Consider the following 115,343-nt stretch of genomic DNA (forward strand, 5'->3'; position numbering starts at 1 on the left):
GGGCGACGTTCGTCGTGCTGGAGGAGGCGGGGCGGTTCGGGGTGCCCCGGGTGGCGCTGGCCAGCAGCCTGTCGGTGACCGGGATGCCCTGGGCGGCCAAGCCGCTGCACCCCGCCTACCTGCCGATCGACGAGCGGCTCCCGCTCCAGAACGAGGACCCCTACGGCCTGTCCAAAGAGGCCGACGAGGCGACCGGCGCGATGATGGCCCGGCGGTTCGGGATGGCCGTGGTGGCGCTGCGCTACCCGCTGCTCGGCGGCCCTGGCGACAAGTTCGACGACACGGCCGCCCGCTACGCCGACGACCCGGGCTCGGGGGCCGCCGAACTGTGGACCTACCTCGACGACCGCGACGCCGCCCGAGCCGCCTGGCTGGCCGTCACGGCCCCCCTCACCGGCTACCACGCCGTCTTCGTGACGGCCCCCGACACCCTCGCCCCCCAGCCGACCGAGGAGCTGCTCGACCGCTTCCATCCCGACGTGGAACGCCGGAGGAGATTCGAGGGCCGCGAGGCGCCGATCGACCTGACGGCGGCCGAGAGCCTGCTCGGCTTCCGTGCCCGGCACCTCTTCGCGGCAGCGGCTCGATGATCCACCGCGCCCGGACACCACTGCCCGCGAGCCGTCGCGTCGCCTACCTTCTCCCGATGGCGGACCGCTCAGGAGGGGACACGTGATCCCCGAGACCCAGGCCCCCTGGCCGCCGCGCGACAACCTGCGGATCACCCGGGTCCGGTCGATCGTGACCGCGCCCGGAGGGCCGCCTCTGGTGGTCGTCCGGGTCGACACCTCCGATCCGGGCCTGTACGGCCTGGGCTGCGCCACCTTCACCCAGCGCTTCCACGCCGTGGCCGCCGCCGTCGACGAGCACGTCGGGCCGATGCTCGTCGGCCGCCATCCGGCCGACATCGAGGACATCGTGCGGATGGTGCACTACTCGTCGTACTGGCGGGGCGGGCCGGTGCTGAACAGCGCGTTGTCCGGGGTCGACCAGGCCCTCTGGGACATCATGGGCAAACGCGCCGGCATGCCCGTCTACGAGCTGCTCGGCGGCAGGGTCAGAGCGGCCGCCGACACCTACCTCCACGCCGAGGGCGCCACGATCGAGGCCACCCTCGACCACGCCCGCCGGCTCCTCGACGCGGGCTACCGCAACGTCCGGCTGCAGACCGGCGCGCCCGGCCTGGGCCACTACGGCGCACCCGGCTCCCCGGGCGGCTACCCGGACGCGCCCTACCCCGACGGCTGGGACGTGCAGCGCTACCTTCGCGACACCCCGAAGCTCTTCGAACGGGCCCGGGAGGAGCTGGGCGAGGAGCCGGGGCTGCTGCACGACGTCCATTCGCGGCTCACGGTGAAGCAGGCGGTCGGGCTGGCGCGGGCGCTGGAGCCGTACCGGCTGTTCTTCCTGGAGGACCCGATCGCGCCCGAGTACTACGACCGCCTCCCCGAGGTCAGGGCGGCGGCGCCGATGCCGATCGCGGCCGGGGAGCAGCTCGGTTCGGTCGCCGACGCGGCCCGGCTGGTCATGAACGGCGGCGTCGACCTGCTGCGGCTGCACGTCTCGGCCGTCGGCGGGCTGACCCCGGTCAGGAAACTGGTCGCGCTCTGCGAGCTGAACGGGGTCGGCACCGCCTGGCACTCCCCCGCCGACGTCTCCCCCGTGGGCTCGGCGGCCAACATCGCCCTCGACGTCACCACCCACGCCTTCCAGATCCAGGAGGGCCACGTCTACCCCGACCCGGTCGTCGAGGTCTTCCCGGGCACGATCAACCCGGTCGGCGGCTACCTGTTCCCGCACGACGCCCCGGGCTGGGGCGTCGACCTCGACGAGGCCGCCGCCGCCAGGTTCCCACCCGAAACCCACCTCCACGAACGATGGGCGGGCCGGGTCCGCCGCCCGGACGGGGGGATCGAGCCTCCGTAGAAGTTACAGCCGGTGCAAGGTGCGTGTGGATATACGATCCCTCCATGGATCGGCGGGAGCGGAAGAAGGCCGAGACGCGCCGGGCGATCACCGGGGCCGCGCTGCGGCTGTTCGCCGAACGCGGGTTCGCCGCCGTCACGGTCGCCGACGTCGCCACCGAGGCCGACGTCGCGGTCAAGACGGTGTTCAACTACTTCCCGGCGAAGGAGCAGCTCTTCTTCGACGCCGATCCGCTGCTGCTGCCGCGCGGGCCGCTGCCCGAGGAGCCGGTGCCGCAGGTCGTGGCCGGCTGGGTGGCCGCGACCGGGGTCATCGACCGGGAGCGGGCGCGGGTCTACCGCGACAACGCCGACCTGCGGGCGCACGCCCGGGAGGCGTTCGCGGCGCGGGAGGAGGAGCTCGGCGCCGGGGTGACCGGCGCGCTGATCGCGGCGGCGGCCCGGCGGGTGTGGGAGTCGGCGATCCTGCGGGTCGCCGACGGCGTGCCCGCGCCCACCGCCGCCGAGGAGGCCCGCGACCGGCTGAAGGAGGCGCTGGCCTCGTTCGCCGCGCCGCCGGTCCGTCGCGCGCCCGCCCCCCGCGCCGACGCGCGGCGGCCCAGCATCCTGCTGGTGGCGCAGGCCGCCGGGGTCAGCGCGACCACGGTGTCCCACACGCTCAACGGGCGGCGGCCGGTCGCGGCGGAGACGCGGCGGCGGGTGCTGGAGGCGATCGACCGGCTCGGCTACCGGCCCAACGTGCTGGCCAGAGGGCTGCGCACCAACCGCAGCCAGACGATCGGGCTGGTCATCCCCGACATCACCAACCCGTTCTATCCGGCGCTGGCCCGGGGGCTGCAGGACGTGCTGCGCCCGGCCGGCTACGACGAGATCATCAGCAACACCGACGGCGACCGCGACATGGAACGTGCCGCGATCGAGCAGATGATCGCCCGGCAGGTCGACGGGCTGGCCTTCGCCGTCTTCCACACCCACGCCGAAGACCTGCTGCCGGTGATCGAGGCGGGGCTGCCGGTGGTCCGGCTGGGCGGCGTGCAGGTGCAGGAGGGCGTCGACCTGGTGCACAGCGACGACGAGGGCGGCGCCGCCGAGGCGACCCGCCACCTGCTCGAAGCGGGCTACCGGCGCATCGGCTTCGTCTGCGGGCCGCGCGCCGAGGGGCCCGCCGCCGAACGCGTCTCCGGCTACCGGCTGGCCCTCGCCTCGGCCGGGATCGAGGCCGATCCCCGGCTGGTCGTGCACACCAGCTTCAGCCGCTCGGGCGGCGCGGGCGGCACGTCGTGGCTGCTCGGCCTGGCGGAGCCGCCCGACGCGGTGTTGTGCGCCAACGACATCATGGCCCTGGGCGCCCTCGACGCGGCGGCGGCCCGCGGCCTGCGCGTCCCCGCCGACCTGGCGGTGATGGGCTTCGACGACATCGAGGCCGCCAGCCTGGTCTCGCCCCGGCTGACCACGATGGCCAACCCGGCGCGCGAGATCGGCCGCGCCTGCGGCGAACGCCTGCTCGCCCGGTTGTCGGGCACGCTCACCGAGAGCTCGACCGAGACGATCATCCCCGCCCGGCTGGTCCGCCGCGAATCGGCCTGACCCTTGACACGGGGTGTCCCGCGTGTAAATTCCAGGGACAGTCTTAACGATTTGCGTCCCACCCCCAGGGGGCCGACATGGCATCTATGAAAGCGCGAATCCTGTCCTTGGCCGCCGTCGCCACCTTGGTGGCCGCCGGTTGCTCGTCAGGCGGCGGGCAGACGAGCGAACCGGCCGCGTCCGGGCAGTCGCTCACGATGTGGACCTTCAAGCAGTCGCACGCGACCGCCCTCCAGAAGGCCGCCGAGCAGTTCACCGCGCAGACCGGCATCGGCGTCAAGGTCGAAGCCGTCACGCCCGACGACGTCTTCAAGAGCAAGATCCAGAGCGCCGCCCAGACGGGCGACCTGCCCGACGTGCTGGAGGCCCACGCCGCGGGTGAGGACCTGGAGCTCGGCGCCTCCGGCCTGCTCGCCGACATCAGCGGCGACGTGAACGACGCCTGGAAGGGCCGGTTCCTGCCGTCCACGCGGAACGCGGGCGTGCTCGACCAGGGCCGGATCGACCGCGCGGCGGCCGACTCGCCGTTCAAGCAGGCCAAGGCCGGGTCGATGTACGCCGTCCCGTTCACGGCCGGCGCGTTCGGCATCGTCTACGCCAACAAGGAGAAACTCCAGGCCGCCGGGCTCAGCCCTGACACTCCCCCGGCCAGCTGGGAGGAGTTCGTGGCGGCGCTCAAGACGTCCACGGAGAAGGACCCGCAGGCGGGCGGCCTGTCGCTCGGCCTGAAGGTCAGCCAGGTCGGGTTCAACTGGATCTACCAGCCGCTCGCCCACGCCTACCTGGGCAAGGAGAAGTTCCAGGGCCTGTTCGGCAAGGACACCGCAGCCGGGTTCGGCTCGCCCGACGGGGTCAAGACCCTCGACCTGTACGCGCAGCTCACGCCCTACTGGATGCCCGGCGCGACGACCCTCGGCATCGACGAGGCCGACATCGCCTTCGCCCAGGGCAAATCGGCCTACAACGTCGGCGGCACGTTCACCCTCGCGTTCCTGGCGCAGAACGGCATGTCGCCCGACAAGGTGCTCACCTTCCCGATCCCGCCCTCGGAGACCGGAGCCCACAAGGACATCGTGATGGCCCCGTTGGCTCTGACCTCCCTCGGTGTCACCTCGACCTCCAAGAACCGGGCCGCCGCGCTGAAGTGGATCGACTACGTCACCTCGCCGGCCGGGGCGGGCATCGTCGCCAAGGAGTCGCTCGACCTGCCGGCCACCGACCTGGGCGCCGAGGCGGCCACGCTGATGGGCCCCGAGCTGGCGGCGCTGCAGAAGTACTTCACCGGCGACCCCGCCAGCACCTACGACGCGGGCGACACGACGTTCTTCCCGGGCGGCTACGACCAGGTCAAGCCGGGTGACGCGTTCGTGCGGCTGTCACCGCTGAAGGAGCTCGACCCGGCGCAGGCCGGCAAGGAGCTCGACGCCATCTTCGGAGCGATGTGGAAGTCCGCCGAGTAGCCATGGCGTCCCGGTGGAAGGAGTGGGTCACCGGCTGGGCGTTCGTGTTCCCGGCCGTGGCCCTCTTCGCGGTGATGGGCGTCTACACGATCGGCAGCGGCCTCGCGCTGAGCTTCGCGTCGTGGAACGGGTTCACCCCGAACTGGATCTGGGTGGGCCTGGAGAACTACGCCGACCTGCTCTGGGCCGACCCGGCGCTGGCCCCGGGGGTGCGCCGGGCCGCGTGGAACACCCTCCAGGTGTGCGTGGCGGTGCCGCTGCTGACCGTGCTGATCTCGCTGCCGCTGGCGGTGACGCTCAACTCCGTGCGCCGCCTGCGGGGGCTGCTGCGCTCGGTCTACTTCCTCCCGTACGTCACCACCGGCATCGCCACCTACTACGCCTGGCGCTACCTGCTCGAACCGGAGGGTTCGATCAACCTGATGCTGCGCTCGGCGGGCCTCGGCTCGCTGGCGCAGCCGCAGGGCTGGCTGGCCAACCCGTCGACGGCGCTCTGGACGCTGATCCTGATCCTGGTCTGGTCGGCGGTGCCGACCGCGACGCTGCTCTACCTGACCGGGCTCCAGGCGATCGACCCGAGCATGGTCGAGGCGGCCCGCATCGACGGCGCGGCCCCCCGCCAGGTGCTGCGCCGGATCATCGTGCCGCTGCTGACGCCGATGACGGCCGGGATCGTGCTGCTGGGCGTGCGCGACTCGCTGCACGGGTTCCAGATCTTCCTGATCATGACCAACGGCGGGCCCGGCGGGCACACCAACGTGCTCGCCCTGGAGACCTACGAACTGGCCTTCTTCAAGGGGCTGGCGCCGACGCTCGGCCTGTCGAGCGCGCTGGGCTGGTTGTTGTTCGTCGGCGCCGTGCTGCTGACCCTGGCCAACGCCCGGCTGCTGAGGAGGGTGCGGTGACCGCCGCCCGCGTCGCGAGGACCGCCGCCTACGCGGCACTGTCGATCTACGCCGTGCTGAGCCTCTACCCGTTCCTGTGGATGGTGTCGGGGGCGTTCAAGACGCGGGAGGAGATCCTCGACGGCGGCCACCTGATCCCGCGCGAGCCGACCTTCGACACGATCGTCACCACGTGGAACCAGCTCGCGTTCGTCGACTACTTCCGCAACAGCCTGATCGTGACCGGGCTGACGGTGCTCGGCGTGCTGGTGGTCTACAGCCTGGCCTCCTACGCGTTCGCGGTGCTCCGGTTCCCCGGCGCGAAGGCGCTCTACTGGTTGTTCGTGGCGCTGCTGTTCGTCCCGGGGATCACGGTGCTGCTGCCGGTGGTGATCCTGGAGAACCGGCTGGGCCTGCTCGGCACCCACATGGGGCTGGTGCTGCCCTTCGTCAACGGCACGGCTCCGCTGACGGTGCTGCTGCTGACGGCGGCGTACCGGAGCGTGCCGAAGGAGCTGCGCGAGGCCGCGCGGGCCGACGGCGCGAGCGAGGCACGGATCTTCCTGCGCGTCTACCTGCCGCTGACCCGGCCCGCGCACGTCACGATCGCGGTGCTGACGGCGGTGCCGACGTGGAACGAGTACGTGCTGAGCCGGGTCTCCCTCAACGACGAGTCGCTCTACACGTTGCCCCTGGGGCTGGAGTCCCTGATTTCCGGTACCGTCGTCCGCTACAACGAGGTGCTCGCGGCATCATTGATCATGGTGCTGCCGGTGATCGCGCTGTTCGCGTTCCTGCAGCGCTACTTCGTCAACGGGCTGGTCGGTGCGGTGAAAGGGTGACGATGACGGTTTCCGAGACGGACCTGCGGCATCTGCGGCGCTGCGTCGAGCTGGCGCACGAGGCGTTCGAGGCGGGCGAGGAGCCGTTCGGCTCGGTGCTGGCCTCGGCCGACGGGACCGTCCTGGCCGAAGACCACAACCGGACCGCCGCCGGCGACCAGACCCGCCACCCCGAGTTCGAGCTGGCCCGCTGGGCCGCGGCGAACCTGCCGCCGCAGGAGCGGCCGGGCGCGACGGTCTACACCTCCGGCGAACACTGCCCGATGTGCTCGGCCGCCCACGCGTGGGTGGGCCTGGGCCGCATCGTGTACGCCGTCTCGGCCGCCCAGCTGTCCGGGTGGCGCGACGGGTGGGGCGCGCCGTCGGCGCCGGTGCGCCCCCTCCCGATCCAGGAGGTGGCCCCCGGCGTGGCCGTCGGGGGCCCGGTGCCGGAGTTCGAGGCCGAGATGAAGGCCCTCCACCGGCGCGCGTTCACTTCGCGATGAACGTCAGCAGGTCGGCGTTGAACGCCTGCTCGTAGTCGCCCCTGATCCCGTGGGGCGCCCCCGGGTAGACCTGGAGGGTGGCGTCGGGGATCAGCCGGGCGGTTTTCGGGGCCGACGCCTCGAACGGCACGATCTGGTCGTCGTCGCCGTGGGCGACCAGGGTCGGCACGTCGATCCGCGGCAGGTCCTCGGTGAAGTCGGTCTCGGAGAACGCCCGTACGCACTCGAAGGCGCTCTTGACCCCGACCTGCATGCTCCACATCCAGAACGCGTCGATCGCCCCCTGGCTGACCTGGGCGTCGGGCCGGTTGAAGCCGTAGAAGGGCAGCGCGAGCTCCCGGTAGTACTGCGACCGGTCGCCGGCGACGCCCTCGCGGATCTCGTCGAAGACCTCGATCGGCATCGAGGCGGCCATGTGCGGCGGGACGGCGCTCGCCAGCACCACCTTGTCGACCCGGGAGGTGCCGTGGCGGCCGATGTAGCGGGTGACCTCGCCGCCGCCGGTCGAGTGGCCGACCAGGACGACGTCGCGCAGGTCGAGCGTGTCGAGCAGGGCTGCCAGGTCGTCGGCGTAGGTGTCCATGTCGTTGCCGTTCCACGGCTGGTCGGACCGCCCGCCGCCGCGCCGGTCGTGGGCCAGGCCGCGGAAGCCGTGCTCGGCGACGAGGCGCAGCTGGTTGTCCCAGACGTCGGCGGTGAGCGGCCAGCCGTGGCTGAAGACGACGGGCTGCCCGGTCCCCCAGTCCTTGTAGAAGATCCTGACCTCGTCGTTCGTGGTGATGTACGGCATTTCGAATCCCCCGTTCCGGAATATGCACATTACCCACCGAAATGGCGTCAATACTAATGGCCGAGATTTCACCCTTTCATGACCGGCGACAGAACGGTGAAAGGGCGGTGAAATGCGAAATGGGCAGGGTGTACGACATGGACACCAAGAAACTCGAAGACTTCGCGATGAAGATCACCCTGGAGGCCCTGGGCTCCAGCCTCACCCTCCAGACCCACCTCGGCGACCGGCTCGGCCTCTTCCGCGCCATGGCCGGCGCCGGCCCGCTCACCAGCGCCGGCCTGGCCGCCAGGACGGGCCTGTCCGAGCGCTACGTCCGCGAGTGGCTGCGGGTGCAGGCCGTCGCCGAGCACGTCGACTACGACCCGGCCGAGGGCACCTACCGACTGCCCGACGAGCACGCCCTGGTGCTGGCCGACGACACCACGATCGCCGCGCGCGCCTCCGCCTCGCAGATCCAGGCCGCCTCGTGGAAGGCCGCCGACCACCTGGCCGAGGCGTTCCGGACCGGCGAGGGCTTCGCCTGGCACCGCCACGACGACAACCTGTTCGACGGGGTGTCGCGGTTCTTCGCCCCGCTCTACCGGTACAGCCTGGTCGACCACTGGCTGCCCGCCCTCGACGGCGTCACCGAGCGGCTGACCGCCGGGGCCCGCGTGCTCGACGTCGGCTGCGGCATGGGCACGTCCTCGATCCTGATGGCCGAGGCCTACCCGAACTCCCGCTTCGAGGGCGTCGACACCCACGAGCCCTCGATCGAGGCCGCCCGCCTGGCCGCCAAGGACGCCGGGGTCGACGCGCGGGTGCACTTCCACGTCGCCGACTCGGGCGAGGAGCAGTACGGCACCTGGGACCTGATCTGCTTCTTCGACGCCCTCCACGACATGGGCGACCCGCTGGCGGCGGCGAGGCGGGCCCGCGCGGCGCTGGCCGAGGGCGGCACCGTCCTGGTCGTCGAGCCCTTCGCGGCCGACCGCCTGGAGGACACCGTCGGCAACCCGATCGCGGCCACCTACGCGGCGGCCTCGGTCATGCTCTGCCTGCCGCACGGCCTGTCGGAGGGCGCGAAGCTCGGGCTGGGCAACCAGTCGGGCCCCTCCCGCATCGAGGCGCTGCTGCGCGAGGCCGGTTTCGGCCGGGTGAGGACCGCCCTGACGACCGACTTCAACCTGGTCATCGAGGCCCGCGCCTGACCGCGCTCAGCACGACGAACTTCGGATCGCCGGCCACCACCGTCACCTCGCCGAACAGGCGCTTGAGCTTCACGTGGTAGCCGAGGTGCCGGTTGCCGACGATCCGCAGCTCGCCGCCGGGCCGCAGGGCCCGCCTGGCCTGCGTGAACATGCGCCACGCCGTCGCGTCGGTGACGGCCTGGTGGGAGTGGAACGGCGGGTTGCACAACACCAGGTCGGCCGACCCCGGCTCGGCGTCGGCCAGCCCGTCGCCGACCAGGAACCCGGCCGGGCCCGGCGCGTTGGCCCGGGCCGACGCGACGGCGGCGTAGGACTCGTCGACGAACAGCACCTCGGCGTCGGGGTTGTCGCGCAGCACGAACGCCCCGACGATCCCGTTGCCGCAGCCCAGGTCGACGACCCGCTGCCCCTTGACGGTCGCGGGCAGGTGCTTGAGGAAGAACCGGGTGCCGATGTCGAGCCGGTCGGCGCAGAACACGCCGGCGTGGTTGACCAGGTCGAGACCCTCGTGGGTGTACCTCACCGGGAACCGGCTCGCGACCGGCGTCGGGCGCGGCTCGGTGAAGATCAGCCGCGCCTTCTTCACCGCCAGCGACGTGCGGGTGGGGCCGAGGATCTTCTCGAACAGGGCCAGCGTGGAGGTGTGGATCTCCTTGACCATGCCCGCGCCGAGGATCGTGGTGCCCTCGTGGACGGCCGGCGCGAGCCGGATGAGCTGGTCTTCCAGCAGGGCCAGGCTCTTGGGGATCCGGACCAGCAGCGTGTCGATCCGGGCGGGCGGGGCGTCCTGGGTCGACAGCAGCGTGGCCTCGGGCAGGCCGAGCCGGTCGAGGTTGGCCCGGGTGGCCCGCTGGGTCAGGTAGGAGTCGGTGATCTGGACCGGGCGGTGCTCGGCGAGCGCGGTGACCAGCGCGCCCCAGCGGTCGCCGAACACGACGACCGTGCCGTGGGGCCCGCCGAGCCGGCCCAGTTCGCCGAGGAGGTATTCGTCGGCGGCGTCCCAGGCCCGGAAGGGGTCGCGCGGGTCGTCGGGGTAGCGGCGCAGGCCGAGGTCAGAGAGCGGCGACATAGACCCAGCGGCCGTTCTCACGGGAGAACGCGCTGTTCTCCTCCATGACCCCGGCCCTGCCCCGCTCGACGTAGTGGGCCCGGAACCGGACGGTCCCGTCGGTGTGGATCGCCGACCCGCCGGAGGTCTCCAGGATCTCCAGCTCCGTCCACCGGGTCTTCCGGTCGAGGTCGAGGCGCGGCGGCCGGGTCGTGGAGTGCCAGGTGGTCAGCAGATAGGCCGTGTCGCCCTTGGCGTAGGCGGAGAACCGCGACCGCATCAGCGCCTCAGCGGTCGGCGCCGCCGCCTGCCCGGCGTGGAACCGTCCGCAACACTCCCGATATGCCTTGCGAGACCCGCAAGGACACCCCGTCTCGACCACCCGGCCATTCTTCCCTAGTCGAGGACCTCGACCGTCCCGGCCGAACCGTCCACCCGCACCCGGGCGCCGTCGCGGATGCGGCTGGTCGCGTCTCCGGTGCCGACGACGGCGGGGATGCCCAGCTCGCGGGCCACGATCGCGGCGTGCGACAGCGGGGCGCCGACGTCGGTGACCACGGCGGCGGCACGGGGGAACAGCGGGGTCCAGCCGACGTTGGTCACGTTCGTCACCAGGATCTCCCCAGCGGCCAGGTGCTCCGCCTCGGTCATCGAGGGGATGACGCGGGCGATGCCCTCCACCACCCCCGCCGCGCCGGGGAAGCCGTTGATCGACCCGTCGCGGGCGGAGGGCCGCAGGGCGGCGTCGGCGTAGTCGGAGCGCCGGTCGGGGTCGGCCGCCCACCGGTCGGGGTCGAACACGCCCCGGATCACCCCCGGGTAGGGCGGCAGCGACCGGTAGTGGTCGTAGGCCGCGCGCCGCGCGTCGGTCAGGGCGAGCACCGCCCGATCGCCCCGGAGCAGCCGCAGGATCTCGCCGATCCGCAGGAAGAACACCTCGTCGCCGATCCCGGTGACCGCCCCGGCCCGGCGCACCCAGTCGCGCAGCACCCAGAACGCCCGCACCGCCTCCGACCGCGCCTCCTCCCGGGCCTGGACGATCTCGCTCCACCGCCGGATCAGGCCCCAGTAGCGGTAGGCGTTGCGCGGATCGTGCTCCTTGAACCGCCGCCACGCCGCCCGCGAGGCCTCCTCCTGCCGGTTGAGCAGGCCGATCGGGTCCTCCGACAGACCGGCGAGCTCCCGGTCGAGCCAGCGCGGGTCCTCGCCGGGCCGGGGGGCCGACAGTTCGAGCTCGTCGGAGCAGCGGTGGCCCCACCGGTGGGCGTACTCCTGCCGTGACAACCGGCCGCGCTTCACCTCGCCGAGGCCGAGCAGCGGGCCCATGCTCTCCAGGTGGGCCCCGAAACCGCTGGTCAGGGCGTTGGCGTCGGCCGCGCCGACGAGGTGCTCCAGGCGGTTGCGCAGGAAGATCAGGCTGCCGGCGTCCTGACGTCCGGCGGCGGCCAGGAGGCGGTTGCAGTCGCGGAAGTAGGGCTCGACCGCGCCCCGCCACAGGCCGGTCAGGTCGTTGCTGACGGCGATCAGGGTCCGCAGGTCGTCGGCCCGGCGCCGCAGGCGGGGCAGCATGCGGTCGAGCCGCCGGGCGTAGGGGACCAGGGCCAGCCGGCCTCTCAGCAGCGGGACGACGCCGCGTACGAACTGCCGCCGGGTCAGCGGGAGCAGCGGGATCTCGGCGCCCTCGGGCAGCCGCCCGAAGACCGGCTCCAGGCTGTCTCTGATCACCCGGTTGAGGCCCAGCGAGTCGCCGATGGTCAGCAGGACCGACAGGTTCATGTAGAACCGCCCGCCGATGTTCCCGCACATCGGATGCCCCGCGAACGACCCGCTGATCATCGCGTCGGCCATGAACCGCTGGACCACCGACCAGGTCACCGGCGTCATCACGCTGGGGATGGCCTCCCCCAGGTTGCCGTTGCTCCACAGGTAGTCGCCGAGCAGCGAGTCGTTCCACAGCTCGCGCCGCCCGGTGATCGGCCGGGCCTGCAGGATGTACGGCTTCCCCTCGGCGATCCCCCACTCGACGTCCATCGGCATGCCGTAGAGGATCTCGATGCGCCGTCCGAGCCCGGCCAGCGCCATCACCTGCTCGCGCGTCAGCGTGGGCACCGACCGCAGGTCGCCCGGCACCGGCACGAGCCCCGACGTGCCCGCCATGACGGTCTTGTCGGAGATCGTCTCCTCGATGTCGCCGTCGCGGCCGACGGCGTAGACGTCGGGCGTGACCGTGCCGCCCGCGACGGTCTCCCCCAGCCCCCAGGCGGCGTTGATCACCAGCTTCCCGTCGAGCTCGGTGAACATCACCCCGGACACCGACGCGTCGACGAGCTCCTGGACGACCACCGCCATGCCCGGCCGGTCGATGCCCTCCCGTTCCCGGTAGGCCCGCGCCCGGTCGTTGTCGAGCGACCGCCAGCACCGCTCCACCGCGTCGATCACCGCCGCCGCGCCCCGGACCCCGAGGTAGGTGTCGTGCTGCCCCGCGAACGACACGTCGGGCCGGTCCTCCGCCGTGGCCGACGACCGCACCGCGACCGGCACGTCCTCTCCCATCGCCCGGTAGGCGGCCGTGATCTCGGCGGTCACCTCGCGGTTCATCCCGGCCTCGCGGGCGGTGGTGACGACGTGGAAACCGCCCGGCACCGGCAGCCCCGCCGACGCGAGCCGCGCGAGGGAGGCGCCTTTCCCACCGGCGGTGCCGACGTCGGCGGATTCGCTGGTCAACGGCAGCGTGTACGGGCTCATTTCGGGATGATGCCGGAAACTCGGTCATACCAAACCCGTCACTCAGCGCCCACGCTGCGTTCACCGTGTGTAAACATTACGCGGCTTACAGTCCCGGTCAAGGAGGTAAGAAATCATGGAAAGACGCAATTTCCTTCGTGCTTCCGTGCTGGGCGCGAGCACGGTGGCCTTCACCGGATCCCTCTGGCAGGGCGCCGCCCTGGCCGCCCCGGCCCAGCCGGCGACCGGCCCCTACGGCGCCCTCCAGGCGGCCGACGCCAACGGCATCCGGCTGCCCGCGGGCTTCACCAGCCGGGTGGTGGCCCGATCGCGGCAGGTGGTCCCCGGCACCTCGTACACCTGGCACGACGCCCCCGACGGCGGCGCGTGCTTCGCCGACGGATCGGGCTGGATCTACGTCTCCAACTCCGAGATCAACCCGGGCGGCGGCGCCTCGGCGATCCGGTTCGACGCCTCGGGCAACGTCGTTTCGGCCAACCGCATCCTGTCGGGCACCCGGCAGAACTGCGCGGGCGGCAAGACCCCGTGGAACACGTGGTTGTCCTGCGAAGAGGTCAGCAGGGGCTTCGTGTACGAGACCTACCCCTTCGGCGGCGCGGCGGTCCAGCGTCCGGCGATGGGCCGGTTCACCCACGAGGCCGCGGCGGCCGACCCGGTCCGCCGCGTGATCTACCTCACCGAAGACGAGTCCAACGGCCGCTTCTACCGCTTCGTGCCCACCACGTGGGGCGACCTGTCGTCGGGCACCCTCCAGGTCATGGTGGCGGGCTCGGCCACCAGCGGCTCGTTCACCTGGGCCAACGTCCCCGACCCCGACGGCGACCCGACGGCGACCCGCAACCAGGTCTCCGGCTCGAAGGCCTTCAACGGCGGCGAGGGCTGCTACTACGCCGACGACACGGTGTGGTTCACCACCAAGGGCGACAACCGCGTCTGGCAGGTCAACCTGACGAACAACACCTACGAACTCGCCTACGACGACAGCCTCGTCTCCTCGGGCACACCTCCGCTGACCGGCGTCGACAACGTGACGGGCTCGACCGCGGGCGACCTCTACGTCGCCGAGGACGGCGGCAACATGGAGATCTGCCTGATCACCCCCGACGACAAGATCTCGCCGTTCCTCCGCATCAACAACCAGGGCTCGTCGGAGATCACCGGCCCCGCCTTCAACCCGGCGGGCGACCGCCTCTACTTCTCCTCGCAGCGGGGCACGTCGGGTTCGTCCTCGGGCGGCATCACCTACTGCGTGACGGGCCCGTTCCGCCGCTAGGTCCCTCTTCCGTCACGGCTCCGCCACCATGGCGCCGCCCGCCGACCCGGGCGGCGCCATGGTCCGGATGCGCGCGTCTCAGGCGGGAGGTTCGCCGACGGGGAGTTCGAAGACGGCCAGCCACCTGGTCAGGATCTCTTCGAGGCGTTCGGCGTCGTCGGGGGCCAGCGCGTCGAGGAGGCGGCGTTCGTTGGCCATGTGCTCGGTGAATGCCGCGTCGATCAGCTCCAGGCCCGCCGTCGTCAGGGCCACCACGCGGCCCCGGCCGTCCGACTCGCTGGGTCGGCGGGTGACGAGCCCGGCCTGTTCCAGGCGGTCGACGCGCTTGCTCATCGCGCCTGTGGTCACCATGGTGTGGGCGGCCAGTTCGCCGGGGGCCCGTTCGTACGGGGCCCCGGCCCGGCGCAGGGTGGCCAGCACGTCGAACTCGCCCTCGGCCAGCCCGAACCGCCGGTAGACGAGGCAGAGCCGTTCGGTGAGATGCCCGGCGACGCGGTGGAGGCGGCCGATGACCCCGGCCGGCCTGACGTCGACGTCGGGCCGCTCGCGGGCCCACTCCTGCTGGATGCGCGCGACGTGATCCATCACGCGGGTCAGGATATATCTTCCTTGGAAGCTATATTGACTTCCATGGAAGCTACTTGGCGGTGGGCGCCGGTCACGGCGATCGCGCCCATCGCGTGGGGCACGACCTACTACGTCACCCACGAATACCTGCCCGCCACCCACCCCCTCTACGGCGCCGTGTTCCGGGCCCTTCCCTCCGGTCTGCTTCTGCTGCTGCTGACCCGCCGGCTCCCGCGCGGCGGGTGGTGGTGGCGTTCGCTCGTGCTCGGCACGCTGAACATGAGCGTCTTCTTCGCCCTGATCTACCTCGCCGCGCAGCTGCTTCCGTCGAGTGTCGCGTCCACCATCATGGCGACCTCCCCGATGGTGATGATGCTGCTGGCCTGGGGCCTGGTCTCCGAGCGCCCGGCCGTCACCCACCTGGCCGGCGCGGCCGTCGGCGTGGCCGGGGTGGCGCTGACCGTCCTCACCGGCGCCGAGGCGGTGAACGGCTGGGGCGTGCTCGCGTCGGTCTCCGCGATGATCCTGTCGTCGGTGGGCTTCATCCTGGCCAAACGGTGGAGCACGGGGGTCGAGGTGTTGTCGTCCACGGCCTGGCAGCTCACGGCGGGCGGGCTGGTCCTGCTCCCGGTCGCCGTCCTCGCCGAGGGCGCGCCCCCGGCCGTGGACGCCCCCGCGATCGGCGCGTACGCCTACGTCTCGGTGATCGCCACCGCCCTGGCCTTCGCCGCGTGGTTCACCGGCCTGCGCCACCTCCCGGCCGGCACGGTCGGCCTCATCGGCCTGCTCAACCCGGTGACCGGCGTGGTGGTCGGCACCCTGGTCGCCGCCGAGACCCTGACCCCGGTCCAGCTCGGCGGCCTGGCCCTGACGTTCGCCGGCATCCTGCTGGGCCGCCCGGTCACCCGGAGGAGGGCCGCGCCGCCGACCGGCGAACGGGCCCGCGAGCCGGTGCCCGGCCACGCGGCACGCTGACCGCCGGTCAGCCGGGGCGCTGCACCGCGACGTCGTGCCCGCGCAGCGCCACCCCGCACCTCCCGCACGACAACCGGGGCAGGAACACCTCCCCGCAGCCCAGGTGCCGATAGACCAGCGCCGGCCCCTCGGGCGCGCGGAACCACCGCTGTCCCCACGCGATGGCCGTCACCACGACGGGGAAGAAGGCCCGGCCCTTGTCGGTCAGGTGATAGGTCGTCCAGTCGGCCCGGTCGGCCGACGGCGCCTGCTCGAAGATGCCCAGGTCGCGGAAGACCCGCAGCCGGTCGGCCACGATCGCGGGCGGCGCGCCGAGGCGCTGCTCGAAGTCGCGGAACCGGTGGAGACCCTGGAAGGCCCCGCCGAGGATGGCCGCCGACCAGCGGTTCCCGATCAGGGTCATCGTCTGCGGGAACAACCCGGCCGAGGCGGAGGCGACCCGCCGCCGGGTCGTGCCGGACGGCACCGACCGCTCCCACGTCCCCGACGGGCCGAAGGTCCCGGCGACGTCGCGCGGCAGCACCGCCTCGCCGCACGCCTGACAGTCCAGGACGGGCGTGAACTCCGACCCGCAGCCCCGGTGGGCCATCACCGGCAGCGGCTCGGCGTGGTCGGGCACCCACGCCGACTCCCACGCCCAGACGGTGAGGAGCACCGGCCACAGGTCGCGCCCGCGTTTGGTCAGCCGGTATTCCGGCCGTTTCGAGGGGGTGGACGTCTTGTCGAACACGCCCGTCTCGGTCAGGTGGGCCAGCCGCCCGGTCAGCACGGCGTGGGAGATCGGCAGCGCGGCGCGCCACTCCCCGTAACGCCGGGCGCCCATCATGGCGTACCGGAGGATGAGCAGGTTCCACTCGTCGCCGACCAGGCCGAGGGTCATGCCGACCGCGTTCGTCCCGCCCGGCGCGAGAACGGTGGGGTGCGTTCCGGGCTCAGGCAAGCCGGACGGCCCGTTCGGGTGAGTCCGCGGTGCGCCAGCCGGGGATCGAGTCACCCGGAGCCCAGGTGGCGTGGGTGCCGCTGGAGACGCGTTCGGGCAGGCGGACGCGGGCCAGCGGGCCGTCTGCGGGCCGGGCCGCGTCGAAGATCAGGCACTCCGACCGGTCGTCGTTCATGTCGGTCGTCAGCGTGACCAGGTAGCCGTCGTCTTCGTCGACCGCCCCGGCCCGGGGGGCCATGGCGGGCTCGCTGCCGTAGACGTTCGGCGGCAGTTTGTACGTCTCCTCCTTGCCGGTCAGCAGGTCGTGCTTGGTCAGCCCGTCGAACAGGAACCAGCCCTCGACCCCGGTGGCCGCGTAGGCGTAGCGGTAGCCGACGCCCCCGTACCGGGCGTTGAGCACCCCGAACTCGGTGACGGAGTCGGTGAGGCGCTCCTCCCGGCACCGCCCGCTCTTCAGGTTCAGCCGCCAGCGGTGCAGCTTCGTCTTCATCCGGTCGAGCGCCAGGAAGCGGAACATGCGCTGGTAGTGGCTGCCGTCGCCGACGTCCCTGGGCTCCGGGTCCTCCTGGAAGAAGCCGTCGAGCACGATCTCGTCGCCCTCTTCGTAGGCGTTCACCCAGTGCAGGACATACGTCGGCGCGGCCTCGAACCACTGGACCGTCGAGCCCGTCCGGGGGACGACGCCGATCCGCAACGGGAGGTCGGGGTGGAAGCGGGCCGCGTGCCTGCCCTTCTTCAGCAGGTCGGGGTCCCAGAACATCGGGCAGTCGTTGAGGATCGCGTAGTTCTCGGTGAACGCCATGTCGTGCGGCAGCCGGGGGCCGGGCAGCGGGACGTCGACGTAATGGGTCAGCCGGTCGTCGGCGGAGACGACGCCGTAGTGCATGTAGGGCTCGTCGGTGCCGTAATTGAAGAACAGCAGTTCCCCGGTGCGCGGATCGACCTTGGTGTGCGCGGAGACGCCGCAGGCGTAGGGGAAGTCGCCGTGCCATTCGGCCTTGCCGAGCGTCTCCAGGGTCAGCGGGTCGAGCCGGTAGAGGTCGCCGCACTGGTAGAAGCTGGTCAGCGCCACCCCGGCGTGCACGACGACGTCGGTCGAGGAGGAGTCCTTCAGGCCGCCCCGCGCGCCCCGGCCGTCGCGCAGCGAGAGCGACGGGCGTTCGGCCAGGCCCGCCCACAACGCGTGCCCGGCCTCGGCCTCGGCGAGGAAGCCGTCGGTGCGGACGAAGCGGTTGCGGTAGAAGGCCCGGCCGTCGCGGAACCCGATCACGTGGACCATCCCGTCGCCGTCGAACGGGTGGTAGCGCTCGATGGCCGGGTGGACGGGGTTCTCGGTGTTGCGCAGGTAGACGCCGTCGAGGTCGGCGGGGATCTCGCCGACCACGTCGAGGTCGTCGGCCCGCCACTCGGTGGTCTGCGGACGCCACGGGCCGGTCCGGTAGGGGTGGTCGTCGTCTTCCGGGAGGGTCGACAGGATCCGTGCCACGACGTCGACGTCCATCGTCACTCCCCTGTCCCGATCACGAAGCTGACGGTCGTGGTCGTGCTGCCGCCGATGTTCAGCGTGCCGAAGCGGCGGGCCCCCTCGACCTGGTAGGCCCCCGCCCGCCCCGCCACCTGCCTGGCGGCGTCGAGCACCATCCGCACCCCGGTCGCGCCGACCGGATGGCCCCCGCCGATCAGACCGCCGCTCGGGTTGACCGGGATCCGCCCGCCGATCTCCAGGTCGCCGTTCTCGACGGCCTTCCAGCTCTCCCCGGGGCCGGTGATGCCGAAGTGGTCGATCGCGGCGTACTCCGACATGGTGAAGCAGTCGTGTGTCTCTATGCCGTCGATTTCCGCCAAAGAGACCCCCGCGCGGGTGAAGGCGTCGGTGATCGCCCGGCGGACGTGCGGGAGGACGTAGGGCTCTCCGGCGCTGCGGGCGAGCTTCTGGTCCAGGGGCAGGCCGACCGTGCGGTGGCCCCAGCCGAGGAGCTGCGCCATCGGGCGAGAGCGGGTGCGCTCCAGGAAGCGGCGGCCCACCACGACGAGGCCCGCGCCGCCGTCGGTGATCTGGGAGCAGTCGGTGCGGCGGACGCGGCCCTCCACGACCGGGTTGGCGGCGTCGTCGGCGGCGAAGCTCGCGTCGGTGAAGGTCCACTTCCGGGTCTGGGCGTTGGGGTTGGCCGCGGCGTTGGAGAAGTTCAGGCGGGCGATGGCCCGCAGGTGGGCCTCGTCGACGCCGTAGCGGCGGTCGTACTCGTCGGTGAGGGCGCTGAACATGTGGGGCCACATGAATTTGGCGTCCTGGCCCTCGTGGCCGACCCAGGCGGCGGCGCCCAGGTGACCGGCCGCGTCGTCGCCGGGGACGGTGCGTTCGAGCTCCAGGCCGAGGACGAGGGCGCAGTCGTAGCGGCCCGACTCGATGTCGGCCATCGCCGCGAGCAGGGCCACGCCGCCGGAGGCGCAGGCGGCCTCGTGCCGGGTGGCGGGCACGTCCCACAGTTCGGGCACGACGGTGGCGGGCATGCCGCCGAGCTGGCCCTGGCCGGTGAAGAGCTGGCCGAAGGCGTTGCCGACGTGGACGACGTCGACGTCGGCGGCGCGGACGCCCGCGTCGCCGAGGGTGCCGCGCACCACCTCGGCGGTGAGGTCGGCGAAGTCGAGGCCCTCACGCGACCAGTTGCGGGCGAAGTCGGTCTGGTGGCCGCCCAGGACCCATACGGCTTCCGGCATGCTTCCCGTACTACAACAAACAGAGTTACAGTGCAAACGTGTCTGACGTCTACGTCCTCGACTACGTGCGCACCCCCCGCGCCAAGGGCTCCCCGAAGGGCTCGCTGCACCACCGGAGCCCGGTCGACCTGGTGGCCGGCCTTCAACGGGCGCTCGTCGACCGGGGGCTAGACCCGGCCGCCGTCGGCGACGTGATCGTCGGATCGGCCTCCCAGGTCGGCGAGCAGGGCGGCAACCTCGCCCGGGTGGCCACGCTGCTGGCCGGATGGGGCGAGGCGGTCCCGGGCGGGACGGTCAACCGCTTCTGCGCCAGCGGGATCGACGCCGTGGCGCAGGTGGCGGCGCGCGTCCGTGCCGGAGAGATGGACCTGGCGGTCGCCGGCGGCGTCGAGAGCGTGTCCCGCGTGCCCATGTTCAGCGACCGCGCGCCCCTCTGGACCGACCCCGCGACGATCGAGCGGGTCGGCTCGATCCACATGGGGGTGGCCGCCGACCTCAACGCCACCGTCGACGGCTGGACCCGCGAGCAGCTCGACGCGTACGCCGTCGAGACCCACACGAAGGCCGCGGCGGCCTGGGACCGGGGCGACTTCGCCGGCTCGGTGATCCCGGTGCCCCGCGCCGACGGATCGCTCTTCGACCGTGACGAGCTGATCCGGCCGGGCACCACGATGGAGTCGCTGGCCGCGCTGGCCCCCGCCTTCGCCGACCCGGCGCAGGACGCCATCGCGCTGAAGGCCCATCCGGAGGTCGGCGAGATCGTCCACCACCACACGGTCGGCTCCTCCCCCGCCCTGGCCGACGGGGCGGCGCTGCTGGTCCTCGGCACGGCCGAGAGCCCGATCAGGATCGTGGGCGCCGCCACCGCCGCCGTCGACCCGGTCGTCATGCTGACCGCCGGGCAGGCCGCCGTCGAGAAGGTGATCGCCAGGGCCGGGCTCACCCCCGCCGACGTCGACGTCTACGAGTTCGCCGAGGCCTTCTCGGCCCTGTGCCTGCGGCTGCGGCGCGACCTCGGGCCGGGCCCCGACCGGCTCAACCCCGGAGGCGGCACGATCGCGATGGGGCACGCGTTCGGCGCGACCGGCGCGATCATGGTCGGGCAGTGCGCCGAGAACCTGACCCGCCTCGGCGGCCGTTACGGCGTCGCCGCCGTCAGCGGCGCGGCCGGGCTCGGGGTGGCGGTGCTCATCGAGCGGGTAGACGGTTGACGTGATCTGGATCAATCTGGCGGCGACCCTCGTGGCCGTCGTGCTGACGATGGCCGCGACCATGGCCTACGCGCTGCGCACGAACAACCAGTCGATCGTCGACTCGGTCTGGGGCCTCGGCTTCGTGGTCGTGGCGATCGTGTCGTTCGTGCTCTCGCTCGCCTCCGGCGAGGGCAATCTGGCGCGGTCGCTGCTCGCGCTGGTGCTCACCGCGATCTGGGGGGTGCGGCTGGGCGCGTACATCCACCACCGCAACCGGGGCAAGGGCGAGGATCCCCGGTACGCCGCCATGCTGCGCCAGAACACCGGCCCGGTGGTGCCCTTCGTGCTCAGGAAGATCTACCTGCCGCAGGGCGCGGTCATGTGGTTCGTGTCGCTGCCGGTGCAGATCGCCATGTTCCAGCCGCAGCCGCTCAACGTCTTCACCTGGCTGGGCGTGGCGTTCTGGATCGTCGGGTTCGCGTTCGAGGCGATCGGCGACGCGCAGCTGGCCCGGTTCAAGGCCGACCCCGCCAACGAGGGCCGGGTCATGGACCAGGGGTTGTGGGCGTGGACGCGCCACCCCAACTACTTCGGCGACGCCGCCGTGTGGTGGGGCCTGTTCCTCATCGCCCTCGGCACCCCGTGGGCGCTCGTCACGATCGTCTGCCCCTGGCTGATGACCTATCTGCTGATCTCCAAGAGCGGCAAGGCCCTCACCGAGAAGCGCATGGCCAAAAGCAAGGGCCAGGAGTACGTCGACTACGTCAACCGCACCAGCGGCTTCTTCCCGCTGCCGCCGCGTCAGCGCTCGTAGGCCCACATGTGGAACCGGGTCAGCTCCCGGAACCCCATCTTCCGGTAGACCGGCAGGCCGAGGTCGCTGGCCAGCAGCATGGCCGACGCGGCGGGGTCGGAGCAGGCGGCGGCGAAGGTGACGGCCGCGGCGAACCCCCGGCCGCGCGCCTCCGGAGCCACCGACACGTAGTTGACCTCGGTGAGCCCGTCCTGCGTGTACGCCGCCGCGGTCGCCACCGGCAGCCCGTCGAGCCGCCCGAGGAACAACCGCCAGCCGGTGCCGTGGACGTCGCCGCCGAACAGGCGGCCCGGCTGCCAGCCCGCCCGGTCGAGCGGGTAGGCCCGCGCCACCGTCGCCTCGAACTCGGCGGGGTCGCCGGTGACCTCCTCGACGTGGTGGGGCAGTCGCGGCGGTTCGCCGGGCTCCCGGATCATCAGCGGCGGCTGCCCGTCGGGGCGCCAGGGCGCGACCGGCTCGGGCAACGGCCAGCCGCCCCAGAAGTAGAACAGGCCGGGACCCTCGTGCAGGTCGGCGAAGTCGAGCGCCTCGTCGGCCAGCTTGCCCAGGTTCTCGGGCTCTCGCAGCAGCGTCGCCCCGTTGGCGAACCCGGCCGCTCCCCCGAAGTCGGCCAGCCACATGTCGTCGCTCCGTGACACCTTGCCGCCCTGGAGGGCGACGTGGGCGTCCGCGGAGGCGGCGAGGAGGCGGGCGTACCGGGTGAGCATGTCGGTCATAAAGGACATTTTGCTCTAAGCAGACCGTTGCTCCGCAATCGCCCGGCGCATGGCTGCCACGTCCGTGTTGTAGGGCAGCGCCTCCAGGATGTCGCAGCACCGGTCGGCGGCGTTCAGCCATTCGAGCGCGAACTTGGCCACGAATCGGTCGTAGAAGAGCACCAGCCCCGCCCCGGCCAGCAGGAACGTCTCCCGGTCGTCGGGCCGGGGTCGCTCGACGGCCTTGCGCAGGTGGCGGGCGGTCTCGGTGAGGTATTCGGGCTCCTGTTCGACCCGGGACCGGCACGCCGCCGCGCAGGCCAGGGTGAGGTCGTCGCGGGTGCCCCAGGGCAGCGCCGCGGCGAGGCGGCCGAAGTCGGCGGGGAACTCGACGGTCAGATGGCGGCACATCGCCGCGAGCACCAGGATCATGGCGTGCTCGAACTCGGGGTCGCCGGGCTTGGCCTGCTCCATCAGCTCGACCAGGGCGTCGACCCCCTCGGCCAGGTCCTGCGGCGCCTCCGACTTGGTGGTCAGCAGGTTCCCCAGCGCCAGCAACGCGGGCGGGCGCATCAGGCTGGGCGGGGCTCCCAGGGCGGCGCGCAGGATCGAGAGCCTGCGGCCCTCGTGCGTGCCGGGGTCGTAGGCCGCGAGGCAGGCGTACAGGGTGCCGAGCATCGCGGCGTGCTCGGGCTCGGCCGGGCGCGCCTGCCCGACCGCCGCGAGCGCGGCCTCGTGCTCGCCGGTGGCCAGCGCGACCGAGCCGAGCAGCAGGAGGGCGTGGGCGTCGTGCGGGTCGTGGCAGACCGCCGCGAGCAGGTGCCGCGCCGCCTCGGTGAGATCCGGAGAGGTCCGCCGCGCCATGACGGCGGCGTCGACGAACGAGATGCCCAGCCCCGGCACGGCCCGCTCCAGGAGGAGTTCCCCGGCACGGGAGTGCGCGGTGGCGGCGGCCTGGACGAGGGAGGGCGTGGGCCCCGCGGCCCGCAGCCGCTCGTCGACGGTGCGGGCGGCCTCGATGGCGACGGCGGCGGTGGGGTTGTGCTTCAACGCGCGGAGGGCATGCTCGACGTCCTCATCCGGTGAAGTCATATGAGCATATTGCCGGGATTTCGAGGTTCGTTACGCGAGTTCGCGACAGAATTCCGGGCTCCCGGCAAAGATGGCGCGAACGGGACATAATTCCACAATTACTACGTATTCAAATGGCTGCCCTTGTGCCGATAAGGTGCCGTCGTGACAGCGGCTTTGGAACTCGACGGACTCGGCAAACGCTTCGGCCCGAAAATAGCGGTCGACCATGTGAGCCTTTCTGTCCCACCCGGATCCTTTTACGGCCTGGTCGGCCCCAACGGCGCCGGGAAAACGACCTCGTTGTCCATGGCCGTGGGCCTGCTGCGCCCCGACACCGGCCACGCCCGCGTTTTCGGCGTCGACGTGTGGGCCGATCCCATCGGCGCGCGGGCGCGGGTGGGCGTGCTCCCCGACGGGCTGGCCCTGCCCGAACGGCTGACGGGCCGCGAACTGCTCACCTACCTGGGCCGGCTGCGAGGGCTCGACCGCGCCACGGCGGGCGCGCGGGCCGGTGAGCTGCTGGAGATCCTTGAGCTCGACCAGGCCGAACACACCCTCGTGATCGACTACTCGACGGGCATGCGCAAGAAGATCGGGCTGGCCACCGCGCTGCTGCACGGCCCTCGCCTGCTGGTGCTCGACGAGCCGTTCGAGGCGGTCGATCCCGTCTCCGCGCTGACGATCCGGGCCATGCTGCGCGGCTTCGTCGCCGGTGGCGGTTCCGTCGTGTTGTCGAGCCACGTCATGGCGCTGGTCGAGCAGCTCTGCGACCACGTCGCGGTGATCGACGGGGGCCGCGTCGCCGCCGCCGGGCCCCTCGACGAGGTGCGGGCCGGCCGCTCCCTCGAAGACCGGTTCGTCGAACTGGTCGGGGCCGACGTAGCCGAGGTGAAGGGCCCGTCGTGGTTGGCGTCCTGATCGCGATGAAGGTACGGGTGCTGCGGCACTCGATCGGCGGGTCGCGCGCGGCCGGCATGGTCATGGGCGGCCTGGCCGGCCTGGCCCTGGCGATCGGCACGATCGTGGTGGCCGGGATCGACGGCGACCTGCTGGCGGCCGTCTTCGCGGTCTGGTTGTTCGGCTGGATGCTCGGCCCCGTCTACACCGGCGGCGGCGACGAGAGCGTCCGGCCCGAGCACTTCTCGCTGCTGCCGATCGACCCCCGCAGGCTGGCCCTCGGCCTGCTCGGCACCGCGTTCGTCGGCGTGCCCCCGCTGGTCAGCCTGGTCGCGTTCAGCGCCCTGGTGGTCTACGCGGGGCCGTTCGGCCTGGCCGCCTTCGTGGTCGCGCTGGTGGCGGCGCCGCTCATGGTGGTGCTGGTCGTGGTGCTGTCGCGGCTGATGATCGCGGTGCTGGGCGTGGCCGTCAGGTCGCGGACGGGCGCGATCCTGGCGGCGCTGGTCAACGCGTCGATGAACGTCGTCCTGAACCAGTCGTGGGTGCTGATCTGGGCGGCGATCCAGTTCGACCTGCTGACGTCGGGCTTTCCGCCGTCCTTCTCCGCCGTGGTGCGCCGGCTGCCGTCGGGCTGGGGCGTCGCGGCCGTGGAGGCGGCCGGGCGGGGCGACTGGCTCGTGGTGGCGGCGGCCCTCCTCGGGATCTGCGCGCTCATCGCGCTGGCGCTGCTCGTGTGGTCACGCCTGCTGGTCAGGCGGACCACGTCCAAGCCCCTGCACCGGGTGCCCCCGGGCACCGGCCGCGACCTCGCCGCGCGCGGCCCGGTCACCGCGGTGGCGGCCAAGGAGTCGCGGACGTGGTCGCGCGACCTCATGCGCACCCACCTGCTGTGGTTCGCCGTCTTCTTCGGGCTGCTCTACACCCTCGTCCCGCTGATCATCGGCTGGTACGGCATGCTGCCGTGGGCCGGCGTCCTGGTGGTCGTGATGGCCGCCGCGACCTCGGCCAACCTGTTCGGCCTCGACGGCACCTCCCTCTGGCTGAACCTGGTCAACCCGGGCACCGAGCGGGCGGAGGTACGAGGCCGCCAGCTCGCCTGGCTGCTGCGGGTGGCCCCCATCGCGATCGTCTTCACGGTCGCCGGGACGATCGTGGGCGGCGAGGGCTGGACGTGGCCGTGGACGTTGTCGATCCTGGCGGCCGTGCTGGGCGGCGGGGCCGGGCTGATCGCCCTGGTGTCGGTCGCCATGCTGGTGCCGGTGACCGAGCCGTCGAAGCGCAGCGGCAACCCGCTGGAGGCCGGCGGCATCTTCGGCCAGGTCGTGCTGATGCTGCTGCTGGTGACGCTGACGGCGCTCCCGGCGGGCGGCGTCGCCTATCTGGGTGACACGCTCGACCTGCCGGTCGTGTCGTGGCTGGCCGTGGCGGTCGGGGTGGCCACGGGGGCGCTGCTGACGGGGTGGTTCGGGCGGCTGGCCCACCGGCGGCTGGCGGCGCGGGGGCCGGAGCTGCTGAGCCTGATGCGCTCGGGCGGGACCGCGGCGCCCGGTTCCGTCGCGGCGACCGTGGGGCGGGCACGGGTGAAGCTGCCGCCGGGCAAGCAGGCGCTGGTCACGTTCCTGTGGATCTTCTGCTGGATCCCGCTGTTCCCGCAGGGGCTGGTGCCGCTGTGGACGATCTGGACCGGCGGCGAGTCGCGGCTGTGGTTCCTGGCGCTGCACCTGCACGATCCGTGGCGGATCCCGGTGGCGGTCGCCTTCGTCGCCGTCGGGGCGGTGATGATCTACTACGGCACGGTCATCCCGAACCGGCACGACCGGGCCGCACGCGAGAACGCGGGCTGACCAGGTCCCGCGGAGAGTGCGGACTGCCCGCACGACATGTCGTCCGCACTCTCCGCGGTCATTGACTCGCAGCGATGAAGGCGTTGCGTGTTCGTCACATTACGTCCCGTTGCGCCGTCAGGGCGGCCCGACACGCCGATGCGGCCAACCCGCCATCAGGTACGCAGAGTAGTGATTGCTAACTTTCAGTGATGGAACCGGACGAGGGCGACACGGACCGGCCCGGATGAGGTCTCCTCGGCAGTGGTCGGTGCGGCTGCGGCTGACGATCTGGGCGACGGCCGCGGCCACGCTGGCGTGCGCGGTGACCGTGGGCTTCGTGCTCGACAGCAACCACGAGGCCAGGATGTCCGACCAGCTCCGCGACGTGTACTCCGCCGACCTGCGGGTGTTGCACAAGCTGACCGGCAAGTCGGTGGTGCCGCCCGTGCTGCCCGACGAGGGACCGACCGCGATGCAGGTGGTGGACTCGAGCGGAAAGATCGTGTCGGCCAACGCCCGGATGGTCGGCCAGCCGAGGATGGCCTACTTCGTCCCGCCGCGCCGCCCCGGGGCGATGGACGAGGTGGTCTGCGACGTGCCGAGTTTTCCCGATCGGTGCCTGACCGTCGCGGCAATGTGGATCACGACCCCGAGCGGCCCCCTGATCGCCTACGGAGGCGAGCCGGCCCACCCCTGGTACGGCGACGGCACGTTCGCGGCCATCCTCATCTCCGGAGCCCTGATCTGGCTGATCCTGGTGGCGGTGGGCACCGACTTCCTCGTCGGCCGCGCCTTGCGGCCCGTGGTGGACATCGCCTCCGAACTCACCGAGATCACCGAGAGGAACCCTGGTCGCCGGGTGCCCGTCCCGGCCCACCACGACGAGATCCGTTACCTGGCCACGACCGTGAACCGCACCCTGCGACTCCTGGAGGACGCCATCGAGCGGGAGCGGCGTTTCACCTCCGACGTCTCCCACGACCTGCGCACCCCCATCACGGGAGCCCGGCTGCGGCTGGAGGAGGCGTTGACCGATCCCGACGTCGACTGGCCGGGGACCGCCCGGGAACTGCTCAACGACATGGAACGCCAGCAGGCGCTCGCCGAGGACATCCTCACCCTGGCCCGCATGGGCAGTGATCGGCTGCCCCCGCAGGCGCCGGCCGACCTCGGTCAGCTGGCCCGGCGCGAGATCGAACGCCGCCCGCACGGCCGGGTGCCGATCGAGACGGACCTGGAGCCGGACGTGATCGTGTTCTGCGACCGGCTGCTGATCTCCCGGCTGATGGCGAATCTGCTGGACAACGCCCAGCGGCACGCCGCCACCCGCATCACCGTCGCGGTCAGGACCGAGGAAGGCACCGGGGTGCTGGTGGTCGCCGACGACGGCGCCGGAATCGCCCCCGAATTTCGTGAGCTCGTCTTCGAGCGGTTCGCGCGGTTGCCCGAATCCCGCGAGCTGGATCCCAAGGGCACCGGCCTCGGCCTGGCCATCTGCCGGGAGATCGCCCAGGCCCACCAGGGCTCGCTCACCGTCGAGGACTCGGCGCGGGGCGCCTGCATGGTCCTGCGCCTGCCGCTCCACAGCGAGCCGCCGTCGGCTCAGGAGGGTTTTCCGATGATCTGATGGAGTACGTCCATGTATCTGCCGAAGGCCGCGCGACCCTGGTCGGTCAGCGACAACCACGTTCGGGGGCGTTTGCCCTCGAAGGCCTTGGTCGCGTTCACGTAGCCCGCCTCTTCGAGCGCCAGCAGGTGCTTGGACAGCAGCGAGTCGCTGACCTCGATGGTCTCCTTGAGGAACCGGAAGTCGGCCTGTTCGGCCGCCGCCAGGGCCGCCATGATCGACAGGCGCACGGGGGCGTGGATGAGGTCGTCGAGGTCGTGGCGCGGGTGGGTGTGCTCCTGCGGCGGCCTGGCCGCGTTCACCGGCTGCTCCGCAGCCGCCAGCCGGCGTAGATCATCGGCAGGCCCGAGATCAGGCACAACACCGCCACCAGCCAGTTCGCGCTCTCCACGCCCGCGATCTTGAGGCCGGTCGCGACCAGCATCGGCGCGAGGAACGTCACCCCACCCAGCACCGCGAGGCGGGAGACCCAGGGCGTGCTGACCCGTCCGCGCAGACCGGGCCGCCGCGGGAGGACCAGCATCCAGATCACCAGGGCGATCCAGCCGGCGCCCGCGACATAACCGGCCCAGTCGGGGCCGAGCAGCATGGCGCCCCAGTAGGGCCCGGTCGCCAGGCCCATCGTCAGCAGGATCGCGCCGTGGGCGCGGCGCGTCTTGCGCACTTCTTCCTCGACCCGGCGCACCTCGTCGAGGGCAGCACCAGCGGACAGTTCCACAACTCCTCCTCCGTTCCGGTACTCAAACGCTAGCAAGTACTCAACTCACGTTCAAGTGAGTATCTAGAGATCCGATCTTTTCGAGTAAGTCGAAGGGTTCTTTACAGATTCCGACAACCTGGATCGGTCCACCATGTCACCCTGACCTGCGCACTTCTACCGGTTGTCCATTCGGAAGTTTCCAAAAGGCTGCCGAATGTTGCGTTCGTGTGTCGACGGCTGTCAAGATGACGCCGAGCCGTCCGATGTTACGCGGCGATAACACCGCGACGTGCCCTCCCCTCCGCCAGACCGAAGGAGTCCCACGTGGCCGTCTCCCGCCGGGGGTTCATGACCTCCGCCATGACCGGCTCCGCCCTCGCCGCGGTGTCCTCGACCGGTGTGCTGTCCGCGCTCTCCAGCCCGGCACACGCGGCGAGCCCGCCCGGCGACGTGGTGGGCAAGATCACCGTCGGCTACCAGGGCTGGTTCGCCTGCCGTGGCGACGGGTCGCCCATCGACCGCTGGTGGCACTGGAGCGGTGCCGACAACACCGTGCCGCCGTCGCCGTCGAACAACACGATCGTGTCGTGGCCCGACAACCGCGACTACACGCGCACCTACCCGACGCTGTACCAGAACCTGAACAACGGCCAGACGGCCAACCTGTTCTCCTCCTGGGACCAGCAGACGATCGACACCCACTTCAAGTGGATGCGCGACTACAACTGCGACACCGCCGCCTTACAGCGGTTCAACCCGTTCGGGGCCGAAGGCCCGATCCGCGACGGCATCACCGCCAAGGTCCGGCAGGCCGCCGAGGCCTACGGCCGCAAGTTCTACATCATGTACGACGTCACGAACTGGACGAACTTCCAGTCGGAGATCAAGACCGACTGGACGACCAAGATGTCGGCCTACACCCAGAGCCCGATGTACGCCAAGCAGAACGGCAAGCCCGTCGTCTGCATCTGGGGCTTCGGCTTCAACGACCCCGGCCGCCCCTTCCCCCCGGCCCCCTGCCTCGAAGTGATCAACTGGTTCAAGGCCCAGGGCTGCTACGTCATCGGCGGCGTGCCCACCTACTGGCGCCAGGGCATCAACGACTCCCGCACCGGCTTCGGCGAGGTCTACCGCGCCTTCAACATGATCTCGCCGTGGATGGTCGGCCGCACCCACACCATCTCGGGCCTCGACGGCTTCTACACCAACAACGTCGTGCCCGACGTCGCCGACTGCAACGCCAACGGCATCGACTACCAGCCCTGCGTCATGCCCGGCGACCTCCAGTCACGCGCCCGCGCCCACGGCGACTTCATGTGGCGCATGTTCTACAACACCATCCGCGCCGGGTCGCACGGCATCTACATCTCGATGTTCGACGAGTACAACGAGGGCAACCAGATCGCCAAGACCACCGAGACGCAGGCCACCGTGCCCGCCGGGTCCGGCATCCTCGCGCTCGACGAGGACGGCACCTTCTGTTCGGCCGACTACTACCTGCGCCTCACCGGCGACGGCGGCCGCATGCTGAAGGGCCAGATCGCGCTGACGGCCACCCGGCCGACCCCGCCGGTGGTGTCGGGCGGCGGCGACACCCAGGCCCCGTCGGTGCCCGCGAGCCTGGTGGTGACCAACCGCACGGCGACCTCGGTCACGCTGTCGTGGGCGGCCTCGACCGACAACGTCGGCGTGGCGTCCTACCAGGTCAACCGGGGCGGCACGGCGGCCGGCACGACCGCCGCGACCACGTTCACGGTGACCGGGCTGACCCCGAACACCGCCTACACCTTCACCGTCGCCGCCCGCGACGCGGCCGGGAACACCTCCGCGCCGTCGGGCGGAGTGTCGGCCACGACGCTGCCGCAGACCACCGCCTACGTCGCGCTGCGCGCCCGCGCGAACAGCAGGTTCGTGACGGCCGGCGCCGGTCAGAACCTCATCGCGAACGCCACCACCGCCGGCACCGCCCAGCAGTTCGAGCGCGTCAACCTGGCCGGCGGCCAGATCGCGCTGCGGGCCCGCTCCAACGGCCAGTACGTCTGCGCCGAGAACGCGGGCGCCGCGCCGCTGATCGCCAACCGGGCGGCCGTCGGCCCCTGGGAGACCTTCACGCTGGTGCAGAATCCGAACGGCTCGGTCAGCCTCCGGGCCCAGGCCAACAACCAGTACGTCTGCGCCGAGAACGGCGGCGCCGCCGCGCTGATCGCCAACCGGGCCGCCATCGGCGGCTGGGAGCAGTTCGACATCGTGGCCGTGTGACCGGAACTGTCGCCCGGGGCTCCTAGAGTGGCGCCCGTGGAGGCGACGGTCGAGCGGCTGGTGTTCGTCCGCGACGACGAATACACGGTCGCGCGGATGAGCGACGGCGGCGGCGGTTTCGTCGCCGCCGGTCGTGTGCTGGCGGGCGTGCAGCCCGGCGAGACCCTCAAGCTCACCGGGGCGTGGTCCGACCACCCCCGCCACGGCCGCCGGTTCGCGGTGGAGGCGTGCGAGCGGGTGACCCCGGCGACGATTCCGGCCATCCAGGCCTACCTGGGGTCGGGGCTGATCCGGGGCATCGGCCCCCGGCTGGCGGCGGCGATCGTCGGGCACTTCGGCGCCGACACCCTGACCGTGATCGACGCCGAGCCCGACCGGCTGACCGAGGTGCTCAACATCGGCCCGCAGCGGCGGGCCCAGATCGTCGAGGCCTGGCTCGACCAGAAGGCGGTCGCCGCCCTCATGGTGACGTTGCAGGGGTTCGGGGTCTCCCCCTTACTGGCCGCCAAGATCTACCAGGCGTTCGGTTCCGAGAGCGAAGAGGTGGTCTCCACCGACCCCTACCGGCTGATCGGGCGGGTGCGCGGGGTCGGGTTCCACATCGCCGACCGCATCGCCCTGCGATCCGGCGTACCGGAACGCAGCCCGCAGCGGATCAAGGCGGCGATCCTCGACCGCCTCGAATCGGCCGCCGCGCGGGGCGGTCACTGTCACCTGCCGATGCCCGCGCTGCTGGCCCAGACCGCCGAGCTGGTGGAGCAGGATCCCGAGCTGGTCCGCACGATGGTCGACGCGCTGACCGCCGAACGCCGCGTGGTGGTCGAGGCCGGGGAACAGCCCGGCCGGGTCGTCGTGTACGACAAGGAGCTGCACAGCCGCGAGGTCGCGCTGGCCGGGCACCTCCAGCGCCTGATGTCGGCCCGGTCGGGCATGCCGATGCGCCACTACGACGAGGACGCCTCCCTCCACGACGACCAGCGGGCGGCGGTGACCCTGGCGCTGACCTGCCAGGTGACCGTGCTGACCGGCGGCCCGGGCTGCGGCAAGAGCCACACCGTGCGGTCGCTCGCGCGGGCGGTCCGGGCGATGGGCGGCACGGTTACGCTGGCCGCGCCCACCGGGAAGGCGGCCAAGCGGCTGTCGGAGCTGACCGGGCTGCCCGCGATGACCGTCCACCGCATGCTGATGGCCCCCGACGACGACGGCACCACCCTGTTCGCCGAGGCCCCGGCGAAGGCCGACCTGATCGTGGTCGACGAGGCCTCCATGCTCGACCTCCACCTGGCGGTCCGGCTGACCGCCGCGATCCCCGACGGCAGCCACCTGCTGCTGGTGGGCGACACCGACCAGCTGCCCAGCATCGGCCCCGGCAACGTGCTGGCCGACGTGCTGAAGGTGCCCGGCATCCCCCGGGTGCGGCTGACCCACGTGTTCCGGCAGGCCGAGGGCAGCGGGATCGTGCGGGCCGCCCATCTCATCCGCTCGGGCGAGCTGCCCGACCTGCCGGGGCGCGGCGGGTTCTGGTTCGAGGAGGCGGGCGATCCCGAGCTGGTCGCCGAACGGGTGGTGGAGCTGGCGACCGAGGGCATCCCGCGCAAACAGGGGGTGTCGCCCGACCAGGTGCAGGTGCTGTGCCCGATGCGGCGCGGCGTCACCGGCACGGTCGAGATCGGGCGGCTGCTGCAGGAGCGGCGCAACCCGGCGCGCGACGGGGTGGCCGAGTTCTGGTCGGGGCCCGAGGTGTTCCGGGTGGGCGACCGGGTCATGCCGGTGCGCAACAACTACGACAAGGGCGTCTTCAACGGCGAGACCGCCACGATCACCGCCATGGACCTGCCCGGCCGCACCGCCGCCCTGCGGGTCGACGACGGGCGCGAGGTCGAATACGGCTTCGACGAGCTCGACGACCTCACCCACGCCTACGCGATCAGCGTCCACCGGGCACAGGGCAGCGAATACCCGTTCGTGGTCGCGCCGCTGGTCGCCGAGTCGGGCGGCGTCATGTTGCGGCGGCGGCTGCTCTACACGCTCGTGACCAGGGCGAAGGCGTGGGTCGTGCTGGTGGGCCACCGCGATGCCCTCGAACAGGCCGTCCACCGGCTCGGCACGGCTCGCAACACTGGCCTGGCCCGGCGGCTGAACGTCTAGCGGGACATCGGCCCGCCGATCGAACGTGTAATCGTCCATAGACGGGCGGCCTCTTGTTCGGAGACCATGCCCGCGTGATCGACACACCTCTCGTCGAACGTGAGCGGCAGTTGGCCGCGTTCGACGCCCATCTGCGTGCGCTGGCCGGCGGGGCCGGGCGGTTCGTCGTGGTCGACGGCGGGCCCGGGGCGGGCAAGAGCCGGCTGCTCGCGGCGGTCCGCGCCGCCGCCGACGGGCACCGGGTGCTGTCGGCGCGGGCGTCCCGGCTGGAGCGCACCTACGCGTTCGGCGTGGTGCGGCAGTTGCTGGAACCCGTCGTCGCGCGGGCCGCCGACCGGGAGCGGCTGCTGACCGGGCCCGCCGCCGCGGCGGCGTCGGTGCTCGGGGCGCCCGGGGAGCCGCCGGGCGACTACGCCGTGCTCAACGGATTGTTCTGGCTGGTCGCGAACGTGTGCGAGAGCGGCCCCGTGGTCCTCCTCCTCGACGACCTGCACTGGGCCGACGAGGCGTCGCTGCGGTTCCTGGCCTACCTGCTGCCGCGCGTCGACGGGCTGCCGCTGCTGGTGGCCGCCGGGTCGCGGCCCGAGTCCGACGGGGGGCTGCTCGACGTCGTCCTCACCGAGGCCGAGCGGCTGCCGCTGCCGCCGCTGACGCCGGGAGGGGTGGCGGCGGTGCTGGACGGCATCACCGGCCGGCGGCCCGACGAGGCGTTCGCACGGGCCTGCGCCGAGGCGACCGGCGGGGTTCCGCTGCTGGTCAGCGAGGCGTCCCGGGCGCTGGTCGCCTCGGGCACCCCGCCCACGGCGGCCAACGCCGAACGGCTGCGGGAGCTGGGCGCGCGGGCGCTGACCCGGCGGGTCGGCCTGGAGCTGGCGGGGCTGCCCGAGGGGCACGTGCGGGTGGCCGAGGCGGTGGCGGTGCTGGGGCCGCACGCGACGACCGCGAACCTCGCCACGCTGACCGGCGCGCCCGTGCTGGAGGTCAAGGGGGCGATCGCGGCGCTGGAACGTGCCGACCTGGTCTGCGCCGGGGAACGGGCCTACGACTTCGTCCATCCGCTGGTGGGCGCGGCCGTCCACGAGCGCATGGACCACGGCCGGGCGGCCGAGGCGCACGCCCGCGCGGCCGAGTGCCTGCGCGCGGCCGGGGCCGGGGCCGAGAAGGTGGCCGCCCACCTGCTGCGGGTCACCCCGGTCGACGCCGCGACGATGACCGAGCCGCTCCGGGAGGCGGGGGCCGACGCCCTGTCGCGGGGCGCGCCGCAGGCGGCGCACGCCTATCTCCGGCACGCCCTGACCGGCCTGCCGCCCGGCCCGGAACGCGTCGAGCTGGAGATCGAGGCGGGCATGGCGGCGCTGCGCTTCGACCACGACCTCGCGGTCGGCCACCTGTCGGGCGCGCTGGCGATGGAACCCGAACTCGGCACCCGCGTCAGGCTGACGGTGCTGACCGGCCTCGCGCTCGTGTACGCCGGCCGCGGCGCCCAGGCCGCCGAACTGGTCACCGGGCTGCTCGACCGGCTGCCCGACGGCCTCGACGACCTGCGCCGCCGCCTGGAGACCATCGTCGTCGCCGGGCCCTCGACCGGCTCCGCGCCGCCGCTCGACCCCGCCCGGATCGAGCGCCTGCACGCCCTCCCCCGCACCGGCACCGTCGCCGCCGCCAGCCTCGACGGCACACTGGCCGTCCACGACCTGCACACCGGCGACCCGCGCGGCCTCGATCTGGCCCGCCGGGCCGTCGCCGCGCTGGCGGCCCGGCCGGTCGACCCGGCCGACCCGAACGACTCCCCGGAGATCCGGGGCCGGTCGCTCGCGCCCTCCTACAGCGTGTTGCCGTTCGGCGACCTCGACGAGGGCCTGGCCGGGGCGACGGCGGCCGTCGAGGCGTCGCTGGCGCAGGGGTCGCTGGCCCTGCTCGGCCTGCACACCCACATCCGGGGCGGCTGCTGGCTGTTGCGGGGCGACCTGGCGGAGGCGGAGAACGACCTGCGGGAGAGCGTGCGGACCGCCCGGCTCACCCACAGCGAGGTGACCGTCAGCCAGAGCGTCGGCTGGCTGGCCGAGGCGGTGCTGGAGCAGCGCGGGCCCGACGAGGCCGCGGCCGTGCTCGGCCACTTCCACGAGATCGCGACCGCCCCGCGCTCCGGCCCGCCCCACCACCTGGAGTTCGCCTGGGCCCGGGTCCGCCGGGCGCGCGGCGAGTTCGAGGAGGCCCGCGCCGCCGCGATCCGGGCCGGGGCCGGCTACGCGGCCTTCGGCGGCCGCAACCCCGCCGTGGTGCCGTGGCGGTCGGAGGCCGCGCTCGCGTTGTGCGGGCAGGGCCGCCGTGACCTGGCCGCCGACTACGCGCGGGAGGAACTGGCGCTGGCCCGCGCCTGGGGCTCGGCGCCGGCGCTCGGCCGGGCGCTGCGGGTGGCCGGGACGGTGACCGGGTCGCGGGCGCTGCTGGAGGAGTCGTCCGAGGTGCTGGCGCTGTCGCCGGCGCGGCTGGAGCACGCCAAGACGCTGGTCGCGCTCGGCGACTCGGCGGCGATGGTCGCCCGGGGACGCGAACTCGCGTTCCGCTGCGGCGCGGCCCCGCTGGTCGAGGAGGCGACGGTGCGGCTGCACGCGCTGGGGGCGCGGCCCCGCCCGCTCACCCAGACGGGCGCGGGCAGCCTGACCCCGAGCGAACGCCGGGTGGCCGAGCTCGCCGGGAAGGGCGGCACCAACCGCGAGATCGCCCAGACGCTGTTCGTGACCCCGAAGGCGGTCGAGGTGCACCTGTCGAACGTGTACCGCAAGCTCGGCGTGGCGACGCGGAACGAACTGACGGCCGCGCTCGGTTAGCGCACCGTGTTCCCCGTGGCGGTCGAGGTGGCGTGCACCCGGGCGCCGACCGGTTCGCCGGTCGTCAGCAGGGCCGGGTCGGCCGTGGCGGCGAAGCGGCGGCCGTCGTCCAGGCGGGCGAGCACGATGCCGGTCCGGCGGCCGTCCCTGCTGTAGCGGATCGTGTACGTCTCGATCGTGGCCGGGCCGTCGGCCTCGGTGGCGGCGGCGACCTTCGGCCAGGCGTCGACCTGACCCTGGAGGTCCGGCTGCTCGGTCCAGGGGGCGGGGGTGGTGGCGTACAGGCCGACCGAGTACTTGCTCAGGAGGCCGCCGTTGGCGCCGACCAGGGCCAGGTCGCCGGGGTGGGCGCGGCAGAAGGCCACGGCCTCGGCGACGGCGTGCAGGGAGTAGGCGTTGCCGGGGCCGCCGAAGAACGGCAGGCCGCCGGTCAGGGTGAGGGGGCAGGTCAGCGGGACGGCGTCGGTGATGTTGGTGACGGCGACCGGGAAGCAGCTGTAGAGATCGGCGGCGGCGACGTCAGAGGGGGTCGCGCCGGCCTGGGCGAGGGCGTCGGTCACGGCCAGGGCCGAGGCGGGGCCGCGGCTGAGGTCGGGGCGGGCGAGGATGTCCTGGTCGCGAACGTCGGCGTGGCCGTGGACGTACACCCACCGGCCCGCCGGGACGCCCAGCTCGCGCGCCTTGGCCACCGACATGAGCAGCACGGCCGCGCCCTGGTTCACCTTCTCCCTGGCGACCACGTATCGCGGGTAGGGGTCGGCGATCACCCGGTTCCGCTCCGACACCGTGACGAGTTCTTCTGCGGTGCGTTCCGTGGGGGCGGCGGCGTGCGGGTTGGCGGCGGCGACCCGGGTGAAGGGAGCGAACAGGGCGCCCATGCCGAGGGCGTACTCGTCGCGCGTCTGGCCCAGGCGGGCGCGGCGGGCGTTCTCGAAGAGGGCGTACTGGGCCGCCGCGCTGGTCAGGCCGTGGCGGGCGAGTTCGGCGTCGACCAGGCCGTCGAGGCCGTACCCCCGGTCGTCGAGGCCGCCGGGCGCGTGCTCGGTGAAGTCGGGCCGGTCGGGAGAGCGCATCAGGTGGGCGATCGTGGAGATGGCCTCCGCGCCGACGACCAGGGCGGCCCGCGACTCCCCCGCCGCGATCGAGGCGGCCAGTTCGGTCACGAGGCGCTGCGGCGACTGGCCGCCGGTCACGTCGAGGATCGCGCGGGCCGGGTCGGCGCCGACGCGGCGGGCGACCGAGCGGGGGAGGTTGTCCGAGCGGCCCAGCGGGGCCACCGCCCGCGGGGTGGAGATCTCGAACTGCCGTACCGCGGCGATCGTGTCGACCACGCGGGGGTCGACGCCGGCGAGGGCCAGGGCGGCCGCGGCGGCGGCCAGCTCGACGGGCGAGCGGCCCCGGTAGCCGGGGTCGCCGAGGCGTTCGGAGACCTGCCCGGCCCCGACGAGGACGGGCGTGTGGTGATCGTTCATATCATCATCAACGTATCAACCTGGACATCACGCCCTGACGTCACTGGTGACCAGCGGAATCGTCAATTTGACTGAAACGCCGTTCATCTCACCGCCCCGACTGCTCGGCGACAGCCGCCCGTGAACCGGGTTCGGCCGGATTTCCCGCGGTTAGCCTGCTGACCTTGTGAGCACCGACCCCGGCATGCCCGTTCCGGGACCCGGCCGTCCGCGCGACGCCCAGGTCGACCGGAAGGCCCTCAGAGCGGCGCTGGCCCTGTACGCCGAGCTGGGCTGGGCGAAGTTCACGCTCGACGCGGTCGCCCGCCGGGCCGGCATCGGCAAGGCCGCCCTCTACCGGCGCTGGCCCAGCCGCGAGAAGCTCATCGCCGACGCCATCGAGTCGGCCCTGGTGGTGCCGTCGTTCGACATCGACACCGGCACCCTGCGCCAGGACCTGCGGGAGCTCATCGGCTCGATGCTGGCCCACTACCTGGGCCCTTATGGTCTGGCGGGGCTGCGGCTGCACGTCGAGGCGCGGGCGTATCCCGAGCTGTTCTCCCCGGTGACGGGCGTGATCAGGAAGTCGCGGGTGCTGGAGGCGCGGCAGATGATCCGCCGCGCCATCGCACGGGGCGAGCTGGGCCCCGAGGCGTCGCCCACCCTGATCCTCGACACGCTGCTGGGCGCGGTGCTCCAGCACGTGCTGGCCACGCCGGAGGAGCTCCGGGAGGACATGCGCGCCCAGGCGCCCGCCTACGCCGACCGCCTGATCGACTTCGTCCTGACGGCGGCGACCACCCTCTATCCCCCGGACTGAACGCGGTCGTACTGCTCGTCGGTGAGTCGCAGATCGGCGGCGCGCAGGTTCTCGGCGAGGTGGACCTCCGAGGTCGTGCCCGGGATGGGGAGCATGTTCGGCGAGCGCCGGAGCAGCCACGCCAGCGACACCTGCGCCGTCGTCGCGCCGGTCTCCGCCGCGACCCGCCGCACCCCCGGGTGGGACGACGCGATCGGGTAGAACGGCACGAAGGCGATCCCCAGCTCCGCGGTGCGCTCGACCATGGCCTCGTGGGTGCGGTCGCCGACGTTGTACGCGTTCTGCACTGCCGCGATCTCGGTGACGCGCAGCGCGGCGTCGAGCTGCCCGACGCTCACCTCCGACAGGCCGATGGCCCCGATCTTGCCCTCCTCCCGCAGGCCGACCAGCGCCCCGAGCTGGTCGTCGAGGGCGACGAGCGGGTCGACGCGGTGCAGGTAGAACAGCGGGATGTGGTCGGTGCGCAGTCGCCGCAGGCTGAGCTCGGCCTGCTGCCTCAGGTAGGCGGGATGCCCGACGGGCACCCATTCGCCCGGCGACGGCCGGGCCTCCCCGGCCTTGGTCGCGACGATCAGCCCGTCGGGGTAGGGGTGCAGGGCCTCGGCGATGAGGCTCTCGTTGTCGCCGAGGGCGTAGGCGTCGGCGGTGTCGATGAGCGGCACCCCGAGTTCGACCGCCCTTCTCAGGAGCCTGACCGCGGCGGGGCGGTCGGCGGGGCCGTGCCAGATGCCGGGGTCGGCGAGCCGCATCGCGCCGAGGCCGATCGTGCCGGTGGGGATGGTCATGCCAGGTCTCCCAGGTGTTCGCGGGCCACCTTCTTGGGGACGCACATGCGCCAGGCGTCGACGACCAGTTCCTCCATCTCCTCCGGGTCGAGGCGGTCGAGGCGGCACTCCACCCACTGGTAGCGCATGTCGGCCGGTCCCGGCAGGAAGAAGGTCTCGGGCCGGCCCGCGACGAGGGCGGCGCGCTCCTCCTTGGGGAAGCCGAAGCCCATCGTGGTCTCGTCGCGCGAGAAGGCGACGTAGACGATCCGCCCGACGCGGAACTTGACCCGGTCGCGGATCAGGTGCTCGGTGGTGCGCGGCAGGGCCAGGGCGACCCGGCGTACGTCGTCGACTCCGACCATCGGAAACCTCCTTGAACGCGAGCGTCAAGGGCACCGTATCTGGGTGTACCGACAACTGAATCGCGAAGTTGACCAAGGCCCTGACAGGAGGCTCGTCACACCATTTACTCTTAGGAAACTTTCTTTTACATTGCTCGGAAGCCCCCCAGGAAGGAGAGCTTCACATGAGAAAAACGATCTTGTCGATCGTCACGGCCTTAGCGGCCGTGGCTTCGACCCTGGTCGTGCTCACCGGTCCCGCCCAAGCCCACGGCTACATCTCCTCGCCGCCGAGCCGGCAGGCGAACTGCGCCCAGGGCCGGGTGGCCAACTGCGGTCCGATCGTCTACGAACCGCAGTCGGTCGAGGGCCCCAAGGGCCAGCGCAACTGTCACGGCGGTCTCTCCCAGTTCGCCCAGCTGAGCGACGAGAGCAAGCCGTGGCCCGCGACCTCCGTCGGGCAGAACGTGACCTTCAACTGGGTCCTGACCGCCCGCCACGCGACCAGCACATGGGAGTACTTCATCGGCAACACCCGGGTCGCCGTCTTCAACGACGGCGGACGCCAGCCGGGTGCGACGGTCTCGCACAACGTCAACCTCGGCGGCTTCTCCGGACGCCAGCGCCTGCTGGCCATCTGGAACATCGCCGACACCCCGATGGCCTTCTACAGCTGCGTCGACCTCCAGATCGGCGGCGGCAACCCCAACCCGCAGCCGTCCCCGACGCCGACCGTGACCCCCCGTCCGCCGTCGCCCACGCCCACCGTCACCCCGCCCCCGGCGGGTGGCACGTGGCGCACCGGCACCTACTACGCCACCGGTTCGACCGTGACCTACGGCGGCGCCACCTACCGCTGCCTCCAGGCGCACACCTCGCTCGCCGGCTGGGAGCCGCCGAACGTGCCCGCGCTCTGGGCCCGCGTGTAGTCCTCTGAAGACCGCCGGCACGGCGCAGTCCGCGCGCCGTGCCGGCTCCGAACAACAATGAGGGAGCCATGAAGCGTCTGGCAATCGTCCTCGCCCTCGTGGCCGGATGTTCCGCCCCGGCCGAGCCCGCGTTCAACGCCGCCGACGTGATGTTCCTGCAGATGATGATCCCGCACCACGAGCAGGGCATACGGATGGCGGAGATCGCCGAGGAGCGGGCCGCGCGCCCCGAGGTCAAGGCCCTGGCGTCGGCGATCCGGGCCACCCAGTCGGACGAGGCCAAGACCATGACGACCCGCCTGACCCGGTGGGAGCAGCCGATGGAGGCGCCCCCCGGCTCCCACGACGCCCACGGCGGCCTGCACGAGACCCGCCCCTCCGACATCCTGTCGCTGGAGAAGGTGCCGGCCGGCCAGTTCGACACCAGCTTCCTGAACCTGCTCACCGGCCACCAGCACAACGCCGTCGACATGGCCCGCACCGAGGTGAAGACGGGCCTGGACGCCTCGACGAAGGACCTGGCCAAACGCATCGAGGAGTCGCGCAACGCGCAGATCCAGGAGATGCTCCGGCTCCTGGCGGCCCCCCAGGGTTAACCTGCCCGACAGATCGGTCCGGCAGCCTCACACGCGTGAACAGCACCCCCAAAGCCGCGCTCGCCGTCGGCGTCCTCGCCACCGTCCTGCTGTCCGCCCTCCCCGCCTCGGCGGAGGGCCCCGCGGTCGTGACGACCGACAACGAGACCCCCGTCCTGTACGACGACGACCAGGGCGGCAACGCCTCCGGCGACGACCCCGCGATCTGGGTCCACCCGCGCGACTCCCGCAAGTCGATCGTGATCGCGACCGCCAAGGAGGGCGGCCTGCGCGTCTACGACCTGGAGTCACGGGAGCGTCAGTCGCTGAAGGCGACCAGGGCCCCGCGGCGGGACGGCGTCGAGGGCCGCTACAACAACGTCGACATCGCCTACGGCGTGCCGCTCGGCGGCCGGAAGGTCGACGTGGCGGTCGTGTCCGACCGCTACAACGACCAGATCCGCTTCTTCGCCATCGACCCCTCGGCGGCCGAGCCGCTGCGCGAGGTGACCGCGCCCGACCAGCCCTTCCTGTTCAGCCCCGACCGGGAGACGGTGGACGAGGAGCACACCGCCTACGGCCTGGCCGTCCACCAGCCCCGTCCCGGCGAGGCCTACGCGGTGGTCACCCAGGAGGGCGCGACGACCCTGGCGACCGCCCGGATCGTCGAGAAGGACGGCAGGCTCGGCTACGCCGACGTCGAGAAGCTGACCATGCCATCCGAGTTCCCGCTGCCGAACGGGAAGACCTGGAAGCCCTGCGAGGAGCCCGGGGTGCTCCCCCACTTCGAGGGCCTGGCCGTCGACCAGCGTTCGGGTGTCCTGTACGCCGCCCAGGAGGACGTCGGCCTGTGGCGGGTGCCGCTCCCCCTCGGTTCCAGGAAGCCCACGCTCGTCGACAAGGTGACCGACTTCGGCGTCGAGGACGTCTACGACGAGGAGACCGAGGAGTGCGAGCCGGTCGACCCGAAGGCCCCGGGCTTCGGCGGCGACCGCCTCACCGCCGACGCGGAGGGCGTCGACGTCTACTACGCGGGCGGCGCGACCGGCTACGTCATCGTCTCCAGCCAGGGTGACGACACCTTCTCCGTCTACGACCGCCAGGGCGCGAACAGGCCGCTGGGCACCTTCCGCGTCAAGGGCGTCAAGGGCGTGGACGACGTCAACGGCTCCGACGGCCTCACGGTGACCAACCGCCCGGTCGGCAGGTTCACCAAGGGCCTCCTGGTCACCCACGACGAGCCCGACACGGGCGCGAACGTGGACGGGGAGCGCGACGCGACCAACTTCTCCTACGTCTCGTGGGGCGACGTGGCCCGCGCGCTGAACCTGAAGGTCAGCACCAAGGCGGGCAACGACCCCCGGTTCTGACGGGTCAGCCGGGCAGGCCGATCTGCTCGCGGCCCTTCCGCTTCAGCGCCTCGGCCTCCTCGCGGGCGAGCTTCTCCTCCGCCGGCCGTCCGGCCGCGGCGTAGGCCTCGGCCAGGCTGTCGAGGGCCGCGGCGATGAAGGCCTGCCAGCCGCGCACCCGCCACAGGCGCACCGACTCCTCCAGATGCGTGACGGCGTCGTCGACCCGGCCCTCGGCCAGGTCGACCTCGCCGAGCACCCACAGGGCGTCGGCGCGGTGGTGGGCCAGCCGGTGGTTGCGGCACAACTCCTCGGCGGCCTCGGCCGCGCCGCGGGCCCTCGGGTCGCCGGCCACCGCGTAGAGGCGGGCCAGCGCGACCATGCCGGTGGCGTCGACCAGGGCGTCGCCGAAACGGCGGTCGGTCATGGTGCGGCTCAGGTAGGCCATGCCCTGTTCGTACTGGCGCAGGTGGGCGTGGGCCAGGCCGAGGAACTGGAGCGCGGTCGCCTCGAACCGCGCGTTGCCCACCCGTTCGGCCAGCTCCAAGCCCTTGTGCAGGTGGACGATCGCCATGTCGAGGTCGGACAACCCGTAGGTCACGGCCATGCAGACGTGGGCGCGGGCCTGACCGCTCAGGTGGCCGGCCCCCTCGGCCAGGCGCAGGGCGGTCCGGCCGGATTCCAGGCCCTGGGCCAGGGCGCCCCGGGCGGCCTCGCCCCAGGCCCGCATCACGTGGGCGTCGGCCAGCCCGCGATCCTCGCCGACCTCGGTGAACAGCGGGATGAGCTGCTCGGCGCCGTCGTAGTGGGCGGCCATCGCCTCGTTGTCCATCCAGCTCGTCGCCGAGATGAGGCCGCGCAGCACGGTCGCCTCGCCGAGCCGGTCGCCCGCCGCCCGGCAGGCCTCCAGCAGCGGCTCGTGCATCGTGCGCCAGTCGTCGAACCGGCCGCGCACGTCGAGGTAGCGCTCCAGGGAGCAGGCGGTGTCCCAGGCCACGGCGGTCAGCCCCAGCGCGCACGCCTGCCGGACGGCGGCGACCAGGGCGGCCCGTTCGGCGTCGAACCAGGCGAGCGGGTCGTGGCCCGCCAGCGGCTCCCACGGCTCCGCGGGCTCCTCCTCGGGCGGCCGCCAGCGGGGCGCGTCGCCGTGGATGATGGCCAGCGAGGTGCCGTGCACCCGCTCGGTGGCGTGTTCCGCCAGGGCGAGCCAGCCGCCGAAGGCGCGGGCCAGCGCCGCCGGCACGGCCGTGTCGTCGTCCTCCAGGGCGCCGCGCTCGCGGGCGTACAGGCGCACCAGGTCGTGGAAGCGGTAGCGGGACTGCCCGGCCGCGTCGGCGCCGCTGATGAGGAGGAGCTGGCGGTCCACCAGGGACTCGACGAGCTCCTCCCCGGCCGCCAGCGGCAGGTCGAGCAGGGCGGCGGCGGTCCAGGCGGCGAAGTCGGGGGCGTCCAGGGCGCCGAGCAGGCGGAAGGCCCGGCGGGTGGCCGGGTCGAGGCCGAGGTAGCTGAGCGCCAGGCTCGCCCGCACCGCCAGGTCGCCGGTGGCGAACTGGTCGAGCCGCCGCCGTTCGTCGGTGAGCTGGCCGGCCAGCCGCTTGAGCGGCCAGTTGGGGCGCACCGCCAGGCGCGCCCCGGCGACCCGGACGGCCAGCGGGATGCGGTCGGACAGGCGGGCGATCTCGGCGGCGGCCTCGGGTTCGGCGGCCACCCGCCCGGCCCCGGCGATCCGCGAGAGCAGCTGCACGGCCTGGGCGGGCAGCAGCACCGACAACTCGATGAGCGTCGCCCCGGACAGGCCGGTCAGCCGGGTCCGGCTGGTGACGATGACGGCGCAGCTCGACGAGCCGGGCAGCAGCGGGCGCACCTGCCGCTCGGAGGCGGCGTTGTCGAGCACGATCAGCATCCGGCGGTCGGCGACCTGGCTGCGGAAGTAGGCCGCGCGCTCCTCCGTGGTCTCCGGCATCGCGGTCCGGGGCACGCCGAGCGCGGTCAGGAAGGAGGCCAGCACCTGCCCCGCGTCGGCGGGCGACGGCTCGACGCCGTGCAGGTTCACGTGGAGCTGGCCGTCGGGGTAGTCGCGGGCGATGCGGTGGGCGGCGTGCACGGCCAGCGTCGTCTTGCCGACCCCGCCCATGCCCGCGATCACGCACACCCGGACGTGCCCCGGGCCGGAGGGCGGGGGGCCGCCCAGCAGGGTGGTGATCCGGCCGAGCTGGTCGTCGCGGCCGGTGAAGTCGGAGATGTCGGCCGGGAGCTGCGCGGGCGTGGCCTCGCGCGGTTGCGGCGGGGGCGGCGGCGCGGCCGGGTCGTCCGGGAGGGTGCCGGTGAGGATCGCCTGGTGGAGGTCGCGCAGCTCGTCGCCCGGGTCGAGGCCGAGCTCGGTGGCGAACACCCGGCGCGCGTCGTGGAAGACGGCCAGCGCCTCGGCCTGCCGCCCCGACCGGGCCAGGGCCGTCATGAGCTGGGCGCGCGGGTGCTCCCGGAGCGGCTGCTCGTCGACGAGCGCGGTCAGCTCCGGCACGAGCGCCGACGACAGGCCGCGCGCGAGGTCGGCGTCGACGCGGTTCTCCAGCGCGGCGAGGCGCTCCTCCTCCAGCCGCCGGGCGTGCTCGCGCAGCCCGTCGGTGACGTTGAGGCCGTCGTAGACGGGACCGCGCCAGAGCTCCAGCGCCCGCGCGAGCACCGCCGAGGCCTCCTCGTGGTCACCGGCGGCCAGGAGGGCGCGGCCCCGCCGGGCCAGGGTCTCGAACACCTCGGCGTCGAGTTCCCCCGGGTGGACGGTGAGCGTCCAGCCGGTGCCGGTGCGGGTGAGGCGGTCCTGGCCGAGCACCCGGCGCAGCTGGTGCGCGTACAGCCGCAGGTTGTCGGCGGCGGTGCGGGGCGGACGGTGTCCCCAGAGCGCTTCGACCAGGACGTCGGCGGACACCGGGCGACCGGCGCGGCACAGCAGTTCAGCCAGCATGACGCACTGCTTGCCGGCGCTCAGCGTCAGCACCCCGGCGTCGTCCGACACGCGGAGCGGCCCCAGGACGGCGAATTCCATCAGGCTCCAGTGGAACGGCGATGACGATGATCAAAGCCGCTCAAATGTGCACGATGGAGTCACAACCGTCAACCCATGGGTCAGAAAGACACCGGCGGGAACCGTGGGACGGTCCCCGCCGGGATCACCGGTCCGTCACACCCGGCCGCCGTAGAAGACGGCCAGGTAGTAGGTGGTGGCGAGGTTGCGGCAGGTGCCGCGCTTCCACCAGGCGTACGCCGGGCAGACGCCGTTCCAGAGCACGTTGTAGAAGACGGCGTCGGCCTGGTACTTGCTGGAGATGTAGCCCATCCTCCGCAGGGCGTATCCGTAGTCGTGCATCATGCAGGCCTGCCGGAAGTCGAAGCCCAGCGGGCGGTCGGGGCTGCTGGTGCAGTAGTCGTACAGGATGCCGCGCACCCACCAGCCCCGGGGGGTCTTCACCCAGCGCACGGTGCGCCAGCTCCCGTGGTACCAGGCGCGCGTGACGCCGCAGTGGTTGAAGGCGAAGTGCGAGAAGGTGCGGCACCAGTACCACTTGCGGCCGTCGAGGTCGGCGTTGGACGTCGGCGCCTGGGCGGCGTAGTCGTAGGCGTTGGCGCTGCCCCCCTCGACCGGGTCGGTCTGCAGGAACCGGCCGAGTTTGGGCTGGTAGAGCCGCACGCCCATGAGGATCGTGCCGTCGGGGGTGTCGGTGACCCGCTCGGCGGCGCCGTGCCAGCCGTAGCGGCCGGCCGGCTGGCCCGGTCGCGGGTTGCCGAACTCGTCGAAGTCGAGCGCCAGCGGCACGCCGGTCGTCAGGTCGAGCACGACGTTGATGTCGTCGTGCAGGTTGGTGAGCTGGAGCCGGATCTCGCCGGTGGCGGAGGTGACCGCCGCCAGGCCGCCCGACACCGAGTGCACGTTCCGGCTGACCCGCCCGGTGGCGACGTCCTCCACCACCCAGGCGGGGGTGTCGTCGTCGGCGTCGAAGTGCTCGACGCGCCGGGCCGTGGCGGCCCAGGTCCCGCCGGTGCGCGCCTCGGTCAGGGTGCTGTTGCGGCGGAGCTGGGGGTCCAGCGTGTACGACTGCCGCGCGTCCCCCGACGTCATCGCCTTGACCAGGTCGGTCGCGTAGTAGTCGACGGCCAGGCCGTCGGGCGTGGAGACGGTGCGGCCGAAGGCGTCGTACACGTAGCCCTGGTCGACGAGCCGGTCGCCGGTGTCGTAGGCGTGGGTGCGGGTGGTGGCGTCGCCGCCGTCGCAGCCGCCGCTGGTGAGCGAGGTGCGGTTGGAGTTGGCGTCGTAGCCGTAGGCGCGGCGGGTGCAGACGCCGCCGACGGTGTCGTCGACGGAGGAGATGCGCCCGATCTTGTCGTAGCCGACGACCTGCGCCGACAGGCCGGTGCGGGTGAGCTGCTGGCCGTGGATCGACCAGGTGACCGCGTCGTCCAGGAGCTTCACCCCGGCGGCGTTCTGGTAGACGCGCCGGGTCGGCGCGCCGGTCGGGTCCTTGCCGACCGTGTACGACACGCCGCCCGGCAGCTGCTCGGCGACGATGCCGCCCTCGGCGTCGTAGGTCGCGGTGAAGCGCCCGGCGACCGAGTCGGTCATCGCGGTGAGCAGGCCGCGGGGGTCGGCGTCGAGGTCGTACTCGTAGGTCATCGTGGACGGGGCGCCGTCGGTCTTCCTGATCACCCGGTCGAGGGCGTCGTATTCGACCCGGGTGACGCCGCCGTCGGCGTCGGTGTAGGAGGTCTGCCGGCCCAGGGCGTCGTACTCCCGCGTGATGGACGCGCCGGTGGAGGCGGTGGTCCTGGTCAGCCGGCCGGCCGCGTCGTAGCTGTTGGTGACGGCGGGCACGGCCGTGCCGAGGCCCCCGGTGACCGTGGTGGTGAGCACCTGGCCGGCCGTGTCGTAGGTGGTGGCGGTGGTGCGGGTGACGCCGTTGGCCGTCTCGGTGACCGAGGCGACCCGGCCGCCCTCCTCGTAGGCGTACACCTTCGTGACCAGCTCGGACGGGTTGGAGCCGCCGCCCGAGACGTTCTGCTTGGCCTGGGTGCGGCAGAGCAGGCCGGCCCATTCCGGTCTGCCGCCGCAGGCGCCGGAGCCGTCGGCGGTGTAGTAGGCGCTGGTGGTGGTGCCGGCGTCGTCTCCGGACGACTTCGGCATGGTGGCGCTGACGACCCGGCCGTCGGCGTCGTATCCGGTGGTCCGGGTGACGGCCAGGCCGCCCGGGTCGGTCACCGTCCTGACCACCTTGCCGGTGGCCCAGTCGTAGAAGGTCCGGGTGAGGCGCACGTCGGCGTCCGCGCCGCCGCCGGGCGACCACGCGCCGACCGCGGTGGTGGTGACCAGGCCGGAGACCTTGGCGTCGGCGGGCCGGCCCTCGTCGAGCGTGTTGACCTGGTGCTTGCGGGCGGGGGTCGGGACGCCGTTCAGCCGCACCAGGTGCAGCGGGCCGAACTCGCCCAGCATGCGCTGGCCGTCGGCGGAGTACACGGTCTCCTCCGACAGCAGCCGGGCCCGCTCGGCGGTCGAGCTGTTGATCAGGCCCAGCCGGGTCAGCTCCTCGGCGGCGCCGGGTCCCTGGCCGAAGGCCAGCGCCCGGTTGCCCGCCGACAGGTTGGACACGGTGTTGCCGTGGGCGTCGTACTGGCTGGCCGACAGGCCGCCGCCGGGTTCGGCCCGGTTGACGGTCGCGCCGTTGGCGTTCAGGTAGGTGACGGTGGCCCGGCCGTAGTCGGAGGCGGCCAGCCCGCCGCGCCCGGTGTGGTTGGCGGGCACCTGGTCGGGCGGGAAGATCGCGGTGGCGTCGGACGGCGGGTCGGTCTGGCCCCACGTCAGCGTGGCGGCGGGCGAGAGGTTGTAGGGCGCGCCGCCGCCGCTGGTCGGCACGTCGTACACGACCGAGGTGACGGCGGTGCCGTTGGTCTCGCTCAGGGTGCCGGGGCGCAGGGTCGGCCGCGAGACGGCCAGCAGCATGCCGTCGGCGGCGGTGTCGGCGTTCCCGGCCCGGCCGTAGGTGAGGGTCCACGGCAGCTCACCGGGCGGGGTGAAGCGGTTGACCCGGCCGCCGAGGTCGTAGTCGTAGCGGGTCTTCACGGCGGGGGTGGCGGGGTCCCAGCGCTCCCGGAGCCGGCCGAGGTCGTCGTAGCGGTACTCGGACAGGCCACGCGGCGCGGCGACGCCGCCCTCCCACAGGCTGATCTGCTTGACCTGCCCGGCGACGTCGCCGAGCTGGGCGCCCGCCGTCGTCGTGGTGGCGTAGGTGACCACGATCAGGCGGCAGCCCTCGGGCAGGGCGGCCAGGGTGGCGACGTCGCAGTCGCTCGGCGAGGCGACCGACCAGGCGGGGGCGATGATCCTGGTGGGCCGGGCGAGCCGGGCGCCGTCGGCGCCGGTCACCGGCTCCCAGACGAAGACGGTGCCGCCCTTGCCGCCGGCCGGGTAGACCGCCCGTACGAGATAGGCGTCGTTGACCTTGGCGAACACGGTGCGGTCGGCGGTGGTGGAGTCGGTCAGGGTGTAGCGGTCGGCCGCCGCGTCGTAGGTCAGCCGGAGGTTGCCGGCGTCCGACTGCGGCGTCCAGGAACCGTCGGTGTTCTTCGTGAAGCCGACCGAGGCGCCGTCGCCGGTGATCTCCACCGAGGTGGCGGAGGTGGCGTGCAGTTCGGTGAAGGTGCCGTCGCCCGACTGGGCCAGGCCGTTCGGCGTCCACTCGGCGCCGAAGATGGGGGCCACGCCGGGCAGGGACGAGCCCTTGCGCGGGTCGCGCGAGGAGAAGGAGCGCATCAGGCCGACACCGAACATGCTGGCGTCGGTGGTGGTCATCCGGAAGTCGCCGTTGAGCAGGTTGACCGTGCCTGGGCCGATCGGGCCGGTGGTGGCGCCCTCGGCGTCGCGGTCGACGGTCAGGTCCACCTTCGCGGAGGCGGCGGTGCCGCCCGAGGTGGTGAACTCGGCGCGGATCTCGATCGCGCCGTCCTCGGTCAGCGTGCGGGTGACGTCCCAGACCAGGTCGGGCGAGACGCCGGCGGTCATGGCCACCGGCCAGGTGACCGCCGCGCCGTCGGAGCGGCGGCGCACGTCGGCGGCGGGCACCTGGTGCCAGTCGTCGGCCTCGCCGCGCCGGTAGGAGAAGGAGACGGCGGTGACGCCGGCGCTGCCGGCGGCGGCCAGCACGGTGCGCCGGGCCGTGGAGCTCGCGTCCTGCGGCGAGGTCACCGCGAACCTGCCCACGCCGAAGTCGTACTGGGCGGGTTCCGACAGGTTGCCGGCCTTGTCCTTCACCCAGGCCCGCAGGGTGTGCGGCCCGTCGGTGGCCGGCGTCCAGGTGACCGTGTGGGCGCTCCCGGTGTTCGCCGCCGACTGCTGGGCGCCGCCGTCGAACGACCACAACACGGCCGACACGTCGGCGCCCGCCGGGGTGACGGTGAACGTCCCGGCCTGCCCGGCGCCCTTCGACCACGTGCCGGCCGGGTAGTCGGACGAGCTCACCTCGGGCGCGTCGGGCGCGGCGGCGTCGACGGTGAAGGCGAACCAGGCCGACCACGCGCCGTAGGCGGTGCCGTCGTAGGTGCGCACCCGCCAGTTGTAGGAGGTGTTGGCGAGCGGGGTGGCGACCCGCCAGGTGCCGGTGCCGTTGTTGGCGACGCCCGACACCGAGCCACCGGTGATCTTGGTGGCCTTGGTGGAGTTCCACACCTCGAAGTCGGCCCGCTGCGCCGTGCCGTCGGCGTCGGAGACCTTCGCCGACATGTTCGGCTGCGCCGCCCCCACCAGGGCCGGGCTGGAGCAGGTGGAGCAGGGCGCCATCGCCAGGGCGGTGGGCGTGCCCGGGAGCGTGTTGTAGGTGATGGAGATGTTCGGGTTGTTGGCGAACCGCTTCCAGTAGGTGTTGTCGGTCTCGCTGGACGCCTTGACCATGAAGGTCACCGAGGTGCCGCCCGCGTCCATGACGCCCTGGAGGGCCGAGGCCACGTTCCAGCCGACCCACGCCGCCGGGCAGCTCGACGGCCCGCCCTGGCCGCTCGACGACCAGCCGTGCGCGACGTTCTTCGCGCCGATCGACAGGTTGGAGGCCGGCTGGTTGTTCCAGTTGGTCGACGACGACACCGCGGCGGTCCGGTGCAGCTCCACGTTCCGGGCCGAGCACGACCAGGCCCAGTGCTCGTAGAGGTTGAACGTGGCGGACACGATCTGCTTGCGGGTGCCCATGCCCGACAGGTTCATATTGAAGAAGGAGCGCCGCTTCATGCCGCCGGAGTCGGAGGTGCCCGACGTGGCGTCGTTGGAGCTGTTCCAGTAGGTGCTGGTCGGATAGCGGGAGTCGACGTACGTCCAGGCCGACTTGGCGGCGGTGAAGCTCGGGTCGATCGTCACCGGGAAGACGGTGGCCGGGTCGGCCAGCAGCGCCGCGTCGGGGGTGATCGTGATCGCGTCCCGGCCGACCTTGACGCCCATCGTTGCGCGTCTGCCCGGATCGAGCGCCTCGGCGACGGTCTTCGAGGCGACGGCCGGGGTCTTCCTGGCCGCGTTCTCGGCGGCGGCGTCCCACATCTCGTTGGCGACGGCGGCGAAGACCGGTTCGTCCTTCTCGTCGACGACGGTGAGGTTGCCGTGCCGGTCGGCCTTCAGCGCGCCCTTGTCGACGTCGGCGCCGAAGGTGAGCGACCTCAGCCGCGGGTCGGCGGCGGCCCGCCGGTTCTTGACCATCAGCTTCTGGGCGAAGCCGTCGACGTCGGCGGTGAGCACCAGGTCGACGCCGGGCAGCACCTCGGGATAGGTCGCGGTCGCCCCGGACACCACCGGTTTCGGCAACGTGCCGAGCGGGGAGCCGAGCGTGAACTCCACGCCCTCGCGGGCGGCCCGCACCAGGGGCCCGTCGCCGCCGCCGGAGAACCCGTAGGACACCGAGGCGGCCTTCGGGACGACCGTGCCGTCGGCGGCCGTGACGAGCGTCGCGTCGGCCGGCACCCACCCGCCGTCGCGCCTGACCCGGACCGGGCGGTACCGGTGCTCAAGGGTGAGCGTGCCGTCGGGGTTGACGAAGTACTCGTCGTTCTCCGTGGTCATCGCCGCGGCCCTGACGCGCCTGCCGCAGACCCGCGCGGCCAGCCGCGCGGCGATCTCGGTCGGCATCTCCTCGGGGCAGGTCACCGCCGGGGCTCTCACGGGGGCCTGGACGGGCGGTGTGACCGCCTTCGCCGGGACCGAGGCGAACAGACTGGATAACAGAGCAAGCGAGATCATGGCGGGTAGTGCGGCGCCCTGCCGCCGTTCGCGCAACACCGTCGGGCCTCCGAGAAGAGTCATCCGGCTTATCAGGGGCCAGCCTCGTGAGCCGCTGTATAGCGCCCGTATAAACAGCGTTGATGATCACGGCCAGCGAGCCGCAAAGACCTGTCGCGGGCCACATCCCGGCAGCTCAGGCCGGGTAGTCCCTGCGGATGGCGACCTGTGCGAGGCCCGGCGTCGTGCTGGCCATCTGCTGTGTGAGCGTGTTCATCGTCGGCATGGACAGCAGCATCCTCAACGTCGCCCTGCCCGCGATCAAGCAGGCCTTCGACGCGAACATCTCCGGCGCGCAGTGGACCCTCGACGCCTACACGCTGACCCTCGCCTCGTTCCTGATGTTGTCGGCCTCGACCGCCGACCGGATCGGCCGGCGCAAGGTGTTCCAGACGGGCCTGGTGGTCTTCACCGCCGGTTCGCTGCTGTGCAGCCTGGCGCCCACCCTGGAGACGCTGACCGTGTTCCGGGCCCTGCAGGCCGTCGGGGGCAGCATGCTCAACCCGGTCGCCATGTCGATCATCACCAACACGTTCACCGAGCCCCGGGAGAGGGCCAGGGCCATCGGCGTCTGGGGCGGCGTGGTCGGCGTCAGCGTCGCGGCCGGGCCGCTCATCGGGGGCGCGCTGGTCGAGTTCGTCGGCTGGCGGTCGGTGTTCTGGGTGAACGTCCCGATCGGCATCGCCGCGTTCGTGCTCGCCAAGCTGCACGTCCCGGAGTCGAGGGCGCCGCACCCCAGGAAGATCGACCCGGCCGGGCAGATCCTCGTCATCGGGACCGTGTTCCTGCTGACGTTCGGCATCATCGAAGCGCCGAACACCGGCTGGGGGTCGCCGCAGACCCTGCTCTCCCTGCTCGGCTCGGCGGTCTGCCTCGGCGCGCTCGTCGTGGTCGAGCGGCACCGGCCGGAGCCGCTGATCGACGTCAGGTTCTTCAAGGCCCCGCCGTTCGCGGGGGCCACCGGGATCGCCCTGCTCATGTACACCGCGCAGGGCGGCTTCCTGATCGTCAACACGCTCTACCTGCAGGTCGTCAGAGGCTTCTCCCCCCTGGAGGCGGGGTTGTCGATCCTGCCGATGCCCCTGCTGCAGGCGCTGACCGGGCCGATCTCCGGACGGGTCGTCGGCCGGTACGGGCCCCGGCCCTCCATCGTGCTCGGCAGCGCCGGGAGCATCAGCGCCGGACTGCTCGCCGCCGTCCCGGCCGACCTGCCCACCGGGGCCCGCATGTACCTCTGCTACGCCCTCATGGGCTTCGGGCTCGGCTGGCTGAACGCCGCGATCACCACGACGGCCGTCTCCGGCATGCCGAACGCGCAGGCCGGGGTGGCCGCGAGCATCGTGTCGACCATGCGGCAGACGGGCGTCACGCTGGGGGTGGCCGTCGTCGGCAGCGTCGTCGCCTCACACGTCACGGTGCTGGCGGCGGGTCCGGGCTTCACGGCCGCCTACCGGATCAGCTGGGCGATCATCATCGCCTGCGGGGCGCTGGTGCTCACCATCGGGCTGGTCACGACCGGGCGGTGGGCGCAGCGGGCGGTCTACAAGCAGGTGCACAAACATCCCCTGGAGAAGATGTGGCATCCGTAGGCACGCGTCCATAATGTCCGCATGGGGCGCGCCGTTCCACTGGGGCCCGACGATCCCACCGTCGTCGGGGAGTACCGGATCACCGGCAGGCTCGACGAGCCGGGGCCCGAGGACGCCTATCTGGCCACCGACCCGCGGGGCACACCTGTCGTCATCCGGATGCTGGCCCCCGTCGCCGATCCCGAGAGGGTGACCGCCGCCGTCGGGCCGCTGAAGGGCGTGCCGGCGTTCTGCGTCGCCCAGGTGCTCGGCGGCGGCACGCTCGGGGACCGGCCCTATGTCGTGTCCGAGCACGTCGACGGCCCGACGCTGGCGGAGGCCGTACCGGAGACCGGGGTGCTGACCGGGGCGGCGCTGCACCGGCTCGCGGTCGGCACCATGAGCGGGGTCGTCGCCATCCACCAGGCGGGGGTGCTGCACGGCGACATCCGGCCTTCGACCGTCGTGCTGGGCCCCGACGGGCCCCGCATGGCCGATTTCGGACTGAACGAGGCGCTCCGGGTGTCCGAGACCACGGTGACGCGGCACGTCGGCAAGCCCGCCTACCGGGCGCCCGAGGAGTTCGACGGGGCACGCGCCGGACCCCCTGCCGACGTGTTCGCGTGGGCGGCGACGATGGTGTTCGCGGCGACCGGCCGCGACCCCTTCGCCGGCGACTCGGTGGCCACGACCGTGAACCGGGTGGTGCGCGAGAACGCCGACCTGACCGGGATCGACGTCGAGCTGCGCAGCGTGTTGTCGGCCTGCCTGGCGAAGAACCCCGCCGACCGGCCCGTCGCCAGCGACGTGTTGTTACGGCTCATCGGGGAGGAGTCGCTGCTCCAGGTCACCGGGCGGGTGGCCCGGCCGTCCCGGCGCAGGGTGCCCTGGCGGGCCGCGACGGCCTTCCTCGCCGGCGCGCTGGTCGCGGGCCTGGCGGTCTTCCTCGCGGTGCCGCCCAGGGTCGAATACCTGCGCGTGCCCGTGGCGCCGCCTTCGGTCACCACCGCGGCGACCGTCGCGGCCGAGCTCGACGACGTGCCCGAGAAGACGACCGACGTCACGGTCCCCGGGACGCCGGTCACGCTGCACGAGAGCGCCGACGACCCCCTGCGCTTCAACAGCTACCTGTCGCTGAAGGCGCCGTTCGCCTCCTACGTCAGACGGGCCGACGGCACGTTCACCGAGGTCGGACGGGCCGAGGAGCCCACGGTGTCGCCCGACGGCACCTCGGTGGTGCTCAGCCCGTGGGTCAAGTTCCTGCGCTCCGACTACGACTACGTCAAGTTCCGCGACCTCACGACCGGGGCCGAGTTCACCGTGAACACCGTGCGCAAACCCCTGCGGAGCGCCATGCCGAGCTGGTCGCGCGACGGGACGAAGGTCGTGCTCTCCGTCGAGAACCCCGAGAAGGAGCGCATGGAGGGGTTCGTCGTCGTCGACGTCACCACACGCGCGGCGACCTTCGTGAAGACCGAGTACTACGGCGGGGCTGCCTACCCGTTCGGTTTCACCCCCGACGGGCAGATCGCCCGGGGTTACTCCGACGGCCGCCATCGCGGGGTGGAGATCTACGACACCCGGGGCATGGTGATCCGCACGCTCCACTGGGTGGGCCTGCCGCGCGACCGGAGCTGGTTCAGCCCGTCCGGCAGGAGCCTGGCGACGCTCTGCCCGAACTCCGACGACATCTGCGTCTGGGAGATGGGATCGGGTGCCCGGCTGGCGACCGTGCCGACCCCGGCCGACTCCCTGTGGCACGGGTGGTTCACCGACCGCCATTTCGTCGTGCGCGTGCCGACCAAGAAGGGCTACGAACTGCGGATCGTGGACCTGCTCGGCAAGGTCGAACGGGTGCTGGCGACGGTCGACGGCAAGGAGGAGAACGTGTTCTTCCGCCTCGGCGCGCTGCCATGATGATCGGCGGCCACCGGGTGGTCCGGCAACTCGGGTCCGGCGGGCAGGGGGTCGTCTACCTGGCCGAATCGCCCATGGGCGAGCGGGTGGCGGTCAAGGTGCTGCGCGGCGGCGACGTGGGGGCGTTCCTGGCGGAGTCGGAGATGGTGCGCCGGGTGCGCACCTTCTGCACCGCGCAGGTCCTGGAGACCGGCGTGGCCGACGGGTCGCCCTACATCGTCAGCGAGTACGTCGACGGCCCCAGCCTCGCGGTCGCCCTCGCCGATCGCGGGCCCCTCGGCGGCGCCGAGCTCGGGCGGCTCGCCATCGGCACCATGACGGCGCTGGCCGCCATCCACCGGGCCGGCGTGGCGCACCGGGACTTCAAGCCCGCCAACGTGCTGCTCGGCCGCGACGGGCCGCGCGTGATCGACTTCGGCATCGCCCAGCTCGGCGACTCGACCGCCGACGAGGTCGTCGGCACGCCGCCCTACATGGCCCCCGAGCAGTTCCGCGGCGGCCCGGCGGGGCGCGCGGCCGACCTGTTCGCGTGGGGGTCGACGATCGTCTGCGCGGCGACCGGACGGCCGCCCTTCGGAACCGGCCCGGTGCCCGCCGTGGTCCATCGCATCCTCACCCGCGAGCCCGACCTGGGCACGCTCGACGGGGACCTGCGGGAGCTGGTGGCGGCGTGCCTGGACAAGGACCCGGCGGCCCGGCCGACCGCGCAGGCCGCGCTGATGCGGCTGCTCGGGGAGCAGACCTCACCCGTCCGCGCGCCGAACCGGGAGCCCGGCCGGCCGCGTCGTTCCCGGGCGTGGTGGGTGGCCGTCCCGGTCGCCCTCGGCGTGACCGCGGCCGTCGTGCTGACCCGGCCCGGCCCTCCGGCGGCCGTGCCTCCCCCGGCGGCCCCGGCCGTGGTCGTGGTCCGGCCCATGGCCGCGACCTCCACGGTCGACGTCGAGATCGAGACCCTGGGCGTCACGCTGCACGAGAACCCCGCCGACGGCCTCTGGGCGTCGTCCTACGAGGACTCGCAGGGCTCGGGCGAGAGCTCCGGGTACGTCCGCGACCCGGCCACCGGCAGCTTCATGTCCGTGGGCGCCATGGCCGAGCCGCTGGTCTCCCCCGGCGGCCGGTTCGTGGCGGTCCTGTCCGGGGCCCGGCTGCTCGCCGCCGACTTCGACTTCGTGCTCCTCACCGACCGTACGACCGGCACGACCCGCGAGATCAGGACGGTCGCCCGCCCCGCGCTGGCCCGCCGGCCGGGCTGGTCCGCCGACGGGACGCGCCTGATGATGACCGTCAGCGGCCTGGAGGACGACTCCCCCGTCACCGGCTTCGTCCTGGTCGACCCGGTCACGGGCACGGCCGAGGCGCGGGACGTCGCGGTGCGGGGCCGGGAGGGCTTCTTCTGGGGCCCGGAGGACGGCACGCTCGCCCGCGAGACCGGCGGCACCACCACCGTCTACAGCCTGACCGGCGAGGTCGTCAGGGAGCTGAAGGGCACCGGAGACCTCCACGCCACCCGCGACGGCCTGCTGCTGACCGGCTGCGCCGAGGGACGGCTGTGCGTGCTCGACGCGGTCACCGGCGCGGAGCGTCGCCGGTTCCCGCTGGCGAAGGGGCTGAGCGTGGGCGGCTGGCTCGACGACGACCACGTCATGGCCACCCGGCGCGGCGAGGACAGGTTCGAGGTGGTCCTGCTGAACCTGAAGGGGAAGCAGACCAGGGTGCTCGCCGAGGGTCCCGACCGGGTCTTCCCCGACATGCGGATCTACTGGACCCCTCGCTAGCCGCCGGTCAGTCGTCGGTGCCGCGCACGACCGAGGCGACCGGGCCGGGGCAGCGGACCGTCACCGTGGTCGTGCGGTCGTCGGCCGACTCGAAGGTCACCGAGGCCGAGGGGGCCGGGCCCCGCTCGACGTCCTCCACGCTGTGGTTCTGCGCCGGCGTCCACGACAGCAGGACCGCCCGGCCGCCGGAACAGGCGGCGGTGAGCGAGCCCTCGGGGTAGGCGAAGCTGCTGCCCGCCCGCAGGGTCACGCCCGGCGGCGGGGGCGGCTGCGCCGAGGCCGTAGCGAGCGCCTCCTGCACCTGGGCCTCGGTCAGGGCCCCGCCGGGGGCGATGAGCGAGACCGCCCACGTGCCCGCCGACGTGGCGCAGGCCGCCGCCAGGAGCCACGCCGCCAGTCCCGCTCCGCGCATCGTCCGCCTTTCTCGGGGAACCTCGCAAGGTAGTACCCAGAAAGGCGGACAGGTGGCACACCTGCTTCTCGTGGAGGACGATCCCCAGGTCAGAGCGGCCCTCACCCGGGCGCTGACCGGTCTCGGGCACGCCGTCAGCTCGGCGCCCCAGGGCATGGAGGGGCTGACGCGGGCCCTGGAGGAGCGGCCCGACCTCGTCGTGCTCGACCTCGGGCTGCCCGACGTCGACGGCTGCGAGGTGCTGCGCATGTTGCGGGCGGTCAGCACGATCCCGGTGATCGTGGCGACGGCCCGCGACGCCGAGCCGCAGATCGTCAAGGCGCTCGACGCGGGCGCCGACGACTACGTCGTGAAGCCGTTCGGCGCGGCCCAGCTCGACGCCCGGGTGCGGGCGGTGCTGCGGCGCGGCCGGGAGCAGGGCGAGCCGGAGGTGATCGTGGTCGGCGGGCTGCGGGTCGAACCGGCGGCGCGCGAGGCGTGGCTCGACGAGCGCCGGCTCGACCTCACGCCGAAGGAGTTCGACCTGCTGCACTACCTCGCCGCGCGGGCCGGGCAGGTGGTGCAGAAACGGGAGCTGCTGGCCGAGGTGTGGCGGATGGCCTGGGGCGGCGGCGACAAGACGGTCGACGTCCACCTGTCGTGGTTGCGCCGCAAGCTCGGCGAGACCGCGCAGCGGCCGCGCTACCTGCACGCCGTGCACGGGGTCGGCGTGAAGATCGTCGACCCGGGCCGATGAGGCGGCGGCTGGCGTCGCTGGCGCTGGCGACGACCTCGCTGGTGCTGGTGGCGTTCCTGGTCCCGCTGGCCGTGCTGGTGCAGGCGCTGGCCGCCGAACGGGCCACCGGGACGGCGGCGGCGTGGGCCGGGTCGGTCGCGGCGACGGCCGCGCTCGGCGACCGCGACGCGCTGGCCGCCGCCATCGCGCAGGCGAAGGGCGCGGGCGTGCCGGTGACGGTGTTCCTGCCGGGCGACCGCTTCGTGGGCGAGCCCGCGGCGGCCGGGCCGGGCGTGCGGCTGGCGCGGCTCGGCCGCAGCCTCACCGTCGACACGCCGCAGGGCCGCGAGGTGCTGGTCGCGGTGCAGGGCGACGGGACGACGGTGGTCCGGGCGCTGGTCCCGCCCGAGCGGCTGCGTGAGGGGGTGACGCGGACCTGGCTGGTGCTCGGCCTGATCGGCCTGGCGCTGCTGGCCCTGGGTGCCCTGGTGGCCGACCGGCTGGCCCGGTCGCTGATCGGCCCGGTGGCCGAGGCGGCGGGCGTGTCGCGGCGGCTGGCGGGCGGCGACCTGGCCGCGCGGGTGGCCCCTGACGGCCCGCCGGAGATCCGCGACGTCGGCACGGCGCTCAACCAGCTCGCCGGGCGCATCGACGGGCTGCTGCGGCGGGAACGCGAGTCGGTCGCCGACCTGTCCCACCGGCTGCGCACCCCGGTGACGGCGCTGCGGCTGGAGGTCGACGCGATGCGCGACCGCGAGGACGCCGCCCGCGTCGGCGCGGCCGTGGCCAGCGTCGAACGCATGGTCACCCAGGTCATCACCGAGGCCCGCCGGTCAGGCGCGGAACGCGGGCCGGGCTGCGACGCGGCGGAGGTGGTGGCCGAGCGGGTCGCGTTCTGGTCGGCCCTGGCCGACGACCAGAACCGCCGCCGTTCCGTACGGCTCGCGCCAGGCCCCCTGCCCGTCCCGGTCCGCGCCGAAGACCTGGCCGCGCTCGTCGACCTGCTGCTGGAGAACGTGTTCGCGCACACCCCCGAAGGCACCGCGTTCGCCGTCGACCTCACCGCACGGCCCGGCGGCGCGCGGCTGACCGTGAGCGACGAGGGGCCCGGTTTCCCCGGCTCCGACCTGGTCGAACGGGGAGCCAGCGGGGCGGGGTCGACCGGGCTGGGGCTGGACATCGCCCGGCGGACGGCCGAGGAGTCGGGCGGGAGGCTGCGCGTGCGGAACGGGCTGGCCGGCGCGCAGGTGATCGTCGACTTCGGAAATCCTTAGGAAACCCGCAGGGTGCCGATAGGCCGCACTCCCCGATGGTGGAGGAACAAGCGCGGAACCATCAGAAGGAGACGAAATATGCGCAGGAAGACCGCCATCGCCACCGGTGTCCTCGCCGCCGCCCTGGCCGCCGGCGTCGCCGGGGTGGGGATCGCGTCGGCCGACAGCGACAACGGCACCGAGACCCCCGACAAGGCCCCCGCCAGGCCGACGGTGCTCGTCGACGCCGCTCAGCGGACCGCGGTCGGGCAGGTCGCCGGTGGATGGGTCGTCTCGTCCGATCTCGAAGGCACGACGTGGGAGATCGAGGTGGCCGGCACCGACGGGACCGTGAAGGAGGTCTACGTCGACGCGGCCAAGGGCACGGTCGTCCAGGCCCCCGCGGACGAGGCCGATGACGCCGACGACGCGAACGACGCCGACGACGACTGACAGCGCGGAACAGCGACTACGGCGGCCGGCCCGGTCCGGCCGCCGTCACGGCGTCACGGCTTGCGGGCCACGCCGCCGAAGGAGTCGATGGGACGCTCGTACTCGGTCGGGTGCCACTGCGACAGCGGGACCAGACCGGGCTCGACGAACTCCAGGCCGTCGAAGACCGACTTGAGCTCCTCGACGCTGCGCAGGTAGTAGGGCACGCCGCCCGACTCCACCAGCTTGTCGGCCCCGTCGCCGATCTCGTCGCCCTCGGAGCTGTCCCAGAAGATCATGTAGCTGCCCGACGGGACGTGGGCCATGACGCGGTCGACGATCGACTTCAGCTCGTCGAGCTTCTCGACGTAGCCGAGCACGCCCATGAACATGACGCAGATCGGCTTGGTGAAGTCGAGCACGTTCTTCGCGTCGGCGACGATCAGCTCGGGGTCGTGGTAGTCGGCCTCGACGTAGGTCGTCACGCCCTGTGGGGTGGTGTTGACCAGCAGGGCGCGGGCGTGCACCAGGACCATGGGGTCGTTGTCGACGTACACGATCCGGGCGTCGGGGTGCACCGACTGGGCGACCTCGTGGGTGTTCTGCATGGTGGGCAGGCCGGTGCCGATGTCGAGGAACTGCTTGACGCCACCCTCCTCGGCCACCCACCTGACGGCGCGGATGAGGAACTTCCGCGACTGCTTGGCCATCGTGACGATGTCGGGGTAGACCGCCGCGACCGCGTCGCCCGCCTGGCGGTCGGCGGCGTAGTTGTCCTTGCCGCCCATCCAGTAGTTCCAGATGCGCGCCGCGTGCGGCGTGCTCGTATTCAGCCTGGCCGCGTAGTCGGCACGCGGATTCGTGTATTCGTCGGCCATTTCGGCTCCCTGTACGGAAAAGTCCGGGACGTCAAGATCATACTTTCTGGGGCAAAGTACGTTACAAGACCAGTACAAGTCGTCCCCGACAAACTGGGCCACATGAGTGAGATCGCCGACGTCCTCAACGGAGTCACCCCCGGCCGCCGCGGCCCCGGACCCATCGGGAAGTTCATCCTGATCCTGTGCTGGCTCGCCGTCTGCGGCCTGTCGATCTACGGCTCGGTGCCCTCGCTGCTGCTGGCCACCGGCCAGGTCGGCACCCCCGGCACGCTGACCGTGACGTCGTGCGTGACCCTGGGCCAGGGCCGCTACGACTGCGACGGCACCTTCGTCCCCGCCTCCGGCGGCCCGCCGGTCGCGGTCGACGCCTCCCCCGACTCCGAGGCCGGCGAGGTCACGCCCGCCCAGCTCACCCCGGAGGGCGACCGCGCGGTGCCGAGCGGGACCAAGGGCGTGCTGGCCGCGCTGAGCCTGGCCGGCGTCGGGATCGGCGGGCTGGGATACCTGCCCTACGTGCTGGTGTACTGGGCCCGGCTGCCCGGCCGCCGCGTCGCGGCGGTGGCCGGCGCGGTCATATCCGTGGCCGGGCTGCTGCTGGCGATCGCGGGAGTCACGGCGTCCGTGCTGTAACTACTTCCGAGGTCCGGACACTTACCTCATCGTGACGGCATTCGACGAGTTCTACCTGACCCATTACCCGGCGGTGATGGGCTACATCAGGCGCCGCACGGCGTTACCCGACGACGCCGCCGACGCGATCGCCGAGACCTTCGCCACCGCCTGGCGCAGACGCGACGCGATCCCCGCCGAGGCCCGCCTGTGGTTGTTCGGGGTGGCCCGCCGGGTGCTGGCCAACCAGCGTCGGGCCGACCACCGGCACACCGCCCTGGCCGAACGGCTGCGCGACGAACTGGCGACCCGGCCCCACACGGAACCCGACGGCGACCCCGACGCCGTGCGCGCCGCCTTCGCGCGGCTCAGCGACCTCGACCGCGAGGTGCTGTCCCTGGCCGGATGGGAGGGCCTGACCACCGCCGAGATCGCGACGGTGCTCGGCTGCCCGCAGGGGGTCGCCCGGGTGCGCCTCCACCGCGCCAGGAAACGCCTCGCCCGGCTGCTCGCCGCGGCCGACCTCGACCTGTCCCGGTACGGCTCCCGCGCCGGATCCCTCGCGAAAGGACGCCCATGAACGTCGACGAGATGGTGGCGCGGATCAACCCCGCGCGTGCCGACGCCCCGATCACGCCAGGCGCGCTCGCGCTGCTGGAGGCGGTCAAGACGCTCCCCACGCCGAGACGCCGCCGCACCCGGATGGCCGTGCCGCTCGCCGCCGCCACCGCCGCGGCCGTCACCTGGGCGGCGTGGCCCAGCCCGGCGGCGGCCCTCGACATCCGCCGCGACGGCGACTCCTACGTGGTCACCGTCAACGACCTGACCGCCGACCCCGAGACCTACGGGAACCTGCTGCGCGGCGTCGGCCTCGACGTGAGCCTGCGGACGGTCCCGGCCGCGCCCAGCCTCGTCGGCACCGCGATCCCCGTCGGCGGGCAGGTCGGCCTCCTCACCAAGGAGGGCGACTGCGTCCTCACCGACTGCGTCGTCGCCCTGCGCATCAAGGCCGGGCAACCGGGCGAGATCGACATCAGGCTCGGCCGGGAGGCCGCCGCCGGGGAGCGCTATGCCATGCCCGGCCAGATCGACGCCCCCGGCGAGCCGCTGCACTGCGTCGACTTCCGCCGCCTGCGCTTCGGCGCGGTGAAGGCGCTGCTCGCGGAGAAGGGCGTCACCGACGTGACGGCCGCCGGCGGCGGCGCCGAGGACGACTGGTTCGTCCACGACGGCGTCATGTGGGCGGCCGACACGGCGCTGCTGCTGGCCGGGCCGACCGCGGACGTGCCGCAGGACGTCGGCCCGGTGAACAGCCGGGGTCTGTGCTGACCCGTCAGAGGCGTTCGGCCCCGATCGTCGTGTCGGGCCCGTGGCCCGTCTTCACGACCGTCTCCGGAGGCAACGTCAGCAGCCTCTCCCTGATCGAGGCCACGATCGTGTCGTAGTCGGAGAACGACCGCCCCGTCGCCCCCGGCCCGCCCTGGAACAGGGTGTCGCCCGTGAACACGACCCCAAGGTCAGGCGCATAAAAGCAGCACGCCCCCGGCGCGTGGCCCGGCGTGTGCAGGACCGTCAGCGTCGTGCCGCCCACCTCGATCGTCTGCCCGTCGGACAGTTCGCCGTCGGGGGCGCGGTGGGGGTGGGTGAGCCGCCACACCGGCAGGTCGTCCGGGTGCAGCAGGATCGGCGCGCCCGTCGCGTCGGCCAGGGCGGGGGCCTGGCGGACGTGATCGTCGTGGGCGTGGGTGGCCAGGATCGCCTTCACGCGGCGGCCCGCGACCACCTTCAGGATCGCGTCGACGTCGTGGGGGGCGTCGAACACGACGCACTCGGCGTCGTCGCCGAGCACCCACACGTTGTTGTCGACGTCGAAGGTCTGGCCGTCGAGGCTGAAGGTGCCCGAGGTGACGGCGTGGTCGATCCGGGTCACTTCAAGACCACCACGGACCGGAGCACGTCGCCGTGGTGCATCTTCTCGAACGCGGCCTCCACCCCGTCGAGCGGAATGGTCTCGGAGACGAACGCGGCCAGGTCGATGCGGCCCTGGAGGTGCAGGTCGATCAGCATCGGGAAGTCGCGGCTGGGCAGGCAGTCGCCGTACCACGACGACTTGAGCGAGCCGCCGCGGCCGAACACGTCGAGCAGCGGCAGTTCCAGGCGCATCTCCGGCGACGGCACGCCGACGAGCACGACGGTCCCGGCCAGGTCGCGGGCGTAGAAGGCCTGCTCGTACGTCTTCGGGATGCCGACCGCGTCGATCACGACGTCGGCGCCGTGGCCGCCGGTCAGGTCGCGGATCGCCTCGACGGGGTCGGTCGAGGAGGAGTCGACCGTGTGGGTCGCCCCCAGGTTCCCGGCCCATTCGAGCTTGCGGGGGTCGATGTCGACGGCGATGATCTTCGCCGCGCCGGCCAGGCGGGCGCCCATGACCGAGGCGATGCCGACGCCGCCGCAGCCGATGACGGCGACCGAGTCGCCCCGGCCCACGTTGCCGGTGTTCATCGCCGCGCCGAAGCCCGCCATGACGCCGCAGCCCAGCAGGCCGGCGACGGCCGCGCCGGCGGCCGGGTCGACCTTGGTGCACTGGCCCGCCGCCACGAGGGTCTTGTCGGCGAACGCGCCGATGCCCAGGGCCGGGGACAACACGGTGCCGTCGGCCAGGGTCATCTTCTGCGTGGCGTTGTGGGTGTTGAAGCAGTACCAGGGACGACCGCGCAGGCAGGCGCGGCACTGGCCGCAGACGGCGCGCCAGTTGAGGATCACGAAGTCACCGGGCGCGACCTCGGTGACCCCCTCGCCGACGGCCTCGACGATCCCGGCCGCCTCGTGGCCGAGCAGGAACGGGAAGTCGTCGTTGATGGCGCCTTCGCGGTAGTGCAGGTCGGTGTGGCAGACGCCGCACGCCTCCACCTTGACCAGCGCCTCTCCCGGGCCCGGGTCGGGCACGAGAATCGTCTCCAGCGTCACCGGGGCGCCCTTGGCCCGGGCCACCACGCCGCGTACTTCGTGTGTCATGGACCGATTGTGATGGACTGGATCTCCGACCGGAAGGAGGACGACGTGCCGCCGCGGGATGACGATCTGTTCAAAGGAGCCGCCGACTACTACGAGCTCGGCCGCCTCCCCTACTCGGCGCGGTTGCCCGAGGTCCTGGCGAAGGAGCTGGGCCTCGGCCCCGGATCGGTGCTGGCCGACATCGGCTGCGGGCCCGGCCTGGTGGCGGTCGCGCTGGCCCCCTTCTGCGGACGGGTGGTCGGCGTCGACCCCGACCCCGACATGCTGGCGCGGGGCCGCCGCCGCGACCCGTCGGTCACCTGGATCCGGGCGCGGGCCGAAGAGCTGGCGTTCGAGCCGGGCGAGCTCGACGCGGCGGTGTTCGGGCGCTCGTTCCACTGGACCGACCGGGCTCTGATGGCCGCCCGGCTGCGGACCTTCGTCCGGCCCGGCGGCCACCTGGTGCTGGTCTCCGAGATGCACCGGCCCGGCCGCATCCCGCCGGGGGTCAAGGAGCTGGTCGCCGAGTTCCTCGGCGAATACCGCGTGCCGAGGCTCGGCGACGAGGAGGAGATCATCGCGGCGGCGGGCTGGCGGGGCCCGAAGCGGCTGACGATGCGGACGGCCGGCACCCTGACCCGCGACCCGGAGACCCGGATCGCGGAGGTCTACTCGATGTCGAGCTCGACCCGGCACCGCTTCGGCGCGCGGCTGCCGGAGTTCGACCGGCGGCTGCGCGCGCTGCTGTCGGAGCCGGAGGTCATTCCGTTTCCCGCGACACTCGCCCGGATCTGGACGAATCCCTGACTGCGTAGCCGAAGACGAGCGTGGTGCCGAACATCAGCACCCCGTAGACGGCGGGCGGGATCGACATCGTCGAGTTGTTCAGCAGGGTCGGGCTGAGGGCGATCGTGATGGCCAGGGTGCTGTTGTGGATGCCGATCTCCATGCCCGACGCGATGGCCTGGCGGCGGCCGATCCGGAACAGGCGCGGCAACCAGTAGCCGACGGTCAGGCTGATCGCCGAGAAGAGCACCGCGACGACGCCCACCGAGGCGAGGTGGTCGAGCAGCCGTTCGCGCTCCTGCACGATCGCGCCGACGATGACGGCGGCCAGCACGACCGCCGAGGCGATCCGGACCGGCTTGTCGGCCCGGTCGGCGAAGGACCGTTTCCAGGCGCGGACCAGCATGCCGATCACGACCGGGATGAGGACCAGCGCGAACACCTGGAGGACCTTGTCGGCCTGCAGCCCGAGCTCGCCGCCGCCCTCGACGAAGTGGCCGATCGACAGGTTCACCACGAGCGGCAGGGTGAAGGCGGCCAGCACCGAGTTGACCGCGGTCAGCGTCACGTTCAGCGCGACGTCGCCGCCGAACAGGTGGCTGTAGAGGTTGGCGGTGGTGCCGCCGGGCGAGGCGGCCAGCAGCATCATGCCGACCGCGAGCAGCGGTTCGAGGTCGAACAGGACGACCAGGCCGAAGCAGATCGCGGGCAGGAGGAGCACCTGGGCCACCAGGGCGATCACGACGGCCTTGGGGCGGGTGGCGACGTCGGCGAAGTCGCGGAGGGTGAGAGACAGGCCCAGCCCGAACATGATGAGGGCGAGCGCGGCGGGGAGCGCGACGGTGGTGAGGATCGACTGCTGCACGGAACACCGCATTTCTCGGGGGTTGCGCCGGTTGTAGCAGCAGTCCTGTCGGCGATCAAGGGATGGTAACGCTCCCATCCCGTTGACTCGGTTTCATAACGAGCTATTGACACGTTTTATGTTAGCGATAACAGTCTTCGCATGACGCACGTGAGATTCCCCCGGATCGCCGCCGCCCTCCTCATGGCCACCGCCTTGGCCGCGTGCGGGTCCACCCAGAAGACCGTTGACGCCGAGGCGTCCCAGTCGGCCGCCGCCGGCCCCGCGGGAACCCTGGTCGGGGTGACGATGCCTACGAAGTCGTCGGAGCGCTGGATCTCCGACGGCGAGAACGTGAAGGCGGGGCTGGAGAAGCTCGGCTACCAGGTCGACCTGCAGTACGCCGAGAACGACATCCCCACCCAGATCAACCAGATCGAGAACCAGATCACCAAGGGCGCCAAGCTCCTGATCATCGCCTCGATCGACGGCACCGCCATCACCACGCAGCTCCAGGAGGCGGCCGACAAGAAGATCCCGGTCATCGCCTACGACCGGCTGATCCGCAACTCCCCCAACGTCGACTACTACGCCACCTTCGACAACTTCAAGGTCGGCGTCCAGCAGGCGACCTCGCTGCTCAAGGGTCTCAAGGTGGACGACTCCACCAAGGGCCCCCTCAACGTCGAGCTGTTCGCCGGGTCGCCTGACGACAACAACGCGACGTTCTTCTTCAACGGCGCGATGTCGGTGCTCCAGCCGTACATCGACAAGAAGGTCCTCAACGTGAAGAGCGGCCAGACCGACTTCAAGACGGTCGCCATCCTCCGCTGGGACCCGGCCACCGCGCAGAAGCGCATGGAGGACATCCTCACCAAGACCTATAGCGGCGGCGACCACGTCGACGGCGTGCTCTCCCCCTACGACGGCCTGTCGATCGGCATCCTGTCGGCCCTGAAGTCCAACGGTTACGGCACCTCTGAGCAGCCGTACCCTGTGGTCACGGGCCAGGACGCCGAGCTCGCCTCGGTCAAGTCGATCCTCGCCGACGAGCAGTACTCGACCATCTACAAGGACACCCGCCAGCTCGCCGACGTGACCGTGAAGATGACCGACGCCCTCCTCAAGGGCGGCAAGCCGGAGGTCAACAACACCACGGACTACGAGAACGGCAACAAGGTGGTCCCGTCCTACCTGCTCGACCCGGTCATCGTAGACAAGTCCAACACCCAGACGCTGGTCGACTCCGGCTACTACGAGGCCTCCGAACTGCAATGACCGATGACATCCTGCGTATGCGGGAGATCACCAAGACCTTCCCCGGCGTACGGGCGCTCCAGGACGTGAACCTGTCCGTGCGCCGGGGTGAGATCCACGCCATCTGCGGCGAGAACGGCGCCGGGAAGTCGACGCTGATGAAGGTGCTGTCGGGGGTGTACCCCCACGGTTCGTACGAGGGCGAGATCGCCTTCGACGGCCAGGAGTGCCGGTTCGCCGGCATCCGCGACAGCGAGCAGCGGGGCATCGTCATCATCCACCAGGAGCTGGCGCTCTGCCCGCAGTTGTCGATCGCGGAGAACATCTTCCTCGGCAACGAGCGGTCCCGGCGCGGCCTGATCGACTGGAACCGCACCAACCACGAGGCGCAGACCCTGCTCGACCGGGTGGGCCTGCCCGAGAGCCCGGTCACCACCGTCTCGGACATCGGCGTCGGCAAGCAGCAGCTCGTCGAGATCGCCAAAGCGCTGGCGAAGGAGGTGCGGCTGCTCATCCTCGACGAGCCGACCGCGGCGCTGAACGACGAGGACTCGGCCCACCTGCTCGACCTGCTCCGCGGCCTGCGGACCGAGGGCATCACCTGCGTGATCATCTCGCACAAGCTGAACGAGATCGCCGCGATCGCCGACCGGGTCACGATCCTGCGCGACGGCCGCTCGATCGAGACCCTCGACATGGGCGCCGACGACGTCACCGAGGACCGCATCATCTCGGGCATGGTCGGCCGCGACCTGGAACACCGCTACCCGCCGCACGAGCCGTCGATCGGCGCCGAGGCGTTCCGGATCGAGGACTGGACCGTGCACTCCCCCGTCCAGCGCGACCGCGTGGTGGTCGCCGACGCCAGCCTGTCGGTACGGCACGGCGAGATCGTCGGCCTGGCCGGGCTCATGGGCGCGGGCCGCACCGAACTCGCGATGAGCGTCTTCGGCCGGTCCTACGGCGTCGACGTCTCCGGCCGGGTCTACCGCGACGGCCGGCAGGTGGAGATCAGGACCGTCCGCGACGCGATCCGCCACGGCATCGCCTACGCGACCGAGGACCGCAAGCGTTACGGCCTGAACCTGATCGAGGACATCAAACGCAACATCTCGGCCGCCGACCTGGGGCGGCTGGCGCGGCGCGGCTGGGTCGACGACAACGAGGAGTACCGCGTCGCCGAGGGCTACCGCCACGACATGAACATCAAGGCCCCGAGCGTGCTGAGCGTGACCGGAAAGCTGAGCGGCGGCAACCAGCAGAAGGTCGTGCTGTCGAAGTGGATCTTCACCGACGCCGACGTGCTGATCCTCGACGAGCCGACCCGTGGCATCGACGTGGGCGCCAAGTACGAGATCTACTCGATCATCAACCGCCTCGCCGACGCCGGGAAGGCCGTGCTGGTCATCTCGTCGGAACTGCCCGAACTGCTGGGCCTGTGCGACCGCATCTACACCATGTCGGCCGGCCGCATCACCGGCGAACTGCCTCGGCACGAGGCCACCCAGGAACGCCTGATGACACTCATGACCACGCTCACCAGCAAGGACCCCGCCCGATGACCAACTATCAAGGCCCGCACGCGCACCGGGAGGGCCGATGAGCAGCGTCTCCACCGACGTCTCCACCGCCCCCGCCGGACCGCCGCCCGCCGGGCCGGCCAGGACCACCGTATTCGGGGTCTCGCTCAACATCCGGCAGAGCGGGATCTACATCGCCTTCGCGCTGATCGTCGTGCTGTTCACGATCCTCACCGAGGGCGCGCTGCTCCAGCCGCAGAACATCTCGAACATCATCGTCCAGAACTCCTACATCCTGATCCTGTCGATCGGGATGATCCTGATCATCATCGCCGGGCACATCGACCTGTCGGTCGGCTCCGTCGTCGCCGTCACCGGCGCCATCGCCGCCGTGCTGATGGTCGACTACGGCATACCGTGGCCCGTGGCGCTGGTGCTCACCCTCATCGCGGGCGGGGTGATCGGCGCCTGGCAGGGGTTCTGGATCGCCTACTTCGGGATCCCGGCCTTCATCGTCACGCTGGCCGGCATGCTGCTGTTCCGGGCGCTGACGCTGACCGTGCTGGGCAACCAGGGCATCGGGCCCTTCCCCGACCCCGTCCGGACGCTCTCCAACGGGTTCACCGACGGCTACTTCGGCAACGTCGGGCTCGGGGTGCTCGGCGGGGCCGACATCTTCTCGCTGCTCGTCGGCGTGCTCGCCGTCGGCGGCGTGGCGTTGTCGCAGTGGCGCACCAGGACCGCCCGGCTCGGCTACCACCAGGCCGTCGACCCGCTGCCGGTGTTCCTGCTGAAGATCGTCACGGCCGCCGCGGTCATCATGTTCGTGGTGGTCCAGCTGGCCAGGTTCCGGAACCTGCCGTGGGTGCTGGTGCTGCTGGCCGTGCTCGTGCTGGCGTACTCGCTGGTCACCACCCGGGCGGTGTTCGGGCGGCAGATCTACGCGATCGGCGGCAACCTGCAGGCGGCGGTGCTCTCGGGCATCAAGGTCAAGCAGGTGGTGTTCTGGATCTTCGTCAACATGGGCGTGCTGGCCGCGCTGGCGGGGGTCATCTTCGCCGGCCGGTTGAACCAGGCCGGGCCGACCGCCGGCAACGCCTTCGAGCTCGACGCCATCGCGGCGGCGTTCATCGGCGGCGCGGCGGTGCAGGGCGGCGTCGGGAAGGTAGTGGGCGCGATCACCGGAGGTCTGATCATGGGTGTGATCAACAACGGCATGTCCCTCATCGGCTCACCGAGCGAACGCGTGATGCTCGTGAAGGGCGTGGTGCTGCTGGCGGCGGTGGCATTCGACGTCTGGGCCAAGCGGCGTGCAGCGCGTTAGGTCATAGGCTTGGATCCCATGACCACATCCTCCGGCGGCGAGCCGGCCGAACGCACCAAAGCGGCCGTTCTCGAAGACGTCGCCGGCCTCGCGGGCGTCTCGGCCATGACCGTCTCCCGCGTCCTCAACGCTCCGGAGAAGGTGCGCCCCGAAACCCGCGCGCGGGTGCTCGCGGCCGTCCAGGAGCTCGGCTACCGGCCCAACTTCGCGGCCCGTTCCCTCGTGACGGGCCGCTCGGGCGTGCTCGGAGTGGTGAGTTTCGACACGACTCTGTACGGCCCCGCCTCCACCCTCTACGCCATCGAACGCGCCGCGCGCGAACACGACTACCTGGTCAACATCGCCAGTCTCGAGGCGATGACCCGGCGGTCGATCGCCGAGGGCGTCGACCGGCTCCGGCAGCAGTCGGTCGACGGCGTGATCGTGATCGTCCCCCACGAGTCGGCCGCCGACGGCCTGCGCGACCTGCCGCCCGACCTGCCCGTGGTCGACGTCGGCGGCGGCGAGCGCCTGTCGGTCCCGGCCGTGGCGGTCGACCACCACGCGGGCGCGGTCAGGGCCACCCGGCACCTGCTGGAACTGGGGCACGACACCGTCCACCACCTGAGCGGCCCGGCCAACTGGATCGACGCCAACAACCGCATGCAGGGCTGGCGGCACGCGCTCCGGGGCCGCGAGATCCCGCCGCCGCTGGCCGGCGACTGGTCCGCGAACAGCGGCTACGAGCAGGGCAAACGGTTGTCGCGCGACCCGTCGGTGACGGCGGTGTTCGTGGCCAACGACCCGATGGCGCTCGGGCTCATGCGGGCCTTCCGCGAGGCCGGCCGCCGGGTGCCCGAAGACGTCAGCGTGGTCGGCTACGACGACGTCCCGGAGGCGGCCCACTTCTGGCCGCCGCTGACGACGGTCCGGCAGAACTTCGCCACGCTGGGACGCCAGGCCTTCCAGTTACTGCTGAACCGGATGGTCGGGCACGACACCTCCGAACGCCGCACGGTGGAACCGGAACTGGTCGTCCGGGAGTCGACCAGCCGCCGGTAAAACCGAATTACCCCGGCCATGACCTGATCGCAGCACCCCAGCGGGCAACGGTCTTCCATGGACGACGTGTGGTTGATCGTTGCCCGGGCGGTGTTCGGGGGCGTCCTCGTGATGGGCTTCGCGCTGCTCGGGGAGGCGACCTCGCCGAAGCGGTTCGCCGGCATCTTCGCGGCCGCCCCGGCCGTGGCCATCGGCGGGATGGTCATCACCGCGCTGAGCGACGGCCGCGACGACCTGGCGGAGTCGGGCCTCGGCATGGTCGCCGGAGGGGTGGCGCTGGTGGCCTACTGCGCGCTGGCGGTGCCGCTGGTCCGCCGGTTCGGCGCGCTCAAGGGCTCGGCCGGCGCACTGCTGCTCTGGGCGGCCGTGGCCTGGCTGGGCTGGACGGTGGTCTCGTGAAGGTGACGTTCCGGGCGTCGCGGCTGCGGCACACCCGGGCCCGCGACCTGGTGGTCCGGTTCGTGTTCGGCGCGGCCATCTCGGTGATCGCCGGGCTGGTGGGCCAGCGCTGGGGACCGCTCGCCGGAGGCGTCTGGCTCGGGTTCCCCGCCATCCTGGGCGCCACCCTGACGCTCATCGAGGAGGAGGAGCACAAACGCGGCCCGGCCGCCAAGGACGCCATCGGGGCGATCTTCGGGGCCGGCGGCCTGACGGCGTTCGCCGTCTGCGTCTGGCTGCTGGCGACCCGCCTTCCCCCGTGGCTGGTGCTCCTCCTCGCACTGGTGGCGTGGATGGCCGTGGCCGCGCTCCTCTACGTGGTCACCGAAGGGAGCAGATCGCGTCTTCGATCACGCGGGTCACGGCCTCCGGATGGGAGATCAGGGCCAGGTGGGAGCCACCGTCGAACTCGGTGACCTTCGACTTGGCCCGCTTGGCCATCGCGCGCTGCGATTCCGGGACGATGATCTTGTCGCCGCTCGCGATGAAGTACCACGACGGGACGGTCTTCCACGCGGGCTCCTTCGACGGGGTCATGAACGCGGCCGTCGAGGCGGCCCGCTGCGTGGCCCAGAGGCCGGCCGACCGCGTCTTGGGCAGGTCCTGGGCGAAGGAGTTCTGGAAGACGTCCTTCTTGAGGTAGAGGTCCTTGGCGGTCGTGCCCGGCGCGGCGGCCTGGTCGTAGAGGGTCTCGGGCTGCCCGCCCAGGGCCGAGCCCGCCCCGCTGAGCTGCATCGTGTTCTCGCCCGCCGCGGGGGCGGCCGCGTCGACGTACACCAGGGCCTTCACGTCGGGGTCGCCGGTGGCGGCGTTGGTGATGACCGAACCGCCGTAGGAGTGGCCGACCAGGACGACCGGGCCGCGGACCGTGTCGAGGAAGTCGCGCACGGTCTGGGCGTCGCTCGTCAGGTCGCGCAGCGGGTTGCCGACGGCGCGGGCGGTGTGGCCGGACCGCTGGAGGGCGGCCACCTCGCCGGCCCAGCTCGAGGTGTCGGCCCACGCGCCGTGGACCAGGACGACGGTGGGTTTGACCGGGCACACCCGCCCGGGGGCCGCCTCGGCGGCATGGGCCGGGACGACGCCCGCGAGCATCACGATGACGGCCAGAAGCGACTTCGACACGGTTTCCCCCAGATCAGCGCTGGTCGACGAGCACGAGGCGCGGTTGCTCCGCGTGGACGCCCTCGTGCACGAACTCGGTGAGGTCCTTGAGCGTCCCGGCGTGGTGGGTCTCCAGGCCGTAGCCCCGGGCGACGGCCAGCGGGTCGGCGCCGCCGATGTCGAGGTAGTCGCCGCGGGCGACCTCCAGCAGGTCGGCGAACTCCTCCAGGGCGCGGTAGCGGCGGTTGGCGCAGATCACGAAGGTGACCGGGACCTGGTGGCGGGCGGCGGTCCACAACGCCGAGGGGGTGTAGTGCAGGGCGCCGTCGCCGATCAGGGCGAGCACCGGGCGGTCGGGGCGGGCCAGCGACAGGCCGATCGCGGCCGGGAGGCCCCAGCCGAGGCCGCCCGCGGCCGGGTAGAAGAGCGACTTCGGGCGGGTGATCGTGAGGCGGTCTCTGAGGAGGTCGGCGGAGGTCCACTCGAAGGCGATCACGGCGTTGTCGGGTTTGCCGTGGTCGACGGCGTCGAGGATGGCCTCGGCCGTGAACGGCTCGGCGTCGGGGAGCAGGCGGCTCTTCGGCTGCGGCCGGTCGCTCCTCTCGCACGTGTCGAGCAGCCGCACCAGCGCGTCGGTCGGGTCGCCGAGCAGGAACCGGCCCATCGGGGCGCGGGCGGCCTCGCGGGGGTCGTCGGTGACGGCGTACAGGAGCGTGTCGGCGGGCGGGAAGGCGGCCTTGCTCGGGGCGTGGTAGCGGAAGACGGGCGCGCCGACGCAGATCACCAGGTCGTGGGCCGCCAGGAGGTCGGCGACCGCGCCGGCGGCCGAGGGCAGGACGCCCCGGTAGCTCGGGTGGCGGGTGGGGAACGGGGATCTGGGCGCGCTCGGCGCGATCCAGACCGGCAGGCAGGCCTTCTCGGCCAGTGCGACGGCCGCCTCGAAGCCCTCGTCGGTGTCGGCTCCCGGGCCGAGGACCAGCACGGGGTCGCGCGCCCGGTTCAAGGCGTCCTTGAGCTCGTGGAGCGAGGCCGCGACCGGGGGGCCGTCGACGGCCCGGTCCAGCAGGCCGGTCAGGGCGGGCTCGTCGGCGGGCTCGTCCCAGTCGTCCAGCGGGATCGACAGGTAGGCCACGCCGCGCGGCGCGCTCCGGGCGAGCAGCAGCGCCGTGGAGAGCAGGGCGGGGCCGTCCTGCGGCCGGAGGGGTTCGCCCGACCACTTGACCAGCGGGTCGGTGAGCTTCGTGGGGTCGGCGTTGGTGAGCATCGCGTCGACCGGGACGTAGCGGCGGGCCTGCTGACCGGCCATGACGACCATCGGGGTGTGACCGGCCGCCGCGTTGGTGAGGCAGCCCATGGCGTTGCCGGTGCCCGAGGCGGCGTGCAGGTTGACGAAGCCCGTCGTGTCACCCGCCTGGGCGAAGCCGTCGGCCATGGCGACGGCGGCGCCCTCCTGGAGGGCCAGGTAGTAGGGGAGGTCGTCGGGCAGGCCGGTGAGGAAGGACAACTCGTTGGAGCCGGGGTTGCCGAACACCGCCTTCACCCCGTGGTGCCGCAGCACCCGATAGAAGGCCTCACTCACTTTAGTCACCAAACGAACATATCCAGATTTATCGGAAATGCGCAATTAATGGCGCCGCGTTTCGCGACTTACCTGCTACGGGAACATTTGACTCGGTGTGGCGATTTCCAATACCCAACAATTAGGGAAATCACTGTGATTGCTCGCCCCAATCCCGCTAAATCCGGCATACGTCCATCAACGCGGAAAGTCCCCACGCTGGCGCCCATGTTGGGCCCGGCGTTCGTCGCGGCCATCGCCTACGTCGATCCGGGGAACGTGGCCACCAACCTGACCGCCGGCGCGACCCTCGGCTACCTGCTCGTCTGGGTCGTGGTGCTGGCCAGCCTGGTCGCGATCCTCGTGCAGTTCCAGGCGGCCAAGCTGGGCATGGCGACCGGGCGGAACCTGCCCGAGTTGTGCCGCGAGCGGTTCAGCCGGCGCGGCAGCCTGCTGCTGTGGGGGCAGGCCGAGATCGTCGTGCTCGCCACCGACCTCGCCGAGTTCGTCGGGGCGGCCATCGGAATGCAGCTGCTGTTCGGCATGCCGGTGTGGTTGTCGGCGATCACCACGGCGGTGATCTCGCTGGCCCTGCTGGAGCTGCGACGCAAGGGCCGCACCCGGCCGTTCGAGCTGATGAGCGCGGCGGCGCTGATGTTCGTCGGAGCCGGGGTCGGCTACGACATCCTCGCCACCGGGCACCAGTCGGCGAGCGGCCTGGCGGCCGGGCTGATCCCGAACCTGGGCGGGGCGGGGGCGCCGCTGCTGGCCATGGGCATCGTCGGCGCGACGGTCATGCCCCACGCCGTCTACCTGCACTCCGCGCTGGTCCAGGGGCGCGGGATGTCGACCGAGACGGCCCGTGCGCAGCCGGCGCTGGTGCGGCGCATCCTGCGGTGGGACTGCTCGCTGGCGCTCGGCGTGGCAACGGTCGTCAACGTGTCGATGATCGCGCTCGGCGCCGGGCTCGGGGTGGCGAGCGGCGGCGCCTGGACCGGCGACCTGCCGGCCGCCCACGCCGAACTCGCCGCCCGGGTGGGCGGGTTCGCCGCGCTGGCCTTCGCCGTCGCGTTGTTGTCGTCGGGGTTGTCGTCGTCCGGCATCGGCACGCTCGCCGGCGACGTCGTGATGCGCGGGTTCCTCGGGGTGCGGGTGCCCGTCCACGCGCGCCGGATCGTGACGATGACCCCGGCCGTGCTGGCGCTCGTGTCCGGGGTCCCGCTCACCGGCCTGCTGGTGCTGAGCCAGGTGGTCATCTCGCTCGGCGTTCCGGTGGTGCTGTTCCTGCTGGTGTACTTCTGCCGCGACCGCGACCTGATGGGCCCGCTGGTGAACGCGCCCCTCACGACCTGGATCGCGGGCGTCGCGGCGGCGGTCGTCGCCCTGCTGGGCTGTTCGCTGCCGATCACGATGCTGCTGTGACGACCGTCCGGGCGAAGATCCGGGTCTGCGCCGTGCTGGCCGCCGTCTCCTTCCTCCTGGACGCCGACCTCCGGCTCACCCTGACGCTTGTTCTGCTGGCGTCATTTGCTCACGGGGTCGCTGGGATTGAGGCGCGGCACGATGAGCGGGTCGATCGGGGTGAACGGGAACTGCGGGAGCTCTCTCTCCGGAAGTCCGAAACTCGCGGCGAGGACCTCGCGTGAAAAGGCGGTCGCGGTGGCCTTGTAACCGATGTCGGCGGGCATCGGCTGGTCGAAGAAGATGAGGAAGTGCATCTCGTCGTCGCCGATGACCTCGATGTGGTGCGGGTAGGCGCGCGGCACGAAATAGAGGTCGCCGGGGCCGAGCAGGTACTCGTCGAGGCTGAGGTCCGGGTCCAGGACGCGCATGCGGGCGTGGCCCTTGGCGACGTAGCCCATCTCGGCGGTGACCGGGTGCCAGTGCGGCTCCCGCATGCCGCTCTCCTTGATGCGCAGGGAGTACATGGAGATGTCGTCGAGGGCGGCCCAGAACTGGTGCCGCGCCATGCGCGCGTCGCCGTAGGAGTAGGTCAGCACCGGCGCCTGGCTCTCGATGTCGAACAGCTTGGCGTTGGGCAGCGTGGCGGTCGGCGTCACGTCGGCCGGGCCGGTGCGCCGGACGATCTGCTGGGCCGGCGACCGGTCGAACGCGGCGAACGCCGAGGCCTGGAGGTCGAAGGTGTTGCCCAGCACGGCGTCGGTCATCGCGGTGAAGCTGTCGCGCACCGAGAAGTGCTGCGGGCGCTCGCTGCGCAGGGCGAGCACGAGCTCGGCGCGGTCGGCCCCGATGTTCTCGATGTGGTAAACCGCGCCCGACTCGACGTGGTACATCTGCCCCGGCCGCACGACGAACGACGAGAACGTGTCGGCGTTGCCGAGGATCGACACCAGGACGGTGCCCGCGACCACGTAGGCGAGCTGGTTGGCGTTGACGTTCCACTGCGGCTCGCGGATCGCGCCCGGCTCCAGGACCACCCTCTTCAGCGAGAGCCGGTCGAGGATCGGCAGCACCTTCTCGTCGACCACGGTGACGGAGCCCAGGTCGTTCTCGAACGTGGGCCGGACCTTCCCCAAGGACATGATGTGTGGCGACTTGCGCATGACCATTCTCCCCCGGACGCTGACTGTTTTCCCAGGTTAAGCAGCATGTGTCCGACATATCGGCAAGGACACGCGCCCGGCGGGGTGTGCGCTTTCCGGGAGATTGGGGGAACAAGATCCGGAATGTCGGAGATGTGCGCTAGCCTTCCGGCGACACGGTCGTAGCGCAGAGGTCGTCGCGCCCCAAAGCGATGCGGAGGACGCCGGTTCGAATCCGGTCGGCCGTGTCACCTTTTTCGCCGGAGGGTCTTGCCGGAGGGGGACGCGCATGGCTTCTGACGTGGAGACCTGCCTGCGGGTCCTGGCCGAGGCACGCGCGGCCGATCCCGACGACGAGCGCTGGAGGCCGGTGCGGGAGGCCGCCGCGCAGGTCTACCAGGCGGGCAAGAAGGCCCGCAAGGCGGCCCGCAACGCCGACCGCCGCCGGCACGACGACGTCGTCACCGCGGCCACCGAGCGCCACCGCGACCAGAACCCCGACTCCGCGCCGCCGGTCACCCCGTCGCTCGGCCCGGCCACGCGGTTACGGCCGCTGGCCGGGACCCGGCGCTGCTACGTCTGCAAGGCCGTCTACGGCCAGGTCCACTCGGTCTACCACCTGCTCTGCCCGGCCTGCGCCGAGGAGAACCTGGCCCGCCGCACCGCCCGCTGCGACCTGCGCGGACGCCGGGCGCTGATCACCGGCGGCCGGGTGAAGATCGGCTTCCAGACGGCGCTGAAGCTGCTGCGCGACGGCGCCGAGGTGTTCGTGACGACCCGGTTCCCCGCCGACGCGGCCCGCCGCTACGCCGCCGTGCCCGACGCGGCCGACTGGCTCGACCGGCTGCACGTCCACGGCGTCGACCTGCTCGACCTGCCCGGCGTGGCGGGCCTGCTGGAGACCGTGCACGAACGGTTCGACCACCTCGACGTCCTGGTCAACAACGCCGCCCAGACGATCCGCCGCCCGGCGGCCTACCACCGCGAGGTGCGCGCGGCCGAGAGCCTGCCGTTGGCCGGGCCGGCCGCCCGGATCAGCGTCACGGCCGGTGCGCCCGCCACGGCCGTCGCCCGGCTTGAGGCCTCCTCCGGGGAGCTCGAATCGCTCTTCCCCGCCGGGCTGCTCGACGAGACCGGGGAGCCGCTCGACCTGCGCGACCGCAACAGCTGGAGCCTGCGGCTGCACGAGGTCGACGCGGCCGAGTGGCTGGAGGTGCAGCTCGTGAACGCGTTCGCGCCGTTCCTGCTGACCTCGCGGCTCCGAGGGCTCCTGGAGGCCTCGCCGCACCCCGACCGGTACGTCGTGCAGGTGTCGGCGATGGAGGGCAGCTTCTCGCGGGCGAACAAGACCGTCCGCCACCCGCACACGAACATGGCCAAGGCCGCGCTGAACATGCTGACCCGGACCGCCGCCCCCGACTACGCGGCGAGCGGCATCCACATGAACAGCGTCGACACCGGGTGGTGCACCGACGAGCGGCCCCACCCGGAGAGGGCGGCGAGCCGCTTCCGGCCGCCGCTCGACGTGATCGACGGGGCCGCGCGGGTGTACGACCCCGTCGTCCGGGGGGTCGGCGGCGACCCCGTCTCCGGACTGTTCCTGAAGGACTACCGATCGGTGGAGTGGTGACCGTGAAGCCTGTGCCCGTACGCTGCCCGGCGATCGAGCACCCCGACGTCCCGCCGGCCGAGGCGGCGGCCCTCGACCCGCTGCTCACCCGGCTGGCCGACACCCGCCCGGTCGCGGCCGACGAGGTCTTCCCGCTCGGCGCGCTGCGCCCCGACGGCCGGGTCGACCTCTGCAAGCAGGGCCTCGGCGCGCCCGGCGTGGCCCGGCTGCTGCCGGTGGCGACGGCCTCGCCGCACGCCCGCCACCTCCTGCTGGGCACCAACGCCATCGGCGACGAGGGCGCCCGCGCGGTCGCGGGCGCGCTCACCGACGACCACCGCCTGCGCACCCTCTACCTGGGCTGCAACCGCATCGGCCCGGAGGGCACTGCGGCGCTGGCCGACCGGCTGAGCGGTGACCGGAGCGTGCGGGCGTTGTGGCTGAAGCGCAACCCCATCGGCGAGGCGGGGGTGCGCGCGCTGGCGCAGATGCTCACCCGGAACAGCACGCTGCGCACCCTCGACCTGGTCAACACCGGCCTGTCGGCGGCCTCGCTGGAGGTCCTGGTCGCGGCCCTGACCAGCCGGGACGTCCCGCTGGAGCGACTGTTCCTCGGCGGCAACGGCCTCGGGCCCGCCGCCGCGCCGCTGCTGGCGAAGCTGATCACCGAGGCGGGGGTGCGGGAGCTCTACCTTCCGGCCAACCACCTGGGCGACGAGGGCGCGGCCGTGCTGGCCGCGGCGGCCGACCCGGCCCGTCCGGTCAGGCTCGGCCTGGGCGGCAACGGCATCGGCCCGGACGGCGCGACGGCGCTGGCCGCCGCGCTCGACCGCATCGAGTCCCTCGACCTCGGCCGCCCGCCGTCGGAGCGCAGCCTCGGCGCGCCCGCCAACACCACCGGCGACGCGGGCGCGCACGCCCTGGCCGCGGCCCTGCCCGGCAGCCCGCTGCGCCGCCTGGAGCTGCGCCACACCGGCCTGACCGGGCGCGGCGCGAAGAGCCTGCTGGCCCAGGTGCCCGACGACACCCGTCTGGAGTACGTCGGCCTCGGCCCCGGCCTGCCCCGCAAGGTGAAGCGGTCGTTCACCGCGCGCCTGCGCCCCGCCGGTCCCGGCCACCCCGACCTGGTCGCGATCGGCAGCCTCTACCGATGACCTTCGACCGCGACGAACTGAGCCGCTGGCGGCGGGCCCGCCGGTACGCGGTCCCCCGCTGGATGATCGAACAGGCCACGGAACGCCGCCTGGCCGGCGACTGGCAGGGGGCCTGCGCGGCCGCCGCCGTCGACGTCGCCTTCGACCCGGGCACGGCCGGGAAGGACCCCGCGCTCGCCGACGACCTGCGGCACCTCGTGCCGGAGCTGCTGCGCTGGCACGCGCCCCGCAGCGGCAACGGCGGCGGCACCCTGGGCACCCACCACCAGGTCACCCTGGCCCGGTACGGCGACACCGAACTGCGGGCGGTGACGCCCCAGCTCAGCGAGGGCCCGCAACGGCTGACGCTGGTCCTCGTCCCCGCCGAGGACGAGGAGGACCCGTATATGACCACCCACGTCGACTGGACGGCGGCCCGCCACTTCTGGCACGCCCGGCACACCGCCGGGCTCCGCGACGGCACCGACGCGTCGCTGCCCGACCGCGTGCTGCTGGACGCCGGTCTGCTCACCCCCGACGACCTGCACCCGCTGGTCAGGGAGTCGCTCTGCCCCGGCCTCCCACCGGGCGCGTCGGGTCCGCCGGAGCCGGAGCCGCCCGAGCCGGTCCGGGTGCGCTGCGGCGGAGCGTGGCACCAGGTCGTCTCCGGCGGCGGCCGTCTCCTGCTGGAGCACGGCGACGACGAACAGCGCCGCGAACGCGCCATGCGCGCCCTCGGCGGAGCCGTCTCCGGCTGCTTCGCGGTCGAGCAGGCGTGGACGTCGGGTGAGGGCAGGCTGCCCCGGAGGCTGCGCGCCCAGCGGTGGGCCCTGTTCCTGCACGCCCAGCACGGCGACACCCCGGCGGTCCTCCGGCTTCTCGACGCCGGCGTCGACCCCCGGGTCCGCGACGGCCGTCAGCGCGGCCTCCTGCACATGCTCCACCTGGTCGACCACACGGTGCTGCTGCCCCGGCTCCTGGCGGCGGGCCTCGACGTGAACGGCCTCGACTACCAGGAGCGCACCCCGCTGCACCACGCGGTCGCCTCCTACGGATCGCCCGCACTCGTCGAGGCGCTGCGCGCGGCCGGGGCGCGGATCGACGTGACCGACTGGGAGGGCTGGTCGCTGGCCGACCTCATCCGCCGCCGGCGGCGGAGGGACCTCGTCGCCCTGCGCGACGAGATCGAGCGCGACCACCCCGGCATCGGCATCGGCTACGAAAGCGACGACGACGATTAAGGACGACCTGGGCGATCTGGCCGCCGCCGACGAGATCAACCGGCGGCTGCGGGTCCACCGCACCGAACCGGCCGCCAACGCCCAGCTGGAGGCGCTGGCCCTGGCCGTGGCGGCGAACCTGCCGGTCCTGCTGTGGGGTGAGCCGGGCATCGGCAAGTCGGCCGGGCTGGAGCAGCTCGCCGCCGGGCTCGGGCTGCCGCTGGAGACGGTCATCGCGAGCGTGCACGAGCCGTCCGACTTCGCCGGCCTGCCGATCGTCGGCGACGACCCGGCGGTGACCGGGGTGCCGATGGCGCCGCCCGACTGGGCCGTGCGGGTGACCGGGCAGGGCCGGGGGCTGGTCTTCTTCGACGAGTTGTCCTCCGCGCCGCCCGCCGTGCAGGCCGCGCTGCTGCGGGTGGTGCTGGAACGACGGGTCGGCAGTCTGCGGCTGCCGGAGCAGGTCAGGATCGTGGCCGCCGCGAACCCGCCGTCGAGCGCGGCCGACGGATGGCATCTGAGCCCGCCGCTGGCGAACCGGTTCGTCCACCTGCGCTGGACGCACGACCCCCGGACCGTCGCCCGCGGCCTGGCGGGCACCTGGCCGGCGGCGCGTATCCCGTCGATCGACGCGGCGCGGATCTCCGGCGCGGTGGCGCGGGCCCGGGGCGCGATCTCGGGCTTCCTCACCGCCCGCCCGGGTCTGGCCCACCATCTGCCCGCCGACGCCGAAAGCCGGGGCGGGGCGTGGCCGTCGCCCCGGACGTGGGAGATGGCGCTGAAGCTGCTCGCCGTCGCCTACGCGAGCGGGACCGGCCGGGAGGCCCTCGCGGCGGCGGTGGTCGGCGCGGTGGGCGACGGCGCGGGCGTCGAGCTCATCTCCTACCTGGAGGAACTCGACCTGCCCGACCCCGACCGGGTGCTCGCCGACCCGGCCGCCTTCCGGCTCCCCGAACGCGGCGACCGCCAGCTCGCCTTCCTGACGGCGGTCGTGGCCGCCGTGCAGGGCGACCTGACCCGGCGCCGCTGGGAGGCCGGCTGGGTCGTGCTGGCCAAGGCGGTCGACGCGGGGGTGCCCGACGTGGCGGCCCGCGCGGCCATGGACCTGGCCGCGATGCGCGACCTCAACTGGCCGGTGCCGCCGGGCATCGACGCGTTCGTCGACCTCCTCCAGCTGTCCGGCGCGCTCTGACGATGGACCGGGTGAAGTTGCTCGCCGCCCGCTACCGGGCGGCGGCCGATCGGCCCTACTTCGCCACGGCGCTGTACGCCCTCTCCATCGTCCCCAGCTCCGGGGTGCCCACGATGGGCGTCGACGCGCACTGGCGGTGCTACGTCTCCCCCGCGTTCGTGGACGCCACGCCCGTCGAGGAACTGGCCGCCGTCTGGATCCACGAGGTCTCCCACCTGCTCCGCGACCACCACGCCAGGGCCGGGCGGCTGCCCCCGGCCGACCAGCGCGACCGGCTGCGGGTCAACGTGGCGCAGGACTGCGAGATCAACGACGACCTGGTCGCCGACCGGCTGCCGCTCCCGGCGGGCCGGATGGAGCCGCGCCTGTTCGGGCTGGAGCCGGGCCGTCTCTTCGAGGAGTACGTGCCGCTGCTGCCGCCGCACGAGCACGTGCTCGACTGCGGTTCGGGCGCCCACGGGCGTCCGTCGACGTGGGAGGCGGGCGAGGGCGCGCCCGTGGTCGGCACCGTCGAGGCCGAGTCGCTGCGCCGGCACACCGCCGAGGCGATGCGGGCCCACCGGCGCTCCCGGGGCAGCCTGCCGAAGGGCTGGGAGCGGTGGGCGGAGCAGGTGCTCGAACCGGTCGTCGACTGGCGGCAGGTGCTGACGGGGGCGGTGCGCGAGGCGGTCGCCTGGGCGGGCGGCGCGGTCGACTACACCTACCGCCGCCCCTCCCGCAGGTCGGCGGCCATGCGGGGCGTGGTGCTGCCGAGCCTGCGCCGGCCGCTGCCCCGGGTGGCGATCGTGGTCGACACGTCCGGCTCGATGGGCGACGACGAGCTGGGCGCGGCGCTGGCCGAGGTGACGGGCGTGCTGCGTGAGGTGGGCGTGCACGGCAACCGGGTGACGGTGCTGGCCTGTGACGCCGAGGTCCACGCCGTCTCGCGGGTGACCTCGGCCGAGCAGGTCACCCTGGCGGGCGGCGGCGGCACGGACATGCGGGTCGGCGTCACGGCGGCCCTGGCGGCGCGCGACCGGCCGAACGTGGTGATCGTGCTGACCGACGGCCACACGCCGTGGCCGGACGAGCCGCGGTCGTGCCGGCTCATCGCGGCCCTGATCGGCCGGAACCCGCCGCCGCCTCCCGGGTGGGTGGAGACGGTGCGCGTGCCGCTCTGACCGCCGTCGTGGCGATCGGGATGAGCGGGTGCGGAGCGCCGGGCCGCCGCCCGCCGCCGGGTGCGGCGGGCGGGGCCGTGGTGGGCGGAGCCGTAACGGAGGAAGCTTTTTACCAGGCCACGGGGAAGCTCGACAGGCCGTAGACGACGTTGAACGAGCGGAACGCCGGTTCGCCGGCCTCGCGCAGGCCCGGGAAGCGGTCGAAGAGCGCGGGGAAGGCGATGCGCATCTCCATGCGGGCCAGCGGCGCGCCGATGCAGTGGTGGGCGCCGTAGCCGAAGGCGACGTGGGGCAGGTCGCGGCGGGTGACGTCGAAGGCGTCGGGGTTCTCGGTCAGCGCGGGGTCGCGGTTGGCGGCCGGGAGGGAGACCACGACGGCGTCGCCCTTCGCGATCGGGACGCCGCCGATCTCGGTGTCGGCGGCGGCGACCTTGATCGCACCCGAGTGGATGATCGTGAGCCAGCGCAGCAGCTCCTCGACCATGCCGTCGACCTTCTCCGGGTCCTCGCGGACGAGGGCGAGCTGGTCGGGGTGGCGGAGCAGGGCCAGGGTGCCCAGGCCGATCATGCTGGCGGTCGTCTCGTGCCCGGCGATCAGCAGCAGCCCGCCGAGGCCGACCAGTTCGGCGTCGGTCACGGCGTCGCCCTGGTCGCGGACCAGCATGCCGAGCAGGTCGTCGCCGGGCTCGACCCGGGCCCGCGCGACCAGTTCGCCCATGTAGGCGGCCGAGGCCATCTGGGCCTGGCCGCGCGCCTCCGGGGGCTGGTTGAAGTCGAGCAGGGTGGTCGAACGCGCCTGGAAGTCGGCGCGGTCGGCGTAGGGCACGCCCAGCAGCTCGCAGATGACCAGCGACGGGATCGGGGTGGCGAAGTCGGCCACCAGGTCGGCGGGCGCCCCGGCCCGCTCCATCGCGTCGAGGTGGTCGGCGACGATCTCGCGCACGCGCGGTTCGAGGCGGCGGATGCGGCGCATCGTGAACTCGGGCGTGAGCATGCGGCGTAAGCGGGTGTGGTCGGGCGGGTCCAGCATCAGCAACGCGCCGGCCTTGAGGCGTCTGGCCTGTTCCTCGCTCATCGGCGGGATGTTGATGCCGTGGCCGTAGCTGAACAGCTCGGCGTTCCTGAGCACGTCGCGCACGTCGTCGTAGCGGGTGACCAGCCAGGCGTCGCGGCCGTAGGGCGTGGGCACCTTGGTCAGGCCCGGCTCGGCGCGCGCGGCGGCCAGTCCGGGATCGGGGTCGAAGCCCTGGCGGCGCATATGGAGGGGCAGCGTCATGGAATCTCCTGAGGAAGATCGGCTTACCCAGCAAGATCCCGCCCCGTCGCGCGCGGCGCAACCTTCCAGGAAAAGGCGGGCTTGACGATCGATTGGTGCGCAGCGGCGCCCCGCTTCAGCGGGGGCCCGGTCTTCATCGGATCTACTGACCAAAAGGTGGGGATATGTCCGATTAGCCCGCGTGAGAATGAGAGGTATGGCGACGGACGGCGCACGTCCCGGATCGCCGGGCATGCGGCTGGGCGAACTCCTCTCTGACCTCCGGACGGAGCGCGATGCCGCGCTGGCCGGCCGTGACCGGGTCCGCGACCTCGTCGAGGCGGTGGCCTCGGTGGGCCGTGACCTCCATCCCGAGATCGTGCTCCAGCGGGTCGTGACGGCCGCGACCGAGCTCGTCGACGCCCGCTACGGCGCCCTCCACGTCGCCGGGGAGGACCGCCCTCCGGTGGAGCACGTGCCGGCCGGCGAGGAGGAGACCGCCCGGATGGGGCACTGCTCCCTGGGCCGCGACCCGCTGGGCCGGGTGATGCGGGACGCCCGGCCGCTGCGGCTGGCCCGGGTTCCCGGGCGCCCTCCGGCGGACTCCTTCCTCGGCGTCCCGCTGAGAGTCGGCGACGAGCTCTTCGGCGCCCTCTGCCTGATCGGCAAGCGCGGCGACGCCGACTTCGACCAGGACGACGAGGACCTCATCGTCGCCCTGGCCACGGCGGCCGGGACGGCCATCGGGAACGCGCGCCTCTACGAGGTGGCCCACAACCTGGGCGTCCGGCTCCAGGCCGGCTCCGACATGACCACGCGCCTGCTGTCCGGCGAGGGCCCGGGAGACGTGCTGGCCCAGCTCACCAGACGGATGCGGGAGATCGCCGACTCCGACACCGCCCTGGTCTTCTTCCCCGTGGAGGGCGGCACGACGTTGCGCGCGCTGATCTCCGAGGGGGTCGGCGGACTGGCCGGCGGCGAGGTCGGGGCCGACTCGTCCCTCGCGGGCCTGGCCCTGCGGACCGGGGACGCGGTCGTGGTCGACGACCTGGTCGGCGGCGGATACGAGACGATCAGGAACGTGCCCATCGGCCCGGCCGCCGCGGTGCCGCTGATCTCGGCGGGGTCGACGCACGGCGTGCTGGTCCTCGGAAAGTGGTCGGGCCGGGTCCCGTTCGCCCCGTGCACGCTGCGGATGATCAGGTCGTGCGCGGCCCAGGCCGCGGGGGCCCTCGAACTCGCCAAGGCCCGGCTCGACGCCGAGCGGCTCCACACCCTGGAAGACCGCGACCGGATCGCGCGGGACCTGCACGACGTGGTGATCCAGCGCCTGTTCGCGGTGGCGATGACGCTCATGAGCACGGTCCGGCTGGTGGACCATCCCGAGGCGCGGGGCCGGGTGCGGCACTCGGTCGACGAGCTGGACGAGACCATCCGGCAGATCCGGGCCACCGTCTTCGCCCTCCAGGGTCCCCGTGCCCTCGGCGAGTCGGGGCTGCGGGCCCGCGTCGCGGAACTGGTGGACGACACGTACGGGGACCTGGGATTCCGGCCCGTGCTGCGGCTGGACGGGCAGCTCGACTACGGCGTGCCCGACGACGTCGCCGAGCAGGTGCTCGCCGTGCTCCACGAGGCGCTGTCGAACGTGGCCCGGCACGCCGGGGCCGGGCACGTCTGGGTGTCGCTGGAGCAGAGCGGCGGGCAGGTGACGCTGGTGGTCGAGGACGACGGCGTCGGGCTCCCTCCCGGCGGGCGGCGCAGCGGGCTGCGCAACCTCGAGAGGCGCGCGGGCGACCTGGGCGGCTCCTTCGAGGTGGGACCGCGCCGGGGCGGGGGCACCCGCATGCTGTGGCGCGTGCCGGTCAGCTGACCCCGTCGCCCCGCAGGCGCGCGGCGTAGACGGCGGCCTGGGTGCGGCGGCGCATGCCGAGTTTGCCGAGCAGGCGGGAGACGTGGTTCTTGACCGTCTTCTCGGCCAGGAACATCTCTTCACCGATCTGGCGGTTGGTCATGCCCTCGACGACGTACTCCAGGATGCGCCGCTCCTGGTCGGTCAGCACGGCGAGCGGGTCCTTGCGCGCGGCGTCGTCGCGCAGCCGCCGCACCATCGTGCGGGTGACCTGCGGGTCGAGGAGGGACCGGCCGCCTGCGACGGTGCGCACCGCGCCCACCAGGTCGGATCCGTGGATCTGCTTGAGCACGTAGCCGGCGGCGCCGGCCATCACGGCCTGGAACAGGGCGTCGTCGTCGGCGAAGGAGGTCAGCATCAGGCAGGGCAGATCGGGGCTGCGGCTGCGGACCTCGCGGCAGACGTCGACACCGTTGCCGTCGGGCAGGCGGACGTCGAGGATGGCCACGTCGGGCCGGAGGGCGGAGATGCGCGTGATCGCCGACGCCACGGTCCCGGCCTCGCCGACGACGCGGATGTCCTCCTCGGACTCCAGCAGGACGGCCACCCCGCGCCGCACCACTTCATGATCGTCGACGATGAATACGCGAATCATACCTTTGACGCTATTCACCCGAAATCTTCCCAGATAGGGACCAAAGTCCCCATTTGTGTAGTTAGGGACTTTCGTCCCTATAGATCTACCCGGCTCAGACGTTGTCATGGGAAACCGGGAGAACACCAAGGGGAGAGATGAAGGTCGTAACAGTCGGAGTGGACGGCTCGCCCAACTCGCTCGCGGCCGTCGAATGGGCCGCGGACGACGCCGCCCGGCGGGGCGCCTGGTTGCGCGTCGTCCACGTGGTCGACCGGTCTCCGTACCGGTTCGTGCACTCCCTCGAACTCGAGAGCCAGATCGCCAAGGTGAGCGGCCAGATCATGACCGAGGCCGAGAGGACCGCGCGGCACCGGCGTCCCGGTCTCGGGATGCGCCTGGAGCACATCGAGGGCCGCCCGGCCGAGGTGCTCCGCCGGCTGGCCGCCGAGTCCTCCGGGCTCGTGCTGGGCAGCCGGGGCATGAGCCGCACCGCCGGCGGCATCCTCGGGTCGGTCAGCACGCAGGTGGCCGGGCACGCCACCGGGCCGGTGGTGATCGTGCGCGACCGGCCGGCCGAGCGCGTCGGCGAGGTCGTGATCGGCCTGGACGACTCGGCCGACTGCCAGCGCCCGATCTCCTACGCCTTCGAGCAGGCGGCCCTGCATCACGCCGAGATCCGCGCCCTGCACGCCTGGAGCCTCCCCGGGCACTCCTACGCCCCGGAGGTCGACTACGACATCAACGCCGTCCGGGCGCGTCAGCGGGCCGTCGCGGCCGGCCTGCTGGACCGGCACCGGAGGAGGTATCCGGCCCTGCCGGTCGTCGACGACCTGCGCTCCGCGCATCCGGTCGAGGCGCTGGTCGACGCGTCGCTGAGGGCCGGCCTCCTCGTGGTCGGCTCACACGGCCGGTCGGGGTCGATGGTCATGGGGTCGGTCAGCCGCCGGGTGCTCCGGCACGCGCACTGCCCGATCGCGGTGGTCCGCCCGTGCACGCGGCACTGAGGTTTCGATCTGGTTTCGAAGTCTTGACAGTGTCCGCCTGAGCAGCCATATTTCGGGACTAACTTTACCAATAAAGAAAGTGAGCCCGATGGCTGCGACCGATCGCGGCGATCTCACCCGGACGGCGATCCTGGCCCTGCTCGGCACGGTCGGGCCGCTCAGCCGCACCGAGATCGCCAAGGAGCTGGACCTCTCCCCCGCGACGGTCACCCAGCTCACCAAGGCGCTCATGGCGGCGGGCATGCTGGAGGAGCTCGACCTCCAGCCGTCGCGCGGCGGCCGCCCCGCCCAGCGCCTGGGCCTCGCCGGCACGGCGGGCCGGGCCCTCGGGGTGAAGGTGACCGCCGAACACCTGGTCATCGTCGAGGTCCGCCTCGACGGCGAGGTCCTCGGCTCCTGGGAGACCCCCTTCGACCCCTCCGCCCCCGACGCGCTGGGCGACCTGGCCGAGGCCGTCGCCGACGTGCTGGACAAGGTGCCGCCGCTGCTGGGCGTCGGGGTCTGCGTCCCCGGCGGCGTCGACGACCAGGCCGTCGGCACCTGCGACGCGCCCACGCTGGGCTGGCGGGCCATGCCGGTGGGCGAGCGGCTGCGCCGCCGCCTCAAGCTGCCCGTCCTGCTGGAGAACGACGTCAACGCGCTGGCGGTGGCCGAGCGCCTCTACGGCCGGGGCCGCACCCACCGCGACTTCCTGGTCCTCACGATCGGCCGCGGCGTGGGCGCCGCGATCGTCGCCGACGGGCGGGTCTACCGGGGCGCGCGCGGCGGCGCGGGCGAGTTCGGGCACGTGCCGGTCGCCGTGGACGGACCGCTGTGCGGCTGCGGGGCCCACGGCTGCCTCGAGGCCGTCGTCGGCGCGACCGGCCTCGTGGCCGCCGCCCGGGCCCGGGGGCTCGCCGTGGCCACGGTCGACGACCTGGGCGCCCTGGCCTCCCACGACGCGACCGCCCGCGAGGTCTTCGCCGAGGCCGGCGCGATCCTGGGCCGGACGACCGCCGGGTTGATAAACGTCGTCGACCCCGAGGTGGTCGTGGTCCTCGGCGAGGGCACCGCCCACTGGGAGCACTGGCGCGCGGGCTTCGACACGGCGGTCCGCCGCCAGCTCATGCCCGGCCGCCGCGACATCGAGATCGAGGTCGAGAGCTGGGACGACACCTCCTGGGCCCAGGGCGCGGCGGCGCTGGTGCTCGCGACCCCCTTCGACACCGAGGGCGCTGCGGGCGAGCAGGGCCGCATGGTCAGGGCCCGGCTGATAGGAGCCGCCCCGTGACCCTCACCGAGACCCCGCCGAAGGCCCCCGCCCGGCAGCCCGTCCGGCCGCCGAGAAAGCGGCTCCGGTACGCCCTCACCGTCGCCGTCTTCCTGCTCCCGAGCGCCGTCCCGCTGCTGCTGTTCACGCTCATCCCGATGGCCGGGTCGCTCTGGACCTCGCTGCACGAGTGGAACCTGATCACGCCGATGAAGTGGGTCGGCCTGGACAACTACGCCCGCCTGCTGGCCAGTGAGGAGACCCGGGCGGCGTTCGGCCACACGCTCTACTTCATCGCCGGTTACCTGCCGCTCGTCTACGCGGGCGGCCTCGGCCTGGCGATGCTGCTCAACCGGGCCATGCGGGGCCGCGACGTCTTCCGGGCGATCTACTTCCTCCCCGTCGTCACCTCGTGGGTGGTCGTGGCGCTGTTGTGGAAGTGGCTGCTCAACCCGGCCTCGGGGATCGTCAACTGGGCGATCGGCCTGATCGGCCTGGAGGGCCCCGGCTGGTGGACCGACCCCGGCTGGGCGATGCCCTCGATCATCCTCGCCTCGGCCTGGAAGGACCTCGGCTTCGTGATGATCATCCTGCTCGCGGGGCTGCAGGCCATCCCGAAGGAGTACGTCGAGGCCGCCCGGGTCGACGGCGCGAACGCCTGGCAGCGCTTCCGGCGCATCACCCTCCCGCTGCTGTCGCCCAGCACGTTCTTCGTCGTCGTCATCTCGCTGATCAACGGGTTCCAGGTCTTCGACCAGGTCCACGTCATGACCGGCGGCGGACCGGCCGGCGCGACCCAGGTCGTCGTCGAGCAGGTCTACAACCTGACCTTCAAGTACGGCCGCGCCGGCGAGGCGTCCGCCCTGTCGTGGCTGCTGTTCGCGGTCGTGCTGGTGGTCACGCTGATCCAGGTCCGGGGCCAGCGCCGGTGGGTGAACTATGGCTAAAGCAGGAAAGTACGTCGTCGTCGTGCTCGGCGCCCTGGTCATGCTGTTCCCGTTCGCCTGGGCGGTGATCACGTCGCTCACCCCCTCGGGGGCGGTGCTGCAGACCCCGCCCGACTTCACCCCCGACGGCGCGGGCCTCGGCGCCTACGAACGGCTGCTGGAGACCATGCCGTTCTGGCGGATCATGTTCAACAGCCTCTGGATCGCCGTCGCCTCGACCGTGTTCCAGCTGGTCACCAGCTCGATGGCGGCCTACGCCTTCGCGCGGTTGCCGTTCCCCGGCCGGGGCGCGCTGTTCGCCGTCTACCTGGCGACGCTGATGGTGCCGCTGCAGGTCCTGGTCGTGCCGCTGTTCATCGAGATGCGGACGTTCAACCTCACCGACACCTACTTCGCGGTGCTGGCCCCGACGATCGCCTCGGCGTTCGGCGTGTTCCTGCTGCGGCAGGCCGTCCAGCAGGTGCCGAAGGAGTTCGACGAGGCGGCCGTGCTCGACGGGGCCGGGCACTTCCGGATCTTCGCCCTGGTCGTGCTGCCGCTGATCCGCCCGGCCCTCGCCACGTTCGCCGTCTTCGGGTTCATGGCGAGCTGGAACAGCTACCTGTGGCCGCTGGTGATCATCAGGTCGCCCGAGTTCATGACCCTCCCGCTGGGCCTGGCCAACCTGCACGGCCAGTTCACCACCGAATGGAACGTCGTGATGGCCGGGTCGGTCGTCAGCGTCGTCCCGATCCTCGTCCTCTACCTCTTCGCCCAGAAGCACGTCATCGCGTCCGTGGCCCAGTCAGGGCTGAAATAACAACACGAAGGAACCCCCCATGGCCGGATCAGCCCGGGTCGCCGCGGCGACCCTGATCACCGCCCTGCTCGCCACCGCCTGCTCCCAGGGCTCGGCGACCCGTACGGAAGAACCCGCCGCAGGCGGCAAGGTCACCCTGCGCTACTTCACCTTCTCCGCCGCCCCCGACCACGTGAAGGACCTCGACACGATCGTGGCGGCGTTCGAGAAGGAGAACCCCACGGTCGACGTGCAGGTGGAGACGGCCCCGTACGACCAGTACTTCACCAAGCTCCAGACCAGCATCGCCGGCCAGACCGCCCCGGACACCTTCGAGCTCAACTACGAGAACTTCGTCACCTACGCCGGGGCGGGCAGCCTGCTCGACCTGGGCGCCGCGGGCGGCGACACCGACACCTCCGGCTACGCCACCGAGTCGCTGAACGCCTTCAAGCACGACGGCAAGCAGTTCGCGCTCCCGGCGTCGTTCTCCACCGTCGTCCTGCTCTACAACAAGGACCTGTTCGAGAAGGCCGGCGTCCCGCTGCCCACCGCCGACTGGACGTGGGCCGACGAGCAGGCCGCCGCCGAGAAGCTGACCGACAAGGGCGCCAAGGTGTACGGCGACTTCCAGCCGGTGACCTTCTTCGAGTTCTACAAGGCCCTCAAGCAGGCCGGCGGCGAGTTCATGAGCGGCGGCAAGTCGACGTTCAACAGCCCGCAGGGCGTCAAGGCGGCCAAGTGGCTGGTCGACAAGGTCGGCAAGACGATGCCCACTGAGGCCGAGATCGGCGGCACCGCCGACTTCGACACCAACCTGTTCAAGTCGGGCAAGCTCGCGATGTGGCACAACGGCATCTGGCAGTTCGCCGGGCTGAAGGACGTGCCCTTCGAGTGGGACGTCGTCGTCGAGCCGGGCGACAGCCAGAAGGCCAGCGCCGTGTTCCACAACTCGGTGGCCGCCTCGGCCACGACGAAGCACCCGCGTGAGGCCTACGCCTGGGCCAAGTTCCTGAGCAGCTCCAACGTGGCCGCGACGACGCGGATCGCCAGCTCGTGGGAGCTGCCGCCGGTGTCGGACCAGGCCGTGCTCCAGGGCTACCTGAAGGACCCCGTCCCGGCCAACCGCCAGGCCGTCTTCGACTCGCTGAAGAGCATCGCCCTGCCGCCGGTCATCGCCCGCCAGCAGGAGATGCAGGACGCCGTCACCCAGGAGCTCACCGAGGCCGCGGCCGGCCGTAAGTCGGTCGAAGAGGCCCTGACCGAAGCCGCGTCCAAGGTCGACGCCCTTCTCGGCTAGGAGACGACCAGCATGATCGACTTGATGTCTCGCAGCATCCAGGTGATCCGCGAGAATCAGTCGCCCTCGGGGGCCTATCCGGCGTGCCCGACCTTCTCGGCCTATGCGGGTTACGCGTGGCTCCGCGACGGCGCGTTCATCGCGGAGGGCATGTCCCGCGCGGGCGAGGAGGCCTCGGTCACCGCCTTCCACGAGTGGTGCGCGCGGGTCGTCTCCGCGCGCGCCGCGCAGGTCGACGACCTGATCGCCCGACGCCACGACGAGACGCTCTCGCCCGGAGAGATGCTGCCGACCCGGTTCACCCTCGACGGCGCCGACGGCACCGACGAGTGGTGGGACCACCAGCTCGACGGCTACGGCACCTGGTTGTGGCAGCTCGCCGAGCACGTCCGGCGGTATGACACCCCGGTCCACCTCGACGCGGTCCAGGTGGCGGCCCGCTACCTGGCGGCGTTCTGGGACAGCCCCTGCTACGACTGGTGGGAGGAGCACGTCGATCAGCGCCATGTGGCCACGCTCGGCGCGATCCACGCCGGTCTGCGGGCCGCGATCTCGCTCGGGGCGGCCGGCCCGGAGATCAAGGAGGCGATCGGCGGCATCGAGACGCTGATCGCCGCCGAGGGCGTCGCGGAGAAGGGCCACCTGCGCAAGTGGCTGGGGTCCGACGAGGTCGACGCCAGCCTGCTGGCGTGCGTCGCCCCCTTCGGCGTGTACGCCCCCGATCACCCGGTGGCCGTCGCGACCGTCGCCGAGGTCGAACGGCAGCTCGCCCGCGACGGCGGGGTGTACCGCTACCGCGCCGACACCTTCTACGGCGGCGGCCGGTGGGTGCTGCTGGCCGGGTTCCTCGGCCTGAACCACGCCGCGGCCGGGCGGCCGGACGAGGCCCGGCGCTACCTCGACTGGATGGCCGCCCAGGCCCTGCCCAACGGCGACCTGCCCGAGCAGGTCTCCGACGTGCTGCTCTTCCCCGACCGCCACGACGAGTGGCTGCGGCGCTGGGGGACGGTCGCCACCCCCCTGCTGTGGTCGCACGGGATGTATCTGATGCTGGGAGCGGAACTGTGATCCGTCATCGCCCCTACGGCTCCGGCCACCCCTACGCCGAGTCCGAGGACCAGCGGGTTCCCGTGCTGCCGCTCGACGGGCAGCCGGTCGAACTGCGGGTCCGCTCCTCGGCCGCCGAGGTGGTCTGCGAGTGGGACGGCGCCGACCTGCCCATGTCGCCCGCGTTCGCGGGTGAGGGGCCGGTCGTCACCGACGGCGGGCACCTGGCCGCCGCCCAGGCCAAGGCGGCGCGGGCCGCCAGTGGGTCGTGGACGGTGACGACTCCCCCGCTGGTGTTCGGGAACCGCTATCGCTACCGGTTCCGGGAGCCGGGTCGTACCACCCGGTGGTTCGAGGTGTCGGCGGCGCGGTGGACGCCCGGGAAGATCGGCGTCAGCGGGACCGACCGGGTGGTGCCCGGGTCGGCCGAGCAACTGGCCGACGCCGACGGGCCGCGCCGGGTGCGGTTCGCGGTGCGGCTGGCGCCCGGCGACCACCTGGTCGGGTTCGGGGAGCGGTTCAACGCCGTCGACCAGCGGGGCAACGACCTCGACGCGGTCGTGTTCGAGCAGTACAAGGGGCAGGGGGCGGCGAACCGGACGTACCTGCCGATGCCCTTCGCCTTCGTCGTCGGCGACGAGCCGTGGGGTTTCCACGTGCGGACCTCGCGGCGCACCTGGTACTCCACCGAGGGCGACGTGCTGACGATCGAGGCGGAGGTCTCCGGCGACGACCTGGAGATCGTCTTCTACGACGGCCCGCCCGCCGCCGTGCTGGCGGCCTTCCTCGACGAGGTCGGCCACCCGACCGAGCTGCCCTCGTGGGTGTTCCGGCTCTGGGCCAGCGGCAACGAGTGGAACACCCAGGCCCGGGTGCTGCACGAGATGGACCGGCACCGCGAGCACGACATCCCGGTCGGCGCGCTGGTCATCGAGGCGTGGTCGGACGAGACGACCTTCACGGCCTTCCGCGGCGCGGTGTACGAGCCGTCGGAGGAACCGCACTCCCTGAAGGACTACACCTTCCCCGCCGACGGGCCGTGGCCCGACCCGAAGGGCATGATCGACGAGCTGCACGACCGGGACGTCAAGGTGCTGCTCTGGCAGATCCCGCTGCAGAAGATGCGCCCGCACCCCCGTCACCAGGCGGCGGTCGACGCGCGGCAGCTCGTCGAGCGGGGCTACGGCGTCCGCGAGGCCGACGGGCGGCCCTATCGGAACCGGGGCTGGTGGTTCCCGCTGGCGCTGATGCCCGACCTGTCCTCGCCGGAGGTCCGGGACTGGTGGACGGCCAAGCGCGCCTACCTGGTCGCCGAGATGGGCGTCGACGGCTTCAAGACCGACGGCGGCGAGCACGCGTGGGGCCACGACCTGCGTTACGCCGACGGCCGCCGGGGCGACGACGGGAACGGCCTGTTCCCCGTCCACTACGCGCGGGCCTTCGGCGACCTGCTGAAGCGGCACGGCAAGGCCCCGGTCACCTTCAGCCGGGCCGGGTTCACCGGCTCGCAGCCGCACGGCGCGTTCTGGGCCGGCGACGAGGACTCGACCTGGACCGCCTTCGAGGCCTCGATCCGCGCCGGGATCACCGCCTCGGCCTGCGGGATCGTCTACTGGGGCTGGGACCTGGCCGGGTTCTCCGGCGACCTGCCCAGCGCCGAGCTCTACCTGCGCGCGGCCGGGACCTCGGCGTTCATGCCGATCATGCAGTACCACTCCGAGTTCAACCACCACCGCACCCCCATCCGCGACCGCACGCCCTGGAACATCGCCGAACAGACCGGCGACGACCGGGTCATCCCGGTCTTCCGGACGTTCGCCAAGCTCAGGGAGCGTCTGGTGCCCTACCTGACCGAGCAGGCGGCCGTGGCGGTACGCGGCGGCAAGCCGCTCATGCGGGGTCTGTTCTTCGACCACATGGAACACGAGTTGTGGTCGTACCCCCTGCAGTTCAAGCTGGGCGACGCGCTGCTCGTCGTCCCCGTCACCACGCCCGGCGCCACCGAGATCGCCGCCTACCTGCCCTCGGGCGAGTGGGTGGACGTGTGGACCGGCGCGGTGCTCACCGGTGGGCGGGAGGTCGTCCTTCCCGCGCCCATCGAGCGTCCTCCAGTGCTCTGCGCCTCCGGGCACTGGCCGCGTCTGAAAGGAATGTTCGCATGACCCGGTTACGCTCGGGCGTCACCGTCGTGGTGCTCGCCCTGCTGGCCACGATGTTGCATGCCCTCCCCGCGGCCGCCCTCAGCGGCGTGCACCACAACCCGACCGGCATCGACGACCTCTACTCCACCGAGCCGACCGAACGTTCTCCCCGCGACCCGATGGCCGGGGAGGCCGTCACCCTCAAGGCCACGACCTGGCCGATCGAGCCGGGTCAGACCGTCTGGATCACCTGGACGAAGAACGGCGTCGCGCAGACCCCGATCGGCGCCGCCTGGGACTACAACCAGGGCAACAACACCTACTGGCGCATCACCATGGGCTCGTTCGTGCGGGGCGACTCGATCTCCTACACCGTCAACGCCGACGTCAACGGCGGCGGCCAGCGCAGCGTGGGGCCGTTCACGTTCAAGGTGACGTCGTGGTCGACGGTCACCAACGTGACGTCGTACGTGAACAACGGCACCAGCGTCGACGTGACGACGGGCGACTCGGCGGGGTCGTTCACGCCGAAGATCCGCTTCGCCTTCCCGGCGCTCGACCGGTTCCGCACCCAGATCGCCCCCTCGGGCAGCGGCCTGAACATCACCGGCGTCTCCGGGTACACGGTCACGAACTCGGCCTCCACCCTGCAGATCTCGACGCCCTCCCTGGTGCTGAAGATCCAGAAGACGCCCTACCGCCTGTCGGTCTACAAGGGCGACGGCACGACCCTGATCACGCGGCAGTACGACCCGGCGGTGTTCCGCAACATCGGCTGGGCGAGCGACGGCGTCTCGACGATCACGAAGATCGAAGACCACTTCCTCTCGCCGTCCGGTGAGCGCTTCGAGGGCTTCGGCGAACGCTACGACCGCCTCGACCAGCGCGGCACCGACGTGCACAACTTCGTCTACAACCAGTACCGCGACCAGGGGTCGTGGCGGCGCACCTACCTGTCGACGCCGTTCTTCCTGAACTCCGCCGGATACGGCGTCTACCTGCCCTCGACCCGCTACTCGGTCTTCAACCTGAACACCCACCTGAGCGACCTGGCCGGATTCACCGTCGACACGAACGGCGCACTGAACTCGACGCTCGACTACCACTTCTTCGCGGGCACCCCCGCCGAGATCGTCGACGACTACACCGCGGTCACCGGCCGGCCGCAACTGCCACCCAAGTGGGCGTTCGGCCTCTGGATGTCGGCCAACGAGTGGAACACCCAGTCGGAGGTCACGGCCGAGCTCGCCAACCCGACGACGCACGACATCCCGCACTCGGCGATCGTGCTGGAGCAGTGGAGCGACGAGGCCACCTTCTACGTCTGGCACGGCGCGACGTACACGGCGAAACCGGGCAGCGGGAAACTGGCGCTGAGCGACCTGACGTTCCCGCCCGGCACGGCGTGGAGCGACCCGAAGGCGATGGTCGACGACGCCCACTCCAAGGGCATCAAGGTCATCCTCTGGCAGATCCCGGTGTTCAAGGAGAACTTCGACGTCAACCCGTCGACCGCCCCGCAGCAGCACCTCAACGACAAGGCGTACGCCCAGGCGCAGGGCTACGTCGCCGCCCAGCCCGGCGGGGTCTACCGGGTGCCGACGGGCCAGTGGTTCGGCGACAGCATGGTGCCCGACTTCACCTCGTCCGCCGCGCGGACCTGGTGGATGAGCAAACGCGACTACCTGATGGACGACGTCGGGATCGACGGCTTCAAGACCGACGGCTCCGAGGCGATCTTCGGCCGGAACGTGTCGTTCGCCGACGGCCGCAAGGGCGACGAGATGCACAACGCCTACCCGAACTCCTACCTGTCGGCGTACAACACCTACGTCAAGGGCAAGAAGCCGGACGGCACGATCTTCAGCCGGGCCGGCACCGCCGGGGCGCAGTCGACCTCGATCTTCTGGGCCGGCGACCAGAACTCCTCGTTCCCGGCGTTCCAGGAGGCCGTGCGGGCGCAGTTGTCGGCCGGGCAGTCGGGCGTGCCCTACACCGCGTGGGACATGGCCGGGTTCACCGGCGACTTCCCGAGTGCGGAGCTCTACCTGCGGTCGGCGGCGCAGGCGGCGTTCTCGCCGATCATGCAGTACCACTCGGAGAAGGCCAACCCCGGCGTCTCCGAGGCGCGCACCCCGTGGAACGTGCAGGCCCGGACCGGGAACACGAACGTGATCCCCTACTTCCGGAAGTTCGCCAACGTCCGGATGAACCTCATCCCCTACCTCTACACCGAGGCCAAGTCGTCGTCGGTGACCGGTGTGCCGATGATGCGGGCGATGAGCTTCGCCTTCCCGTCCGACTCCACGGCCGCCGCGCTGGACCAGCAGTACATGTTCGGCCCGCAGCTCCTCGTCGCGCCGATCACCACGGCCGGGGCGACGTCGAAGAACGTCTACCTGCCCGCCGGTGAGTGGTACGACCTGTGGAACGGCGGCCGGTTCACCGGGCCCGGCACGAAGACCTACAACGCCGGCCTCGACACGATCCCCGTGTACGCCCGCGCCGGCGCGATCATCCCGCTGAACCTCAACGCCTCCTACCAGCTCGGCGGGAACATCTCGAACAACGTCTCCTCGTACGCCAACCTGGTGTTCCGGATCTATCCGTCGGGCAACTCGTCGTACTCCTACTTCGAGGACTCGGCCGGGCTGAACCGGACCATCTCGGTGACCGAGAACTGGGGCGCGCACACGGTCGGCGTGTCGGTCCCGGCGCTGACCACGACCAGCACGCTGCAGGTGGCCTCGACCCAGCCGTCGTCGGTGACCGGCGCGACCGCGCGGGCCTCCCTGGCCGCGCTGCAGTCGGCCTCCGAGGGCTGGTGGTGGGACCCGGTGCAGCAGCTCACGTACGTGAAGCTGGGCTCCAGCGCGTCGGCGCGGTCGGTCACCCTGAACGGGGTCGACAAGGCCGCCTACGAGGCCGAGTTCGCCACCGGCGTCGGCGTCTCGACCAACACCAACCACACCGGATACACCGGCACCGGTTTCGTCGACGGCTTCGCCTCCTCGGGCGACTCGGTGACCTTCCAGGTCAGGGCCGACACGACCGGCAGCCACCAGCTCAAGTTCCGCTACTCGACGACGGTCGCCTCGACGCGCACCGTCTACGTGGACGGGGTCTCGGTCGGCACGCTCAACCTCCCGGCGCTGGCGAACTGGGACACGTGGGGCACCGCGACGCTCACGACCAACCTGACGGCCGGGGCCCGCTCGGTGAAGATCGAGTACGCGTCCAACGGCGTCAACCTGGACAACCTGGTGGTGGCGCGGCCATGAGACGACTTCTCACGATATTTGTGGTTCTGGCGAGCAGCTTCCTGGTCGCCCTGCCCGCCCAAGCGGCCGTCCAGCGGGTGCAGTTCACCAGCGGGTCGACCTACCTGATCGCCGAGTTCCTCGACGACGACCTGGTGCACTTCGAACTGGCTCAGGGCACCAGCCCCGGCACCGGATCTCCTCTGTTCACCACCCCACAGGTGGCGAAGACCGACTACACCGGGCCTTCCAGCTTCAGCCAGGTCGGCAACGTCATCACGACGGCGTCCATGAAGGTCGAGGTCACGGCCGGGACCCTCTGCGTGAAGGTCTCCGACCCGACCCGGCTGCTCTACGAGGCCTGCCCGCGCAACCTGTCGCAGGCGTGGAAGGGGCTCTCGGTGACGAAGAGCTCCGTCCAGCACGCCTACGGCCTCGGCCAGCAGTTCTTCACGGGCGGCAGCGCCGACGGCGACTGGGTCGGCCGGACCCGCTCGCCCGGCGGCACCTACGGCAACGCCATGGTCTGGGACCCCGACAACGGCCCCGTGGGCAACACCCAGATCCCGGTGCTGTTCGCGGTGGGGGCGTCCAACCTGAACTACGGCCTGTTCCTCGACCAGGTCTACAAGCAGGAGTGGAACCTCAACGGCGACCCGTGGACCATCGACACGTGGGGCGACCAGCTCCGGTGGTACACGATGACCGGCCCCGACCTGCCCGACCTGCGCAAGGACTACCTTGAGCTGACCGGCAGGCCGCCGGTGCCGCCGAAGAAGGCGTTCGGCCTGTGGGTGTCGGAGTTCGGCTACGACAACTGGACCGAGATCGACAACCGGTTGGCCGGGCTACGCACAGCGAAGTTCCCCGTGGACGGGTTCGTGCTCGACCTGCCGTGGTTCGGCGGGGTGACGGCCGGGTCGGACAACACGCTGATGGGCTCGCTGACGTGGGACACGACCGACTTCCCGGCTCCGGCCACGAAGATCGCCGACTACTCGACGAACCAGGGCGTGGGGCTGATGACGATCGAGGAGTCGTACATCGGCAAGAACCGTCCCGAACACGCCGACATGGCCTCACGCGGGTACCTGGTACGGGCAGGCTGCTCGTCGTGCGCGCCGACCTACCTGACCACGAACGACTGGTGGGGCCGCGGCGGGATGATCGACTGGACGCAGAACGCGGCCGGCGACTACTGGCACGGATTGAAACGTCAGGCGTTGAGTAACCAGGGCATCCTGGGCCACTGGCTCGACCTGGGCGAACCGGAGATGTACGACCCCGCCGACTGGGTGTCGGGGGTCATGCCGGGCAAGCACGCGCACGCCGACTACCACAACGTCTACAACCTGAAGTGGGCCGAGAGCATCGCGCGGAACTACGCCTCGGGCACGAAGCGGCCGTTCATGCTGGCGCGGTCGGGCGCGGGCGGCATGCAGCGCCACGGCGTGGCGATGTGGTCGGCCGACATCGGCTCGAAGCTGACGGCGCTGGCCCAGCAGCAGAACGCCCAGATGCACATGTCGATGTCCGGGATCGACTACTACGGCTCCGACATCGGCGGGTTCCGGCGCGAGATGCTCGACAGCGACCTGAACGAGCTCTACACGCAGTGGTTCGCCAACGGGGCCTGGTTCGACGTGCCGCTGCGCCCGCACACCGAGAACCTGTGCAACTGCGCCGCCACCTCGCCCGACTCGATCGGGCACGCGGCCAGCAACCTGGGGAACCTACGGCGGCGGTACGAGCTGACGCCGTACTACTACTCGCTGGCGCACCGGGCCTACCTGACGGGGGAGCCGGTCGTGCCGCCCCTCGTCTACCAGTACCAGAACGATCCTGCCGTCCGGGAGATGGGCCACCAGAAGCTGATCGGGAAGGACCTGCTGGTGGGGGTCGTGGCCGGGGCAAATGAGCGGTCGCGGAACATGTACCTGCCGGCGGGGACCTGGTACGACTACTCGACCAACGAGAAGCTCGTGTCGACCGGGCAGTGGTTCAACGACCGGCCGCTGTGGGTGAACGGAGAATTCCGGCTGCCGACCTTCGCGCGGGCCGGGGCGATCATTCCGAAGATGTTCGTGGACGACAAGACGATGAACGTCCTCGGGAAGCGCACCGACGCCTCTACCCGGAACGAACTGATCGCCCGGGTCTACGCCGCTCCCAGCGCGAGTTCCTTCACCCTCTATGAGGATGACGGGAGCTCCACCGCGTACAAGACGGGATCGGTGCGGACGACCGCGCTGAGCCAGTCGCTGTCGGGGTCGGTGGCGACCGTGACCGTCGCGGCTTCGTCCGGGACGTACACGGGAGCGCCGGCGTCGCGGTCGAACGTGGTGGAACTGGTGGCGGACACGCAGGCCAGCGCTGTTTCGTTGAACGGCTCTGCTTTGACGCAGCACGCGTCCAAGGCGGCTTTCGACGCGGCATCCAGCGGGTGGTACAACGCGGGCGGCGGCGTGATCGTGGCGAAGTCGGCGTCTCTGGCCGTCGGGACGGCGAAGACGTTCGCGTTCACGATCGGGCAGACGCCTTCCTCGATGACGTTCAGCTGCGCGAACGGAACAACGGTCGCCGGGCAGTCGGTCTACGCGGTGGGGAACGTGCCGCAGCTCGGGGGGTGGTCGGTGGCGAGTGCGGTCAAGTTGTCGCCGACCGCTTATCCGACGTGGACGGGGACCATCTCGAAGTTGCCGCCTGGGGCTTCGGTGGAATGGAAGTGCGTGAAACGGCAGGAGGCGGGGTTCCCGGACACGGCTGATGCTTGGGAACCGGGCGGGAACACGGTGTTCACCGCACCGGTGAGCGGTTCGGGAGGGACGACCTCAGGATCGTTCTGACGCTTCAGGGTCAGTGCCCTCGCCCTTCGCGGGGGCACTGATCATTTCGGCCGCGTCTCGAGCCACCTCGGTGCCTTTGTCGTCGAAAGCCGACGTGAGCGCGTAGAGAATCTCGTCGACCTGCCCTCCTTCGTGGTCGGCGCGCACGCGACGGAAAGCCCTTGAGAACTTGCCCAGTTCCTCCCGGATCCCGGGCATGGCCTCTTCCTAAGAGGCCGGCGCGGCGATCGCGATGACCAAGGAATCCGAACCGGACACGAGATAGTGATGTCCCGGAAAATATTCGACATGAAGGTGATCCGAGGCATCAGCATTCGAGGCGAAATCCTCGATGTCATCGGCGAGAAGGTCGAGCGCCGCTCTCCCACCGAATATCTTCAGGGACGAGCCGTCGACCAAAATGCGGATCACGCTGCCCGGCGTCTCCTGAAATTGCAACTCGGACAGTGATCGGCTGTAGGGAGATGGCTCACGATTCTCGAGAAGTCCACGTCTTCCACGTCCGGCGCGCAGGAAGCGGCCGAGCGCCCGCAACTCCGGCCGGGTTCCGGACAGTTCCAGCTCCGCGGTCGAATCCGCACGTAGGACTTGCAGTTCGGCCAGTGGCACCGGCATCACGCCCAGGACGAGAGACGCGATCCCGGCGTCACCCGCCCCGAACCGGGCCAGCGAATCACTCATCAGATAGATCATCCCGTCCTCGTCGATGCCGAGGAAGAATCTGCCCTGGTCGAGTTCACCGATCGGGCAGATCGACTTTCCGACCGTCTCGCTCCACTCAGCGAATCGGTCGCCCTCACCGATGGCGAGTAGCGGATCGAACTCCAGCGCCTCACGGGCTCGGGAGATCCCCGGTCCGCCATACGGCACGACGAGATCGCCGAACTCCCGGAGGAACCTTTCTGCCGCGTGGTGCATGACGAAGCCGTCCTCTTCCAGGCGACTCCGCCAGGCCGATATGTCGACCTGCCGACCCGGCTCCCATCCCGCGCGGGCCAGGATGCGCTCCGCCTCGGCATCCACCTGGTTCACCTCCCCGCCAGTGACAGAAACTCAGAAACGACGATCTCACGAGAGGGTGCACTGTTCATGCGGCTTCAGCGGAACCTTAGATCTCCCTTGCACGAGGTCGCCACCCGAACCATACGGCTCGCTGCCGAGTTCTACATTGCCTAGCACGGCACGTAACAGGTCCGATGGCTCGCGAACATCGACGAGCCCGAGAACGCTATCAGGAGGATTGCAGGACTTAATGCGAATAGCGGTTCCGTGGGCTTGAGAACTGACCGTGCGAAAGCCGAGCCTGCTGCCAGGCGATTGATATCGAATGCCCACGACATAAAAAAGGCAGCACATTGTGATCCTACTTGGACCGAAGGACATAGATTTCAATGTCCTCAATGACATCTTGCGCCAGGCCACCAAAAGCTGCACTCTGCTTCAGTTCACGCAGTACGGGCAGTACAGCCTGCGTGTTTATTTCTCCATATATACGAGCCAAGTGCCCCAGGCATGTAACCGCTAATGACCGCACCTGCACGTCTATATTGCTGTCCGCGATAGTAGTCAGCAGGACGTGCTCGATATAAGCGCGGTCCGGATCGCCGTATGTCAGCGAAAGCAATGCGTCAGTCGCCTCTGGGATGCTATGGCCACGAATGTTCGCAAGCATCGCCGTCCGCCATACAGCATCTGGCTGATTTTGTTCTATCAACGAATTCTCCCCTTGCGATCGACAAGCTTCTCCCGAAGAAGTGTTTTTTGCATATCCTCGTGCAAGTCATCCCATGGCCTGACATGGCCATGCCAGATGTTATTCGTACCATCAGCGCCATCACACCCACATGCAGCTTGACGCGTCCGGTCGAGCACGACGATCTCACCATTATCCTTGTCGATCCCGATACGCCTGGGCGATGTTCCCTTCACTTGGACCGAGTTATCCAGGGCAGCTTGACCATTTTTTGGCTCGGCACTGTTTTGTCCGCGCGAAGAGTTACGGGCAGTCGGTCCATGCTTTCCACCAGCCTCATAAATATCCTTACCGCAGTTATGTACGAGGACGGGCGCGGAGCCTGCGAAGACATAGTACGTGTGGAGGCCTGCGACCGTGAGGTTGCGGACGTTCTCACGCTCTTCAGTCCACGTTGAAACCGAGCTGACCTGTGCATGGCCACCGCTACCAAGGCGCAACCACATGCCTGGTGAGAGCTCGCCCGCCGGAGTCCACTCACGGAGTGCGGGGACCCAGAAGAGATGACCGCTCGTCGCAATCAGACTCTCACCTTCGGAAGAATCGCTCGCGCTCGGCGTATCGGACAGTCCCTCGTCACCATCAGAGGCCGTACCGTACTGACCCAGCACGCCAGGAGAGACCTTCAGCCTGATTCCGACCAAATTCTTCTCGCCTGCTCCAACAATGAGAGCAGTGACAGGCTTGGACACGGTCTCACCCTTTTCAGGGTCCGACGCAACGACCTTGTCACCTACCTTGATCTGCTCGATGGGCCTGGCAGACCCATCAGCAAGGAGCACCCTGGTACCAGGGACAAAACTGTTGCAGCCCGACGTCGGCTTGGCCCTGCCTATTTTGCTTCCGATGGCTCCCGCGGCCTTGGACAATAGGACTCCACCGACTACTGCGGTGCCGGCACCGATAGCCATGGATCCAACTGCGCCCAGCAGAGACTGCTGCTCGCTTGGCGTGTCCATGGTGTAGCTGACAAGACCGGCAACTGCGCCGCCCAAAGCCATACAACCGACGCTTCCGGCTCCCGCGGTCAGAGCGAGACAGCCTGTCGTCGCAGCGATGCCGGCCGCCGTCGAAACGATGGTGCTCGCATTGTCGGCTATCCAGCCCCACAGGCCGCCGGATTCCTCTTCCTCTTCCGCCGCAACGGGCTTCGGCTGCTCCTTCGGGGGCGTCGGCGCAGGATCGGGCTTTCTCTTGGTCTCGTTGTCCTTGTTCTCTCGGATGTTCTGCTGACGGCGTTCCTTGCTCTCCTTTACTGCAGCCCTCTGTCTGGTGTTCTTTCTGGTGCCGTCGCCGTTGTATTCCTCTCGGAACGTCCTGTTCGACTGTTCGTTCCCCGCGTCGCTGTAAAGGCCAGTCGGGTCAGACATCCCGATGGGGTTGTTGCCGGCGTAGGAGAACGGGTTGGCCCACTGTGGTTTCCGGAAGTCCAGCAACGGGTCGACCGAGATGAACTTGCCGATGGTCGGGTCGTAGTAGCGCGCTCCGATATGGGTCAGCCCGGTCGACTCGTCCTCGATCTTGCCGAGGAAACCGAGGTCGGTGAACGGCAGATCGTCGCCGCCGCGCCGCTGCCCGAAGGGCAGGTATCGCTCCCGGCTGATCGCCCCGCTGGTGTCGTCGATGGCCAGCTGCGCCGTTCCGTGCATGGCGGCGGCCATCCACTTCACGCCCGGCTGCCCGGTGATCCGCAAGGCCACCATCGACCCGTCAGGCCCGGTGTAGTAACGCTTACCGGTCAGCCCGGTCGAGGAGAGCTGCACCTCCATCGAGCCGAGGAACAGTGTCGTCACCCCACCCGGGTCACGACGTAGCAGGCGGTTTCCGTCGGCGTCGTACACCATCGTGGTGTCCTTGCCGTCGACCGTCGCCTTGGTCAGCTCGCCCAGTTCGTTCCACGTGAAAGCCCCGGCCTTGCCGCCGACCATCCGTGTCGCCAGCTGCCCGCCGGCGTCGTAGGTGTAGGAGTCGTTGCCGCCGGCGCTGTGGCTGACCGAGGCGACCGCGTCTGGCCGCACGCTGCCCGCCCCCGAGGCCGGGTAGTGGTAGGTGTCGACCTGCCCGTCGTGCGCCCGGGTCGTCAGGTTGCCGATCGCGTCGTAGGTGTAGGCCTCGGAGTAGGGGTCGACGCCCTGCCCGTCACCTGAACCGGCCGCGCAGGTGGAGGCGGTGGTGGTGAACGCCGAGGACAGGCGGTGCAGGTCGTCGTAGGTGTAGCACTCCGCCTGTCCTGACACCTGGTCGAGGATCCGCTTGATCTCGCCCGACACGTCATAGGTGTACGCGTCGTTCTGTGCCACCGTCGGGGTCGCCGTGTCGGCGCGCGACCTCGTCGTCACCCCGGTGATGCGCCCGGTCGTGTCGTCCCAGGCCAGTGTCCGCTTGATCTGGGAATTGACACCGTAGGCGCGTTCGTACAGCTGGCCGATCGCGGTGTAGTCGATCGACTTCACGTAGGTGAAGCCGCCGCCGAAGTCGGAGGTCAGGCCGTAGGGCAGACCGAGGTCCGTGTACGACGGCGTCAGCACCTCCGCCGGCAGTCCGCCCGCCGCGGGGAGCGTGGTCGTCGCGACCGCGCCGCCCGCGTTGTAGGTCGTGGCGAAGTCGAAGGTCCTGCCGATCGCGCCGACGCTGGCCGGCAACGACAGACGGGAGCCCAGCGGCCGGTCCATCACGTCGTAGCCTGTGATCGCCGTGGTGTACGCCTCGCCGCCGTTCCATCTGGTCGACGACGTGAGCTGGCCGATCGACAGGGTGTCGTACACCCACTCGGCGACCTTCGTGCCGGTGCCGACGTCGCCGATCCACTGCGAGGTCTTCCGGCTCAGGTCGTCGTACCCGATGGAGACCTTCTTGCCGTTGCCGTCGGTGGTCGAGGTCAGCCGCCCGGCCACGTCGTAGACCTGCTGTGACGATCCGGCATCGGGGTCCTGAGCGGAGGTCCGGCGGCGGGCCAGGTCGTAGGTGAAGGTCCGGACGTTGCCGTTGGCGTCGGTGTGCTTGACCAGGTTGCCGGCCAGGTCGTACTCGTACGTCGTGTCGTAGTGGGTCGGGCCGCCAGCCGGAACCGTGACCGTCAGGACCTTCCAGTCACTCCACGCGGAAGTGCCGTTGGCCGCGACCGCGCGGGCCCGCCAGCGCACCTTCCACCCGTCCGACAGTTCACCCGCGGGGACGGTCATCGAGGCGAGCGTTCCGGACAGCACGTCGTCGACGCCGCCCGACCAGATCGCGCCCGTCCCCTGGCCGGGCACCGACGGGTCGTGTTCCATTTCGAACTCGGCCCGCAGCCGGCCGCCGTCGGGGCCGCTGACCCTGGCGTCCAGCGCGGGGGTCAGCGAGGAGGTGACGCTGCCGCCGGAGCTGGAAGGCGTCACGCCGAGCTGGCCGACCGTGGGAGCGGGCAGCTCCACCCGGAAGACCAGCCAGTCCGACCACGGCGACGTCGACTCGGCCGCGACCGCGCGGGCGCGGAAGCGAACCGTCATCCCGTGCGACAGTTCGCCCGAGGCCACGGTCACGGCGGCGTCAGAGCCGGTGGCGATGTCGTCGACGGCACCGGTCCAGATCTGGGTGCCGTCGTGTTCCAGCTCGAACTCGCCGCGCAGGTCGCCGCCCACCGGGTCGGTCAGGGTGGCATGCAGCGCCGGGGTCAGCGAGGTCGTGATCAGGTCGGCGCCCGCCGACTGCGACGGCGTGACCTGCAGGCCCGTCACCGTCGCCTTCGGCACGGCGACGGTGAACTCGTGCCAGTCGGACCACGGTGAGGTGGCCGCCGCCGCGACGGCGCGGGCGCGCCAGCGGACGGTCTGTCCGTCGGACAGTTCGCCCGCCGGTACGGCCACCGCCGCGTCCGCCCCCGAGGCGATCCCGTCGACCGCACCGGTCCAGATCTGGACGCCGTCGTGCTCAAGCTCGAACTCGCCGCGCAGGTCGCCGCCGTTGGGGTCGGTCAGGGTGACGCGCAACGTCGGGGTGGTGGAGAAGGCGACGGTGGCGCCTTCGACGGTCTCCGACGGAGTGACCTGGAACTGGCTCAGCACCGGGTCGGCCACGTCCACAGACAGGTCCTGCCAGTCCGACCAGGCCGAAGCGGTCGAACCGGCGACGACCCGGGCCCGCCAGCGCACCTGATCCCCGTCGGCCAGTTCACCGGCCGCGACGGCCAGCGAGGCCGACGTGCCGGATGCCACGTTGTCGACGCCACCGGTCCAGATCTGCTGTCCGTCGCGCTCGACCTCGTACTCGGCACGCAGGGTGCCGCCCGCCGGGTTGAACACCCGCCCGATCAGGGTCGGGGTGGACGAGGTCGTGACCGTCGCGCCCTGGACGACGCTGGAAGGGCTGACCTGGAGCAGGTCGATCCCCAGGTTGCCGCCGGAGGGCAGCGCCACGGTGAGGTTCTGCCACTCCGACCAGGCCGAGGCCGCCGAGGTGGCCACCGTGACCGCGCGGGCCCGCCAGCGCACCTTCCAGCCGCTGGTCAGCTCGCCAGCTGGTACGGCCACGGTCGCGACCTGCGCCGATGCGACGTTCGGTGACGATCCGGCCCAGATCTGACCGGTGCCCTGCTCACCCGAGACGTTCGGGTCGTGCTCGACCTCGAACTCGGCCCGGACCTGCCCGGCGGCCGGTTCGGTCACCGTGGCACGCAGGGTCGGCGTCTCGGTCGGAGTGACCGTGGTGCCGCCGACTTCGGTGGAGGGCACCACCTGGAGCTGGGCGATCGAGGGCTTGGGCACGTCGACGGTGAAGGCGTGCCAGCCCGACCAGGCCGAGGCCACCTGCCCGTTGGGGTTGACGGCCCGGATGCGCCAGCGGACCTGCCAGCCGTCCGACAGTTCCCCGGCCGGGACCGTCGCCGACACCCGGGTGCCGGAGGCGACTCCGGTGAGGGCGGTGGTCCAGATCTGGCTGGTGCCCTGGCCTTCGGGTGCGTCCGGGTCGTGCTCGACCTCGAACTCGGCCCGCAGCGCCTGACCGGCCGGATCGGTGACGGTGGCGGCCAGCTCCGGGGTCGTCGACGAGGTGACCGTGACACCGTTCACCTGCTGCGACGGCGTGAGCTGCGGCGCCGACACCGACGGCTTGGGCACCTCGATGGTGACCGTCTGCCAAGCCGTCCAGGCGGAGGCGAGGTCGTTGCGGACCGCACGTGCCCGCCAGCGGACCTTCCACCCGTCCTGGAGCTGCCCGGACGCCACCGCCAGGGAGGCGGCGCTACCCGAGGCGACGTTGGTCTTCGTGCCGGACCAGATCAGGCCGCTGCCCTGGCCACTGGGCGCGGTGGGGTCGTGCTCGACCTGGAACTCCCCGGTCAGCGCCTGCCCGCCAGGGTCGGTCACCCGTGCCGCCATGGTCGGCGTCAGCGAAGTGACCGTGGTCACGCCGTTGGCGGTGGTCGCCGGGGTGATCTGGGTCTGGTCGGCGGTCGGAGTGCGGTCGGGCGTCGGGGCGCCGGCGAACAGGTTGCCGACCTGCGTGGCGGTCAGGACGCTCTGGTATACGCGGACGTCGTCGATCCTGCCGTTGTAGACGGCCGCGATCGTGGCCTTGCCGGTGGCGTTCCAGTTGCCCTGGATGGTGTTGCTGCCGATCAGTTCACCGTTGCGGTACAGGTAGACCGTGTTGTTCGACTTGTTGAACACACCCGCCAGATGGAACCAGCGCTTGAGCGGGATGGTGTTGGCCCAGACGCCGTAGGCGACCGCGCCGGTGCTGTCGCTGTTGTTGAAGACGAACTCCAGCCGCTTCTGGGTATTACCGCCTTCGGTGCCGAAGAAGAACGAGGGTTTCACGTTGCCCATCTGGCGCAGCACGTCGTACCAGTCGGCGTTGTCCTCCAGGTACATCCAGGCCGAGATGGTGAACGAGGCGTTGGTCGTCATGACCGGCTCGGTCGTGGACGCCGAGTTGGCGCCGCCGGTCGCGGCCATGCCGCCGCCGAACAGGCCTGGTGCCCAGGAGGCGGTACCGCCGAGCGTGGCGGACTTGCCCAGACCACTGGAGTCGGCCGCCTTGGTGCCGGAGGTCTCATCCAGCTTCCAGTGGACGGTCGGCGTGCCGACCGAGGCGGGGGCCGCGGCCGGGTTGACCCGCAGGGTCTGCCACGACGACCACGCCGAGGACGTGGAGGCGCCGGTGTTCACCGTCCGGGCCCGCCAGCGCACCAGCCAGCCGGCACTGATCAGGCCGGGGGCCACCGTCAACGCGGCGATGTTCCCGGAGGTGACGTTCGGCACCGAGCCGGACCAGATCAGTCCGGAGCCCTGCGTCGGCACCGACGGGTCGTGCTCAACCTGGAACTCGCCGGTCAGCGCACCGCCGGCGTCGTCGGACAGCGTCGCCTGCAGCTGCGGCGTCAGTGACGTCGCCGTCTGCTGACCGGACACGGTCGTGTACGGAAGGACCGACAACGATGACACCGCGGGGCCCTGAGAGTAGGTGACGCTGAGGGTGGGCTTGTTCGTCGACTCGTTGGACTCGAAGGCCCGGTCGTAGTACGGGCGGCCACTGACGGTCTCGTCCACGCCGCTCAACTGGAGGCCGTAGTTGGCCGTGCCCGAAGCCCACGCCTGTGCGAAGGCGGTGGCGTCCCAGGCCATCGACGCGGTGGGCCCGCAGGTCGGGTAGTCGCGGGCGATCTGCTCATTGGCGCTCGTGGTGGCCGGCCGATTCGACCAGGTGAGGCCGCTCACTGTCCAGTCGGCGGTCACGCGCTGCACCCGCACCCCTGAAGAGGCGTCGCCGCACCCGATGACGCTGGACTTCCGGAGTGTCAGCGTGGCCGAGGTGACCGTCGCCCCCGCGAGAGTCGAGGTGTCGAACTTCAGATAGCTCCGCTCGATCCCGAGACTGCCCGAGTTGTTGAACGTGCCGACCCAGAGAGGTGACGTCGACTGGTTGGACGACCCCGTGTTGGAGCCGTAATTGGCGATCCACGTGTCCGTCGACACGGACAACGTCGTCGTCGGGTCAACGGTCACCGGATACTTGGTGGCCGGGTCGGCGAGGAACTTCTCGTCGGGCCTCAACACCAGCACCTGACGGCCGTTTTCCTCCACGACGCTGGTCTCGATCTTCCCCGTACGACCGGCTTTGCCGCCGCTCGCCGAGGAGTCCCACATCACCGGTGTCGGGGCCGAGGCCACCTTCTTGCCGGCCGCGTCGAGCAGCGTCAGCCCACCGTCACCGGTCTTCTTCAGGCTCAACCGCTCGGTCTGCACGGGCAGTCGGTATTCGACCCCGGCGGCCGGCTTGGCGCGCAGCACCACGTCGTGCCGGAAGCCCGCCGACAGCGCGGTCACCACAAGGTCGGCCCCCGGACCGGCCGCGTCGACATAGGTCGCGACGTTGCCCTTGAGCTGTGGCTTCGGCAGCACACCCGGCCACTCCAGCGCGAACACCGAACCGTCGGGCCGCTTCATCCTGGCCAGCACGCCCGCGCCGCCCCCAGCGGAGACCTCCACCTCGGCAAGTGCCGCCTTGGGCTTGAGCACCGCGCCCGACGCCACCAGCGTCGTGTCGATCGGCACCCACGCCGCGCCCTGCTTCACCCGTGCCGGACCCGACGTGAACTCCGTCGTCATCGTGCCATCGGCATTCGCGAACGTCTGCGACGAATCGGTCGTCGCAGACTCCACCAGCACGCGCTCGCCCTGTGCCTTGGCGGCCTCGGCCGCCTTCTGGACCGCACCCGTCTCCGCCGCCGCGGGTTCCGCCGCCTTGGCCGGATTCGCCTCGGCCGCCGTCGGGCCCAGGACCGGCGCCGGGGTACCGCCGCCGTTCAGCCATTCCTCGATCTTGGTGACCTGGTCGGCGGCGTCGGTGTAGTACACCGTCTTGCCGCCGACCGGCGGAATCACCTCGTGTTTGTCGGCGCCCAGATAGTTCGTCGTGGTACGCCGCAACTCCGTCGATCCCGTCATGTCGACGGCGGCGACCGTGCGCCCCACACCGTCGTAGATCGGCTTCGACCACTGCGGCAGCGACGTCAACGCCGGGTTGAGCAGGCCCGTTCCAGGCGGGGAGGTGTTGTAGGCCGGGCCGGTCGAGGCCGCCACCTTGCCCCGGGCGTCGTAGGTCGTCGCCGACACGATCCGGCCGCCGGCGGGCGAGGCCACCTGCGACTCGCGCTCGCGGCCGAAGCCGTCGGAGAAGCTGTGCGACACCGACCATGTCGGCTGCCCGCCCGTGATGGTCAGCAGCTTCTCCGAGGTGGTGCGGGCCGGGGACGTGCCGGTGAGCTGGTAGGAGAACTTCGCGGCCGGGATCGTGCCGGTCTTCGGCTGCGCGGGCGTCCACACCTGGGTGGTGCGGCCCAGCGCGTCGTAGTCGATGTTGGTGTCGCGGCCGTTCGGGTCGCGGACGCCGATGGTGCCGCCGTGCAGCGGGCTCTTCCACGTCGTCGCCGACTGGCCGAGCGTGTTGGTGGTCGTGATGCCGTTGACCGGCCAGTTCGTCGCCGGGTTGTAGGTCAGCGTGGTCGACTTGCCCAGCGGGTCGGTGGTGGTGAGAGACCGGCCGTACTTGTCGTAGGTCGTCTTGGCGGTCGCCACGGTCGTCGCGTCGGTCCAGTTGCGCGACTCGGTGATGAGCCCGTCGGTGGGCGTGTTGGTGGCGGGGTCGCTGCCGCCGTCGTACAGGGTGACCTCGCGGGAGAGCAGGGCGCCGGTGCAGTTCGTCCCTGCCCTCGACTCCTTGACCGACGGGAAGTCGATCATCCACTGGCCCGACGCCGTGTTGGTGGCGTAGGTCGTGGTGTCGCAGGTGTCGTCGTTAGGATCGGCGAGGTCGCCCCGGTCGACCGACTTGGTGACGAGGCCGGTGGTGTTGTCGTACGTGGTCGCGGAGGCCGACCGGCGGAACGAACCGTTCGCGGTCACCTCGCGCGTCTCCTCGGTGGCCGGCTTGACCATGATCGGATCGAAGATCCCCGGGCCGTTCGCGGTGACGCGCTGCCAGTAGGTGTTCTTGGTGGAGGCGATCTCCTCCATGCCGCGCTGCGCTGCGGGCGTACCGAGCGGGTCGGGGGTGGTGAACTTCCAGGTCCGCGACTCCAAGGTCTGGCCGGAGAGGGTGCGCTGGTCGTTGAAGACGCCGCCGTCGAAATCGGTCAGTGTGACCTGCTTCTTCGTCCCATTGGCGTAGACATCGTCATACATGCCGCGGAAGAACGTGGTGCCGCTGACCGACAGGCCCGCGGGGTCGGTACCGGCCCCCTTGATCGTGCGGACCGTCCCATAGCCCCGGAAGTCACCCCAGGTCAGATTGTCGGGACGCGCGTTGTAGTTGATCTCCTTGGCCCACGCGGGGGTGCCGACGTACTCGTAGTTGGTGACCATGTCGGGCGAACCGCCGACGAGGTCCTGCTCCGTGACCTTCGTGACCAGGTACTTGCGGTAGACCGCGAAGCTGGGACGGCTGAACATGTCCCGGCCGTCGAAGACCGGGTAACAGTCGGTGGTGTTGCGGTCCCACTCGATCCGGGTCGCCTGGTAGCCGGTGACGCAGGGGTTCAGATGGGTGTACGTCACCAGGACCTGCGCGCCGAAGCCGTTGCCGACGATTCCGACACGCGGCATCTTCACGGTGTCGTTGAACTCGCCGTCGGGCATGCGGCCCGTGTCCACGCGGTTCGACAACATGACGGCGCCGAACGTCTGCGCAGGCATCGAGATCGCGTTGGCGTCGTCGCCGATGAGGCCCTTGGTCTGGATCGCGTCGAGCCAGAGCACGGGCGTGGGCGACTCGCCCTCGCTGTAGACGTAGCGGTGGGTCAGCGTGGTCTTGGCGATGTTGTCCCAGTCGTTGAGCGCCGCGCTCCAGCTGTAGGTGACGATGTCCGACAACTTCGCGCTGATGAAGAACGTCGGCGAGCCGGTCGGGAACTCGCAGGACACCGGTCCGCCGCCGGGGGCGGGCGAACAGGACAGGTCGTCGGGGATGTCGGAGTCGAGCCCGATCACCCGGCTGGTCGAGTTGAACTCCATCTTCGAGATGTGGCGGCTGCCGGGCACCTGGGTGTTGGCGCCCCACTCGATCCTGTCGATGTAGCCGCCCCGGTCGTAGAGCAGCGGCGTGGTGCCATGGGTGTAGTTGTTCTGTTCCTTGGTCCAGAAGTAGTCGGTGACGTTCTCGCGGGGGTCGATCGTCTGGTCGAGGTTCCAGCGCCAGATGCCGTCGCACGTACGGGCGTACTGCCCCGAGGTGCTGTAGGTGTTGTTACAGGGTTCTCCGGCGTCGTCACCGACGAACGGCACCCGCCACAGCGAGTCCGACCGGTATCCGAGCCGGTAGACGATCCCGGTCTGCGTGGTGATCTTCCAGTACTCGGCTCCCTGGTCGCCGCCGGTCAGGACTTCGATCTTCCAGCCGTAGTCCTGGTCGGTCTTGTAGCCGCTGCTGGTCTTCACCAGGCGCCCCGCCTGTCCGCCGAGGTTGACGAAGAGGTCGGAGGCGGTGGGGTCGTTGGTCGCCGAGTCGCCGTCGTTCTCGGTGGGCGACTCCCAGCACAGGTCGGCCCACCCCTTCTGGTTGGGGTTCTTGTTCGGCGAGGGGTCGGAGGAGCAGCCCCGATAGCGGCGCTCGATGTAGCCGATCGACATGTCCCAGCCCTCGCCGACCCAGGAGGCCTGGTTGTTGGTGACCTTGGTGAGGCCGTCGGCGCGGGAGGAGTCGTACCGCAACGCGATGCCCGCGCCGCCGCCGGCGATCGAGGGCGGGCTGCCGATGGGCACGCTGTAGGAGAAGCTTCCCGAGGTCAGGCCGACGTTCCAGGTCGACTGGGGGCGCAGGTCGGTGGCCGCGAAGTTGCCCGCACTCGGACCCGACGCGGCGGCGGCGAGAGTGAGCAGCGTCCCCGCTGGGGCGACATCCGCGTCGACGGTGAGGGTGCCCGCCTTCACGTCGTTGACCGCCGGAACCACCTCGCCGCGCCGGTCACAGGAGGCATCGGTGGTGAGCGCGCAGTCGGGGACCTTGATCACTTTCAACCGGTCGGCCCAGGCGCCGCCGTGGGCGTAACGGAAGGAGTCGTAGTTCAGCGTGAGCTGGGCCCGCACCGGTTCCGTCCCGCCGTCGGCACGCTTGACCCGCACCGCGAGTCCCGTGCCACCTAACCTCTCCACGCTGGCCTGCGGTAACGTCTCGACGCTCAGCCGGGCAGGGTCGTGATCGGGCACCCGGTCACCCGCGCCGCCAGCCGCCTGGGCGACCTTGACGGGCAGATCACCCGCCTGGACGGAACGTTCCGACAGAGCGACCTCTGCGGTGTCCGCGTCAGGCCAGACGGGACGGGCCGCCTTCAGTCGGCCCGGCTTGTCCTCCGCGCCCTGTGCAGGTGCCCGCTTCTGCAGGTCACGCGCCTCCACCGCCTCGGCTTCCGGAGGTTCGGACACGGCGGCGACCGCCACCGGTACGAGCAGATCGCTGGGAACACCGACCCCCGAGATCAGCACGGCCGCAGCCAGAGTGACGGCGATCGTTCCAACCCGACCACGTCGCGACAGAGCGCCCACGCGGTACACCTCCACCGAGCATCGCGAGGGCGGGAGCACGCCGGATGCATCCCTGTCACCCCGTGAACGGATCTTCCGCAGATCCGTCCGCAGTTCTACAGCAAGTAACCACTAACTGGTCAAGTAGGAGCAAAGGGAAACATTCTGCAAAGAATGTTTGACAAGATCGCCTATCCACCGGTGATACTCAATGTCTTCGCAGCTCAGAGCCATCTTCTTCGTCCAGATAAAGCGACGATAAAGATCTTGATGTCGAGATCGCTGTCAAACTGCCTCTTGACCGCACAGCCAACCGCAGGCCAGGATCTCGACTCGATCTCTCATAACAGGACACCCGGGACAATCCCGACAGGGCGTCAAAGGGGACCCGATGGCCATCACATTACGCAGGGTGACGACAGGCGTGCTTGTGAGCACGATGATCGGCGCGCTGCTGACCATGCTTCCCACCCCCGCCTCAGCGAAGCGGATGGTGCAGGTCACTCAGCCGGGCGGTGTCTCCACGTTCCGGGAACGTGCCATGGAGACCAACGGCAAACTCACTCCGGATGCGGCCCGCTCCGCCAAGCCACTCGAAGTGGAACTTCGGGTGGTGAAACGCGAAGGTTCCGACGGTGCACGCAAGGCCAAGGCCCCCAACGGCCCGGCCGGCGTCATCCCCGGCGTCGCCCCTCCAGGAGGGAACGCCGTGACGACCTTCGCCGACGTGGAATATCCGATCAACGTCGGCAAGATCTTCATCCACCGCGAGGCGACCGACGAGTGGTTCTACTGCTCGGGCACGGTCGTCACCAGCCAGTACAAGAACGTCGTCGCCACCGCGGGGCACTGCATCATCGACCCGGAGACGGGCGAGGTCTGGGAGAACTGGGCGTTCATCCCCGGCTACAACGACGGCATGCTCCAATGGCCGTACGGCGCCTGGTCACCCTTCGTCGGCTGGGTGTTCGAGGACTGGGCGGTATTCGAGGACCCCGACTCCGACTACGGTTTCGTGAACGTGTCCAAGCTCGACAGCCAGACCGGTGAGCCCTCCGGCCAGCGCATCGGCGACTTCGTCGGCGGCAACGGCCTGGCCTGGAACCAGTCCAGCGGCTTGAGCGGGTACGTTTTCGGCTACCCCCACCACGCCCATCCCGATGGCGACAAGCCGTACAGCGGATGGACGATGAAGTGGTGCTACGGAACGATCGCCTATCTCCCGCCTTATCAGAACGCCAACGAACACGTCGGATGGGGTCCCTACAACGGGCAGCTCTGCTCGTTCACCCCCGGAGCGGACGGGTCGCCTTTCCTGTGGGCCTACGATTCCGACGGAGATGAGCCGATCTCACGGGTGGGCAACCTGAACTCCGTGGTCAGCCAGGTCCGGGACACCGACGGGAACAACCGTTACGACACCTGGAGCGGGCCCTATTTCGACGGGTACGTCAAGCAGCTTTACGACATGGCG

At 71.5% G+C, this 115,343-nt stretch carries 86 protein-coding genes and 1 tRNA gene (2 of these 87 cut by a window edge); 56 read left to right on the forward strand and 31 right to left on the reverse strand.

What is annotated here, in order from left to right:
- From GT755_RS02560 to GT755_RS02590, 7 genes are all read left to right on the forward strand, one after another.
- Nucleotides 1-590: the 3' portion of an NAD-dependent epimerase/dehydratase family protein gene (locus tag GT755_RS02560; RefSeq protein WP_161478057.1), read on the forward strand. Its footprint begins 265 nt before the window's first position; 590 of the gene's 855 nt are visible here — the last part of the coding sequence; its start codon lies beyond the left edge, outside the window; the stop codon is at nucleotides 588-590.
- A gap of 82 nt (nucleotides 591-672) precedes the next feature.
- Nucleotides 673-1,926, forward strand: a complete 1,254-nt coding sequence (locus GT755_RS02565) for an enolase C-terminal domain-like protein (RefSeq protein WP_202609537.1) — start codon at nucleotides 673-675, stop codon at nucleotides 1,924-1,926.
- A 44-nt stretch (nucleotides 1,927-1,970) separates the two neighbouring features.
- A complete protein-coding gene (locus tag GT755_RS02570; RefSeq protein ID WP_161478058.1) occupies nucleotides 1,971-3,512 on the forward strand; it encodes a substrate-binding domain-containing protein in 1,542 nt (513 codons plus the stop codon).
- Between the two features lie 86 nt (nucleotides 3,513-3,598).
- Nucleotides 3,599-4,972 (forward strand): ABC transporter substrate-binding protein, encoded by a 1,374-nt coding sequence (locus GT755_RS02575; protein WP_161478059.1) that lies wholly within the window; start codon nucleotides 3,599-3,601, stop codon nucleotides 4,970-4,972.
- Between the two features lie 2 nt (nucleotides 4,973-4,974).
- Nucleotides 4,975-5,877 carry a carbohydrate ABC transporter permease gene (locus GT755_RS02580; RefSeq protein ID WP_161478060.1) on the forward strand — a complete coding sequence of 301 codons (903 nt, stop codon included), beginning with the start codon at nucleotides 4,975-4,977 and terminating at the stop codon, nucleotides 5,875-5,877.
- Nucleotides 5,874-6,698 (forward strand): carbohydrate ABC transporter permease, encoded by an 825-nt coding sequence (locus tag GT755_RS02585; RefSeq protein WP_202609538.1) that lies wholly within the window; start codon nucleotides 5,874-5,876, stop codon nucleotides 6,696-6,698. The genes GT755_RS02580 and GT755_RS02585 overlap by 4 nt, the downstream gene beginning before the upstream one ends.
- Nucleotides 6,699-6,700: 2 nt before the next feature.
- On the forward strand, nucleotides 6,701-7,183 hold the full coding sequence (locus GT755_RS02590; RefSeq protein ID WP_161478061.1) for a nucleoside deaminase: 483 nt from the start codon (nucleotides 6,701-6,703) through the stop codon (nucleotides 7,181-7,183).
- On the opposite strand, the gene GT755_RS02595 is transcribed toward GT755_RS02590, so the two are convergent.
- Nucleotides 7,170-7,973 carry an alpha/beta fold hydrolase gene (locus tag GT755_RS02595; RefSeq protein WP_161478062.1) on the reverse strand — a complete coding sequence of 268 codons (804 nt, stop codon included), beginning with the start codon at nucleotides 7,971-7,973 and terminating at the stop codon, nucleotides 7,170-7,172. The two genes, GT755_RS02590 and GT755_RS02595, sit on opposite strands and share 14 nt — an antisense overlap.
- A 137-nt stretch (nucleotides 7,974-8,110) precedes the next feature.
- Between GT755_RS02595 and GT755_RS02600 the strand changes: the two genes are divergently transcribed.
- Nucleotides 8,111-9,166, forward strand: coding sequence for a class I SAM-dependent methyltransferase (locus GT755_RS02600; protein ID WP_161478063.1), 1,056 nt, complete (start codon nucleotides 8,111-8,113; stop codon nucleotides 9,164-9,166).
- On the opposite strand, the gene GT755_RS02605 is transcribed toward GT755_RS02600, so the two are convergent.
- The 3 genes from GT755_RS02605 to GT755_RS02610 all read right to left on the reverse strand — a co-directional run bounded on the left by GT755_RS02605 (nucleotide 9,147) and on the right by GT755_RS02610 (nucleotide 12,959).
- Nucleotides 9,147-10,235, reverse strand: coding sequence for a methyltransferase (locus tag GT755_RS02605; RefSeq protein WP_161478064.1), 1,089 nt, complete (start codon nucleotides 10,233-10,235; stop codon nucleotides 9,147-9,149). The genes GT755_RS02600 and GT755_RS02605 overlap by 20 nt on opposite strands.
- Nucleotides 10,219-10,494, reverse strand: coding sequence for a YchJ family protein (locus GT755_RS38385; RefSeq protein WP_202609539.1), 276 nt, complete (start codon nucleotides 10,492-10,494; stop codon nucleotides 10,219-10,221). The genes GT755_RS02605 and GT755_RS38385 overlap by 17 nt, the downstream gene beginning before the upstream one ends.
- A gap of 116 nt (nucleotides 10,495-10,610) precedes the next feature.
- Nucleotides 10,611-12,959: a PEP/pyruvate-binding domain-containing protein gene (locus GT755_RS02610; RefSeq protein WP_202609540.1), complete on the reverse strand. Its 2,349-nt coding sequence runs from the start codon at nucleotides 12,957-12,959 to the stop codon at nucleotides 10,611-10,613.
- Nucleotides 12,960-13,074: 115 nt separating this feature from the next.
- On the opposite strand from GT755_RS02610, the gene GT755_RS02615 reads away from it, so the two are divergent.
- On the forward strand, nucleotides 13,075-14,232 hold the full coding sequence (locus GT755_RS02615) for an alkaline phosphatase PhoX (RefSeq protein ID WP_161478065.1): 1,158 nt from the start codon (nucleotides 13,075-13,077) through the stop codon (nucleotides 14,230-14,232).
- A gap of 78 nt (nucleotides 14,233-14,310) precedes the next feature.
- Here the strand turns inward: GT755_RS02615 and GT755_RS02620 are convergent, their stop codons facing one another.
- A complete protein-coding gene (locus tag GT755_RS02620; RefSeq protein ID WP_161478640.1) occupies nucleotides 14,311-14,817 on the reverse strand; it encodes a MarR family winged helix-turn-helix transcriptional regulator in 507 nt (168 codons plus the stop codon).
- 45 nt (nucleotides 14,818-14,862) lie between these two features.
- Here GT755_RS02620 and GT755_RS02625 point away from each other — a divergent pair, with 45 nt between their 5' ends.
- Nucleotides 14,863-15,774 (forward strand): EamA family transporter, encoded by a 912-nt coding sequence (locus tag GT755_RS02625; RefSeq protein ID WP_161478066.1) that lies wholly within the window; start codon nucleotides 14,863-14,865, stop codon nucleotides 15,772-15,774.
- Between the two features lie 7 nt (nucleotides 15,775-15,781).
- Here the strand turns inward: GT755_RS02625 and GT755_RS02630 are convergent, their stop codons facing one another.
- Genes GT755_RS02630 through GT755_RS02640 form a run of 3 tightly spaced genes read right to left on the reverse strand, consistent with a single transcriptional unit; the run spans nucleotide 15,782 to nucleotide 19,432 of the window.
- Nucleotides 15,782-16,654 carry a winged helix-turn-helix transcriptional regulator gene (locus GT755_RS02630; protein WP_161478067.1) on the reverse strand — a complete coding sequence of 291 codons (873 nt, stop codon included), beginning with the start codon at nucleotides 16,652-16,654 and terminating at the stop codon, nucleotides 15,782-15,784.
- A 52-nt stretch (nucleotides 16,655-16,706) separates the two neighbouring features.
- Nucleotides 16,707-18,215, reverse strand: a complete 1,509-nt coding sequence (locus GT755_RS02635; protein ID WP_161478068.1) for a carotenoid oxygenase family protein — start codon at nucleotides 18,213-18,215, stop codon at nucleotides 16,707-16,709.
- A gap of 2 nt (nucleotides 18,216-18,217) precedes the next feature.
- Nucleotides 18,218-19,432, reverse strand: a complete 1,215-nt coding sequence (locus tag GT755_RS02640) for an acetyl-CoA acetyltransferase (protein ID WP_161478069.1) — start codon at nucleotides 19,430-19,432, stop codon at nucleotides 18,218-18,220.
- 38 nt (nucleotides 19,433-19,470) lie between these two features.
- On the opposite strand from GT755_RS02640, the gene GT755_RS02645 reads away from it, so the two are divergent.
- Both GT755_RS02645 and GT755_RS02650 read left to right on the forward strand, forming a co-directional pair.
- Nucleotides 19,471-20,643, forward strand: a complete 1,173-nt coding sequence (locus GT755_RS02645; protein WP_161478070.1) for an acetyl-CoA C-acyltransferase — start codon at nucleotides 19,471-19,473, stop codon at nucleotides 20,641-20,643.
- A 1-nt stretch (nucleotide 20,644) separates the two neighbouring features.
- Nucleotides 20,645-21,439 carry a DUF1295 domain-containing protein gene (locus GT755_RS02650; RefSeq protein ID WP_328794137.1) on the forward strand — a complete coding sequence of 265 codons (795 nt, stop codon included), beginning with the start codon at nucleotides 20,645-20,647 and terminating at the stop codon, nucleotides 21,437-21,439.
- On the opposite strand, the gene GT755_RS02655 is transcribed toward GT755_RS02650, so the two are convergent.
- Nucleotides 21,427-22,155, reverse strand: a complete 729-nt coding sequence (locus GT755_RS02655) for a hypothetical protein (RefSeq protein ID WP_161478071.1) — start codon at nucleotides 22,153-22,155, stop codon at nucleotides 21,427-21,429. The genes GT755_RS02650 and GT755_RS02655 overlap by 13 nt on opposite strands.
- A 15-nt stretch (nucleotides 22,156-22,170) precedes the next feature.
- Nucleotides 22,171-23,226 carry a tetratricopeptide repeat protein gene (locus tag GT755_RS02660; protein ID WP_161478072.1) on the reverse strand — a complete coding sequence of 352 codons (1,056 nt, stop codon included), beginning with the start codon at nucleotides 23,224-23,226 and terminating at the stop codon, nucleotides 22,171-22,173.
- 144 nt (nucleotides 23,227-23,370) lie between these two features.
- Between GT755_RS02660 and GT755_RS02665 the strand changes: the two genes are divergently transcribed.
- From GT755_RS02665 to GT755_RS02675, 3 genes are all read left to right on the forward strand, one after another.
- Nucleotides 23,371-24,126, forward strand: a complete 756-nt coding sequence (locus tag GT755_RS02665) for an ABC transporter ATP-binding protein (RefSeq protein ID WP_161478073.1) — start codon at nucleotides 23,371-23,373, stop codon at nucleotides 24,124-24,126.
- The gene (locus GT755_RS02670; RefSeq protein WP_161478074.1) at nucleotides 24,111-25,949 is read left to right on the forward strand and encodes a hypothetical protein; all 1,839 of its coding nucleotides are present in this window, start codon (nucleotides 24,111-24,113) and stop codon (nucleotides 25,947-25,949) included. The genes GT755_RS02665 and GT755_RS02670 overlap by 16 nt, the downstream gene beginning before the upstream one ends.
- A 226-nt stretch (nucleotides 25,950-26,175) precedes the next feature.
- Nucleotides 26,176-27,558 (forward strand): sensor histidine kinase, encoded by a 1,383-nt coding sequence (locus GT755_RS02675; RefSeq protein ID WP_161478075.1) that lies wholly within the window; start codon nucleotides 26,176-26,178, stop codon nucleotides 27,556-27,558.
- Here GT755_RS02675 and GT755_RS02680 read toward each other — a convergent pair.
- Together GT755_RS02680 and GT755_RS02685 are read right to left on the reverse strand one after the other, a co-directional pair.
- Nucleotides 27,534-27,860: a winged helix-turn-helix domain-containing protein gene (locus GT755_RS02680; protein WP_030453338.1), complete on the reverse strand. Its 327-nt coding sequence runs from the start codon at nucleotides 27,858-27,860 to the stop codon at nucleotides 27,534-27,536. The genes GT755_RS02675 and GT755_RS02680 overlap by 25 nt on opposite strands.
- Nucleotides 27,857-28,276 carry a hypothetical protein gene (locus tag GT755_RS02685; RefSeq protein WP_161478076.1) on the reverse strand — a complete coding sequence of 140 codons (420 nt, stop codon included), beginning with the start codon at nucleotides 28,274-28,276 and terminating at the stop codon, nucleotides 27,857-27,859. Before GT755_RS02685 ends, GT755_RS02680 begins: the two co-directional genes overlap by 4 nt.
- A 306-nt stretch (nucleotides 28,277-28,582) precedes the next feature.
- Between GT755_RS02685 and GT755_RS40890 the strand changes: the two genes are divergently transcribed.
- From GT755_RS40890 to GT755_RS02700, 3 genes are all read left to right on the forward strand, one after another.
- A complete protein-coding gene (locus tag GT755_RS40890) occupies nucleotides 28,583-30,517 on the forward strand; it encodes a fibronectin type III domain-containing protein (protein WP_161478077.1) in 1,935 nt (644 codons plus the stop codon).
- Nucleotides 30,518-30,553: 36 nt separating this feature from the next.
- Nucleotides 30,554-32,665 carry an SF1B family DNA helicase RecD2 gene (gene recD2, locus GT755_RS02695; RefSeq protein WP_328794138.1) on the forward strand — a complete coding sequence of 704 codons (2,112 nt, stop codon included), beginning with the start codon at nucleotides 30,554-30,556 and terminating at the stop codon, nucleotides 32,663-32,665.
- Nucleotides 32,666-32,739: 74 nt separating this feature from the next.
- The gene (locus GT755_RS02700) at nucleotides 32,740-35,496 is read left to right on the forward strand and encodes a helix-turn-helix transcriptional regulator (RefSeq protein WP_161478078.1); all 2,757 of its coding nucleotides are present in this window, start codon (nucleotides 32,740-32,742) and stop codon (nucleotides 35,494-35,496) included.
- Here GT755_RS02700 and GT755_RS02705 read toward each other — a convergent pair.
- The gene (locus tag GT755_RS02705) at nucleotides 35,493-36,968 is read right to left on the reverse strand and encodes an acetyl-CoA acetyltransferase (RefSeq protein WP_161478079.1); all 1,476 of its coding nucleotides are present in this window, start codon (nucleotides 36,966-36,968) and stop codon (nucleotides 35,493-35,495) included. The two genes, GT755_RS02700 and GT755_RS02705, sit on opposite strands and share 4 nt — an antisense overlap.
- 166 nt (nucleotides 36,969-37,134) lie before the next feature.
- Between GT755_RS02705 and GT755_RS02710 the strand changes: the two genes are divergently transcribed.
- Entirely contained in the window at nucleotides 37,135-37,767 is a 633-nt protein-coding gene (locus GT755_RS02710) for a TetR/AcrR family transcriptional regulator (RefSeq protein WP_202609542.1), read from the forward strand.
- On the opposite strand, the gene GT755_RS02715 is transcribed toward GT755_RS02710, so the two are convergent.
- Nucleotides 37,752-38,552 carry an aldo/keto reductase gene (locus GT755_RS02715; protein WP_161478080.1) on the reverse strand — a complete coding sequence of 267 codons (801 nt, stop codon included), beginning with the start codon at nucleotides 38,550-38,552 and terminating at the stop codon, nucleotides 37,752-37,754. The genes GT755_RS02710 and GT755_RS02715 overlap by 16 nt on opposite strands.
- Complete coding sequence (locus tag GT755_RS02720; RefSeq protein ID WP_161478081.1) at nucleotides 38,549-38,896, reverse strand: MmcQ/YjbR family DNA-binding protein; 348 nt, start codon at nucleotides 38,894-38,896, stop codon at nucleotides 38,549-38,551. The genes GT755_RS02715 and GT755_RS02720 overlap by 4 nt, the downstream gene beginning before the upstream one ends.
- A gap of 164 nt (nucleotides 38,897-39,060) precedes the next feature.
- On the opposite strand from GT755_RS02720, the gene GT755_RS02725 reads away from it, so the two are divergent.
- From GT755_RS02725 to GT755_RS40895, 3 genes are all read left to right on the forward strand, one after another.
- Nucleotides 39,061-39,804: a lytic polysaccharide monooxygenase gene (locus GT755_RS02725; protein WP_030453331.1), complete on the forward strand. Its 744-nt coding sequence runs from the start codon at nucleotides 39,061-39,063 to the stop codon at nucleotides 39,802-39,804.
- Nucleotides 39,805-39,872: 68 nt separating this feature from the next.
- Nucleotides 39,873-40,400, forward strand: a complete 528-nt coding sequence (locus GT755_RS02730) for a DUF305 domain-containing protein (protein WP_161478082.1) — start codon at nucleotides 39,873-39,875, stop codon at nucleotides 40,398-40,400.
- A gap of 35 nt (nucleotides 40,401-40,435) precedes the next feature.
- The gene (locus tag GT755_RS40895; protein ID WP_161478083.1) at nucleotides 40,436-41,749 is read left to right on the forward strand and encodes a phytase; all 1,314 of its coding nucleotides are present in this window, start codon (nucleotides 40,436-40,438) and stop codon (nucleotides 41,747-41,749) included.
- 4 nt (nucleotides 41,750-41,753) lie between these two features.
- On the opposite strand, the gene GT755_RS02740 is transcribed toward GT755_RS40895, so the two are convergent.
- Together GT755_RS02740 and GT755_RS02745 are read right to left on the reverse strand one after the other, a co-directional pair.
- Nucleotides 41,754-44,771 (reverse strand): AfsR/SARP family transcriptional regulator, encoded by a 3,018-nt coding sequence (locus tag GT755_RS02740; protein ID WP_161478084.1) that lies wholly within the window; start codon nucleotides 44,769-44,771, stop codon nucleotides 41,754-41,756.
- 135 nt (nucleotides 44,772-44,906) lie between these two features.
- Nucleotides 44,907-51,047 carry a phospholipase A2 gene (locus tag GT755_RS02745; RefSeq protein ID WP_161478085.1) on the reverse strand — a complete coding sequence of 2,047 codons (6,141 nt, stop codon included), beginning with the start codon at nucleotides 51,045-51,047 and terminating at the stop codon, nucleotides 44,907-44,909.
- A 134-nt stretch (nucleotides 51,048-51,181) separates the two neighbouring features.
- On the opposite strand from GT755_RS02745, the gene GT755_RS02750 reads away from it, so the two are divergent.
- From GT755_RS02750 to GT755_RS02760, 3 genes are read left to right on the forward strand one after another with little or no spacing between them, the layout of a single operon-like run.
- Nucleotides 51,182-52,612, forward strand: a complete 1,431-nt coding sequence (locus GT755_RS02750) for an MFS transporter (protein WP_161478086.1) — start codon at nucleotides 51,182-51,184, stop codon at nucleotides 52,610-52,612.
- Between the two features lie 21 nt (nucleotides 52,613-52,633).
- A complete protein-coding gene (locus GT755_RS02755; RefSeq protein WP_161478087.1) occupies nucleotides 52,634-54,508 on the forward strand; it encodes a serine/threonine-protein kinase in 1,875 nt (624 codons plus the stop codon).
- Entirely contained in the window at nucleotides 54,505-56,283 is a 1,779-nt protein-coding gene (locus GT755_RS02760; RefSeq protein ID WP_161478088.1) for a serine/threonine-protein kinase, read from the forward strand. The genes GT755_RS02755 and GT755_RS02760 overlap by 4 nt, the downstream gene beginning before the upstream one ends.
- A gap of 7 nt (nucleotides 56,284-56,290) precedes the next feature.
- On the opposite strand, the gene GT755_RS02765 is transcribed toward GT755_RS02760, so the two are convergent.
- A complete protein-coding gene (locus GT755_RS02765; RefSeq protein WP_161478089.1) occupies nucleotides 56,291-56,695 on the reverse strand; it encodes a hypothetical protein in 405 nt (134 codons plus the stop codon).
- 52 nt (nucleotides 56,696-56,747) lie between these two features.
- On the opposite strand from GT755_RS02765, the gene GT755_RS02770 reads away from it, so the two are divergent.
- The 3 genes from GT755_RS02770 (at nucleotide 56,748) to GT755_RS02780 (ending at nucleotide 59,116) form a co-directional block, all read left to right on the forward strand.
- Nucleotides 56,748-57,431: a response regulator transcription factor gene (locus tag GT755_RS02770; protein WP_161478090.1), complete on the forward strand. Its 684-nt coding sequence runs from the start codon at nucleotides 56,748-56,750 to the stop codon at nucleotides 57,429-57,431.
- Nucleotides 57,428-58,684 carry a sensor histidine kinase gene (locus GT755_RS40385; RefSeq protein WP_161478091.1) on the forward strand — a complete coding sequence of 419 codons (1,257 nt, stop codon included), beginning with the start codon at nucleotides 57,428-57,430 and terminating at the stop codon, nucleotides 58,682-58,684. Before GT755_RS02770 ends, GT755_RS40385 begins: the two co-directional genes overlap by 4 nt.
- Nucleotides 58,685-58,762: 78 nt before the next feature.
- Nucleotides 58,763-59,116 carry a PepSY domain-containing protein gene (locus tag GT755_RS02780; protein ID WP_161478092.1) on the forward strand — a complete coding sequence of 118 codons (354 nt, stop codon included), beginning with the start codon at nucleotides 58,763-58,765 and terminating at the stop codon, nucleotides 59,114-59,116.
- A gap of 53 nt (nucleotides 59,117-59,169) precedes the next feature.
- Here the strand turns inward: GT755_RS02780 and GT755_RS02785 are convergent, their stop codons facing one another.
- Nucleotides 59,170-59,973 carry an SAM-dependent methyltransferase gene (locus GT755_RS02785; protein ID WP_161478093.1) on the reverse strand — a complete coding sequence of 268 codons (804 nt, stop codon included), beginning with the start codon at nucleotides 59,971-59,973 and terminating at the stop codon, nucleotides 59,170-59,172.
- A gap of 102 nt (nucleotides 59,974-60,075) precedes the next feature.
- Here GT755_RS02785 and GT755_RS02790 point away from each other — a divergent pair, with 102 nt between their 5' ends.
- Genes GT755_RS02790 through GT755_RS02800 form a run of 3 tightly spaced genes read left to right on the forward strand, consistent with a single transcriptional unit; the run spans nucleotide 60,076 to nucleotide 61,914 of the window.
- Nucleotides 60,076-60,606, forward strand: a complete 531-nt coding sequence (locus tag GT755_RS02790; protein WP_161478094.1) for a hypothetical protein — start codon at nucleotides 60,076-60,078, stop codon at nucleotides 60,604-60,606.
- Nucleotides 60,607-60,637: 31 nt separating this feature from the next.
- Nucleotides 60,638-61,165 (forward strand): RNA polymerase sigma factor, encoded by a 528-nt coding sequence (locus GT755_RS02795; RefSeq protein ID WP_328794139.1) that lies wholly within the window; start codon nucleotides 60,638-60,640, stop codon nucleotides 61,163-61,165.
- A complete protein-coding gene (locus GT755_RS02800) occupies nucleotides 61,162-61,914 on the forward strand; it encodes a hypothetical protein (protein ID WP_161478095.1) in 753 nt (250 codons plus the stop codon). Before GT755_RS02795 ends, GT755_RS02800 begins: the two co-directional genes overlap by 4 nt.
- Nucleotides 61,915-61,918: 4 nt before the next feature.
- Here the strand turns inward: GT755_RS02800 and GT755_RS02805 are convergent, their stop codons facing one another.
- Together GT755_RS02805 and GT755_RS02810 are read right to left on the reverse strand one after the other, a co-directional pair.
- On the reverse strand, nucleotides 61,919-62,506 hold the full coding sequence (locus tag GT755_RS02805) for an MBL fold metallo-hydrolase (protein ID WP_328794186.1): 588 nt from the start codon (nucleotides 62,504-62,506) through the stop codon (nucleotides 61,919-61,921).
- A gap of 5 nt (nucleotides 62,507-62,511) precedes the next feature.
- Nucleotides 62,512-63,600: an S-(hydroxymethyl)mycothiol dehydrogenase gene (locus GT755_RS02810; protein ID WP_161478097.1), complete on the reverse strand. Its 1,089-nt coding sequence runs from the start codon at nucleotides 63,598-63,600 to the stop codon at nucleotides 62,512-62,514.
- Between the two features lie 12 nt (nucleotides 63,601-63,612).
- Between GT755_RS02810 and GT755_RS02815 the strand changes: the two genes are divergently transcribed.
- Complete coding sequence (locus GT755_RS02815; protein WP_161478098.1) at nucleotides 63,613-64,386, forward strand: class I SAM-dependent methyltransferase; 774 nt, start codon at nucleotides 63,613-63,615, stop codon at nucleotides 64,384-64,386.
- Here the strand turns inward: GT755_RS02815 and GT755_RS02820 are convergent.
- Nucleotides 64,340-65,242, reverse strand: a complete 903-nt coding sequence (locus GT755_RS02820; RefSeq protein WP_161478099.1) for a bile acid:sodium symporter family protein — start codon at nucleotides 65,240-65,242, stop codon at nucleotides 64,340-64,342. The genes GT755_RS02815 and GT755_RS02820 overlap by 47 nt on opposite strands.
- Before the next feature lie 129 nt (nucleotides 65,243-65,371).
- Between GT755_RS02820 and chvE the strand changes: the two genes are divergently transcribed.
- From chvE to GT755_RS02850, 6 genes are all read left to right on the forward strand, one after another.
- Nucleotides 65,372-66,487 (forward strand): multiple monosaccharide ABC transporter substrate-binding protein, encoded by a 1,116-nt coding sequence (chvE, locus tag GT755_RS02825; protein ID WP_161478100.1) that lies wholly within the window; start codon nucleotides 65,372-65,374, stop codon nucleotides 66,485-66,487.
- A complete protein-coding gene (gene mmsA, locus GT755_RS02830; protein ID WP_161478101.1) occupies nucleotides 66,484-68,028 on the forward strand; it encodes a multiple monosaccharide ABC transporter ATP-binding protein in 1,545 nt (514 codons plus the stop codon). Before chvE ends, mmsA begins: the two co-directional genes overlap by 4 nt.
- Nucleotides 68,029-68,065: 37 nt before the next feature.
- On the forward strand, nucleotides 68,066-69,310 hold the full coding sequence (gene mmsB, locus GT755_RS02835; RefSeq protein ID WP_161478102.1) for a multiple monosaccharide ABC transporter permease: 1,245 nt from the start codon (nucleotides 68,066-68,068) through the stop codon (nucleotides 69,308-69,310).
- A gap of 18 nt (nucleotides 69,311-69,328) precedes the next feature.
- Nucleotides 69,329-70,351, forward strand: a complete 1,023-nt coding sequence (locus GT755_RS02840) for a LacI family DNA-binding transcriptional regulator (RefSeq protein ID WP_161478103.1) — start codon at nucleotides 69,329-69,331, stop codon at nucleotides 70,349-70,351.
- Nucleotides 70,352-70,417: 66 nt separating this feature from the next.
- Entirely contained in the window at nucleotides 70,418-70,750 is a 333-nt protein-coding gene (locus GT755_RS02845; RefSeq protein WP_161478104.1) for a DUF3147 family protein, read from the forward strand.
- Complete coding sequence (locus GT755_RS02850; RefSeq protein WP_161478105.1) at nucleotides 70,747-71,205, forward strand: DUF3147 family protein; 459 nt, start codon at nucleotides 70,747-70,749, stop codon at nucleotides 71,203-71,205. The genes GT755_RS02845 and GT755_RS02850 overlap by 4 nt, the downstream gene beginning before the upstream one ends.
- On the opposite strand, the gene GT755_RS02855 is transcribed toward GT755_RS02850, so the two are convergent.
- Nucleotides 71,111-71,911: an alpha/beta fold hydrolase gene (locus GT755_RS02855; protein ID WP_202609544.1), complete on the reverse strand. Its 801-nt coding sequence runs from the start codon at nucleotides 71,909-71,911 to the stop codon at nucleotides 71,111-71,113. The genes GT755_RS02850 and GT755_RS02855 overlap by 95 nt on opposite strands.
- Nucleotides 71,912-71,924: 13 nt before the next feature.
- Complete coding sequence (mdlC, locus tag GT755_RS02860) at nucleotides 71,925-73,478, reverse strand: benzoylformate decarboxylase (protein ID WP_161478106.1); 1,554 nt, start codon at nucleotides 73,476-73,478, stop codon at nucleotides 71,925-71,927.
- Nucleotides 73,479-73,676: 198 nt separating this feature from the next.
- On the opposite strand from mdlC, the gene GT755_RS02865 reads away from it, so the two are divergent.
- A complete protein-coding gene (locus tag GT755_RS02865) occupies nucleotides 73,677-74,870 on the forward strand; it encodes an Nramp family divalent metal transporter (protein ID WP_161478107.1) in 1,194 nt (397 codons plus the stop codon).
- Between the two features lie 101 nt (nucleotides 74,871-74,971).
- Here GT755_RS02865 and GT755_RS02870 read toward each other — a convergent pair whose 3' ends face one another.
- Entirely contained in the window at nucleotides 74,972-76,012 is a 1,041-nt protein-coding gene (locus GT755_RS02870; protein ID WP_161478108.1) for a cupin domain-containing protein, read from the reverse strand.
- 155 nt (nucleotides 76,013-76,167) lie between these two features.
- Here GT755_RS02870 and GT755_RS02875 point away from each other — a divergent pair.
- From GT755_RS02875 to GT755_RS02900, 6 genes are all read left to right on the forward strand, one after another.
- Nucleotides 76,168-76,239: transfer RNA gene (locus GT755_RS02875), tRNA-OTHER, on the forward strand.
- Between the two features lie 41 nt (nucleotides 76,240-76,280).
- The gene (locus GT755_RS02880; protein WP_161478109.1) at nucleotides 76,281-77,621 is read left to right on the forward strand and encodes an SDR family NAD(P)-dependent oxidoreductase; all 1,341 of its coding nucleotides are present in this window, start codon (nucleotides 76,281-76,283) and stop codon (nucleotides 77,619-77,621) included.
- 2 nt (nucleotides 77,622-77,623) lie between these two features.
- A complete protein-coding gene (locus GT755_RS02885) occupies nucleotides 77,624-78,754 on the forward strand; it encodes a leucine-rich repeat domain-containing protein (protein WP_202609545.1) in 1,131 nt (376 codons plus the stop codon).
- Complete coding sequence (locus GT755_RS02890; protein ID WP_161478110.1) at nucleotides 78,751-79,974, forward strand: ankyrin repeat domain-containing protein; 1,224 nt, start codon at nucleotides 78,751-78,753, stop codon at nucleotides 79,972-79,974. The genes GT755_RS02885 and GT755_RS02890 overlap by 4 nt, the downstream gene beginning before the upstream one ends.
- A 106-nt stretch (nucleotides 79,975-80,080) precedes the next feature.
- Nucleotides 80,081-81,145 (forward strand): AAA family ATPase, encoded by a 1,065-nt coding sequence (locus GT755_RS02895; RefSeq protein WP_328794140.1) that lies wholly within the window; start codon nucleotides 80,081-80,083, stop codon nucleotides 81,143-81,145.
- Between the two features lie 2 nt (nucleotides 81,146-81,147).
- Nucleotides 81,148-82,305, forward strand: coding sequence for a vWA domain-containing protein (locus GT755_RS02900; RefSeq protein WP_161478111.1), 1,158 nt, complete (start codon nucleotides 81,148-81,150; stop codon nucleotides 82,303-82,305).
- Between the two features lie 109 nt (nucleotides 82,306-82,414).
- On the opposite strand, the gene GT755_RS02905 is transcribed toward GT755_RS02900, so the two are convergent.
- Nucleotides 82,415-83,581 carry a cytochrome P450 gene (locus GT755_RS02905; RefSeq protein WP_161478112.1) on the reverse strand — a complete coding sequence of 389 codons (1,167 nt, stop codon included), beginning with the start codon at nucleotides 83,579-83,581 and terminating at the stop codon, nucleotides 82,415-82,417.
- A gap of 196 nt (nucleotides 83,582-83,777) precedes the next feature.
- On the opposite strand from GT755_RS02905, the gene GT755_RS02910 reads away from it, so the two are divergent.
- Nucleotides 83,778-85,430, forward strand: a complete 1,653-nt coding sequence (locus tag GT755_RS02910; RefSeq protein ID WP_161478113.1) for a GAF domain-containing sensor histidine kinase — start codon at nucleotides 83,778-83,780, stop codon at nucleotides 85,428-85,430.
- Here GT755_RS02910 and GT755_RS02915 read toward each other — a convergent pair.
- Nucleotides 85,423-86,064, reverse strand: a complete 642-nt coding sequence (locus tag GT755_RS02915; RefSeq protein ID WP_161478114.1) for a response regulator — start codon at nucleotides 86,062-86,064, stop codon at nucleotides 85,423-85,425. The two genes, GT755_RS02910 and GT755_RS02915, sit on opposite strands and share 8 nt — an antisense overlap.
- A 137-nt stretch (nucleotides 86,065-86,201) precedes the next feature.
- Here GT755_RS02915 and GT755_RS02920 point away from each other — a divergent pair, with 137 nt between their 5' ends.
- From GT755_RS02920 to GT755_RS02960, 9 genes are all read left to right on the forward strand, one after another.
- On the forward strand, nucleotides 86,202-87,050 hold the full coding sequence (locus GT755_RS02920; protein ID WP_161478115.1) for a universal stress protein: 849 nt from the start codon (nucleotides 86,202-86,204) through the stop codon (nucleotides 87,048-87,050).
- Nucleotides 87,051-87,138: 88 nt separating this feature from the next.
- Nucleotides 87,139-88,320, forward strand: coding sequence for an ROK family transcriptional regulator (locus GT755_RS02925; RefSeq protein ID WP_161478116.1), 1,182 nt, complete (start codon nucleotides 87,139-87,141; stop codon nucleotides 88,318-88,320).
- On the forward strand, nucleotides 88,317-89,246 hold the full coding sequence (locus tag GT755_RS02930; RefSeq protein WP_285580934.1) for a carbohydrate ABC transporter permease: 930 nt from the start codon (nucleotides 88,317-88,319) through the stop codon (nucleotides 89,244-89,246). Before GT755_RS02925 ends, GT755_RS02930 begins: the two co-directional genes overlap by 4 nt.
- Nucleotides 89,239-90,045, forward strand: coding sequence for a carbohydrate ABC transporter permease (locus GT755_RS02935; RefSeq protein WP_161478117.1), 807 nt, complete (start codon nucleotides 89,239-89,241; stop codon nucleotides 90,043-90,045). Before GT755_RS02930 ends, GT755_RS02935 begins: the two co-directional genes overlap by 8 nt.
- A 19-nt stretch (nucleotides 90,046-90,064) precedes the next feature.
- Nucleotides 90,065-91,324, forward strand: coding sequence for an ABC transporter substrate-binding protein (locus tag GT755_RS02940; RefSeq protein ID WP_161478118.1), 1,260 nt, complete (start codon nucleotides 90,065-90,067; stop codon nucleotides 91,322-91,324).
- A gap of 24 nt (nucleotides 91,325-91,348) precedes the next feature.
- Nucleotides 91,349-92,392, forward strand: a complete 1,044-nt coding sequence (locus tag GT755_RS02945; RefSeq protein WP_161478119.1) for a glycoside hydrolase family 15 protein — start codon at nucleotides 91,349-91,351, stop codon at nucleotides 92,390-92,392.
- Nucleotides 92,389-94,533 (forward strand): glycoside hydrolase family 31 protein, encoded by a 2,145-nt coding sequence (locus GT755_RS02950; RefSeq protein WP_161478120.1) that lies wholly within the window; start codon nucleotides 92,389-92,391, stop codon nucleotides 94,531-94,533. The genes GT755_RS02945 and GT755_RS02950 overlap by 4 nt, the downstream gene beginning before the upstream one ends.
- Entirely contained in the window at nucleotides 94,530-97,793 is a 3,264-nt protein-coding gene (locus GT755_RS02955; protein ID WP_161478121.1) for a TIM-barrel domain-containing protein, read from the forward strand. The genes GT755_RS02950 and GT755_RS02955 overlap by 4 nt, the downstream gene beginning before the upstream one ends.
- On the forward strand, nucleotides 97,790-100,618 hold the full coding sequence (locus GT755_RS02960) for a TIM-barrel domain-containing protein (protein WP_161478122.1): 2,829 nt from the start codon (nucleotides 97,790-97,792) through the stop codon (nucleotides 100,616-100,618). The genes GT755_RS02955 and GT755_RS02960 overlap by 4 nt, the downstream gene beginning before the upstream one ends.
- Here GT755_RS02960 and GT755_RS02965 read toward each other — a convergent pair.
- The 4 genes from GT755_RS02965 to GT755_RS02980 all read right to left on the reverse strand — a co-directional run bounded on the left by GT755_RS02965 (nucleotide 100,604) and on the right by GT755_RS02980 (nucleotide 113,830).
- A complete protein-coding gene (locus GT755_RS02965) occupies nucleotides 100,604-100,816 on the reverse strand; it encodes a hypothetical protein (RefSeq protein WP_161478123.1) in 213 nt (70 codons plus the stop codon). The genes GT755_RS02960 and GT755_RS02965 overlap by 15 nt on opposite strands.
- Nucleotides 100,817-100,825: 9 nt before the next feature.
- A complete protein-coding gene (locus GT755_RS02970) occupies nucleotides 100,826-101,641 on the reverse strand; it encodes an SUKH-3 domain-containing protein (RefSeq protein WP_202609546.1) in 816 nt (271 codons plus the stop codon).
- A 340-nt stretch (nucleotides 101,642-101,981) separates the two neighbouring features.
- Complete coding sequence (locus tag GT755_RS02975) at nucleotides 101,982-102,290, reverse strand: hypothetical protein (protein WP_161478125.1); 309 nt, start codon at nucleotides 102,288-102,290, stop codon at nucleotides 101,982-101,984.
- A gap of 38 nt (nucleotides 102,291-102,328) precedes the next feature.
- Complete coding sequence (locus GT755_RS02980; RefSeq protein WP_161478126.1) at nucleotides 102,329-113,830, reverse strand: DNRLRE domain-containing protein; 11,502 nt, start codon at nucleotides 113,828-113,830, stop codon at nucleotides 102,329-102,331.
- Between the two features lie 430 nt (nucleotides 113,831-114,260).
- On the opposite strand from GT755_RS02980, the gene GT755_RS02985 reads away from it, so the two are divergent.
- Nucleotides 114,261-115,343: the 5' portion of a trypsin-like serine peptidase gene (locus GT755_RS02985; protein WP_161478127.1), read on the forward strand. 21 nt of this gene lie beyond the right edge of the window; 1,083 of the gene's 1,104 nt are visible here — the first part of the coding sequence; the start codon lies at nucleotides 114,261-114,263; its stop codon lies beyond the right edge, outside the window.

Source organism: Herbidospora solisilvae, assembly GCF_009901565.1.
Taxonomy (GTDB): domain Bacteria; phylum Actinomycetota; class Actinomycetes; order Streptosporangiales; family Streptosporangiaceae; genus Herbidospora; species Herbidospora solisilvae.

Excerpts from the sequence above, each read along its gene's own strand:
- GT755_RS02570 (WP_161478058.1), top strand. The coding sequence starts at position 1,971 with ATGGATCGGCGGGAGCGGAAGAAGGCCGAGACGCGCCGGGCGATCACC.
- GT755_RS02575 (WP_161478059.1), top strand. The coding sequence starts at position 3,599 with ATGAAAGCGCGAATCCTGTCCTTGGCCGCCGTCGCCACCTTGGTGGCC.
- GT755_RS02580 (WP_161478060.1), top strand. The coding sequence starts at position 4,975 with ATGGCGTCCCGGTGGAAGGAGTGGGTCACCGGCTGGGCGTTCGTGTTC.
- GT755_RS02590 (WP_161478061.1), top strand. The coding sequence starts at position 6,701 with ATGACGGTTTCCGAGACGGACCTGCGGCATCTGCGGCGCTGCGTCGAG.
- GT755_RS02595 (WP_161478062.1), bottom strand. The coding sequence starts at position 7,973 with ATGCCGTACATCACCACGAACGACGAGGTCAGGATCTTCTACAAGGAC.
- GT755_RS02600 (WP_161478063.1), top strand. The coding sequence starts at position 8,111 with ATGGACACCAAGAAACTCGAAGACTTCGCGATGAAGATCACCCTGGAG.
- GT755_RS02605 (WP_161478064.1), bottom strand. The coding sequence starts at position 10,235 with ATGTCGCCGCTCTCTGACCTCGGCCTGCGCCGCTACCCCGACGACCCG.
- GT755_RS38385 (WP_202609539.1), bottom strand. The coding sequence starts at position 10,494 with ATGCGGTCGCGGTTCTCCGCCTACGCCAAGGGCGACACGGCCTATCTG.
- GT755_RS02610 (WP_202609540.1), bottom strand. The coding sequence starts at position 12,959 with ATGAGCCCGTACACGCTGCCGTTGACCAGCGAATCCGCCGACGTCGGC.
- GT755_RS02615 (WP_161478065.1), top strand. The coding sequence starts at position 13,075 with ATGGAAAGACGCAATTTCCTTCGTGCTTCCGTGCTGGGCGCGAGCACG.
- GT755_RS02620 (WP_161478640.1), bottom strand. The coding sequence starts at position 14,817 with ATGGATCACGTCGCGCGCATCCAGCAGGAGTGGGCCCGCGAGCGGCCC.
- GT755_RS02625 (WP_161478066.1), top strand. The coding sequence starts at position 14,863 with ATGGAAGCTACTTGGCGGTGGGCGCCGGTCACGGCGATCGCGCCCATC.
- GT755_RS02630 (WP_161478067.1), bottom strand. The coding sequence starts at position 16,654 with ATGACCCTCGGCCTGGTCGGCGACGAGTGGAACCTGCTCATCCTCCGG.
- GT755_RS02635 (WP_161478068.1), bottom strand. The coding sequence starts at position 18,215 with ATGGACGTCGACGTCGTGGCACGGATCCTGTCGACCCTCCCGGAAGAC.
- GT755_RS02640 (WP_161478069.1), bottom strand. The coding sequence starts at position 19,432 with ATGCCGGAAGCCGTATGGGTCCTGGGCGGCCACCAGACCGACTTCGCC.
- GT755_RS02655 (WP_161478071.1), bottom strand. The coding sequence starts at position 22,155 with ATGACCGACATGCTCACCCGGTACGCCCGCCTCCTCGCCGCCTCCGCG.
- GT755_RS02660 (WP_161478072.1), bottom strand. The coding sequence starts at position 23,226 with ATGACTTCACCGGATGAGGACGTCGAGCATGCCCTCCGCGCGTTGAAG.
- GT755_RS02675 (WP_161478075.1), top strand. The coding sequence starts at position 26,176 with ATGAGGTCTCCTCGGCAGTGGTCGGTGCGGCTGCGGCTGACGATCTGG.
- GT755_RS02705 (WP_161478079.1), bottom strand. The coding sequence starts at position 36,968 with ATGAACGATCACCACACGCCCGTCCTCGTCGGGGCCGGGCAGGTCTCC.
- GT755_RS02715 (WP_161478080.1), bottom strand. The coding sequence starts at position 38,552 with ATGACCATCCCCACCGGCACGATCGGCCTCGGCGCGATGCGGCTCGCC.
- GT755_RS02720 (WP_161478081.1), bottom strand. The coding sequence starts at position 38,896 with ATGGTCGGAGTCGACGACGTACGCCGGGTCGCCCTGGCCCTGCCGCGC.
- GT755_RS02725 (WP_030453331.1), top strand. The coding sequence starts at position 39,061 with ATGAGAAAAACGATCTTGTCGATCGTCACGGCCTTAGCGGCCGTGGCT.
- GT755_RS02730 (WP_161478082.1), top strand. The coding sequence starts at position 39,873 with ATGAAGCGTCTGGCAATCGTCCTCGCCCTCGTGGCCGGATGTTCCGCC.
- GT755_RS02740 (WP_161478084.1), bottom strand. The coding sequence starts at position 44,771 with ATGGAATTCGCCGTCCTGGGGCCGCTCCGCGTGTCGGACGACGCCGGG.
- GT755_RS02745 (WP_161478085.1), bottom strand. The coding sequence starts at position 51,047 with ATGACTCTTCTCGGAGGCCCGACGGTGTTGCGCGAACGGCGGCAGGGC.
- GT755_RS02750 (WP_161478086.1), top strand. The coding sequence starts at position 51,182 with ATGGCGACCTGTGCGAGGCCCGGCGTCGTGCTGGCCATCTGCTGTGTG.
- GT755_RS02755 (WP_161478087.1), top strand. The coding sequence starts at position 52,634 with ATGGGGCGCGCCGTTCCACTGGGGCCCGACGATCCCACCGTCGTCGGG.
- GT755_RS02760 (WP_161478088.1), top strand. The coding sequence starts at position 54,505 with ATGATGATCGGCGGCCACCGGGTGGTCCGGCAACTCGGGTCCGGCGGG.
- GT755_RS02765 (WP_161478089.1), bottom strand. The coding sequence starts at position 56,695 with ATGCGCGGAGCGGGACTGGCGGCGTGGCTCCTGGCGGCGGCCTGCGCC.
- GT755_RS40385 (WP_161478091.1), top strand. The coding sequence starts at position 57,428 with ATGAGGCGGCGGCTGGCGTCGCTGGCGCTGGCGACGACCTCGCTGGTG.
- GT755_RS02780 (WP_161478092.1), top strand. The coding sequence starts at position 58,763 with ATGCGCAGGAAGACCGCCATCGCCACCGGTGTCCTCGCCGCCGCCCTG.
- GT755_RS02785 (WP_161478093.1), bottom strand. The coding sequence starts at position 59,973 with ATGGCCGACGAATACACGAATCCGCGTGCCGACTACGCGGCCAGGCTG.
- GT755_RS02790 (WP_161478094.1), top strand. The coding sequence starts at position 60,076 with ATGAGTGAGATCGCCGACGTCCTCAACGGAGTCACCCCCGGCCGCCGC.
- GT755_RS02800 (WP_161478095.1), top strand. The coding sequence starts at position 61,162 with ATGAACGTCGACGAGATGGTGGCGCGGATCAACCCCGCGCGTGCCGAC.
- GT755_RS02810 (WP_161478097.1), bottom strand. The coding sequence starts at position 63,600 with ATGACACACGAAGTACGCGGCGTGGTGGCCCGGGCCAAGGGCGCCCCG.
- GT755_RS02815 (WP_161478098.1), top strand. The coding sequence starts at position 63,613 with ATGGACTGGATCTCCGACCGGAAGGAGGACGACGTGCCGCCGCGGGAT.
- GT755_RS02820 (WP_161478099.1), bottom strand. The coding sequence starts at position 65,242 with ATGCGGTGTTCCGTGCAGCAGTCGATCCTCACCACCGTCGCGCTCCCC.
- chvE (WP_161478100.1), top strand. The coding sequence starts at position 65,372 with ATGACGCACGTGAGATTCCCCCGGATCGCCGCCGCCCTCCTCATGGCC.
- mmsA (WP_161478101.1), top strand. The coding sequence starts at position 66,484 with ATGACCGATGACATCCTGCGTATGCGGGAGATCACCAAGACCTTCCCC.
- mmsB (WP_161478102.1), top strand. The coding sequence starts at position 68,066 with ATGAGCAGCGTCTCCACCGACGTCTCCACCGCCCCCGCCGGACCGCCG.
- GT755_RS02840 (WP_161478103.1), top strand. The coding sequence starts at position 69,329 with ATGACCACATCCTCCGGCGGCGAGCCGGCCGAACGCACCAAAGCGGCC.
- GT755_RS02865 (WP_161478107.1), top strand. The coding sequence starts at position 73,677 with ATGTTGGGCCCGGCGTTCGTCGCGGCCATCGCCTACGTCGATCCGGGG.
- GT755_RS02870 (WP_161478108.1), bottom strand. The coding sequence starts at position 76,012 with ATGCGCAAGTCGCCACACATCATGTCCTTGGGGAAGGTCCGGCCCACG.
- GT755_RS02880 (WP_161478109.1), top strand. The coding sequence starts at position 76,281 with ATGGCTTCTGACGTGGAGACCTGCCTGCGGGTCCTGGCCGAGGCACGC.
- GT755_RS02890 (WP_161478110.1), top strand. The coding sequence starts at position 78,751 with ATGACCTTCGACCGCGACGAACTGAGCCGCTGGCGGCGGGCCCGCCGG.
- GT755_RS02900 (WP_161478111.1), top strand. The coding sequence starts at position 81,148 with ATGGACCGGGTGAAGTTGCTCGCCGCCCGCTACCGGGCGGCGGCCGAT.
- GT755_RS02905 (WP_161478112.1), bottom strand. The coding sequence starts at position 83,581 with ATGACGCTGCCCCTCCATATGCGCCGCCAGGGCTTCGACCCCGATCCC.
- GT755_RS02910 (WP_161478113.1), top strand. The coding sequence starts at position 83,778 with ATGGCGACGGACGGCGCACGTCCCGGATCGCCGGGCATGCGGCTGGGC.
- GT755_RS02915 (WP_161478114.1), bottom strand. The coding sequence starts at position 86,064 with ATGATTCGCGTATTCATCGTCGACGATCATGAAGTGGTGCGGCGCGGG.
- GT755_RS02920 (WP_161478115.1), top strand. The coding sequence starts at position 86,202 with ATGAAGGTCGTAACAGTCGGAGTGGACGGCTCGCCCAACTCGCTCGCG.
- GT755_RS02925 (WP_161478116.1), top strand. The coding sequence starts at position 87,139 with ATGGCTGCGACCGATCGCGGCGATCTCACCCGGACGGCGATCCTGGCC.
- GT755_RS02935 (WP_161478117.1), top strand. The coding sequence starts at position 89,239 with ATGGCTAAAGCAGGAAAGTACGTCGTCGTCGTGCTCGGCGCCCTGGTC.
- GT755_RS02940 (WP_161478118.1), top strand. The coding sequence starts at position 90,065 with ATGGCCGGATCAGCCCGGGTCGCCGCGGCGACCCTGATCACCGCCCTG.
- GT755_RS02945 (WP_161478119.1), top strand. The coding sequence starts at position 91,349 with ATGTCTCGCAGCATCCAGGTGATCCGCGAGAATCAGTCGCCCTCGGGG.
- GT755_RS02955 (WP_161478121.1), top strand. The coding sequence starts at position 94,530 with ATGACCCGGTTACGCTCGGGCGTCACCGTCGTGGTGCTCGCCCTGCTG.
- GT755_RS02960 (WP_161478122.1), top strand. The coding sequence starts at position 97,790 with ATGAGACGACTTCTCACGATATTTGTGGTTCTGGCGAGCAGCTTCCTG.
- GT755_RS02965 (WP_161478123.1), bottom strand. The coding sequence starts at position 100,816 with ATGCCCGGGATCCGGGAGGAACTGGGCAAGTTCTCAAGGGCTTTCCGT.
- GT755_RS02975 (WP_161478125.1), bottom strand. The coding sequence starts at position 102,290 with ATGCTTGCGAACATTCGTGGCCATAGCATCCCAGAGGCGACTGACGCA.